We start from the raw sequence: 107,715 nt of genomic DNA, 5'->3' as shown, positions 1-107,715 counted from the left end.
TCGTCATGGCGGGCGTTCCGGTTGGGATGGTGACGCCACACTAGCGAGGCCGGGATCAACGCGCTGTCAAAAGAATGTGAAAAAAACGTCAAATGACGCGATCCGACAAACGCACCCGGAAACAGCTGCCCTGCGGCTCGCGCGACGTTATACCGACGTCCCAGCCCTGGTGCGCGCAGATTCGCTTGACCAGCGACAGCCCCAAACCCAGCCCCTCGCCACGCCCTTCGGCGCCGCGCACGAACGGCTGGAACATGCGCTCCTGCTGGTCCGGTGGGATACCCACGCCGCTGTCCTCGACCCGAAAACCGCCGTCGGCAAGCACCAGCGTCACGCTGCCGTTGTCGGTGTAGTGCAACGCGTTGCGCAGCAGGTTGGACATCACCGTGCCGAGCAGCGTGCGGTTGTAGGCGCCGTGGTCTTCACCTTCGATCTTCAGCACGAAGTCCAGGCCCTTCTCCGCCAGCAGCGGCCCCCAGCGCTCGCTCTGTTCGGTGGCGACGCTGGCCAGCGTCGCGTCGCCACCGAACGAGGCCTGCTCCGGCCGCGCGCGCGCCAGCAGCAGGAAGGTTTCCACCAGCTCGTGCATTTCCTGCGCGGCACGCTGGATGCGCGCCGCCTGCTGCTGCGCCCGTGGCGGCAGCGCGGCCTGTTCGAGCAGTTCGCAGGCGCCGAGTACCACCATCAGCGGTGTGCGCAGCTCATGGCTGACGTCGGAGGTGAACAACCGCTCGCGTTCCAGGGTGCGGCGCAGCTGGCCAAGCGTGCTGTCGAAGGCGGCGGCCAGGTGCCCCACCTCGTCGTCCGGATACTGCAACGCCAGCGGCGGCGCCAGCGGATGCAGCTGGTCGCGATGGCGCACCTGATTGGCCAGCCGGCTGACCGGCGCCATCACCCGGTTCGCCATCAGCCGCCCCAGCCCCCAGGCGCCGAGCACGCTGAGCACGAAGCCGGCGAGCACCACGTTGAACAGCGCATTCTCGCGGGCCTCGAACTCGTTCTGATCTTCCATTAGCACGTAGCGCTCGCCCGCCAGGTCGCGGACGAACACGTAGAAGGCCTCGTCGTCGCGCACCAGTTCAGTGAACCCCGGCGCGAGCGCGGCGAGTTCTTCCGGCAGGCCGTACTGCGGCAAGCCGGAGGCGAAGAAGCGCGTGCTGGCATCCAGGCGCGGCGCCTGGCCGTGGGCCAGGTCAACGTCGAGCACGGTATCCATCTCGCGGCTCATTTCCTCGGTGACCAGCTGCGCCTCGATGAAGTACACCACCGCCACGATGCCGATGGAAAACACGCCACTGACCAGCAGCGTCATCAGCGTGAAGGCGATGACGATGCGCCGGGCGAAGGGTTGTTTAGCGAGCATCGCCGTCCTCCGCCAGCCGGAAACCGACGCCATGCACGGTGTGCAGCAGCGGTCGGTCGAAGGGTTTGTCGAGTACCTGGCGCAGCTGGTGGATGTGGCTGCGCAGGCTGTCGCTGTCGGGAATGTCGTCGCCCCACAGCGCCTCTTCCAGCTGTTCGCGGCGCACCACCGCCGGGCTCTTCTGCATCAGCAGCGCCAGCAGCTTGTGGCCGATGGGGTTGAGCCGCAGCGGCTGGCCGGCACGGCTGGCCTGCAGCGTGTCGAGGTCGTAATGCAGGTCGCCGACCTGCAGCTGGCGTTTGCGCGCGCCCTGGCTGCGCCGCAGGATCGCCTCGATGCGCGCCACCAGCTCGGACAGCGCGAACGGCTTGACCAGGTAATCATCGGCGCCCACGCCCAGCCCTTGCAGGCGGTCGGCCAGCGCGTCGCGGGCGGTGAGCATGATGATCGGTGTATCGCGTCCGGCGTCCTCGCGCAGGCGCTTGCACACCTGATAGCCGTCGATGCCCGGCAGCATCACGTCCAGCACGATCAGGTCGTAGTCCTGGGTCGCGGCCAAGTGCAGGCCGCCGAGGCCGTCCTGCGCGCAGTCGACCACGTAGCCCTTGAGTTCCAGATAGTCCAGCACGTTGGCCAGGATGTCGCGGTTGTCTTCGATGACCAGGATGCGCATGTCGCCTCACGCGGATGACGAAATTTTCACGGCTTCTTTACGAAGGCCTCACAAGGGCGCGCGCAGACTCCGGCGCGTTCAACCTCGCCGTGGAATCATACGATGCCTCTTCTGCGCCATGCTCAGCTTCGTTACCTGTCCCTGCTGCTCGGCCTCTGGCTGGGCGTGTTCCTGCTCACCCGCAGCGTGCTGCTCGCCGCCCACTGGACGGACGCGGCCGGAGGTGCGGGCAGCCTGCTGCAGATCTATGCCGTGGGGCTGGTCTATGACCTGGCCTACCTGGCCTTCGCCGCGCTGCCGCTGGCGCTCTACCTGCTGGCATGCCCGACGCGCATCTGGCACCGCCGCTGGCATCGGCTCGCGCTGCAACTGCTGCTGGGTCTGAGCCTGTATGCGATGCTGTTCACCGCGCTCGCCGAATGGCTGTTCTGGGACGAGTTCGGCGTGCGCTTCAACTTCATCGCCGTGGACTATCTGGTGTACTCCGACGAGGTGCTCGCCAATATCCGCGAGTCCTACCCGGTCTTTGTCCTGCTGACGCTGCTGGCCCTGCTCACGCTGCTCGCCATGACCGCGCTGCAGCCGCTGCTGCGCCGCGCGCTGGCTGAACCGAGCCTGGGCCGACGCGGGCGTGCAACGGCCCTGGCCAGCCTGCTGGCGGCGGCGCTCGGTGCCGGGCTGCTGGTCGGCCAGGACTTCCCGCGCGGCAGCGGCGGCAACGCCTACCAGCGCGAACTGGCGAGCAACGGCCCGTTCCAGTTCTTCGCCGCGTTCCGCAACAACGAGCTGGACTACCCGCAGTTCTACGCCACCCTGCCCGAGCAGGCGGTCGGCAACGACCTGCGCGCCGAAGTCGGCGAGCCGAATGCGCGATTCATCGGCAGTGATCCACTGGACATCCGCCGAGTGATCGACAACCCCGGCGCAGCGCGGCCACTAAACATCGTGCTGGTCACGGTGGAGAGCCTCAGCGCCAAATACCTCGGCAGCTTCGGCGACACCCGCGGGCTGACGCCCAACCTCGACGCACTGCGCCGGCAGAGCCTGTTCTTCACCGATTTCTACGCCACCGGCACGCGCACCGACCGAGGCCTGGAGGCCATCACCTTGTCGGTGCCGCCGACGCCAGGGCGTTCGATTGTCAAGCGCATCGGCCGCGAGAGCGGCTTCGCCAGCCTCGGCCAGCAGCTCGCCAGCAAGGGCTACGACAGCGTGTTCCTCTACGGCGGGCGCGGCTATTTCGACAACATGAGCGCGTTCTTCAGCGGCAACGGCTACCGCGTGGTCGACCAGAGCAGTGCGGACGAGGCGGACATCCACTTCAAGAACGCCTGGGGCATGGCCGACGAAGACCTTTACCGGCTGGCGCTGCACGAAGCCGACGCCGATCACGCCGCCGGCAAGCCGTTCCTGCTGCAGCTGATGACCACCTCCAACCACCGCCCCTACAGCTACCCGGACGGACGCATCGACATCCCCTCCGGCGAAGGCCGCGAAGGCGCGGTGAAGTACACCGACTACGCCATCGGCGAATTCCTCGCCCAGGCGCGCGGCAAGCCATGGTTCGCCAACACGCTGTTCGTCTTCGTCGCCGACCACACCGCCGGCAGCGCCGGCTCGCAGGACCTGCCGGTGGCCAACTACCACATTCCGCTGTTCATCTACGCGCCGGGGCTGATCGAGCCGCGCGAATTCACCGGCGTGGCCAGCCAGATCGATCTGGCGCCGACCCTGCTCGGCCTGTTGAACATGGACTACGTCTCGACCTTCTTCGGCCGCAACCTGTTGCGCGAGGACGCCGCGCCGGGCCGCGCGCTGATCGGCAACTACCAGCATCTGGGGCTGTTCGACGGCCAGGACCTGGCGATCCTCAGCCCGCGCCAGGGCGTGCGCCGCCACGACGACGCGCGCGGCGCGAGCCGTGAGTCCAGCGCCGCGGCGAACGATCCGCTGGTTCGCCGCGACATCGCCTACTACCAGGGCGCCAGCTACGACTACCAGCACGCCCTGCTCAGCTGGCAGTCCACGCAGGCGCCGGCCGACCGGCTCAGCCAACGCTAACCCCTTGCCCGGCGCCGCGCGCGGCGCCTCTGGAGCCTGCATGTCCGTTCTTGCGCCAACCGCCGGCGGCAGCCGGCCGTTCAACTTCCGCCTCGCCTTCGGCCTGCCCGCGCTGCTGATGGCGGTGCTGCTGATCGGCGAGCCGAGCCAGCTGGATTTCGCCCTGTCGCGGCTGTTCTACGAGCCCGGCGCGGGCTTCGTCGGCCGGCACAGCTGGCTGCTCGAAGATTTCCTGCATGACCGCGTCAAGCAGGCGGTGATCGTCATCGGCGTGCTGGCCATCGCCGGCTTCCTGCTCAGCCTGATGCCCACACGCCTGGCGCGCTGGCGCCGGCCGCTGGGCTACCTGGTGCTGGCGTTGGGGCTGTCGACCAGCATCGTCTCGCCGCTGAAGACGCTCACCGGCGTGCATTGCCCGTGGAGCCTGAGCGAATTCGGCGGCACGGAGACGTTCACGCCGCTGCTGGCCGAACGCGCGCCGACGCTGAAGCCGGGACGCTGCTGGCCCGGCGGCCACGCGTCGGCCGGTTTCTCGCTGCTGGCGCTGTACTTCGTCCTGCGCGACCGCCGTCCGCGCCTGGCGCACATCGCGCTGGGCGTGGCGCTGGCACTGGGCACGCTGATGTCGGCGGGCCGGGTGATGCAGGGCGCGCACTTCGCTTCGCACAACCTGTGGACGCTGCTGTTCGACTGGACGATCTGCCTGGCCTGCTACCGGCTGCTGCTCTACCGCCGCGCAGCGACGCCGGCACCAGGCATCGTTGCGACCGCCACGACCTAGGCGGCGGCCTGGCGCAGCCGGTCAGCGATGCAGCGCCTGCGCCTTGGCCTGATCGACATGGTGGCGCCACTCGCGGTCGCGCTGGCGCTCCAGCGCATTGCCGCGCCGCTCGTCGAGCCCGCTGCGCGCTTGCAGCAACGCCTGGCACTGGCGATAGCCGTCGTTCCAGCCCTCGGCATACAGCGGCTGACCCAGGTAGCGCGGCACGTCCTTGCGGAACTGCGTCAGCGCGCCGCCGGCCTGGCGGCCACTGGCGCAACCATCGCCGAAACCGGCGGCATACTCCGGCGGATAGTCGTCCGACAGCTGAGGGGTCGCACTCTGGCAGCCGGCCAGGGAAATCCCGGCGAGCAGCAGCGCCAACAGGGTCGGGCGGTTATGGCGAGCGGAACGAAGCAGACGAGCGGTCATCGGGGCACCCCGGCGTGGCAGGCAGGAAGCCGGCGGCGCAGTGCAACCCCGGCAGTGAAAGCAGTCTGCGCGGGGGCCCGTCAGGGTTTCGTCAAATCGATGTGAAGGCCGCGTGAAGGTCGAGCGTTGCTGAACGAGGGCAGGCGCTAGCTGCCCTGGCGGCGGAAGCTGTAGAACAGGTTGGGCTCGCTGACCACATAGAGCGTGCCGTCGTTGTCGATGGTCACGCCCTCGGGCTGCGGCGCCGAACGCTGCAGATCGCTAAACAGGCCGAGGCCGCGATAGCTGCGCATGCGGCCGTCGCCATCGAGTTCCATCAGCAGACGAGACTCGTCGCTGAGCAGGATCAGGTGGCCGGTTTCGGCGTCGAAATGCAGGTCCGACAGATCGGTGGCGAACACCTGATCGGCGATCCAGTCGCTGCGGTCGCGAATGCTCAGCTGCATGCGCCCGTCCAGGCTCGCCGCCAGCCCGCCGATCTCGTAGAGCTGGCGTGGATCGCGCTCCTTGGCAACGAACAGGCGATCGCCGGCGGCATCGTAGGTCACCCCCTCGAAACCCTTGTTGCCGTTGAGGTTGATGCCCAGCGAGAAGAACTGCGCCTCGGCGATATCGATGGCACGCGGCCGCGTCGGCAGCTGGAAGATGCTCAGCTGCTGGTTGCGCTCGTCGGACACCGCGACGCGGCCGCCACCCAGGTAGGCCAGCCCCTCGATGTCGCCGAAGCCGCGCAGCGGGAAGCGTTCGAGCAGTTCGCCGGTCTTGCTCAGCACCACGATCTGTGTCGGTCCGCCGTTGATCACGCCGAGCAGGCGGTCGAGGTCGCGGTCGTAGGTGATCGCCGACAGGTTGCGGGTGATGCCGGCCACCGGCTTGGCCTCGATCAGCACGCGATAGTCCGGCAACCAGCGATCCGTGGTTTCCGCCCCGGCGACCGGCGCCGCATGCGTCAGGTTGAAGTACAGCCGCTCGTCCCAGTGCAACGCCACCCCGACCGCCAGCCCGATCGCCAGCAGCAGCCCCAGGCCGAGCCAGCGATAGACCCGCTTGGGCAGTGCGTTCAGGCGCGGCAGGCCATTCGGCGCAATCGACGGCATCGCACGGGTTTGCTTCATCGCGGGGCTCCTTGGCCGGCCTGGCAGGTTAGTTCGGCGCATGCAGCGGCAGTCGCCCGGCGCGCTGAACGGTGCGCCGAACATAGCCGGGGGAATGTGAAAAAAACGTCGTTCTTGCGCCAGGTCATTGCCGCCGCACCGGCTTAAGACTGGCTTAAGTTTGCCGTCCAACAATCCAGCCCAGATTCCTAACCGAGGTTCCCCGATGGAACTGCCCTGGGTTGATCACACCGATGTACTGGCACGTATCGGCCGCGAGCCGGCGCTGAGCCTGCAACTGGCGCAAGCCGATGCCGGCGAGCGGCGCGCCGCGCTGGAAAGTTTCATCCGTCAGCGTTTCGCCGAGCACTACGGCGCACGCGTGCAGCATTTCATGCCCTGCCTGCTCGGCCTGCATGGCGAGCACGGCGAGGTACAGGGCGCAGTCGGCCTGCGCAGCGCGCGGCGTCGGCCGCTGTTTCTCGAACGCTATCTGGACGAGCCCATCGAGCAGGCGGTGAGCCAGCGCTGCGGGCGTGCGGTGCCGCGTGAGGAGATCGTCGAGGTCGGCAACCTGGCCGCCTTCGGCAATGCCTCGGCGCGCCTGCTGATCGTCGCGCTGACCGACCTGCTGGTCGCCCAGGGTTTTCGCTGGGTGGTGTTCACCGGCACGCCGGCGCTGCTCAACAGCTTCCAGCGCCTGGCGCTCGATCCGCTGGCGCTCGGCCTGGCCGATCCGGCGCGCATGGGCGAAGAGCTGGCCGACTGGGGCAGCTACTACGCCTGCCGACCGCAGCTGATGGCCGGCGAGATTCTGCCCGGCCACCAGCGCCTGACGCAGCTGGGCGTGTACGCACGACTCGGCTACCAGCCGCTGTTCGATGCCAGCGAGGTGCCGCATGCAGCCTGCAGCTGAACGCTTCTTCCGGGCGCTCGACCAGCACAGCGGCACCGCCCTCAGCGAGGGCCCGCGCCAGCTGAGCTATGCCGAACTGCGCCACGAGGTCGGCGCGCGCGCCGGCCAGCTGGAACAGCTCGGCGTGCAGCGCGTCGCCCTGGCGCTGGACAACGGCCTGGAATGGGCGCTGTGGGACCTGGCGCTGCTGCGTGCCGGTCTGGTCTGCGTGCCGCTGCCGGGGTTCTTTTCCCCGGCGCAGCAGGAGCATGTGCTGAACCATGCCGGCATCGATTGCCTGATCGGCGCCGCAAGCCCGCTCAGCGAGCGCTGCGGCTTCCGCCCGACCGCCGCGGGCCTGCTGCAGCAGCGCGAGCCGCAGACGGTCACGCCGGTGCCGGTCGGTACCCTGAAGATCACCTACACCTCCGGCACCACCGGCCAGCCCAAGGGCGTGTGCCTGGATGCCCACGCGCAGCTGGCAGTGGCCGAAAGCCTGTGGCAGGCCAGCCTGCCCTGTGAGGTTCGCCAGCACCTGTGCGTGCTGCCGCTGGCGACCCTGCTGGAAAACATCGCCGGGCTGTATGCGCCGCTGCTGGCCGGTGCGCGGGTCGAGCTGCGGCCGCTGGCCGAGATCGGCTTCAGCGGCGCGGCGGGCTTCGAGCTGCCGCGCCTGCTCGCCACGCTGCAGGCCAGCCAGCCGCACAGCCTGATCCTGCTGCCGCAGCTGCTGCTGGCGCTGGTCAGCGCCGCCGAGCAAGGCGTGCCGCTGCCCGCATCGCTGCGCTTCATCGCGGTCGGTGGCGGCCGGGTGGCGCCCCAACTGCTGGAGCGCGCCGAGCGCCTCGGCCTGCCGGTGTTCGAGGGCTATGGCCTATCCGAGTGCGCCTCGGTGGTCTGTCTGAACACGCCCGAAGCGCGGCGCATCGGCACCGTCGGCCGGCCATTGCCGCACGTCGAGCTGCGCCTGGCCGACGACGGCGAGGTGCTAGTGCGCGGCCCGCACATGCTCGGTTATCTCGGCGAGCCGCCGCTCACCGGCGACTGGCTGGCCACAGGCGATCTCGGCCACTTCGAGGACGGCTTCCTGATCCTGCACGGACGCAAGAAGCATCAGTTCGTCACCGCCTACGGGCGCAACGTCAACCCGGAGTGGGTCGAGGCCGAGCTGGTGCAGCAGGCGCCCATCGCCCAGGCCTGGCTGCACGGCGAGGCGCTGGCGCAGAACGTCGCGGTGCTGGTGCCACGGCGCGCCGAGCTGAGCGATGCCGAGCTGCAGGCGGCGGTCGAGCGAGTCAACGCCGGCCTGCCCGACTACGCCCGCGTGCACCACTGGCTGCGTGCCGCCGAACCCTTCAGCGCCGGCAACGGCCTGGCCACCGCCAACGGCCGGCTGCGCCGCGATGCCCTGCTCAGTCATTACCAGGCGGCCGTTGCCGCCGTTCTTTCCTGACTTCCTTTTCCGATCGCGAGGTACGCCCATGGACTTCTTCGACCACCTGCAACACCAGACCAGCGCCGAACGCGAATACCTGCTCGGCGCGCCGATCATCCACGCCGCACTGGCCGGCACGGCGACCCGCGAGCAGTACATCGCCTTCCTCACCCAGGCCTACCACCACGTCAAGCACACCGTACCGCTGCTGATGGCCTGCGGCGCGCGCCTGCCGGAACGCCTGGAGTGGCTGCGCGAGGCCATCGCCGAGTACATCGAGGAGGAGATCGGCCACCAGGAATGGATTCTCAACGACATCCGCGCCTGCGGCGGCGATGCCGAGGCGGTGCGCCACGGCCAGCCGGCGCTTCCCACCGAGCTGATGGTCGCCTACGTCTATGACCGCATCGCCCGGCACAACCCGGCGAGCTTCTTCGGCATGGTCAACGTGCTCGAAGGCACCAGCATCGCCCTGGCAACCCAGGCCGCCGGCGTGCTGCAGGCCAAGCTCGGGCTGCCGGCCAAGGCCTTCAGCTACCTGACCTCCCATGGCAGCCTGGACCTGGAGCACATCGAGTTCTTCAAGCGGCTGATGAACCGTCTCGACGACGAGGATGACAAAGCCGCGGTAGTGCACACCGCGCGCGTGGTCTATCGCCTCTACGGCGACATCTTCCGCAGCCTGACCACCACGGAGCCCGACCATGCAACTGCGTGACGCGCGCATCCTGCTCACCGGCGCCAGTGGCGGCATCGGCCAGGTGCTGGTCGAGCGGCTCTGCGCCGGCGGCGCGCAGGTGCTGCTGGTCGGTCGCGACAGCCTCGCGCTGGAGACGCTGGCCCAGCGCTACCCCGGGCAGGTCAGCCTGGTCTGTGCGGACCTCGCTCAGCGCAGCGGCCGGCATCTGGTGCTGGATGCGGCGCGGCGTTTCGGCGGCCTCAACTGCGTGATCAACGCCGCCGGGATCAACCAGTTCAGCCTGCTCGAACAGCAGGATGAGGACGCCATCGCCCGGCTGATCGGCGTCAACGTCACCGCCACGCTGCAACTGACCCACCTGCTGCTGCCGCTGCTACGCCAGCAACCGCAGGCGCTGCTGGTCAACCTCGGCTCGACCTTCGGCTCCATCGGCTACCCGGGCTTCGCCGCGTACTGCGCGAGCAAGTTCGCCCTGCGCGGTTTCTCCGAGGCGTTGCGCCGCGAGCTGGCCGACAGCCACGTCAAGGTGCTCTACATCGCCCCGCGCGCCACCCGCACGGCAATGAACAGCGCCGACGTGGTGGCGATGAACGATGCGCTGAAGGTCGGCATGGACGACCCGCAGGCCGTGGCGCGGCAGATCGTCCGCGCCATCGTCGCCGAACGCGAGGAGCTGTATCTCGGCTGGCCGGAAAAGCTCTTCGTGCGCCTCAACAGCCTGCTGCCGCGCATGGTCGACCAGGCGCTGCGCAAGCAGTTGCCGGTGATCAAGCGCTTCGCCCACGGCGCGCCCGCGACCGCCCCCAATCCCCCCACCTCAAGCGGAGAAAAGCCATGAAACGTCTGCTCGGTCTTTGCAGCGTCCTGCTGGCGCTGGCCAGCCAACCCTCCTTCGCCCTCAGCGCGGCCGGCGAATCGTCGCTGCATCAGGTCCAGACGCGCTGGGCGGAGATCAACTACCAGCTGCCCGCGGCGCAGCGCGAAGCGGCCTTCGCCAAGCTCGCCGCGGAAGCCGAACGCGCGGTAGCCGGCGAACCGCAGGCCGCCGAACTGCATATCTGGCACGGCATCGTGCTCAGCACCTGGGCCGGCGCCAAGGGCGGGCTCGGCGCGCTGGGCCTGGTCAAGCAGGCCAAGGCGGAACTGGAAAAAGCCATCGAGCTCGACGCACAGGCGCTCGACGGTTCGGCCTATACCAGCCTGGCCAGCCTCTACTATCAGGTGCCCGGCTGGCCGATCGGCTTCGGTGACGAGGACAAGGCCGAGGCGCTGTTCCGGCAGGCGCTGGCGCTGAACCCGAACGGTATCGACCCGAACTACTTCCACGGCGATTTCCTGCTGCGCCAGAAGCGCTATGGCGAAGCGCGTGCCGCACTGGAGAAGGCACTCGCCGCGCCGGCCCGCCCTGGTCGTGAGGTCGCCGATGCCGGCCGCCGCGACGAAGCCCGCGCGCTGCTTGCGCAGGTCAAGGAAAAGCTGGAATAACCGGGTGCGGCGGCGTTGAATGCACAGCAACGCCGCGCCCCTTCAAGACGACAGGAACGACATGCGCATTCTGCTGGTGGAAGACGATCGCGCCCTCGGCGAGGGCATCCGCACCGCGCTCAAGCCCGAGGGCTACACCGTCGACTGGCTGCAGGACGGCGCCAGCGCGCTGCATGCGCTGAGCCACGAGAGCTTCGAGCTGGCCATCCTCGACCTCGGCCTGCCGCGGCTCGATGGCCTGGAAGTGCTCAAACGCCTGCGCGCCGCGGGCAACCCGGTGCCGGTGCTGGTGCTCACCGCGCGCGACGCCACCGGCGACCGCATCGCCGGGCTGGACGCCGGCGCCGACGACTACCTGGTCAAACCATTCGACGTCGCCGAACTCAAGGCGCGCCTGCGCGCCCTGCTCCGGCGCAGCTTCAACCGCCCGGAACCGACCCTGGAATACCGCGGCATCCAGCTCGATCCGGTCAACCAGCAGGTCAGCTACCAGGGCGCGCCGGTCAGCCTGCCGCGCAAGGAATTCGTCCTGCTGCACGAACTGCTCGCCCAGCCCGGCCGCGTGCTGACCCGTGATCGCCTGCAACAGGCGCTCTACGGCTGGGACGAGGACATCGAAAGCAACGCGCTGGAGGTGCATATCCACCACCTGCGCAAGAAATTCTTCCCCGAGCTGATCCGCACCGTGCGCGGCGTCGGCTATCTGGTGGACAAATGCTAAAGCGCTCGATCCGCCAGCGCACCCTCGCGCTGCTGCTCGGCACCCTGCTGGTTTCGCTGAGCCTGATTTCCTGGCAGAGCTACCGCGACGCCCGCCACGAGACCGAGGAGCTGTTCGATGCGCAGCTGGCGCAGAGCGCGCGGCTGGTACAGGGACTGATGGCGCGCGACATGGACCAGCAGACCCGCCGCGCGCTGCAGCAGGCGCTGGACGCTGCGGTGAACGCCCGGCGCGACCAGGGCGTGCCGGGGCACGACTACGAGACCAAGCTGGGCTTGCAGGTCTACGCCGCCGACGGCAGTACCGTGCTGCAGTCGGCCGGCGCACCGGAAGGCGCCCTGCAGCAGCTGCTCGGCCCGACAGGCAGCTCGCCGACACCGTTCGCCGACCTGCCCGGCGGCTATCACGATGTGGTGCTCGATGGCCGCGACTGGCGGCTGTTCCTGCTGGAAGACCAGCAGGACGCGCTGTGGATCCTGGTCAGCGAACGCGAGGACGTGCGCGGCGAACTGGTCGAGAAGATCGCCCGGCGCAGCCTGCTGCCCGATCTGGTCGGGCTGCCGTTGCTGGCGCTGCTGATCTGGCTGGCGGTGGGCTGGGGCCTGCGGCCGCTGGCGCACATGGCGCGGCTGCTGAAGGATCGCGCGCCGGACAACCTCGCCCCGCTGCTGCTGGCGCCGCTGCCGCAGGAGCTGGAGCCGGTGGCTGCCTCGCTCAACCGCCTGCTGCAACAGGTCAACCAGCTGCTGGAGCGGGAAAAGCGCTTCATCGCCGACGCTGCCCACGAGCTGCGCACGCCGCTGGCGGTGCTGCGCATTCACGCGCAGAACGCGCAGCAGGCCGGCAGCCCACGCGACCGTGAGGAAGCGCTGGAACAGCTGCTCGCCGGCGTCGACCGTACCACCCGCGTGGTCGCCCAGCTGCTGACCCTCGCCCGCCTGGAGCCCAGCGCGCAGCAGCTACGGCTGGTGCCGCTCGACCTCGGCGTGCTGGCGCGCGAAACCCTCGCCGAGCTGACTCCACTGACCCTGGCGCGCGAGCAGGAGCTGGCGCTGGAGGTGGACGAGCACGCCGATCTGCAGCTGCACGGCGACGCCGCGAGCCTGGTCACGCTGCTGCAGAACCTGCTGGGCAATGCGCTGCAGTACACCCCGCGCCGGGGACGCATCGAGGTGCGCCTGCACGCCAGCGCCGATGCGCTGAATCTGGATGTCGCCGACAGCGGCCCGGGAGTCGCCGCCGAACTGCGCGAGCAGCTGTTCGAGCGCTTCGTGCGCCTCGGCGACGGTGAAGGCGCCGGGCTGGGCCTGTCGATCGTCGCGCGCATTGCCGAACTGCATGGCGCGACGGTGGAACTGCTGGATTCATCGCTGGGCGGTCTGTGCGTGCGGGTACGCTTCCCGCGCGGCCGCTAGGCGCCAGATAGAAAACCGACCGTTGCGAGGCGCACGCGCATGACCGCGACCACCCTCACCGCCGCACGACTCGCGGCCATGCACCGCGAGGGCTTCGTGCTGCTGCCCGGCGTGCTCGACGCGGCCGGCATCGCCGCGCTGCGCGAGGCCATCGACCGGCTGACGCCCATCGGTCTGGATTATCAGGGGCTGGTGGACGATCACTACACCTGCGTGTTCAACCGCGCGCCGTTCTGGCTGCGCTTTCTCGACCTGCCGGGTGTCATCGAGCTGGCCGAAGCGGCACTCGGCAGGGACTGCCACATCATTGGCCAGACCGCCTGGCGCAGCCGCCCGGGTTTCATCGGCGGCGAACTGCACATCGACCATCTGCCGATGGAGCTGCCACCGCAGCTGCTGGCCGATCCGGCGTTCGAGCTGCCGATGCAGATCTGTACCGCGCATTTGTACCTGGACGACATCGACGCCGACCTCTGCCCGACGCTGGTGATCGCCGGCAGCCACCGCGCCGGGCGCAAGCCATGCCCCGGCGAAACCACCTGGCAGGGACGCGCGGCCGAGCCGGTGCTGTGCCGGGCCGGCGACGTGCTGTTCTTCCGTAGCGACCTCTGGCATGCGGGCAGCCGCAACCGCACACCGGATCGCAGCCGTTACCTGCTGCAGATCCACTATGGCCGGCGGATGGTCGCGCAGAAGTTCTCGCCGTACCTGCAGTTCACCTTCAACCCCGCCGTGCTGGCCGCCGCCACGCCGCGCCAGCGGCGCCTGCTGGGCGAGCACGAGCCTGCCGAATACGATTGAGCGGGCACTCGGCGAGCCTGCTGCGGGTTACGCGCCGGACGCTCCCTGACGCTCACCGCCGACGCCACGCGAATGCCGCACAGGCGATATAGTCCTGCGCAGTGGCGCGCCGCGCCCGAAACCACCGCAACGAAGGAGTCGCGATGAACATCGTCAATGCCCGCCTGCGTGGCCGCGAAGGCCTGCAGCGCATCGAACTGGACGGCTCGCGCATCGCCGCCATCACTGTGCAGCAGGCGCCGGCCGAGGCCGGCCCGGGCGACCTCGACGCCGCCAGTAACCTGGTGGTGCCGCCGTTCGTCGAGCCGCATATTCATCTGGACGCCACGCTCACCGCCGGCGAGCCGGCCTGGAACATGAGCGGCACGCTGTTCGAGGGCATCGAGCGCTGGAGCGAACGCAAGGCGCAGGTGACCCACGAAGACACCAAGACGCGCGCAAAGAAGACCATCGACATGCTGGTCGAGCACGGCATCCAGCACGTGCGCACCCACGTCGATGTCACCGACCCGACGCTGTCGGCGCTGAAATCCATGCTCGAGGTGCGCGAGGAAACCCGCCACCTGATCGACCTGCAGATCGTCGCGTTCCCGCAGGAGGGCATCGAGTCGTTCAACGGCGGCCGCGAGCTGATGGCCGAGGCGGTGGCGCTGGGCGCCGACGTGGTCGGCGGCATCCCGCACTTCGAGAACACCCGCGAACAGGGCGTCAGCTCGATCGGATTTCTCATGGACTTGGCCGAACGCACCGGCTGCCTGGTGGACGTGCACTGCGACGAGACCGACGACCCGCACTCGCGCTTTCTCGAAGTGCTCGCCGAGCAGGCTCGCGTGCGCGGCATGGGCGCGCGCGTCACCGCCAGCCACACCACGGCGATGGGCTCCTACGACAATGCCTACTGTTCCAAGCTGTTCCGCCTGCTGAAGCAGAGCGGCATCAACTTCGTCTCCTGCCCGACCGAGAGCATCCACCTGCAGGGCCGCTTCGATACGTTCCCCAAACGCCGCGGCCTGACCCGCGTCGCCGAGTTGGATCGCGCCGGGCTGAATGTCTGCTTCGGTCAGGACTCGATCGTCGATCCGTGGTACCCGCTGGGCAACGGCAACATCCTGCGCATCCTCGATGCCGGGCTGCACATCTGCCACATGCTCGGCTACGCGGACCTGCAGCGCTGCCTGGATCTGGTCACGGACAACAGCGCCCGCACGCTGAACCTCGGCGAGCGCTACGGGCTGGAAGCGGGACGGCCGGCGAACCTGCTGATTCTCTCCGCGCCGGACGACTACGAGCTGCTGCGCAGCCAGGGCCAGGCGCTGGTTTCGGTGCGTAACGGCAAGGTGCTGATGCGCCGTCATCCGGCGCGCATCGAGCCTCAGTGAGCGGCGATCTCGCGCAGGCGCGCGGCCGCGGCCAGCTCCTCGGCCGGCTTGAGCTGCAGCTGCGACAGGTAGGCGGCGAGCGCGCCGATATCGGTCGGTGACAGCTTGCCGGCGATCGGCATCATCACCGAACCGGCGCGGCTGGGATCGTTGTCGCGAAAGCGCGTCAGCGCCTTGCGCAGATACTCGTCAGGCTGGCCGGCCAGCCGCGGCATGGTTTCCATGCCCTCGGCATGCACGCCGTGGCAGCCAGTGCAGGTGGTCTTGAACAGCGCCTCGCCGCGTGCGCGCAGCGGTTCGTTGGCGGCGGCTGTCGGCGGGTTGACCTTCTGCTGGCTGAAGTACACCGCGACGTTGACGCGATCTTCCAGCGTCAGGTTCTCCGCCAGCTTGGACATGACGAAGTCGGTGCGCTGGCCGCTGGCGAACTTCTCGAACGCCTGGAACAGGTACAGCGGATTCTGCGCCGCCAGGTTGGGAATGTGTGCGCGCTTGCTGTTGCCCGTCTCGCCGTGGCAGTAGCTGCAGAACAGCGCACGTTCCTGGCCCGCGGCGTAGGCCTGCTCTCGCCGCGTATCGTCGGCCATCAGGTAGCTGAAGCGTTTCATCGCCTCGTCACTGGCGTGGGCGGACGTGGCAAGGCAGCTGAGCAGAACGAGTGCAAGAAGGCGCATGGGGCATCCGTTACCGAGAGGGCCGAAGGGCGTTGCGGGGTGGCCGACTATAGAAGCGCGCCCCACGCGCAACCCCGGCACAAATCAACAAAAGCGCTTCGCTGGCAGCGCGGCCGCCGGACTTTTGCGACGGCGCTCACAAATTGCCGGTGCAGACGGGGCAAAAATCGCCGCTTACCCCCTCGGATTCGCCAGACTCCAGCGCTGCGCGCCTGCGCCGCATTGACGATCGAAAAAAAAGGTGAAACCGATACAAAAATGCCACACACAGGACGGCGGCGTTCGACTAAAGTAGCAGCCCCCTAGAACACCAGGAGCCGCAAGCCCATGCCAGACGCACATGCAGAACTGACCATGACCGTTCTGATGACACCGGATAAGGCCAACTTCTCTGGCAACGTCCATGGCGGCACGCTGCTCAAGTACCTCGACGAAGTGGCCTACGCCTGCGCCAGCCGCTACGCCGGGCAGTACGTGGTGACCCTTTCGGTGGACCAGGTGGTGTTCCGCCAGCCGGTGCATGTCGGCGAACTGGTGACCTTCCTCGCCTCGGTGAACTACACCGGCACCACGTCGATGGAAATCGGCATCAAGGTCGTCACCGAAGACATTCGCGGCAAGGCCGTGCGGCATACCAATAGTTGCTTCTTCACGATGGTCGCCCTCGGCGAGGACGGCAAGCCGGTGCCGGTGCCACCGCTGAACCCGAAGACGCCCGAGCAGCGTCGCCGCTTCGCCCAGGCCTACCAGCGCCGCGAGATTCGCCGCGAACTGGAGCAGCGCTATCAGGACCTGCGCACCGGCAACGAGCGCCTCGCCGCGGTGCAGTAAACCGTCCTCCCGCAGCGGGCCGCTGGCCCGCTCGCCGCACGATCCGGCAAAACCTTATACAATGCGCGGCTTTCCGCCATCAGCCCGTGAGGTTCTGCCGTGAGCACTCTGCCGCCCTGCCCCAAATGCAACTCCGAATACACCTACGAGGACGGCCAGATGCTGGTCTGCCCCGAGTGCGCCCACGAGTGGAGCGTCACCGCAAGCGCGGCCGATAGCGGCGACGGCGACAAGGTGATCAAGGATTCGGTCGGCAACACCCTGCAGGACGGCGACACCGTCACCGTGATCAAGGACCTCAAGGTCAAGGGCTCGTCGCTGGTGGTCAAGGTCGGTACCAAGGTGAAGAACATCCGCCTGTGCGACGGCGACCACGACATCGACTGCAAGATCGACGGCATCGGCGCGATGAAGCTCAAGTCCGAGTTCGTCCGCAAGGTCTGACCCCCTCGCGCGCCACAACCAAGCCCGGCACCCGCCGGGCTTTTGCGTTTCAGAGCAGACGCAGCAGCCAGTCCAGCCGTTCGCGGGTGAAGCCGCTGCCAACGAACAGCAGGTCGATCCACAGCGCCTGATGCAACACCACGATCAGCCAGAACGCCGCCTGATAGCTCGGTTTGCGGGTCTTGTGGCGAAACGCCTGCTGCGCGAGCAGCGCGCCCGGCCAGCCGCCGGCCAGTTCGAACAGGTGCAGGGTGGTTTCCGGCGTGCGCCAGCGCTGCTTCAGCGCACTGTGCTTGTCACGCCAGTAGAGCAGGAAGGTCAGCAGGCTGGCGCACAAATAGATCAGCAAGGGCAGTGGCGAACCGAGCCGGTACAGGCTGCCAACCAGCGGCAGCAGGCACAGCAGCGCGAACAGCAGCAGCTTGGCCGGCAGATGCCGGATGGCGCCGGAGCCAGCCTGGCGCGGCGTGCGAGCCGGCGCGCGCGGCCTGGCCGGGCGCGAATCACCAGCTGGGCGCTGGCGGATCTTCGGCTGGTCCAGCGCCAGCGGCGCATCCAGCCGCAGATGCTCGGCACGCAGCCGCCCCTGCGTGTCGCGTCCCGCCACATAGAGCACCCGATCGCCCACCAGCGGGCGGCGCTCGCCATGCACCACGCTGATGTGCGCGAACACATCTTCGCCGCCCTGCTCCGGGCGGATGAAGCCGAAGCCCTTGAGATCGTTCCAGCTTTTCAGCGTACCGCGGCGTTCCATGCGAGCTTCCCGTGCAGACGAAAGCGCGCATGCTAACCGAGCCGACGCGGCAACGGCGCTATGGCCAGCGGCCGCACGCCGGCGTTATGGTCGGAGCATTCTCCTGACAGGGACGCAACATGGCCGCCAAGCCCAGCAATTCGAACAAGCAGAAACACCTGGCCGTACTGATCGATGCCGACAACGCGCCCGCTTCCATCGTCGAGGCGCTGTTCGAGGAGATCGCCAAATACGGCCTCGCCAGCGTCCGGCGCATCTACGGCGACTGGACCAAACCCAACCTGGGCCGCTGGAAGAAGGTGCTGCTCGACCACTCCATCCAGCCGATCCAGCAGTTCGCCTACACCTCCGGCAAGAACGCCACCGACAGCGCACTGATCATCGACGCAATGGACCTGCTCTACACCCGACGCTTCGACGGCTTCTGCCTGGTTTCCAGCGACAGCGACTTCACCCGCCTGGCCGCGCGGATTCGCGAAGAGGGTCTGACCGTCTACGGCTTCGGCGAACAGAAGACGCCCTCGCCGTTCGTCTCCGCCTGCGACAAGTTCATCTACACCGAACTGCTGCGCGACGATGCGCCGAAGGCCGCCACCGAGGTCGCCGCACCGGAACGGCTGGCCGCCGCTGCAGCGCAGGTCGAGCAGGCGCAAAGCCGCACGCCACGCGGCGCCAGCAAGACCGAGGCACTCAAGTGCCAGCAGGTGCCGGTGGACTTCATCGCCAAGGTGCTCGACGACCTTTCCGAGGAGGACGACTGGATTCAGCTCGGCACGCTCGGGCAGAACATCAGCAAGCTGCGTCCGGCATTCGATCCGCGCCTGTACGGCTGCCGCAAACTCAGCGACCTGGTCGCCGGCCAGCCGTCGCGTTTCGAGCTGGAGTCGCGCGGCAGCAGCGCCACCGGCGGCAAGGACCTCTACGTGCGTCTGCGCAAGCACGGCAAGCACTGAACCAGGGTGCTCGCCTGCTCGCGATCACCGCTCATCGAACCGACGGCGCTCAGGCCCTTCTAAAGGGGACCCGAACGTAGAGGCACCTCTGTTTTCAACGCGGCGATGGCAACGCAGGCAGTTTTTAGAGGTGCACAAAGGAGGTTTCCATGAGCAAGCAACTTCTCGTCGCCCTGGCCTGCGCCGCGCAGGCCTTCGCGCCCTGGGCCAGCGCGCAGACACCCCAGCCGGAGATCGTCGCCCATCTCAACGGTCTGGATGTTGAGATCAACCCGATGGGCGTGCCGGCCCGCTCCGAGGGTATCGAGGGCGAATTGCTCGGCGTGCGCGCGGTGAAGGTAATGAATCGCACCGAGGGGCAGATCACCTGCGAATTCCATGTGCCCGCCGAAGCGCGCTCGAGCACCTCGGCCTCGCCCGTGTTCAATGTCGCTCCCAACACCCAGCGCACCGAGCGCGTGCCGGGCGAGTACTCGCCCGATCAGCCCTACGCCGAAATCACCTGCCGAAGCAGCGATACGCCGGCGCAGCAATAGACAGCTCCTGTGTAGCGGCCGCTGCGCTGCGGCCACGCACCCCGCGGCTCCCCGCCGCGCCAGCCCAGTGGCGGCGCTCGCTCGTCCCGGTAGACGTTTTGCTGGCGCTTTGCTAGCTTTTTGACATCCAGACAATATCCCGTCGAGTAATCGCCGCGCCGGCGCGGGGCAAGCCATGTCACTGCGCATGCCTGCAGTCGGTAACGGGACGCCCGCCTTGTATGTGGAAGAGCCTATGCTGACCAAGCGCCGGCGGTCCTTTACCGGTTTCATCCTGCTGTCGTTCGTGTTGCTCGGCTTCTCGGCCCACCTGCTGCTCAAGAGCGAGCTTCAGCGCTTGGAAATCCGCTTCGCCCAGCAGGTGAACAACGTCGCCAGCAGCGTGCACAACCACCTGGACACCAACGAGGCGGTGCTCGCCGGCTTCTCCGCCTTCCTCCAGGCCGTCGAACAGAACGACAGCGAGGCCGCCGCCCGCTATGCCTCGGCCGTGGTCGCCGCCTACCCGCAGATCTACATGCTCGAAGTGGCGAGCCGGGTCGCGCTGGACGAGCAGGACGCCGTCGTCGACCTGCTGCGCCGCACCTGGCGCGAGGACTTTCAGTTGCAGGACTTTCCCCTGCAGGCCGCGCATGCACTACCGGTTCGCGTGCCGCTGGACGAGACCTGGCCGGTGCTCTTCATGTACCCGCCACACCCTCAGGCTCAATCCATCTACGGCGTCCGGCTGGAAACCGTGGGGCATCTGGCGTACGCGCTGCAGGTGGCGCGCAAACGTCCGCGCTCGGTCGCCTCGCCGGTGTTTTCGATGTTCGAAGGCGGCGACGCCTACATCCTGCTGCGCCGGGTCGAGCGGCCGGTAGATAGCCCGTCGAGTACCCGTGCCAACCTGTTCGGCAACAGCATGGTGGCCATGCTGCTGATCAAGACTGAGTCGCTGCGCGACATCGCGCGCAACGCCAGCACCGATCCGCGTCTGCGCATCGAGGCTTCGCTGCACGCCGCTGCGGGCGGTACCAGCGAGCTGTTCGCCAGTGGTCCGGTGCGCCACGGCGCGTTGGACGCACTGCTGCCGCGGCTGCGCGAGCAGGTCGTGCTCGACAGCCGATCGCAGCCCACCACGCTGCGATTCGAGCGTCAGCTGCATCTTGACGACCTGCTGACCGGAGAAACCCTGACGTTGCTGGCCATCCTCGCCGGCGCCCTGGTGCTGACGCCGACGGTGCTGGTCAGTCACTTCCGGCGTATCGAGCACAGTGCGCGCGAGCATGAGCGCTCCACCTACCTCGCCACCCACGACGCACTGACCGCCCTGCCCAACCGCCACCTGCTGGCCGCCCGCTTCAGCGAAGCCTGTGCCTACCAGCAGCGGCACGGCACGCCGTTCGCGCTGATGGTGGTCGACCTGGACCACTTCAAGGAGATCAACGACCAGCTCGGTCACGAGATCGGCGATCAGGTGCTGCAGGCGGTCGCCCAGCGCATGCTCCACGCAAGCCGGCCCTACGACACGGTGGCGCGCTACGGCGGCGACGAGTTCGTCGTCCTGCTGCGCGACGTGACGCGGCCGGAGCACGCCCTGAGCGCCGGACAGTCGCTTCTGCAGGCGATCCGCGCGCCCATCGCCACCGATGCGGGCGAGCAGACGATCGCCTGCAGCATCGGCATCGCCCTGTATCCCGCCGACGGCGAGACATTCGAAGCCCTGCTGAGCGCGGCGGACCAGGCGATGTACCGCGTCAAGCAGAGCGGCCGCAACGACGTCGCCCTCAGCGACGCCGAAGCCTGACGAGCGGCCGTCAGGCGGCCATGCGTTCGCACTCTTCGGCGCAGCGCCGGCAGGCCTGCGCACAATCCTGGCAATGCGCGTGGGCGTGCTTGGCGCATTCCTCCGCGCAGTCGCGGCAGGCTTGCGCGCACAGCCGGCAGGCGAGCTGCGCATAGGGGCTGTCGCGGGTCATCAGCAGCGCGGCGACGGCGCAGAGGTCGGCGCAATCGCGGTCGAGCTGGATGCAGCGCGCCATCATCTTCACGTCGTCTTCGCGCAGGCACGACGCCGCGCAGGTTTCGCACGTCAGGGCACAGCTGGAACAGGCCTGGATGCATGACTGGTACTGGGGATTGAGCATGACAATGTCCTCCGTTCGGTCATCGGCGAAAGGCGCGGCCGCAAACTCGGCGGCGGCACCTATCTGCTAGGGCGCCCGCGGGCCGCTTGAAGTTCAGCCCGCGTGCCCGACGGTCTCCCCGGCGCGCGCAGCACAGCCGTGCCGCTGCCGTTACAATGGCTGCCCGTCATTCGCCGCCCAGCGCCGTACCCGCCATGCCCTTCACCCTCAGCGCGCCCTGTGAATTGCTGGAAGTCATCAGCAAGAGCCGCTTCCTCGCCAAGGCCGCACCGATCTCGACCGCCGACGAGGCGCAGGCCTTTATCCAGGCCGTCAGCGATCCGACCGCGACGCACAACTGCTGGGCCTGGAAGATCGGCAACCAGTACCGCTTCAGCGACGACGGCGAGCCCGGTGGCACCGCCGGGCGACCGATGCTGACGGCCATCGAGGGACAGGACTTCGACCGGGTGGTGGTGGTGGTGATCCGCTGGTTCGGCGGCATCAAGCTCGGCACCGGCGGGCTGGCCCGCGCCTACGGCGGCACCACGGCCAAGTGCCTGCAGGCCGGCGAGCGCAGCGAACTGGTGTCGCGCTCGCGCTGCCGCTGTCATTGCCGCTTCGCCGAACTGGCGCTGGTCAAATCCTGCCTGGCGGATTTCGAGGCGCTGCTGGAGGACGAACGCTTCGACGCCGAAGGCGCCACCCTCGATATCGCCCTGCCGGCAGCCAGCCTGCAACCGCTGGCACGCCTGCTCGCCGATATCAGCCGCGGCCGCAGCCAGCTGCAAACGCTCGACGACTGAGCCTCGCGGTTGCCCACAATTACTGTGGACGCCGCTGTGGATAACCTTTGCATGATGGCCCGCGAGGCCGCTGCCACGCGGCCTCGCAACAACTGCTCAGATTTTGAGCAATAGCTTCCGATAGCCCCCGCGCACCGCGCCAACCCCTTGAATAGCCGCATTTTTTGACTGATGAGTCGAGAGATGACGTGTTGCCATCTACTGGCACTCCGGCCCCGCAAGTTATGCCCGGATGAAGTGGAGAACTCTGTGAATAACGCTGGGAACAAACGCGCCGGCGCCCGCCAGCGCTGGGCTTCAGACCGCTGGTCAAATAATCGCCAGGCCAGCCGGAGCAGCCGCATGACTGTCATACGCTGCTGCTAGGGCATATCGGTTGCGCCAGGCCACCGATAGAATGCCCCGACACCCGGACGACGAGAATCGCGCTATGTACGAATGGCTCAACAACCTGCCCAAGGCAGAACTGCATCTGCATCTGGAAGGCTCGCTGGAACCCGAACTGCTGTTCCGCCTCGCCGAACGCAACAAGATCGCCCTGCCGTGGAAGGACGTGGACACGCTGCGCCAGGCCTACGCCTTCAACAATCTGCAGGAGTTTCTCGATCTGTATTACCGCGGTGCCGACGTGCTGCGCACCGAGCAGGATTTCTACGACCTGACCTGGGCCTACCTGCAGAAATGCGAGGAGCAGGACGTGGTGCACACCGAACCGTTCTTCGACCCGCAGACCCACACCGATCGCGGCGTGCCCTTCGAGGCCGTGCTCAACGGTATCAGCGCCGCCCTAGCCGACGGCCGCGAGCTGCTGGGCATCAGCAGCGGGCTGATCCTCAGCTTCCTGCGCCATCTGCCGGAAGAGGCGGCGTTCAAGACGCTGGAACAGGCGCTGCCGTATCGCAATGCGTTCTTCGCCGTCGGGCTGGACAGCTCCGAAGTCGGCCATCCGCCGAGCAAGTTCCAGCGCGTGTTCGACAAGGCCCGCGCCGAGGGCCTGCTTACCGTCGCACATGCCGGCGAGGAAGGCCCGCCGGAATACATCTGGCAGGCGCTGGATCTGCTCAAGGTCAGCCGTATCGACCATGGCGTACGCGCCGCAGAAGACCCGAAGCTGATCGCCCGGCTGATCGAGGAACAGATCCCGCTGACGGTCTGCCCGCTGTCCAACACCAAGCTCAAGGTGTTCGGCGACATGCGCCAGCACAACATCCTCGACCTGCTGGAACAGGGCGTGAAGGTCACGGTGAACTCGGACGACCCGGCCTACTTCGGTGGCTACGTGACCGAGAACTTCATGGCGCTGCACGAGAGCCTGGGCATGACCGAGGAGCAGGCCCGACGCCTGGCGCAGAACAGCCTGGACGCACGCCTGGCCTACTGACGACCCGCGACCTGCGAGCCGGCCGTCGCCGTGCGACAACACGCCCGGCGCGCCGGTGCGCTGGCAGGTCTAGAGTGGACTTTCCGCTCACCAATCCTCGAGGGTTCGCCATGAACATTCTCGTCCGCCCGCTCACGCCTCGCCCCGATGGCGCCTGGCAGGTCCGGCTGGATCGTCATCCGGTCACCTTTCGCAACGAGGCCGAGGCCCGCGCGTTTGTCAGCACGCTGCAGCGCCGGCTGGCCGCGCCACACAGCTTGCCGGTCCGCGCCAGCGCTTAGTTGGTCCGCGCCCGCGCGGTGACCCAGGCGGTGACGGCGGCCAGCAGCCCGCACAGGCTGATGACCGCAGCCATCGGCACCGCTGTGCCGTCATGCAGCGCCCCCACGGCGGCAGCCGCCGCCGCGGCGATGGCGAACTGCAGGCTGCCGAGCAGCGCCGAGGCGCTACCGGCGTTGGCACGCTGATCAGCCATCGCGCAGGCGGTGGCGTTGGGCAGCAGGCAACCCAGGCATGCCACCGAGCAGAACAGTGGCAGCATCAGCGGCCAGAGCGCATCGGGCTGCACTGCCGCGACCGCCAGCAACACCAGTGCGCTGGCGAAGTAGAACCAGACCCAACGCCGCACCCAGTACTCCGGACCGCGCCAGCGCATCAGCCGCACATTCACCTGCGCCATCAGGATGAAGCCTGCCGCATTGCTGCCGAACAGCCAGGCGTAGTGCTCGCTCGGCACCCCGTACAGCTCGATGAAGACGAACGGCGAACCGGCGATGTAGGCGAACATGCCGCCCATGCACAGCGCGCCGGTGAGCGTGTGGCCGAGGAAGAAATGGTCGCCGAACAGCCGCCGGTACTGGCCCAGCGCACCGCGCATCGGCGCCGGGGCGTGGCCAGCCGGCAGCGTTTCCGGCAACCACAGCGCCACCGCCAGCAGGCAGCCGGCGCCGAACAGCATCAGCGCGATGAAGATCGCCGACCAGCCGTAGGCCAGCAACAGCGCGCCGCCGGCCGCCGGCGCGAGGATCGGCGCCAGCCCCATCACCAGCATCAGTTGCGAAAACACCTTGGCGCTGGTCATCGGATCGCACAGGTCGCGCACCACCGCGCGCGAAATCACCATGCCGGCGCAACCGCCCAGCGCCTGGACGAAGCGCGCCCCGATCAGCCACTCCATCGACGGCGCGAAGGAGCACGCCAGCGACGCCAGGGTAAACAGCGTCACGCCGGCCAGTAGCGGCTTGCGCCGACCGTAGCGGTCGGCCAGCGAACCATAGACCAGCTGCCCGATCGACAAGCCGACGAAATAGGCCGCCAGCGACAGCTGGACCTGCTCGACATCGGTGGCGAAGGCCCGCGCCAATGCCGGGAAGGCCGGCAGATACATGTCGATGGCCAGAGGACCGAAGGCGCTGAGCGCACCCAATATCAGGAGAAACCGCAGAGGCATACAGGCTCACAGGAAAGGCGGGGGCGCGACGACGGGTCGCCTGGCGTAGGACCGCGAACGTTTACAGGAATGCCGGATGCTGTTACATACACGCTCGATTGTAAACATTCATCGGCAAGCCTTCGGAGCGTCGCTCCGCGCCTTGCTTTCATCGATCGATCGCTGACGCGGCCCCGGGCCGCCCGGAAGCCGAGCCATGCGCCGCACCAAAGAAGACGCGGAGAAGACCCGTATCGCCATTCTGGCCTCCGCCGAACATCTGTTTCTGGACAAGGGCGTGGCCCACACCAGCCTCGACCAGATCGCCCGCGATGCCGGCGTGACGCGTGGCGCGGTGTACTGGCACTTTCAGAACAAGGCTCACCTGTTCCACGAGATGCTCAACCAGGTGCGTCTGCCGCCCGAGCAGATCACCGAACGCCTGAACAGCTGCGATGCGCGGTCGCCGCTGGACTCGCTGCAAATCCTGCGCGATCTCACCGTCGAGGCACTGGCGGCGCTCGCCCGGCACGAACAGAAGCGGCGCATCTTCACCATCCTGCTGCACCGTTGCGAATTCACCGACGAATTGCGCGACGCCGAGGAACGCCACCAGGCGTTCATCAACCAGTTCATCGAACTGTGCGAGAAACTCTTCACCAGCGCCGCGACCTGCCTGCGCCCCGGCGTCACGCCACGGCTGGCGGCGCTCTCGCTGCACGCGCTGGTGGTCGGCCTGTTCAGCGACTACACGCGCGACAACCAGCTGTTCGACCCGCCCACCGAAGCAGCCGCGCTGATCGATCCGCTGTTCCGCGGCCTGATCGGCGACTGGCCGGAGCAAGCCTGAGCCGCGAGGCGCACATCGAGTCGCCTCGGGCTTGACCTTCCAGCAGGGTCAAGGTTGATCCTGCCGGTAGTCATCGAGGAGTCTCGCCATGTCCACGACCACCTTCACCCTCCCCGTCAGCGGCATGACCTGCGCCAGCTGTGCCGGCCGCGTCGAGCGCGCGCTGCGCAAGGTGCCGGGCGTCACCGCGGCGGCGGTCAACCTGGCCAGCGAACAGGTGCGCGTCGACGCCGACGACAGCGAACTCGCGACGCTGATCCAAGCGGTGGAAAGCGCCGGCTACGGCGTGCCGACCCAGGTGGTGGAACTGGCCATCGAAGGCATGACCTGCGCCAGCTGCGTCGGCCGCGTCGAGCGCGCGCTGCTCAAGGTCCCCGGCGTGCGCAGCGCGGCGGTGAACCTGGCCAGCGAACGCGCGCGGGTGGAGCTGCTCGGCACGCTGGAGCCGAACGCATTGATTCAGGCCGTGGAAGGCGCCGGTTATCACGCGCAGCCGATCGAGCAGGCGCAACCGCGCGGCGCCGACAATGCCGAACGACGGCTGCGCCGCGAACGTCTGGCCGTGCTGATTGCCCTGCTGCTGGCTGCGCCGCTGGTCATCCCGATGTTTGGCGACCTGTTCGGGCTGCACTGGATGCTGCCGGCGTGGATGCAGTTTCTGCTCGCCACGCCGGTGCAGTTCATTCTCGGTGCGCGTTTCTATGTCGCCGGCTGGAAGGCGGTACGCGCCAGCGCCGGCAACATGGATCTGCTGGTCGCGCTCGGCACCAGCGCCGGCTACGGCCTGAGCCTGTACCAGTGGTGGGCGACGCCGGCCGGACAGATGCCGCACCTGTACTTCGAGGCCTCGGCGGTGGTGATCGCCCTGGTGCTGCTCGGCAAGTACCTGGAAAGCCGCGCCAAGCGCCAGACCAGCGCGGCGATCCGCGCGCTGGAGGCGCTGCGCCCGGAACGCGCCACGCGCGTCGTCGATGGCCGCGAGGAAGACGTGGCGATCGCCGCGCTGCGCCTGGGCGATCGGGTGCTGGTCAAGCCGGGCGAGCGCTTCCCGGTGGATGGCGAGGTGCTCGAAGGCGAAAGCCAGGCCGACGAGGCGCTGATCAGCGGCGAGAGCCTGCCGGTCGACAAGCGCCCCGGCGACCGCATCACCGGCGGCGCGATCAATGGTGAAGGCCGTCTGCTGGTGCGCACCACCGCGCTCGGCGGCGAGACCGTGCTGGCGCGCATCATCCGCCTGGTGGAGGACGCGCAGGCAGCCAAGGCGCCGATCCAGAAGCTGGTGGACAAGGTCAGCCAGGTGTTCGTCCCCGCCGTGCTGGTCATCGCCGTGGCCACCCTGCTCGGCTGGCTGCTCGCCGGCGCAGCGCTGGAAACCGCGCTGATCAACGCCGTCGCCGTGCTGGTCATCGCCTGCCCCTGCGCCCTCGGCCTGGCGACGCCGGCGGCGATCATGGCCGGCACTGGCGTGGCGGCGCGCCACGGCATCCTGATCAAGGACGCCGAAGCGCTGGAAATCGCCCATGCGGTCACCGCGGTGGCCTTCGACAAGACCGGCACGCTGACGTCCGGCAAGCCGCAGATCATCCACCTGCAGGCGCTCGATGGCGACGAGACGGCACTGCTGCGCCAGGCCGGCGCGCTGCAGCGCGGCAGCGAGCACCCGCTGGCGCACGCGGTTCTGGAGCGCTGCGCGGCGCTCGGCATCGCGCTACCCGACGTCCGGCAGAGCCAGTCGCTGACCGGCCGCGGCATCGCCGGCAGCCTCGACGAGCGCCAGCTGGCGCTGGGCAACCGGCGGATTCTCGATGACCACGGTCTGCCACCGGGCGAGCTGGCTGCCACCGCGCAGACCTGGGAAGCGCAAGGCCGGACGCTCTCCTGGTTGGTGGAAACCGCGCCGCAGCCGCGCGTGCTCGGCCTGTTCGCCTTCGGTGACAGCCTCAAGGACGGCGCCGCCGAGGCGATCGTCGCGCTCAAGACCCGGCATATCCGCTGCCATCTGATCACCGGCGACAACCGCGGCAGCGCCCGTGTGGTGGCCGAAGCCCTGCAGATCGACGATGTGCACGCCGAGGTGCTGCCGGCGGACAAGGCCGCCACCGTTGCGGAACTCAAGCGCGGCGGCGCGGTGGTGGCGATGGTCGGCGACGGCATCAACGATGCGCCGGCACTGGCCGCGGCGGATGTCGGCATCGCCATGGGCGGCGGCACCGACGTGGCCATGCACGCCGCCGGCATCACCCTGATGCGCGGCGATCCGCGGCTGGTGCCGGCGGCGCTGGAAATCAGCCGACGCACCTACCGCAAGATCCAGCAGAATCTGTTCTGGGCCTTTATCTACAACCTGGTGGGCATTCCGCTGGCGGCGCTGGGCTTTCTCAGCCCGGTGGTGGCCGGCGCGGCGATGGCGCTGTCGAGCGTCAGCGTGGTGAGCAACGCGCTGCTGCTCAAGCGCTGGAAACCCTGAACGACGAGCACACGGAGGCAGCATGAATATCGGTCAAGCAGCAGCGCGCAGCGGCCTGTCGGCGAAGATGATCCGCTACTACGAATCCATCGGCCTGATCACTCCGGCCGGGCGCGGCGCCAACGGCTACCGTCGCTACGGCAGTGACGACCTGCACCGCCTGGGCTTCATCAAGCGTGCGCGCGACCTGGGCTTCTCCCTGGAGGAAGTCGGCCGGCTGCTCACGCTCTGGCAGGACCGCCAGCGCGCCAGTGCCGACGTCAAGGCGCTAGCCGCCGGACATATCGTCGAACTGAACCGCAAGATCGCCGAACTGGTCGGCCTGCGCGACACCCTGCAGGAGCTGGTCGACCACTGCGCCGGCGATGATCGCCCGGATTGCCCGATCCTGCGCGGCATCGAGGCGGGCTGTTGTGCAGCCAGTTCCGACGCGGAGTCGGCGCCTCCTGCCGAGCGCTGATCCGGCGCCGCCGGCCAGCCCGCGGCGCGCGGGCAGCGACTATTTCTCGCCTTACGTTCAAGTTTGCATGTCGACCGCCGACAGGAGGAGCGAAGACACCGGCGGGCCGCTCACAAGGCCGCTCGTTCGGAACGAACTCCTCATCATGGTTGGACTGTCATGCACAACTGGTTTGCAAACATGGGCGTCAGTAGGAAGCTCGCGCTGGGCTTCGGCGCCGTACTCACCCTCACCGTCATCCTCGCGTGGAGCGGCTGGGGCAGCCTGGGCGGCGTCATCCAGCGCAGCGGCTGGATGACCGACATCTCGCAGCTCAACAAGACGCTGACCGACCTGCGCATCGCCCGCCTGCAATTCATGCTGGCCAACGGCGACAGCGAATCGACCGCGCGACTGGACAAGAACCTGAGCGTGTACATCGCCCAGCAGACCGAACTGCTCAACACCTTCAAGCATCCCGCCGACGCCGCGCTGCTCAAGGAGCAGGCCGGTTACAACGCGCAGTACCAGAACTCGCTGAACGACATGCGCCGCGCCTACGCGCAGGCGAACGACGCCCGGACCTCGATCGAGGCCGCCGCCAGCCGCCTGCACGAGCTGACCGCCGGCGTCACCGAAGGCGTGCTGCAGCTGCCGGAGGATGACGCGCAACGCTTCGCCCAGCTGCTCGCCATCACCCGCATCAAGGAAGACGTACAGCGCGCGCAGTACCTGCTGCGCGTCTACATGGCGGCACCCGGCAACGCCGCCGCCCAGGCGATCTACACGCAGCTCGACGCCGCGCAGGCCAGCGTTGCCGAGCAGGGCGCGGCGCTCGATGCGCACCGCCAGACGATCCAGGGCGTCGCCGCAGCCCTCGACCAGTACCGCACCACCATCGAGTCGCTGGAAGCGGCCATCCAGGCCATCGCCAAGTCGCGCCAGGAGATGACCGACCAGCAGAAGGAAATCGTGCGCATCAGCGACACGCTCTACCAGTACCAGCTCGATCAGCTCGACAGCGAAAGCGCCGCAGCGCGCAGCCAGCTGCTGGTGAGCACACTGCTGGCGCTGCTGCTCGGCGTGCTCGCCGCCTGGCTGATCACCCGGCAGATCATCCTGCCGCTGCGCGCCACCCTGGCCGACGTCGAGCGCATCGCTTCCGGCGACCTCAGCGCCACCGCGCCGGTTCAGCGGCGCGACGAACTCGGCGTGCTGCAGCGCGGCATCCAGCAGATGGGCGCGACCCTACGCGAGCTGATCGGCGGCATCCGCGATGGCGTCAGCCAGATCAGCGCCGCCGCCGAAGAGCTGTCCGCCGTCACCCAGCAGACCAGCGCCGGAGTGAACAGCCAGAAGGAAGAAACCGATCAGGTCGCCACCGCCATGCACGAAATGTCGGCCACCGTGCAGGAAGTCGCACGCAACGCCGAACAGGCGGCGCAGGCCGCCACCGACGCGGACAACGAAGCCCGCGAGGGTGATCGCGTGGTGACCGAGGTGGTCACGCAGATCGAGCGCATGGCCGAGGCGGTGGAACGCTCCACCCAGGCGATGAGCGCGCTGCAGAGCGAAAGCGACAAGATCGGCAGCGTGATGACGGTGATTCGCGCGGTTGCCGAACAGACCAACCTGCTGGCGCTCAACGCCGCCATCGAGGCCGCGCGCGCCGGCGAGGCCGGGCGTGGCTTCGCCGTGGTCGCCGACGAGGTGCGCGGTCTGGCGCAACGCACGCAGAAATCCACCGAGGAAATCGAAGGGCTGGTGGCCGCGCTGCAGAACGGCACGCAGGAGGTCGCGACGATCATGCACACCAGCCGCGACCTCACCGACAGCGGCGTCGAGCTGGCGCGCCGTGCCGGTGCTTCGCTGGGCAGCATCACCCGCACGGTGTCGAACATCCAGGCGATGAACCAGCAGATCGCCGCGGCCGCCGAGGAGCAGAGCGCGGTGGCCGAGGAGATCAGCCGCAGCGTGGTGAATGTGCGCGATGTTTCCGAGCAGACCGCCGCGGCCAGCCAGGAAACCGCCGCCTCGAGTACCGAGCTGGCGCGGTTGGGCGGTCAGTTGCAAACGATGGTGAGCCGTTTCCGGCTCTGAGCACTACGGGAAGGCCGCGAGACGCGCCGGGCGCAGTCTCGCGGTGAACGCAGCTCAGCTGGCCTGCGATTGCAGGTAGTTCTGCAGACCGATACGGTCGATCAGGCCGAGCTGCTGCTCGAGCCAGTAGGCGTGGTCTTCCTCGGTGTCCTGCAGTTGCGCGGCCAGGATGTCGCGGGTCGCGTAGTCGCCGTGCTGCTCGGCCAGGGCGATGCCCTTGGCCAGCGCGGCGCGGACCTTGTACTCCAGCGCCAGATCGCTGCGCAGCATGTCCGGTACCGTGTGGCCGGGGTTGATCGCTTCGGGCGTCATGTCCGGGGTGCCTTCGAGGAACAGGATGCGCTTGAGCAGCGCATCGGCGTGCTCGGTTTCTTCCTGCATCTCGTGGTCGATGCGCTCGTAAAGCCGGCTGAAGCCCCAATCGGCATACATGCGCGAATGCAGGAAGTACTGATCGCGTGCCGCCAGCTCGCCGCGCAGCAGCTCCTTCAGATATTCGACTACCGGTGCCTGGCCTTTCATGGGTTCTCTCCGACGGGATATGCATCACGCGCGCAAGCATCGACGCAGAACCGGCAGCGGTCAAGTTTGCCGGGGCAGCCGCGCTGCCAGCGCCACGACGACTCGCTACAATGCCCGCCCTTCATTTTTCGCCAGGCTTGCGCCATGACCCGTTCCGCCCGCTCGTCCCGTGTCGCCATCATCGGCGGCGGCCCCGCCGGTCTGATGGCGGCCGAGGTGCTGAGCCAGGCCGGCGTCGCAGTCGAGCTTTACGATGCGATGCCTTCGGTCGGCCGCAAGTTCCTGCTGGCCGGCGTCGGCGGAATGAACATCACCCACGCCGAGGACTTCGCCACGTTCGTCGGCCGCTACCGCGAACGCGCCGACGCACTGCGCCCGCTGCTGGAAGCCTTCGGTCCGGATGCGCTGCGCCAGTGGATTCACGGTCTGGGCATCGACACCTTCGTCGGCAGCTCCGGCCGGGTATTCCCGACCGACATGAAGGCCGCGCCGCTGCTGCGCGCCTGGCTCAGACGCCTGCGCGACAGCGGCGTGCACATCCATACGCGCCATCGCTGGCTGGGCTGGAACGAGCGCGGCCAGCTGCGCATCGCCGGGCCGGACGGCGAGCATCTGCTCGACGCCGACGCCACCCTGCTCGCCCTCGGCGGCGGCAGCTGGGCGCGGTTGGGCTCCGACGGCGCCTGGGTGCCACTGCTGCAGGCACGCGGCGTCAGCGTTGCGCCGCTGCGCCCGGCCAACTGCGGCTTCGAGGTGCCCGCCTGGAGCGATCACCTGCAGCAGAAGTTCGCCGGTGCGCCGCTGAAGACCGTCAGCCTTGCGCTGCCTGGCGAAGCCCCACGCAAAGGCGAGTTCGTGCTCACCGCAACGGGTATCGAGGGCAGCCTGGTCTACGCGCTTTCGGCGCCGATCCGCGAGGTGCTCAGCCGCGACGGCGTCGCCACCGTGCTGCTCGACCTGCTGCCGGATCGCAGTCAGGCACAGGTCGCCAGCGCGCTGGCCAAGCCGCGTGGCTCGCAGTCGATGGCCAAGCACCTGCATCGCCAGCTCAAACTCGACGGCGTCAAGGCGGCGCTGTTGCGCGAGCTGACCGACACCGCGACCTTTCAGGACACGGCGGCGCTGGCTGCCGCCATCAAGGCGCTGCCGCTCCGTCTCGTCTGCGCACGGCCGCTGGACGAGGCGATCAGCAGCGCCGGCGGCGTGCCATTCGAGGAACTGGATGCGCAGCTGATGCTCAAGCGCCTGCCCGGCGTGTTCTGCGCCGGTGAAATGCTCGACTGGGAAGCGCCCACCGGCGGCTATCTGCTGACCGCCTGTTTCGCCAGCGGCCGGGCGGCGGCCGACGGCATGCTGCGCTGGCTGCGCGACCACTAGCCACCTCGCCTTGCCGGCGTTGCGCTGCTAGCTTCAGTGGCATCGAGCGCGCCACTGCATCCGTCCCGGCGCGCCGCCCCCATGCAAAGCGAGGCAAGCCGATGGCCGTCAATGCAATTCCGGTGGATCAACGCGTCATCGACATCGACTCCCGACGCTTCGCCTCGATCGAGAAGGCGCTGGTCGAGCTGCTCACCAACAGCGACGACAGCTATGCCCGGCTGGAGGCGGCCGGCGTTGCGGTGTCCGGGCAGCTGCTCATCCAGTATGAACGCCACCGCCGCGGCGCCCTGCTGGCGGTCACCGATCAGGCACAGGGCATGCCCTTCGCCACCGCCTGCTTCATTCTCAGCTACGGCGGCGCCCACAGCCCGCTGGCCCAGGGCATCGGCGGCGGTCGCGGCTACTTCGGCCGCGGCCTGAAGCAGGCGATCTTCGGCCTCGGCTACGGTTGGCTGGAAACCATCCACGAAGGGCGGCTGTCGCGCATCGAACTGTTCCGCGCCGAGAACGGCGGCTACCTCTACGACGACGGCGGCCAGGACCGTCCCGTGACCGAGCGCGACCGCGAGCGCCTCGGCATTGCCGGCAATGGCACCCGCGTGGCCATCGTCATCGAAAGCAGCCAGGTCAGCATCTCCCAGTTCAACGCCCTGATCGACTCGCTGGCCAACAACATCTACCTGCGCGATGTGCTGAACCGTCGGCACGTGGAGCTTGCGCAACTGCGCGATGGCGTGGAGATCGAGCGCAGCGGGCGGATTCGTTTCGACGAGCCGCCCTCACTGCTGCTGCTCGGCCCCGACCAGCCGGGGGAGTTCCACTGCGACGGGCAGACCTTCCCCTTCAGCCTGACCCTCAAGCGTGCGCTGGACGCGCAACTGGTGCCGCGCGGCGACGAGCGCACCAGCGGTCTGCTGGTGCTGTCGGGCACGGCGGTGCTGGATTGCCAGCTGTTCGACTACGAGAACCAGGTCGGCACCGAATACCTGTTCGGTACGCTGCGCTGTCCGGCATTGATCGAACAGCTCGGCCAGGGCGTAGCGGTGATCAGCGACGAACGCGCCGGCTTGAATCCGAAAACGCCGCTGGTAGCCGCCCTTTCCAAGGCCGTCAGCCAGCTGATCGCGCCCTTCGTGATGGCCGAGCAGGAAAAGCTCAAGCACCTGGAGCGCGCCACTACCTCGGGGCGCACCGCGCACATGATCGACCACCTGCTGCAGCGCATGAACCAGGCGGCGATCCACGATTTCGGCGTCGTCCCGCCGGCAATTGCTGCGGTGACCGCTTCGGCCAGCGATGGCGAACCGGCCGCGGCGCTGCGCTTCAGCACGCCGTTCTACTACCGTCCGCCGGAGCACCCGTTCCACGTCCGCCTGCTGTTCGATCGGCAGCAATTGCCCGACGACACCATCCTGCAGGTCGAGGCATCGCTCAGCGAAGGCCTGTACATCGATCCGCTGCCGGCCGCGGTCGCGCTGCAGAGTCTGGGCGAGGAGCCGTATCTGCAATGGACGGTGCGCGGCCAGTCCGCCGCCGAGCATGGCGAGATCGTCGTGCGTGCCGGCAGCTATCTCGCCTGGTGCGAGATCGTCATCGCCGAACAGGCAACGGCGCATGCCCATCACCGCAAAACGCCGCATCCATCGACCGGCAAACACCGCCCCGCACGCGATCACGGTGAAGCCATGTTCACCGGCTACGAGTTCCGCTATCTGGGCGAGGACATGGATCGGGCGGTGTACAGCGCGGCGGAGCGCAAGATTCTGATCAACACCGCCGCGCCCACCGTGCAGCTGTACGTCGACGGCCACGGCAACTTCCGCGACTCCGCCCGCCTGCTGCTGGCCGAGCTGTTCATGGACGTGATCGCCGAGGAACTGGCGCGCTGGAAACTCGACAAGTCGGGGCAGGCTGGCGACGTCGCCGCGTTCCATGCGGCCAAGGGCGAGATCATCCGTCGCTACGGCAGCGACATCCACCTGTCGTTCATGCGCGGCTGAGGTACGCCGGCACGGACTGCGGCCCTTCGGTGGAAAAGGCTGCGCCGTTTTCCACCCTACGACCGATCAGCGCTTCTTCGCCGGTTTGCCGCCGCCCAGGCTCGGTACCTTGCGGATGGGTTTGGCGTTGGGCTTTTCGTTCTCGTCGAACCAGTTGCCGAGGTGGATCTTGCCCTTGCCGGCAGCGTCCTTGGGCTTCTTCGGTTTCTTCGGCTTCTTGATGATCTGCCCGCCGAGGGTGGTGGCCGGCACGCGGTGATCCGGCACGAAGCCCAGCTCGTCGTGGCGCGGCAGCACCTGGTTGATCAGGGTTTCGATGGCCGCCAGCTGATCGACTTCATCGGCGCTGACCAGCGAGACCGCCTCGCCCGTGGCACCGGCGCGGCCGGTGCGGCCGATGCGGTGCACGTAATCTTCGGCGACGGTCGGCAGGTCGAAGTTGACCACCTGCGGCAGGTCGTGGATATCCAGCCCGCGCGCGGCGACATCGGTCGCCACCAGCACCTGTACTTCGCCGGCCTTGAAGCGCTCCAGCGCGCGCAGCCGCGAGGCCTGCGGCTTGTCGCCGTGGATCGCATCGCTGGCAATGCCCTGCGCCTGCAGCTCATCCACCAGCTGGTCGACGCCCTTGCGCGTCTTGACGAACACCAGCACCTGGCCCCAGCGCCGTTCCGCCAGCAGATACAGGAACAGCTCGGACTTGCGCTTCTTGTCCACCGGCACCAGCCACTGCTTGACCGTCTTCGCCGCGGCATTGCGCGGGCTGACCTCGACCGACAACGGGTCGCGCAGCAGCTCGCGGGCCATCTGTCGGATCGCCTCGGAGAAGGTCGCGGAGAACAGCAGGGTCTGGCGCTTTTTCGGCAACGCGCAGAACAGCTGGTCCAGCTCGTCGGCGAAACCGAGGTCGAGCATGCGGTCGGCCTCGTCGAGCACCAGCGCCTGCAGCTGGGCGAAGCCCACGGCATTCTGCCGGTAGAGATCGAGCAAGCGGCCGGGCGTGGCCACCAGCACGTCGATACCCTTGCGCAGCGCCATCATCTGCGGGTTGATACTGACCCCGCCGTACACCGCATAGGTACGCAGCGGCAGATTCTGCCCGTAGACGCGAAAGCTCTCGTGCACCTGCTCGGCCAGTTCGCGCGTCGGCACCAGCACCAGCGCGCGCACCGAATTGCTCGCTACCTTGGCGCCTTCCATGGTCAGGCGCTGCAGCAATGGCAGGGCGAAACCGGCGGTCTTGCCGGTGCCGGTCTGCGCTGCCGCCATCAGGTCGCGGCCCTTGAGCACGGCGGGAATGGCTTCGGCCTGCACCGGCGTCGGCTTGCGGTAGTCGAGGGTTTCCAGGGTCCGCAGCAGCGGATCGATCAGGCCCAGGGAGGCGAAGGTCATGGCAGGCTCGCAGCGCCGGTTCGGCATGGTGAAAAACGCGGATTCTAGCAGGCACGGCTGCGCCATCGTGGCGCCGCTGTCGCCGCATACCTCCTTCGATCAGCTTGTGTTTGCCGGCACGCAGCCGTAAGGTTCGCGCGATTTCTTATCCGCCCAGGTGTGCACGACCGCAAGGTCCGCATTAAACGGGAAGCCGGTGCGCTCGCGAGAGCAAGGCCGGCGCTGCCCCCGCAACGGTAATCGACCGCGATCCAGCCGGATCGCCGTCCGCTCGACAGCCACTGTGTTTCGACATGGGAAGGCGAGCGCGATGAGCGTCGAAAGCCCGGAGACCGGCCTGGTGGATTCGACGGGTGTTGCGGAGGGCAGCACCGTCAAGCGCGGCCGTCTGCCCTTTCGCCCCCGCTTGTTCCTGCCCTCCTCGAAAGCTGTGATCTTTTGAGGAACTCCAAGAATGAAACTGTCCCGACTTGCCCTGGCCGTGGCGCTGCTGCCCGGCACGCAGGTGTTTGCCGACGCTACCACCGCCAACAGCTACCAGCTGCCCAACATGCTGGTGACCTCCGCGCGCCAGGCTGAACCCCGCGCCACCGCCACCGCCGCCAACACGGTGTTCACGCGCGCCGATATTCAGCGCCTGCAGGCGCGCAGCGTGCCGGAACTGCTGCGTCGTGTGCCGGGTGTGACCGTCGGCAGCGCCGGCGGCCTGCCGTCGCTGTCGCTGCGCGGCACCGGCACCGCGCAGACCCTGGTGCTGCTCGATGGCCAGCGCATTTCCTCGGCTACCAGCGGCTTCGCCCGCCTCGATTACCTCGCCATCGACAACATCGAGCGCGTCGAAGTGATTCGCGGCCCGCGCTCGTCGCTCTATGGTGCCGATGCGATTGGCGGCGTCATCCAGATCTTTACGCGCAGCGGTGAGCCGGGCGTGAAGCCGGAAATCCGCCTTGCCGCCGGCAGCAACCAGACCTTCCAGCGCAGCCTGAGCCTGGCGACCGGCACCGAGCAGACCCGTGTCCATCTTGGCGCGAGTCTCGACGAGCGCGACGGTTTCGATATCAGCCGCGACAACCGCGGTGCCGACAGCGACGACGACGGTCAGCGCGCACGCGCCATGCACCTGAAGCTGGATCACCAGCTCAATGCCGACTGGCAGGCCGGCCTCAGCCTCAACGACCAGCGCGGCGAGAACGAATACGACGATGCCTATGACTTCGCGCCGGGCACACCGCAGGACGAATTCCGCGTCAGCAGTTACAGCGGCTATCTGGACGGTCAGCTGACCGATGTCTGGAACAGCCGGCTGGAACTCGGCCGCAGCTTCGACCGCAACAAGGTGGTGGGTGCCGGCAGCGCTTGGAATAACGGCTTCCTGGAAACCACGCGGCACTCGGCGGCCTGGATCAACCGGCTGCAACTGAGCGAGCGCCAGCAGTTGAGCCTCGGCAGCGACTGGTACGAAGACCGTCTCGACGCGTCGACCGCTTATCAGGAAGACAGCCGCGACAACCTGGCCTTCTTCGCCCAGCACAGCTTCCAGGGCGACAGCTTCGGTACCGAGCTCGGCCTGCGCCACGACGACAACGAACAGTTCGGCAGCCACAACAGCTGGAACGCCGCCTTCAGCCTGCCGGTGGGCGATTCGCAGCGCTGGATCCTGAGCTACGGCGAAGGCTTCCGCGCGCCGACCTTCTCCGACCTCTATTACCCCGGAATGGGCAACGCCGGCCTGAGCCCCGAAACGTCGAAGACCTACGAGCTGCAATGGCGCGCCGACGTAGAAGGCACTCAGCTGGAAGCCTCGGTCTACCGCACCGACGTGGAAGACATGATTGCCTGGAACAGTGCCGCCAACCGTCCGGAGAACATCAGTCAGGCGCGGATCAACGGCTTCGAGGTCAGCGTGGCCCGCGAGCTGCTGGGCTGGCAGGCCAGCCTGGGCGTGAGCGTCATCGATCCGCGTGACCGGGACAGCGGCCATGCCCTGCCCCGCCGGGCCAAGCGCACGCTCAGTGTCGACATCGATCGCGAGTTCGGCAGCCTGTCGGCCGGCGCTGGCTGGCACATCTCCAGCGCCCGCCAGGACAACGCGGCCAACACCCGCGAGCTGGCCGGCTATGGCATCTTCGACCTGCGTGCGGGCTGGCAGAGCCATCCCGAGCTGCTCTGGGAGGCCAAGGTCAACAACCTGTTCGACCGCGAGTACGCGCTGGCAACCTACGACCGCCCCACCGGCCCAGGCTGGACCGATCCGGTGCTGAACTACGGTTATCGCGAAGCCGGACGCACCGTCCTGTTCGCCATGACCTGGACCCCTTCGCTCTAAGCAGAAAGCGGGCGCGCCCTCAGGGTGTCGCCCGCGCCATCACTTCGCAGAGCTTCCCGATCGCGCCCAGCATCTGGAAGCTCGGCCGCTCCAGCCCTTTGTCCGGCACGGCGAGCAAGCGCCCGCTGCGCACCGCACTGAGCTGCGGCCAGGCTTTCCAACTCTCCAGTTCGGCGCCGCTGCCACCGAGGATCACCTCGGGATCGCGTGCCAGTACGGCTTCGACGCTCACCTGCGGCGCCGGCAGCTGAAGGTCGGCGAACACGTTCACCCCACCGCACACCGCGATCGCCTCGCTGATGATCTGCGGGCCGCCCAGCGTATACAGCGGGCGATGCCAGACCTGATAGAAAACCCGTAGCGGCGGCGTACGCACGTATTGCTGACGCAGCTGCGCCAGGCCGTGGCGGAAGCGCTCGGCCAGCTGAGCGCCCTGCTCGGCACGGTCGACAGCGCGGCCGATCAGCGCGAACTGTTCGGCCAGCTGTTCGAGCCGCGACGGCTCGACCACCAGCAGCGGGATGCCAAGCTGCTGCAGCTGCTGACGCTGGCCGCGCGGAATGCTGTCGGGCCAGAGCAGCACCAGATCGGGACGCAGGCTGAGCAGCGTCTCCAGCTCCACCTGGCCGTAGCGGCCGACCGATTGCACCCCGGCCAGTGCCGGCGGACGCTCGCCGCCGTCGAGCAGGCCGACCAGCCGGTCGCCGGCATCCAGTTCGAGCATGATTTCGCTGAGCGAGGGCGCCAGGCTTACCACCCGCTGTGCGGCGCTCACCGAAAGCGACACCAGCAGCAGCGCGACGACCCACAACAAGCGCATCAGCGCAGCTGCCGCGGAATGCGATAGAGGACGAGCAAGGAAAGGCTGCCGAGCACCAGCAGCAGCCGCGCCACCGGCTCCATGCCGAACAGCGCACCGACCGCGGCCAGCCAGGCCGGCCATGATGCGATCAACAGCGCGCGGCGGCGGATGCGCCGCAGCTGCGCCCAGGCCTCCGGTTCGGCGGTGTCACCGAGCGCCTGCTCCGTGGCGATCAGCGCATGTTTGAAGCGGGTGAACGCCGGCAGGCTGAAGAACAGCGAGGCGAGGCCCGCGGCGAACAGCAGCAGTCCCCCGCTGCCCAACTGCAGCCCGGTGCGGCCGAGCAGCAGCGCCGGCAGCACCATCAGCGCGGCATGCAGCCAGCCCTCGCGGGCGAGCTGGCGGCGGACAGCGGCGCGATTCACGACTGTTCGGCTTCGCCCTGATGAATCTCGCCGAGCATGTGGCCGAGCTTGCCGGCCTTGGTCGCGAGGTATTTACGGTTGTGCGGGTTGTGCGCGATCTGCAGCGGCTTGCGCTCCGCCACACGGATGCCGAAGCCCTGCAGCGCCTTGACCTTGCGCGGGTTGTTGGTCATCAGCTTGACCTCGGCGATACCCAGGTGCTCGAGCATCGGCAGGCAGATGCCGTAGTCGCGCATGTCCGGCGCGAAGCCCAGACGCTCGTTGGCCTCGACGGTATCGGCGCCGCCGTCCTGCAGTTCATAGGCGCGAATCTTGTTCAGCAGGCCGATGCCGCGACCTTCCTGACGCAGGTAGAGCAGCACGCCACGCCCTTCTTCGGAAATGGCACGCATGGCCGCCTCGAGCTGGAAGCCACAATCGCAGCGCAGGCTGAACAGCGCGTCGCCGGTCAGGCATTCGGAATGCAGCCGTCCCAGCACCGGCTTGCCATCGGCCACGTCGCCGAGGGTCAGCGCGACATGTTCCTTGCCGGTGTCCTGGTCGAGAAAACCATGCATGGTGAACACACCGAACGGCGTCGGCAGTTTGGAAGCGGCGACGAACACGACAGACACGGGCGGAAATCCCAGAGAGGAAAAAGGCGGATATTGTAACACTAACTGGCAGGCGCAAAGGGCGAGCGTAATCGGCCAAATGCAATGCGAAGCGCTGCGCCGATGCCGCCCGGCCGGGTGGCACGGCGCCCATCCGCCGGAGCGGGATTGCCAGCGCTAGATTTTCGACTCCAGCCTGAACACACCCTGGTCTTCGCGCCAGCTGACCCGGCCGAGGAAGCTCATACCGAGCAGGGCTTCGCTGGGCGATTCGCCCTCGAGTACGACTGCTTCGACGCCCAGCACGTCGATGGCGCCGACCTTGACGCTGTTCAGGCGCACGCGCCAGGCCTTGGCCGTACCGCTGGCGGTATTGACCAGCAGCGGCTGGCCGGCGGCCCGGTAATCGATGCCCAGCCGCCGCGCCTGGTTTTCGTTGATGGCGACCGAGGTCGCTCCGGTATCGACGAGGAACTGCACCGGCTGGCTGTTGATCGATCCGGCGATCCAGTAATGCCCGCCCACGCCTTTGGCCACGCTGAGCTGGGTCTTTTCCGGCGCGGCATAGCCGGCGCCGCTGTACTCGCGACTCAGGCCGTAGCTGCGCTCGACGCCGCCGACGCGCAGCACCGCACCGCGCGAATCGGCACTCACCACTTCGACGCCGCCGGGCCCGGTCTGACCGACCCGGACCAGCTTGCGCTGGCCATCGACGTTCAGCACTGCGGCGCCGGGAAACAGCCCGACCACCTGCACCATCGGCGCGGACATCGCCAGCGACGGCAACAGCAGCAGGCCAGCAAGAAGAAGTTCAAAGCGACGCATGGAAGTCCTTGAAAGGAGACGTTGGACAGGCCGGGCAATCTTCCGCCAGCCGAACGGAGGATTCAGCGAGCCGCCGCACACTTGATCACGCCAGCAGCGCCACCAGCCCCTGCATCACCGCCCAGGCAGCGGCACCGGCGAGGATGTCGTCGAGCATGATGCCGATGCCGCCGTGCACATGGCGGTCGACCCAGCTGATCGGCCAGGGCTTGGCGATGTCCATCACGCGAAACACGACGAAACCGAGCAGCAGCCAGTGCCAGCCTTGCGGCGCCAGCCAGAAGGTCATCCAGATGCCGACGAACTCGTCCCAGACGATGCCTTCATGGTCGTGTACGCCCAGCTCGCGGGCGACCTTGCCGCATAGCCAGATGCCGAACAGTATGCTCAGCACCAGCAGCACGCCGTAGCCCCAGCCCGGCAGCAACTGCCACAGTGGCACGAACGGCAGCGCCACCAGCGAGCCCCAGGTGCCAGGCGCCTTCGGCATCAGGCCGGAGCCGAAGCCGAACGCCAGGTTGTGCCAGGGGTTGGACCAGACCAGGACTTGCGGCTTGGCCGCGAGCGGCGAGGAGTCAGTCAAGACAGCGTTCCTTTTCTGATCGTGCTGGCGCAGCGACGCCTATGCATGGAAATGGTTGTAGCCACGCGCGGACACCGGCAGTTCGTTGCCCGCCGCGTCGACCAGCTGCACGCCCTGCCCGGCCACGATGCAGCCGATGACATGCACCGGCCACTGGGCATCCTGCAGCGTCGCCAGCTCGGCGGGCGGCAGGGTGAAGGCCAGCACGTAGTCGTCGCCACCGGCGAGCGCGCAGCGCAGCGCCTCGGCGGTACCGGCGAAACGCTGCAGCGGCGCGGACAGCGGCACCCGCTCGCGCTCGATCCGCAGCGCGACGCCCGAGGCTTTGGCGATATGTCCGCAATCGGCGAGCAGCCCGTCGGAAATATCCAGCGCCGCCGTGGCCCGTCCGCGCAACGCCTCGCCCAGCGCCAGCTGCGGTTGTGGCGACCAGTAGCGCGCCAGCAGATGCTCGGCGACATCCGCAGCGGCCTCGGCCTGCCCCAGCACCAGCGGCAAGGCGCCGGCGGCTTCTCCGAGCGCGCCGCCGACGCAGAGCAGATCGCCGACCTGCGCACCATGCCGAACCAATGCTTGCCCGGCAGGAACCCGGCCGAACACCGTAACGGTCAGGCACAACGGCCCGCGCGTGGTATCGCCGCCGATCAGACGCAGGCTGCAGTCGCGTGCCATCGCATCCAGCCCGCGGGCGAATTCGGCCAGCCAGAGTGCGTCGGCGGCCGGCAGCGTCAGGGCCAGGGTGAAGCCGATGGGCGTCGCGCCCATGGCGGCAAGATCGCTGGCGGCGACGGCCAGTGCGCGCTGGCCGAGCTGCCAAGGATCGCAGGGATCGGGGAAATGCACCCCGGCGACCAGAGTGTCAGTGGATACAGCCAGCTGTTCGCCGGCCGGAATCTGCAGCAGGGCGCAATCGTCGCCGATGCCGAGAACAACTTCGCCGCCGGCCCTGGCGCAAGCGGCGGCGGCGAAGTAGTGACGGATCAGCTCGAACTCACCCAGCAAAGCGGGTAGCCCTCAGCGCTTGTGGTTGCGCACTTCGGCGCTGCGCAGCGAGGGTGCCAGCTTGTCCAGCACGCCGTTGACGAACTTGTGCCCGTCGGTGGCGCCGTAGACCTTGGCCAGCTCGATGCCTTCGTTGATGACCACGCGATACGGCACGTCGACGCGCTGCATCAGCTCGTAGGTGGACAGACGCAGGATCGCCAGCTCGACCGGGTCCAGCTCGTCCAGCGGGCGGTCGAGGTTCGGCTCGATGGCCTGATCGACCTCGGTCTTCTTGCGGGCCACGCCATTGAGCAGCTCATGGAAGTAGGCACCGTCGACCCCGCTGAAATCGTTGTCGACGCGGAACTGCGCTTCGATCTCATTGAGGCTCTGACCGGCCATGTGCCACTGATACAGCGCCTGCATCGCCAGGCTGCGCGCCACCCGACGGGTAGCGATCTTGCCCTTGGCCTTGGGCTGCGGAGCGTCCTGGCTGTCGTCGTGATTCAGGCTCACTTCGCCTCCAGCTGCGACAGCAGGCTCACCATTTCCAGTGCGGAGAGTGCGGCTTCGGCGCCCTTGTTGCCGGCCTTGGTGCCGGAGCGCTCGATGGCCTGCTCGATGGAGTCGACGGTCAGCACGCCGAAGGCGACCGGCACACCGAATTCCATGGAAACCTGGGCCAGGCCCTTGGTGCATTCGCCAGCGACGTACTCGAAGTGCGGCGTGCCGCCACGAATCACCGCGCCGAGGGCGACGATGGCGTCGTATTCACCCTGCTGGGCGACCTTCTGCGCGACCAGCGGAATCTCGAAGGCACCCGGTGCACGGATGATGGTGATGTCGTTCTCGCTGACGCCGTGGCGAACCAGCGCATCGACCGCGCCACTGACCAGGCTTTCGACGACGAAGCTGTTGAAGCGGCCTACGACCAGGGCGTATTTGCCCTGCGGGGCGATGAAGGTTCCTTCGATGGTCTTCAGGGGCATGGGTGCTTTCTCATCTCTTTAAAGAACGAAGGCGCCGCGGACTGCGCGGCGCCTCTGATTATTCGGCCGGGAGGTATTCTACAACTTCCAGATCGAAGCCGGATATCGCGTTGAACTTCATCGGTGCGCTCATCAGGCGCATCTTGCGCACGCCCAGATCACGCAGGATCTGCGAACCGGCACCGACCGTGCTGTAGGTAGCCGGCATCGGCGGTTGCTGACGATTGAGCTGGCTGAGCAGCTGCGGACCGGTCAGCGGATTGCCGAGCAGCAGCACCACGCCCTTGCCGGCCTTGGCCACTTCGGTCATCGCCGCGCGCAGGCTCCAGCGCCCGGGGACGGTGACCAGCAGCAGGTCGCGCAGCGGCTCCATGTTGTGCACGCGCACCAGCGTCGGCTCCTCAGGCGAGATTTCGCCGCGGGTCAGCGCCATGTGCACGGTGTCCTCGACGCCGTCGCGGTAGGTGACCAGGTTGAACTGGCCCAGCTCGGTGTCCAGCGGTTGCTCGGACACCCGCTCGACGGTGCGTTCGTGGATCATGCGGTAGTGGATCAGGTCGGCGATGGTGCCGATCTTCAGCCCATGCTGCTCGGCGAACACTTCCAGCTCGGGCCGACGCGCCATGGTGCCGTCATCGTTCATGATTTCGCAGATCACCCCAGAAGGCTCCAGGCCCGCCATGCGCGCCAGGTCGCAGGCCGCCTCGGTGTGACCGGCACGCGCCAGCACGCCGCCCGGTTGCGCCATCAGCGGGAAGATATGCCCGGGGCTGACGATGTCTTCGGCCACCGCGTTCTTCGCCACCGCAGCCTGCACGGTGCGCGCGCGGTCGGCGGCGGAAATGCCGGTGGTCACGCCTTCGGCGGCCTCGATGGATACGGTGAACTTGGTGCCGAAACCGGAACCATTGCGCGGCGCCATCAGCGGCAACTTGAGCAGCTCGCAGCGCTCGCGCGTCATCGGCATGCAGATCAGGCCGCGGGCGAAGCGCGCCATGAAGTTGATGTGCTCGGCGGTGACGCATTCGGAGGCGATGATGATGTCGCCCTCGTTCTCGCGATCCTCGTCATCCATCAGGATGACCATCTTGCCGGCGCGGATGTCTTCGATCAGTTCTTCAGCGGTGTTGAGCGCCATCTGGGCGTCTCCTCAATTCTTCAGGTAGCCGTGCTCGGCGAGAAAACCTTCGGTGAGCCCCGAGGCCTTGGGTTCGGCGGCCTTGTCGCCCATCATCAGGCGCTCCAGGTAACGCGCCAGCAGATCGACTTCCAGGTTCACCTGTCGCCCGGGGCGGTAGTCGGCCATGATGGTTTCGCCGAGGGTGTGCGGCACGATGGTCAGCTCGAACTCGGCGCCGTTGACCTCGTTGACCGTCAGGCTGGTGCCATCGACGGTGATCGAGCCCTTGAGCGCGATGTACTTGGCCAGTTCACGCGGTGCACGGATGCGGAACTGCACGGCGCGGGCGTTATCCTCGCGCGCCACGACCTCGCCGACGCCGTCGACGTGACCGCTGACCAGATGGCCGCCGAGGCGGCTGGTAGGCGTCAGCGCCTTTTCCAGGTTGACCCGGCTGCCGGCCTTGAGATCGATGAAGGCGGTGCGTGCCAGGGTTTCGCGGCTAACGTCGGCCCAGAAGCCGTTGCCCGGCAGCTCGACCGCGGTCAGGCAGACGCCGTTTACCGCGATGCTGTCGCCCAGCTTGACGTCGCCCAGATCCAGCTTGCCGGTATCGACCAGCACGCGGACGTCGCCGCCCTTGGGCGTGAGCGCACGAATGGTGCCGATGGCTTCGATTATTCCGGTGAACATGTGGCCTCCCGCGGAAGGCTGGTGAAACGCTGCATACGACGAACTCCTGTTTTGAAAACAGGGCGCTACAGATCGATAGGGATGCATGACGGGCACGCGAACGGCGCCCATCGGAATATCCCGCTCTCTCTCATCCGGACTATACCGTCGGCCCCGGAATCACACCGGGTCTGCTGACCTTGCCTAAGCAAGCGCTCGCGGGCTAGGCCGAAGCCATTACCGCCGGTGGGGAATCGCACCCCGCCCTGAGAACGTTGGGCCACTCGCGGCCCGGCAGCGTTTTTAACACAAATAGCCGCTAACGGCAGCCAGCTTGTGCATTCGCAGCGGTTATGACGACGAAAGCCTGGCGCTATCGGCAGCCGTGGATTGAGGCGCCGGATGTCGCGTTCAGCTGGCGGGAGTCGCGACGATCTTCCAGTCGTCTCCCACCGCGCGGATGTCGACGATCTTCAGCTCGCGCGCCTCGCTCATGCGCTCCAGCGGCAACTCCAGCAACGGACGCGCCGAGGAACCGAGGAACTTGGCGGCCATGAAGATCTGGTACTCGTCGATCAGCCCGAGACGGGCGAAGGCACCGACCAGCCGCGGCCCGGCTTCGACCAGCACTTCGTTGGCGCCGCGGGCGGCCAGCTCGCGCAGCAGCGCGGCCAGATCGACCTGTTGCTGACCGAGCAACAGCAGCTCGTGGCCGGCGACCCGACAGGCCTCTGCATCGCCGCTCATGGCCGTCGCCACCAGCGCCGGGCCGGCCTGAAAGAACGGCGCGTCCAGCGGCACGCGCCGCCGGCCATCGACCAGCACGCGCAACGGCGGGCGCTGCAGTGCCAGCGCAGTCGTTTCCGCATCCAGCGCCAGCTCGGTGCCGCGTACGGTAAGCCGCGCGCCATCCATCAGCACGGTGTCGGCGCCGGTCAGCACTACGCTGGAGCGGGCACGCAGGCGCTGCACCTCGGCGCGGGCCGCCGGGCCGGTGATCCACTGACTTTCGCCGCTGGCCATCGCCGTGCGCCCGTCCAGGCTCATCGCCAGCTTGGCGCGCACGAACGGCAGACCGCTTTCCATGCGCTTGATGAAGCCGCAGTTGAGCTCGCGCGCCTCGGCTTCCAGCACGCCGCTGGCGACTTCGATGCCAGCGCTGCGCAGCAAGTGCAGCCCGCGCCCGGCGACCTGCGGATTGGGGTCCTGCATCGCCGCTACCACGCGGCCGACGCCGGCCTTGACCAGCGCTTCCGCGCAAGGCGGCGTGCGCCCGTGGTGGCTGCAGGGTTCGAGGGTGACGTAGGCGGTGGCGCCGCGGGCCTGTTCGCCGGCCTGGCGCAGCGCGTGAACCTCGGCATGCGGCTCGCCGGCGCGCACGTGCCAGCCTTCACCGACCGGCTCACCAGCGGCGACGATGACGCAGCCGACGCGCGGGTTCGGATGGGTCGAATACAGCCCCTTGCGCGCCAGCTGCAGCGCGCGGGCCATCCAGGCGTGATCGCTGGCGCTCATTCGGACTTCGCCGGCTCGCGGGACAGCCGTTCGATTTCCTCGCGGAACTCGTTGAGGTCCTGGAAGCGGCGGTAGACCGAGGCGAAGCGGATATAGGCGACCTCGTCGAGCTTCTGCAGCTCGGCCATCACCAGTTCGCCGAGCACGCGCGACTTGATCTCGCGTTCGCCGGTGGCACGCAGCTGGTGCTTGATGTGGGCGATGGCCGCTTCCAGCCGCTCGACACTGACCGGGCGCTTCTCCAGCGCGCGCTGCATGCCGGCACGCAGCTTCTGCTCGTCGAACGGCTGGCGGCTGCCATCGGACTTGATCAGTCGCGGCATCACCAGCTCGGCGGTTTCGAAGGTGGTGAAGCGCTCGCCGCAGGCCAGGCACTCGCGGCGGCGGCGTACCTGATCGCCCTCGGCAACCAGGCGGGAATCGATGACCTTGGTGTCATGGGCACTGCAGAACGGACAATGCATGGGCGGGATTCGGTCGAACGTCGGGGCGGCTATGGTAGCGCATCCGACCGGCAAGACAAGGCAGCGGCTTTGCTGCTATACAAGGCCGATTCGCCGTAGTTCTGGAGCTTTCCGTGCCCTTGCGTACCGCCTTCGTGCCCCTGCTGCTGATCCTGCTGGCCGGCTGCGGCAGCCAGCCGCCCGCGCCGCCCGCACCGGTCGAACTGAGCAGCGCACCGCACTCGAAATTGCACAACGAACTGAGCGGCAGCCTGATCGGCGCGCCGGCCGGCAGCGAGGTCGAACTGGCGCTGCTGGAGGTCGACCGCCGCGACCAGCCGGATAGCCTGCTGAGCAACGTACAGCTCAAGGGGCGCGGCTCGGAGCTGCCGTTCATCCTGCAGTTCAACCCGGATGTCTTCCCCGTGGGCCAGCGCGTCGAGCTGCGCGGGCGGGTGACACGCGCCGGGCAGCTGATCATGCGTCTGCCGGCGCTGCAGATCCGCAATGCCAGCAGCCAGGCGCTCGGCCCGCTGCAACTGGTACCCGCCCCGTGACGGCACCGGCACAACTGCAGGCGGTACTGAACGCATTGCTCGGCGACGCCCGGCTGGTTGCCGAGCCGCTGCCGGAGACCGATCTGCGCCTGTGGCTGATTGATGCGGCCAACATGGATCGCGCCTTCAGCCCCGAGGAAACCCGGCGGATTCTCGAAGACCCACCGTACTGGTGCTTCTGCTGGGCCAGCGGCCTGGTACTGGCGCGCTGGCTGGCCGAGCGGCCGCAATGGGTACGGGACAAGCGCGTGCTGGATTTCGGTGCTGGCTCGGGTGTCGCCGCCATCGCCGCGGCCAAGGCTGGCGCGGCGGAAGTGGTGGCCTGCGATCTCGACCCGCTGGCGCTCGCCGCCTGCCGGGCAAACGCCGCGCTGAACGACGTGGAACTACGCTATTCGCAGGACTTCTTCGCCGAGGCGGATCACTACGATCTGATCATCGTCGCCGATGTGCTCTACGATCGCGCCAACCTGCCGCTGCTGGATCACTTCCTCAGTCGAGGTCGCGAAGCGCTGGTGGCCGATTCGCGGGTGCGCAACTTCGCCCATCCGCTGTATCGGCGCCTGGATGTGCTGGACGCCTGCACCTGGCCGGATCTCGCCGAGCCGGCCGAATTCCGCCAGGTCAGCCTCTATCACGCGGCGCGATAGCTGCCGGAGATTGCCGTGAGCGAGTCAACTCTGCGTCTGTTCTTCGCACTGCCCTGCCCGCCCGAGCAGGCGACAGCCATCTGTCGTTGGCGCGACGAGCAGGCGCTGCAAGGCCGACCGGTGCCGCCGCAGAACCTGCACCTGACCCTGGCGTTTCTCGGCGTGCAACCGGCCGATTGCCTCGACGGCCTGCAGCGGCTGGCGGCCGATCTCGACTGCCCGGCATTCGAGCTGACGCTGGATCGCCTGATCACCCTAGGCAAGGGTTTCATCTGCCTGCAGCCAAGCGCACCACCGCCGGCGCTGGACTACCTCGCCGCGGCACTGCGTGCGCAACTGGCCGCACTCGGGCTGGTGCTCGACAGTCGGCCGTTCCTGCCACACCTGACGCTGACACGCCATGGCCACGAGCGCGTGCACGGCCACAGCCCGGCATTCGGCTGGACGGTGGATCGCTTCGTGCTGTTCGTTTCGGAAACTACCGCGCAGGGCGCGCGCTATCGCGAGCTGGGCAGCTGGCCGCTGCGGGCATCCGGGACGACCGCGGCGGCCGTCCCGGACTGAGGTCAGGCGGGGATTTCGATCAGGAAGCGGAACAGCGAGCCGTGCTGTTCCACGCTCAGGCAGTTGTAGCCTTTGGCGCGGGTGTCTTCCGGGATGCCGTTGACCGACTGCGAGCAGTCGGTGACCACTTCCAGCAACTGCCCCGGCTGCATGGTCGCCAGGGTTTCCAGCGTGGCGATGGCGTTGTACGGGCAGTGCTCGCCGCGCAGATCAAGCGAGAGATTCGGTTTGGCCTGGCTCACGGGCAGGACTCCTCTTGGTTTGGAAACGTTTGGCGTTCAGATGCACCAGCAGCATGGCCACGGCCAGGCCGGCGAAGGTCAGCATCAGGCCGCTGGTAGGGCCAAAGCTTTCCAGCAGGTTGACCTTCGGATACGGCAGCGCCAGCGTCGAGCCCAGCTCGTCCCAGTACACCGCCACCAGGGTGCCGCCGATGACATTGCCGATGCCGACCACCCAGAAGTGCACCTGCCCTTCCATTGCGCGGTACATCCAGCCGGTCTCGCAGCCGCCCGCAACGACGATGCCGATGCCGAACAGCAGGCCGCCGATGATCGCGTTCGGCCCCATCCAGAAAATCTTCGGGCTCGCGCCCAGGGCGATCGCACCGAAGGTGCCGACGCAGGCCACGGCCATGCCCAGCAGGATGCCGTATGCAGCACGGGTGCGCCCGGTGGTCCACAGGTCACGCGCGGCGCTGGTGAAGCAGATCTGCGCGCGCTCGATCAGCCCACCGAACAGCAGGCCGAACAGCACTGCCATACCGAGCACCAGCGAAGTATCGAAGCGCCAGGCGGCGAAGCCGATGGCGAGCACGGCAACGGCCACGCCGAGACGCGCCTGCAGCGTGGCGCGGCGCCGGGTGCCCTCGACGTCGCCGAACAGCGAACTGGCCTGACTACCCACTTTCAGCGGCGTGCGCAGCCAGGGCAGCAGGCAGATCTTCACGCCGATCCAGGCGCCGCCGACCGTAGCCAGCATGAACGCCCAGGCGTGCAGCGAGAACATCGGAATCCCGGTGAAGAACGCCGCCAGGTTGCAGCCCATCGCCAGCCGCGCGCCGAAGCCGGCGATGACGCCGCCGATCAGCCCCTGCGCCAGACGCCGCTTGCTGGTCGGCCAGCGCAGGCTGACGTTGTTCGCCCACAGCGCCGCGCACAGCGCGCCGAGCAGCATGCCGATGATCATCACGCCATCGACGCGATCGAGCGGCGTGCCGGCCAGGCCGATTAGTTTGAAGTAACTCCACTCGGCAGGTGTGTAGCCGAACCAGGACAGGACGTGGCCACCCCAGCGGGTGAATTCGCCGGTGACGGCCCAGAAGGTTCCGGTGATGGCGAAATAGTAGGCGGACGCGACACCCAGCGCGACGAGCGCGGGCAAAGGCGACCAGAAGCGCACGAGATAGCGCTCCCGGAAGTCGGACAGAACGGACATCGATGACTCCTTTTGCGCGACTGCAATCGCCGCACCAAGAAAAGGGGACGCAAGTATAGGGGCCACTACGCGTTTCGTCGCGTCGCATCGCCCGCCCTTGCTTCCCGCACCCGGCGTCCCCACTTAACATGCCGAGCTTTCACGTCTTTCGCCGCCCGAGAATCCCGATGAGCCAGACGCCCTATATCTTCGATGTCACCACCGCCAGCTTTGAACAGCTGGTGCTCGAAAACTCCTTCCACAAGCCGGTGCTGGTGGATTTCTGGGCCGAGTGGTGCGCGCCCTGCAAGGCGCTGATGCCGCTGCTGGCGAAGATCGCCGAGGAGTACCAGGGCGAGCTGCTGCTGGCCAAGGTCAACTGCGATATCGAGCAGGACATCGTTGCCCGCTTCGGTATCCGCAGCCTGCCCACCGTGGTGCTGTTCAAGGACGGCCAGCCGGTGGACGGCTTCGCCGGCGCGCAGCCGGAGTCGGCCATTCGCACCATGCTCGAACCCCATGTACAGGCACCGGCCACGCCGCAGGGCAATCTGCTGGAAAGTGCGCAGGCGGCGTTTGCCGAAGGTCGTTTCGCCGAGGCCGAAGCGCAGCTGCAGCAACTGCTCGGCGAGGACAACGAGAACGCCGCGGGGCTGATCCTGTACGCCCGCTGCCTGGCCGAACGCGGCGAGCTGGGCGAAGCGGAAACCGTGCTCAATGCCGTCAAGGGCGACGAGCACAAGCAGGCGCTGGCCGGCGCACGCGCCCAGCTGACCTTCCTGCGCCAGGCCAACGACTTGCCGGAAGTCGCCACGCTGAAAAGCCGCCTGGCGCAGAACGGCGAAGATGACGAGGCCGCCTATCAGCTGGCCATCCAGCAGCTCGCCCGTCAGCAATACGAAGCGGCGCTCGACGGCCTGCTCAAACTGTTCGTGCGCAACCGCGGCTATGCCGAAGGCTTGCCGCACAAGACGCTGCTGCAGGTCTTCGATCTGCTCGGCGGCGACCATCCGCTGGTCACGCTGTACCGCCGCAAGCTGTACCAGGCGATCTACTGACTCGTCAGGACGCCGGGCAGCCTTCGCCGATCCAGTGGTAGCTCGCGGTATCCGTGCCGTTCTCGACCCGCACCTGATCGCAGTGGCGCAGCCGCACCAGTAGGCGCTTGGCCATCGAAGCACTGCCGGTCAGCGCCTCCAGCTCGGCAAACAGTTCGGGGCCGTCCAGCCGGCCCGCGCGGCGCAGGCGCTCGCGCGCGGTGTGCCACAGGCTGTCGTCGGCAGACGGCGCGGCGTCGATGACGCGCTCGCTGGGTGCCAGCGGCAGATTGCGCGCCAGCTGCGCCCAGTCCTGCTCGTCCAGCTCGATATTCAGATCGACCGGCCACTCGCCGATATGCCCACGGATACGAATCATGCTGCTCTCCTTCGGTAGCGCGGCGCATGCTCCCATGACCGCGACGGGCTGGCCAGTCGACGCAAAAAGGCGTTATAACGTAACCACCTTTTCAGTTCCCGGAACCGACCATGCGCCCGCTGCTGCTCGCTCTGCCATTCGTTCTGCTGCCTCTCAATTACAGCCAAGCACAGGACGGCCACGACCACCACGAACACGATGCCGCCGCCAGTCTGGGCGCCCACGAGCACGGCACCGCTCACCTCGATGTGGCGCTGGACGGCACCGCTCTGGAGCTGGCACTGCACAGCCCGGCGGCAAATCTGCTGGGCTTCGAGCACGTCCCCGCCAGCGCGGCGGACGAAGCGCAGATAGCGCACACCCGCCAGCAGCTGGAGCAGCCGCTGGTCCTGTTCGGCCTGCCGGCAGCCGCCGCTTGCGACGTCAGCGAACAGGAACTGCAGGGCGACCTGCTGGGTGGCGCGCACGCCGGCTATCAGCGCCGCGATGGTGACGCCGCGCCCAGCGAGCCCGAGCCCGCCGCCCGCGCCGATGGGCACAGCGACATCGAAGCGCGCTATCGCCTCGACTGCCGCCATCCCGAGGCGCTACAGGCACTGGATCTGCGCACGCTCTTCGAGCGCTTTCCGGCAACCGAGCGGATTCAGGTCCAGCTGATCGGCCCGCGCGGCCAGCAGGGCGCCGAGCTAACGCCGGACCACGCGCAGCTACCGTTCTGATGCCAGCCTCCGACCTGCTCGAACTCGACGACCTCGGCTTCGCCTGGCCCGGCCAACCCGAGCTGCTGGACATTCCCCGCTTCCGCCTAGCGCGCGGCGAAAGCCTGTTCCTCAAGGGACCTTCCGGTAGCGGCAAGACCACCCTGCTCGGACTGATCGGCGGTGTGCAGCGCGCCAGCCGCGGCAGCGTGCGCCTGCTCGGCGAAGACCTCGGCCGCCTGTCCGCCGGTGCACGCGACCGTTTTCGTGTCGATCACACCGGTTACATCTTCCAGCAGTTCAACCTGCTGCCGTTCCTGCCGGTGCACGAGAATGTCTGCCTGCCCTGCCGCTTCTCGCAGTTACGTGCGCGCCGGGCGATCCGGCGCCACGGTGGACTGCCCCAAGCGGCGGCAGCCCTGCTCGAACAGCTGGGCCTGCCGGCGACACTGCTGGCGCGACGCGCCGATACGCTGTCGATCGGCCAACAGCAGCGGGTCGCCGCCGCGCGAGCACTGATCGGCCAGCCCGAGCTGGTGATCGCCGACGAGCCGACCTCGGCGCTGGACGCCGACAGCCGCGACGCCTTCCTCGACCTGCTATTCAGCGAATGCCGCGCCGCCGGGGCCAGCCTGCTGTTCGTCAGCCACGACCAGAGCCTGGCGCCGCATTTCGACCGCAGCCTGACGCTGGCCGAACTCAACCGCGCCGCGCGCGTTGCGGAGGTCTGAGGCATGTACCTCTTGCGCCTGGCGCTGGCGAGCCTGAACAACCGCCGCTTCACCGCCCTGCTCACCGTGTTCGCCATCGCGCTGTCGGTGTGCCTGCTGCTCGCCGTCGAGCGGGTACGCAGCGAGACGCGCGCCAGCTTCGCCAGCACCATCAGCGGCACCGACCTGATCGTCGGCGCGCGCTCCGGTTCGGTGAATCTGCTGCTGTACTCGGTGTTCCGCATCGGCAACGCCACCAACAACATCCGCTGGGACAGCTATCAGCAGCTGGCCGGCCACCCGCAGGTAAAGTGGGCGATCCCGCTCTCGCTGGGCGACTCGCACCGTGGCTACCGCGTACTGGGCACCAGCCCGGCGTATTTCGAGCATTACCGCTTCGGCCGCCAGCAGCCGCTGCAGTTGGCCGAGGGTCGCGCGTTTGCCGACGATCCGTTCGAGGTGGTGCTCGGTGCCGAAGTCGCGCAGAGCCTGGGCTACCGGCTGGACGAGCGGATCGTGCTGGCGCATGGCGTGGCCAAGGTCAGCATGGTGCAGCACGACGACAAGCCGTTCCGCGTGGTCGGCATCCTGCGCCGCACCGGCACGCCGGTAGACCGCACGCTGCACATCAACCTCGCCGGCATGGAGGCGCTGCATGTCGACTGGCGCGGCGGTGTGCCGGCCCGCGGCGCCGGGCGGGTGAGCGCCGAGCAGGCGCGCGCGCTCGACCTGCAGCCACAGCAGATCACCGCCGTGCTGCTCGGCCTGAACAGCCGGATCGCCACCTTCGCCCTGCAGCGCGAGATCAACCAGTATCGCGGCGAGCCGCTGCTGGCGGTGCTGCCCGGCGTAGCGCTGCAGGAGCTCTGGAGCCTGATGGGCACCGCCGAACAGGCGCTGTTCGTGGTCTCGCTGTTCGTCGTGCTGACCGGACTGATCGGCATGCTCACCGCAATTCTCACCAGCCTCAATGAGCGCCGCCGGGAGATGGCGATTCTGCGCTCGGTGGGCGCGCGGCCCTGGCATATCGCCGGGCTGCTGGTGATCGAGGCGTTCGCCCTGGCGCTGGCCGGCGCGGCGCTCGGACTGACGCTGCTGTATGTCAGCATCGCCGTGGCGCAGGCGCCGCTGCAGCAGTTTTATGGCCTGTATCTGCCGTTCGGCTGGCCGAGCGGCTATGAATGGCGCCTGCTCGGCGCGATCCTGCTGGCAGCCGTGCTGATGGGCGCGGTGCCCGCCTGGCGCGCCTATCGCCAATCGCTGACCGACGGCCTGTCGATCAGAGTGTGAGTACATCCATGTCGCGTTTACTGTTCATCCTGCTGCTGATCCTGCCTGCCGCCTTCGCTGGCGAGGCGCGCCTGCTGCAATGGTCGGAACTGATCCCCGAGGGTGCGCCACCACCGCCACCGCCGACGCCGCTGCACGATCTGTCGCAGCTGGCCGACGCGCTGGCGGCGGAGACCGGCCCAGCCGCCCGCCAGCAGTCGCCGGCCGCGCCGGTGGTCGAGGCGCTGGACGGCATCGTCGCCCGGCTGCCCGGCTACATCGTGCCGCTGGAGATGGATGGCGAAGGTCGGGTGATCGAGTTCCTGCTGGTGCCCTACTTCGGCGCCTGCATCCACGTGCCGCCCCCGCCGTCGAACCAGATCGTGCACGCCACCAGCGAGCTGGGCGTCAGGGTCGACCAGCTGTATCAGCCGTACTGGATCGAGGGGCCGCTGAAGGTGGAGCCGACCAGCAGTGAACTGGCCGAGGCGGGTTACCGGATGGTCGCGCAGACGATCGAACTGTACGAGCTGGACTGAAAGCCCGGGCTGACGCTCAGCCGGCGCGGGCGACCTGGCGTTCGCGCTCGAAGCTCAGTTCGTCCTCGGCCCATTGCCGCCAGGCGCGCACCTTGCGGCGCTCGGCGCCAGCACGCTCGGCCTGCTTCAGCGCGTCCAGCCCGGCCTGCCAGTGCGCCTGCTCCAGCTCGAGCTGGGCGACATTCATCCAGAACTTGGCGGCGCCCGACTGGTTGGCCAGCTCGCGATAAATTTTCGCCGCCGCACCGCGCTCGCGCGCCTGCCACCACAGCATGCCCAGCCGCTCGCGGCGGGTGCCGTTACTCGTCAGCAGGCCGGATTCGAGCATGCCCTCCAACAGTTTGGCGCCTTGCCACGGCTGGTTGGCGGCGCTGGCCAGCAACACTAGGTTGTCCAGCTCGGCCTCACTGAAGCGCAAGCCCTTGGCGTGCGCGGTGCGCAGCGTCGCCAGCGCCTTATCCTCGGCACCGGCGAGCTGCTGCAGCCCCGCCAGCTGGCGCCAGACCTTCACCTGCTCGGGATGCCGCAGCAACAACTGGCGCTGCCAGCGCTCGGCCGCGGCATAGCGCTTGAGCTCGGCGTTGCCGGCAACCAGGAACTGCAGCCAGATGTCGTCCGCGCGCGGATTGGCCTGCATGTAGCGCTCGGCCAGCGGCAGTGCCTTGGCATGCTGACCGAGCCCCTGATAGGCCTGCACCAGCATCTGCAGTACGTCTTCGTCGGCCTGGTCGGCCTTCGCCAGCAGGCTGACGACCTTGGCGAAACGCCCTTCGACCAGGTTGAGCCGCGCCAGGTTGAGCCGTTCGCCGGCCAGCAACTGCTCGTCCAGCTTGCCGCTGGCGACGGCCTTGTCCAGCCACTCCAGCGCCTGCCGATTGTTGCCCTCGGCCCAGGCCAGATAACCGCGGCTACGCCAGAGCAATGCTTCCTCCGCGCTGCCCGCCTTCGCTTCGACACCGCTCAGCGCCTGGCGCGCCGCCGGGTAATCGCCCTTGGCCTGTGCCGATTGCGCGCGCTCGAGTGCGGCGAAGATCGCCGGATCGATACTCTGCGCGGCGTGCGCCGCGCAGCTGAAGCAGAACAGCAGCAGGACCAGCAGACGAGGCATCTCAGCGTTCTCCTTGCAGGCGGAAGTGCAGGGTTTTCACCGCTTCACGCGATACCGCCACACCATTCTCGGTACGCGGGGCGAAGCGCCAGCGCGCCGCCGCGCGACGCGCCTCGCGGTCGAAGACGTTGCGCGGCGAGGCTTCGAGCACGCGGATGTTCTCCACCCGGCCCTGCGGGTTGATGGTGAAGGCCAGTTTGATGTGCCCTTCGATCCCCTGCTGGCGCGCACGATAGGGATATTCGGGACGCACGTCATTGAGCGGCATCACCTCATGTTCGGGTCCGCCGGACTGACCACCGGCCACGGCGCTGGAGGCTGCCGGCCCCGCCGTCGCCGCGACTGCGCTGGCCGCCGCGGCGCTGAGCCCGGACAGGCTCGGCGCCGGAGCGGCCGCCACCGAGATGCCCGAGTCGATATTCGGCAGATCGAGATCGAGCTTCGGCAGACTGGCATCCGGACTGGCCATGTTCGGCGTCGGCGGTGTGGGCGGTTGCGGTGTTTTCGGCTGCGGCGGCTGTGGCGCCTGCTGGCGCGAACGGCTGGCGCTGCTCTCGTCGCGCCCGTCCATGCGCACGAAGTTGGCGATCGCCACCGGCTCCCGCTCCACCTTGCTGCGCGGCGGGCTGACCATGCTCAGCATCAACGCGAACAGCAACAGCGCCACCACGCAGGCGGCGATGAAGGACAGCACCACGCGCACCAGCGCTGCCATCACTGCGCGTCCGTGCTGGCGGCCAGGGCCACATCATGCACGCCCGCCTGGCGCGCCTGGTCCATCACCTGGACCACCAGCCCGGTGCGCGCATCCTGATCGGCCTGCACCACCACAGCGCCTTCCGGCTGATCGACGCGCATGCGCTCGACATGCGCGCGCACGCTGCGTACATCGACGGCCTGCTTGTCGATCCAGACCTGACCGTCGGCGGTCACCGCGATGAAGATGTTGCCCTTGTCCTGCGCACTGGCGGTGCTCGCCTGTGGACGCTGCACCTCGACGCCGGACTCCTTGATGAAAGAGCTGGTGACGATGAAGAAGATCAGCATGATGAACACCACGTCGAGCATCGGCGTGAGGTCAATGCCGGTGTCTTCGTCCTGCTGGTAATGATGGCGACGCATGCGCATCCAGAAATCCTCAATCGTGACGCAGCTGGTCGGCCAGCCGGTCGAGCGACAGCCGGGCGATGCGCTCGAGGCGCGCCAGGCTGAACAATCCAGTAATGGCCAGCACCATGCCGGCCATGGTCGGCAGGGTCGCCTGCCAGACGCCCGCGGCCATGCCGCGCGGGTTGCCGGTACCGTTGAGCGCCAGCACGTCGAATACTGCAATCATGCCGCTGACCGTGCCGAGCAGGCCGAGCAGCGGGCACAGCGCGACCAATGCCTTGCTCAGGCGTAGCGGTCCGGCCAGCTGCTGCTGCGCCTGCGCCAGCCAGGCAGTGCGCACGGCGCGCTGCCAGACGCCAGGCTGATCGACCAGATACTCCCAGGCCCGGCGGCGGTCGTCGGCCCAGTGCGGAAACACCCGGCGCATGTACCAGACACGCTCGAAAACCAGCGTCCAGTACAGCACGCAGAGCAGCGCCAGCGCCCACATGACCATGCCGCCGGCCCCCATGAAGTCGAGCAGCAGATGCCCGCTGTCGACCAGGCGCAGCCACAGGCCGTGCATGTCAGTCACGACGCGGCGCTCCGGACAGGTGCAGGGCGATCAGCCCGGCGCTCTGTTGCTCCAGAATCTGGATCAGCGCCTTGCTGCGGCTGGCCAGCAGTGCATGCAGGAACAGCAGCGGAATCGCCACCACCAGGCCCTGCACAGTGGTCACCAGCGCCTGCGAGATGCCGTCGGCCATCAGCCGCGAGTCGCCGCCGCCAGTCTGAGTGATGGCCTGGAAGGTGACGATCATCCCGGTCACCGTGCCCAGCAGGCCGAGCAGCGGTGCCACGGCGGTCAGCAGCTTGAGCAGCGGCTGGCCACGCTCCAGCGGCGGGGTTTCCTGCAGGATGGCTTCGTCGAGCTTGAGTTCGAGGGTTTCCAGATCGGCGAGCTGCGGCTTGGGGCCAAGCACGCCGATGATGCGACCCAGCGGATTGTCGGCGCGCGGATTGTTCAGATCACGCATCTGGCCGCTCACCTTGCGACTGACGCCGGCGAGATAGACCATCCGCCACGCCGCCAGACACAGACCGAACAGACCCAGGGCGACGATCACCCAGCCCACCAGGCCGCCCTGCTGCAGACGTGTCCAGAAGTCCGGCTCGAGCTGCAGCTGCGCCAGCAGCGTGCCGCGGCTCGGATCGACCGGCAATGCGGCCAGCGCCGCATCGCTGTCCAGATAGTCGTTCACCAGTCCCATGCCGGACGGTTGCCGCGCCGGCGCCAGCAGCTGGCCCGAGCCGGCGTCGTAACGCAGGAAGGCATTCTGGCCGTACGCGGAGAAGCTGCCGACGCGCAACACCGGCTGCTCGCTGCGCTGACCATCGGCGGCGACGACCGGCAGCGTCAGTTGCTCGACCCGACCGCTGGCGGCGAGGTCTTCCAGCAGCGCCATCCAGAAGCCGTCGAGATCGTCGGCGGATGGCAACGCACGGCTCTCGGCCAGGCTGTGCAGGCGCTGCAGACGCTCCGGGTACTGCACGTTGAGCAGGCTGTCCTGCCACTGTGCGGCGATGTCGCCTGCACTCTGGCGCACCACGCCGAACAGCTCGCCGAGGTGGCCGACGCGCTGCGCCAGCAATTTCTCCTGCTCGGCCAGCGCGGCTTCCTGACGATCGAACTCGGCCTTCAGTCGCTCGGCCTCGGCCTTCTCGCGGTCAAGCTCGGCCTTGGCGCGCGCCAGCAGCTGCGCCTGCTCGCTGCGATCGCTGACGAACGCCTGCTCGCGCGCCTGCATGGCGCTGACTTCGGCCGCCCGCTCGCTGCGGATGCGTTGCAGCAATTGATCGGGATTCAGCGGCTCGGCGGCGTGCGACAGCACGGGCAGCAGCACGAGGGCAAGAAGGTACGACAGACGGCTCATTGCGCGGCCTCCTCGGCCAGGGTCTTGACGGGCAGTTCCAGATAGGCCGGCGCCTGCTGTTGCCGGGCCACGGCGATGGCCTGGGTGATCGGGCGGCGCGCGTCGCCGTCGAGCACTTGCCAACTGCGCGTCTGCGGATTCCACCAGCCGCTCTCGTGGGCATCCAGCGTCTGGTAATAGAGCATGACCCGCCCCAGACGCAGGAACTCGACGCTGCGCGCGCCGCCCTCGACCGGCAGCTCGCCGCGCCAGGCTTCCAGCGTGCGTCCGTAATCGCTCTCGATCTGATAGGCCTCGAGAATGCGGCGGTACTTCTCCGCCAGACTCACATCGGCACGCGGCAACAGATCCTGCAGTCCGGCCAGGCGATCGGCGCGCTCTTCCGGCAGGAACGGCAGGTCAGCAGCGATGAACTCGCCCAGCACTTCGACCATCCGCCCCATCTGCGGCGTCACCGCTTCCTGGGTGCGCTCGATGCCGTCCAGCTGGCGCTGGAATCCCTCCAGTTCCTTGCGCTGCGCGGCGGTGAGCTCGACCAGCTGCTTGTTGTAGGCCTTCAGTGCCTCGGTCTGCTGCAGCGCGCTGCGGTACTCGTTGAGCATCTGCCGGGTGGCGTCATCAAGCTGCTCGATGCGTTGCTGCGAAGCCGCGGCCTCGGCTGACAGCCGCTCGCTCTCGGTCAGCGCGGCATCCAGGGAAGCTGCCATCAGTGGCGCCGAGCTCAGACAGCACGGCAACACGGCAACCGCCAGCAGGCGGGGGATGAACGAAGACATGGGGGATCCTTGCAGGAGGTCTAACTCAAAAGAGAAACATTATCATCTTCCCATTGACGCAGCGCAACCCGGGCAATACGTCGCAGGCCGGGGCGTGCGTTTCATTGAGCTGAGTCAAATTCGACAGCAAGCTACTCAATACCATGGCCCCATCGCAGCTAACACAAGATGGAGCAACCACTATGCGCAAGACCCTGTTCACCGCTTCCGCGCTGGCCCTGGCGCTGGCCGCCCCCTTCGCCCAGGCCTTCGAGGCCGGGGACATCATCGTTCGCGCCGGTGCGATTACGGTTGATCCGCGTGAGGATAGTGGCAACGTCAAAATTGGTGGCGTCGCCGCTGCAGGCACTGCTGCCACTCTGGATAGCGACACTCAGCTCGGCCTTAACTTCGCTTACATGCTGACCGACAAGGTCGGTATCGAACTGCTGGCTGCATCCCCGTTCAGTCATGACGTAGGCACCAAAGGCCTGGGTGGATTGAAGCTGGGCGAGATCAAGCACCTGCCGCCGACTCTGAGCGTCGTTTACTATCCGCTCGACAAGACCTCAGCGTTCCAGCCCTATGTAGGCGCCGGCATTAACTACACGTGGTTCTTTGACGATGAACTGAGCAGCGAAGCCGAGGGAGCCGGTTTCCGCGGTCTGGACATGAAGGATTCCTGGGGCCTGGCCGCCCAGGTGGGCATGGACTACATGCTGACCGAGAATGTCATGCTCAACGCGCAACTTCGCTACATTGACATCGATACCACCGGCACGACCTATGCTGGCAACACCAAAGTCAAAGTCGACGTAGACGTAGATCCCTTCGTCTACATGGTCGGCCTCGGCTACAAGTTCTGACGAAACCGGCATCCGCCGCATTGCAGACAAGAAAAAGGCGCCGATCGGCGCCTTTTTCGTTTCCTGAACTTACAGCCCCAGCAACCGGGCTAGCCCTTCGCGCATCCCCGTCGGCGGCTCCGGCAGGCGATAGCGCTGCAGCAGCCGGGTATTGTTCGCCCGGGAGTGGCGGATATCCCCCGGACGCGGCGCCTGGTAGGTGACCGCGGGTAGCCCGCCCAGCACTTCACCGATCGCTTCGAGCAATTGGTTCAGCGAGGTCGCACGGCTCAGCCCGACGTTCACCGCGCCTTCCACTGCCTCGGGTGACTCCAGCGCCTGTACCAGCACCTCGACCAGATCGCCGACATAGACGAAATCGCGGGTCTGCTCGCCATCGCCGAATACAGCAATCGGCAAGCCCTTCTGCGCACGCTCGGTAAAAATGCTGATGACCCCGGAGTACGGCGAAGACGGATCCTGGCGCGGCCCGAAGATGTTGAAGAAACGGAAAACCACCGGTTCCAGGCCATGCTGACGGCGGTAGAAGTCCAGATAGTGCTCGCTGGCCAGCTTGTCCGCGGCATAGGGCGTCAGCGGTGCCTTCGGCGTGTCCTCGTCAATGGCCTCGCCCTCGCCGTTGTTGCCGTATACCGCCGCGCTGGACGCGAACAGCACCCTGCGTACGCCCTCGGCGCGCATCGCTTCGCAGACATTCAGCGTGCCGATCAGGTTGCTCTGGTGCGTGCCCAGCGGATCGTCTACCGACGCCTGGACCGACGCCACCGCAGCGAGATGCACCACCGCACGACACCCCTGCAGCGCCTGGCGAACGCAGGCGGTATCTGCCACGTCGCCGACGATCAGCTCCAACCGGGAGTCATCCGGCAGATTGCTGCGCTTTCCAGTCGACAGATTGTCCAGCACCCGCACCGCATAACCGCGCGCGAGCAAGGCATCGACCAGATTGGAACCGATGAAACCGGCCCCGCCGGTAATCAGGACCGGACGTTCAGCCATGACGGTAATAGCGCTCCAGCAGCGGCGCCAAGCCAGCACGCCAGGCGCGTGGCTTGATCCCGAAGGTATTGAATATCTTCTTGCAGGCCAGCACGCCGTGCTGAGGCTCGTCCTCTGCATCGGAACAGTCGGCATGTGCGGTTGGCACCAGGATTTCGCCATCGAGCGACCGGTGTCTTCCCGCCTCGGCGAGAATCGCCTGACCGACCAGCAGTGGCGTCGACGCTTCGTGGCCACCGTAGTGATAGACGCCCCACAGCGGCGCCTGGCAGTCGAGCTGCTTGATGACCGCCAGCATCACCCGCGCCGCGTCATCCACCGGCGTGGGATTGCCGCGCCGATCGTCGGCGAGCTCTATCGATACGCCCTCCTCCAGCCGACGCAGGAAACGCCCGAGGATCCCGTCGGCGCTCTCGTCGAGCAACCAGCCAAACCGCAGCAACACGTGCCGTGGACACAGCGCCCGCACGCTCTGCTCAAACTCGCTGAGCGCCCGGCTGCGCGAATCGAGCGGCGCCAGTTCGTCCTTTTCGCTGTAGGCAGTGGTTCGCGCGCCATCGAATACGCGATAGCTCGAAGGCTGCAGAAGGATGAAGTCATGGTGCTGGCAGAGTTCGGCCAGTCGCTCAACGGCGCGTCCCTGACGGATCAGCACCTGCTCGTCGACCAGACTGCTCTGGAACCAGTCGAAGTAGTAGGCCAGGTTGATGACAACATCCGGACGGTTGTCGTCGAGCAACTGGGTGAGGCTGGCAGCGTCCCAGCCCTGGGCGGGGGGACAGGGTGCGAAGAAGCCGATGTCTTCCTCGGCACCCAGGCGGATGAGCGCCTGACCCAGGGCATTGCCGCCGCCCAACAGCATCAGGCGCATTCGCATTCAGTAGCCTCTAGAACGGGATATCGTCGTCGAAGCTGTCGTAGTCCGGTGCCGGCTGTTGCGCGGCCGGACGTTGCTGCGGCTGAGCCTGGGCGCGTGGCGCCTGCTGCTGCGGCTCACGCTGCGGGCGCGGCTGACGCGGCGCGTCGTCGGAGCTACCGCCACGACCGCCAAGCAGCTGCATGCTGCCGTTCATGTCGACCACAACCTCGGTGGTGTAGCGCTTGACGCCATCCTTTTCCCACTCGCGGGTCTGCAGGCGGCCCTCGATGTAGCATTGCGAGCCCTTGCGCAGGTACTCGCCGGCAATCTCGGCGACCTTGCCGAACAGCACGACGCGATGCCACTCGGTACGCTCCTGCAGCTGACCGGTCTGCTTGTCCTTCCAGCTGTCGGTGGTGGCCAGGGTAATGTTGGTTACCGCATTGCCGTTGGGCAGGTAGCGGGTTTCCGGATCACCGCCGACATTGCCGATCAAGATGACTTTATTCACCCCTCTGGCCATGGGTAACTCCTTTCTGGAACGTTGATTTGATGGGCGCGCTGTAAACGCTCCTGCCGCGAGGAGCAGGCCAATGACCGCGAATCTTACCTTACCGCCCCTAGGGGGCCAACCGGCGCGAGCGGCTCGAGCCGCTGCGCCGGCAAAAAGCACGGCTACCGCACAGGCTGTCGGCTGGCTATGCGAGCAACCGGTCGAGCGCCGCCCGATCCAGAACCTGCGTATCCACCTTGACGTACGCGGCGGCCTCGTCGGCGACGATCAGCGCATCGGTCACTCCCGGCACGCCGAGCAGGCGGGCGGCCAGTTCGCTATCGGCCAGCGCGCGAGCCGACAGCGGCAGACGCAGGCTAGTGACATAAGGCGGCTCGCGCATGCCGAAGGCCACCCACAACCACAGCGCACAGAGCACGGCACAACCGATGAAGACCATCGCCAGGCCGCCGTGCTGATACAGCCAGCCACCGACGATCCCGCCGACGCCGGCACCGAGGAACTGGCTGGTCGAGTACACCCCCATCGCGGTGCCCTTACCACCCGCCGGTGCGACCTTGCTGATCAGCGACGGCAGCGACGCTTCCAGCAGATTGAACGCGGTGAAGAACGCCACCATACCGATCACCAGCGGCCACAGCCCGCTGCCGAACAGCCAGAAGTACAACTCGCAGGCCAGCAACGCGCTCACCGCGCCGAGCAATACGCGGCGCATCTGACGCTTCTTTTCGCCATAGATGATGAACGGAATCATGCCGACGAAGCCGACCAGCAACGCGGTGAGGTAGACCCACCAGTGCTCGTCCTTGGGCAGCGCGCCCTGCTCCACCAGCGCCAACGGCAAGGCGACGAAGCTGGCCATGAGGATCGCGTGCAGCACCAGAATACCGAAATCCAGGCGCAGCAGCTCGGCGTGACGCAGCGTTAGGCCGAGCGCCTGACGCGCGACACCGGATTCGCGGTGGCGCAGATGCCCCTGCGCGCGCGGCAGGGTGGCGATGATCAGCGCGCCGAGCAACGCCATACCGGCGGTGACCCAGAATAGCCCGGAAAGCCCGAAGGCCCGGGTCAACAGCGGGCCGACCACCATCGCCACGGCGAACGACAGGCCAATGCTCATGCCGATCATCGCCATGGCTTTGGTGCGATGCTGCTCACGGGTCAGGTCCGACAGCAGCGCCATCACCGCGGCGGAGATCGCCCCGGCACCCTGCAATATGCGTCCGGCAATCACGCCGCCGATGGAGTCGGCGGTCGCCGCCAGCGCCGCGCCGGCCGCAAACAGCACCAGCCCAACATAGATCACCGGCAATCGACCAAAGCGATCGGACAGCATGCCGAAGGGAATTTGCAGCACCGCCTGGGTCAAACCATAGGCACCGATGGCCAGCCCGATCAGCGCCGGCGTGGCGCCCTCCAGGTCCATGCCGTAGGTCGCGAGCACCGGCAGCACCATGAACATGCCGAGCATCCGAAACGCGAAAACCAGGGACAGTCCGGTTGCAGCACGGGTTTCGCTCGCGCTCATGCGCTCGCTGTAGGGATCCTGCATGAAGGGTCTCGCTTGAATGAACCGGGCGGCGATTCTAACAGCCATCTTCTTGCCGGGCACGGGCGCGCGCTGTTGCCGCAATCCGGCCGGCCTTATACTTCCGTGTTTCCGCCCGCCACGCGAGGCTGCTTTGGACAAGATTCTGATTCGTGGGGCTCGCACCCACAACCTGAAGAACATCGACCTCACATTGCCGCGCGACAAGCTGATCGTGATAACCGGCCTGTCCGGCTCCGGCAAATCCTCGCTGGCCTTCGATACGCTCTATGCCGAAGGCCAGCGCCGCTACGTCGAGTCGCTGTCGGCCTATGCCCGGCAGTTCCTGTCGATGATGGAAAAGCCCGACGTCGACACCATCGAAGGGCTGTCTCCGGCGATTTCCATCGAGCAGAAGTCCACGTCGCACAACCCGCGCTCGACCGTCGGCACCATCACCGAAATCTACGACTACCTGCGCCTGCTGTACGCGCGAGTCGGTACGCCGCGCTGCCCCGATCATGACACCCCGCTGGAGGCGCAAACCGTCAGCCAGATGGTCGATCAGGTGCTGGCACAGCCCGAAGGACGCAAGCTGATGCTGCTGGCGCCGGTGATCCGCGAGCGCAAGGGCGAGCACCTCGCAGTATTCGACGAACTGCGCGCCCAGGGCTTCGTGCGCGCCCGGGTCAACGGTCGGCTGTACGAGCTGGATGAACTGCCGAAGCTGGACAAGCAGAAAAAGCATACCATCGAGGTGGTGGTCGACCGCTTCAAGGTACGCGCCGATCTGCAGCAGCGCCTGGCCGAATCCTTCGAGACGGCCCTGAAGCTGGCCGACGGCATCGCGCTGGTCGCCTCGATGGAAGACGACGGCGCCGAGGACCTGATCTTCTCCGCGCGCTTCGCCTGCCCGATCTGTGGTCACTCGATCAGCGAACTCGAACCCAAGCTGTTCTCCTTCAACAATCCAGCCGGCGCCTGTCCGACCTGCGACGGCCTGGGCGTCAAACAGTTCTTCGACGCCAAACGACTGGTCAACGGCGAGCTGACACTGGCTGAAGGCGCCATCCGCGGCTGGGACCGGCGCAACGTCTACTACTTCCAGATGCTCGGTTCGCTGGCCGCTCACTATGGTTTCAGCCTCGACGAGCCCTTCGCCGCACTGCCAGCCGACCAGCAGAAGGTGATCCTGTACGGCAGCGGCAGGCAGAACGTGGAGTTCCGCTACCTCAACGACCGCGGCGACATCGTCACGCGCTCGCACCCATTCGAAGGCATCATCCCCAACCTCGAGCGGCGCTACCGCGAGACCGAATCCAACTCCGTGCGTGAGGAGCTGGCCAAGTACCTGAGCACCCAGCACTGCCCCGAGTGCCTGGGCACCCGCCTGCGGCGCGAGGCTCGCCATGTGTGGGTCGGCGACAAGACCCTGCCGGCCGTCACCGGACTGCCGATCGGCGACGCCGCCAACTACTTCGGCATCCTGTCGTTGCCCGGCCGGCGCGGCGAGATCGCCGACAAGATCCTCAAGGAGATTCGCGAACGCCTGCAGTTCCTGGTCAACGTCGGCCTCGACTACCTGACCCTGGACCGCAGCGCCGACACTCTTTCCGGCGGCGAGGCACAGCGTATCCGCCTGGCCAGCCAGATCGGCGCGGGACTGGTTGGGGTCATGTATATCCTCGACGAACCGTCGATCGGCCTGCACCAGCGCGACAATGAGCGCCTGCTCGGCACCCTCCGCCACCTGCGTGATATCGGCAACACGGTGATCGTGGTGGAGCACGACGAGGATGCCATCCGCCTCGCCGACTATGTGGTGGACATCGGCCCTGGCGCCGGTGTGCATGGCGGGCGCATCGTCGCCGAAGGCACGCCGGACGAGGTCATGGCGCATCCCGATTCGCTGACCGGCAAGTACCTTTCCGGTCGCGTACAGATCGAGTACCCGGCGCAACGCACCCCGCGCGATCCGCAGAAGCTGCTCAAACTCAAAGGCGCACGCGGCAACAACCTGCGCAACGTCGACCTGGAAGTTCCGGTCGGTCTGCTGACCTGCATCACCGGGGTATCCGGCTCGGGCAAGTCGACGCTGATCAACAACACGCTGTTCCCGATCACCGCTACCGCCCTCAACGGCGCCACCACGCTGGAAGTGGCGCCCCACGACAGCTTCGACGGCCTGCAGCATCTGGACAAGGTCGTGGATATCGACCAGAGCCCGATCGGCCGCACACCGCGCTCCAACCCGGCAACCTACACCGGATTGTTCACGCCGATCCGCGAGCTGTTCGCCGGCGTGCCGGAAGCCCGCTCGCGCGGTTACGGTCCGGGGCGCTTCTCCTTTAACGTCAAGGGCGGGCGCTGCGAGGCCTGCCAGGGTGACGGCGTGATCAAGGTGGAGATGCACTTCCTGCCGGACATCTACGTGCCCTGCGACGTCTGCAAGGGCAAGCGCTACAACCGTGAAACCCTGGAAGTGAAGTACAAGGGCAAGAGCATCACCGAGGTGCTCGACATGACCATCGAGGAGGCGCGGGAATTCTTCGATCCGGTGCCAGCGGTGGCGCGCAAGCTGCAGACGCTGATCGATGTCGGCCTGTCGTACATCAAGCTCGGCCAGAGCGCGACAACGTTGTCCGGCGGCGAGGCGCAGCGGGTCAAGCTGTCACGCGAGCTATCCAAGCGCGATACCGGTAAGACCCTCTACATTCTCGACGAGCCGACCACCGGCCTGCATTTCGCCGACATCCAGCAGCTGCTCGATGTGCTGCACCGTCTGCGCGATCATGGCAATACCGTGGTCGTCATCGAGCACAACCTGGACGTGATCAAGACTGCGGACTGGCTGGTCGACCTCGGCCCCGAAGGCGGCTCCAAGGGCGGACAGATCATCGCCAGCGGCACTCCGGAGGATGTCGCGGCGACGTCGCAGTCGCATACCGGACACTTCCTCAAACCGCTACTGGAGCGCGATCGGGCACGCACCCGATAACGCAGCTCGGCGCATAAAAAAGCCCGCAGCACGCTGCGGGCTTTTTTTGTTCCTCAGCGTCTCAGGCCAGCGCCTCCGCCAGCGGCAGGTCGACAGCCTTGGCTATACCCGCACCATAGGCCGGATCGGCCAGGTAGCAGTGTTTGATGTGGCGCAGCTTGATATGCCGCTCCACGCCCTGCATCGCCCGGGCGGTGTTATCGAACAGGCGCTGCTGCTCGTCGGCCTTCATCAGTCGGAACAGATCACCCGGCTGCGTGAAGTAATCGGCGTCGTCCGCACGGTAGTCGTAGCGATCGGCTGCCCCGTCAAGCGCCAGTGGCGGCTCGCTGAAGTCAGGTTGCTGCTGCCATTCGCCGTAGGTGTTGGGCTCGTAGTGCAGCCGGCCACCGTGGTTACCATCTACCCGCATCGCGCCATCGCGGTGATAACTGTGCACGGGGCAGCGCGGCGCATTAACCGGAATCTGGTGATGGTTGACGCCCAGACGGTAGCGCTGCGCATCGCCGTAAGAGAAAAGACGGCCTTGCAGCATGCGATCCGGCGAGAAACTGATACCGGGCACCACGTTGGCCGGGGTGAATGCCGCCTGCTCGACGTCTTGGAAATAGTTGTCCGGATTGCGGTTGAGCTCGTAGTAGCCGACCTCGATCAGCGGATAGTCCTTCTTCGACCAGACCTTGGTCAGATCGAACGGATGGAACCGATAAGACGCAGCTTCGGCTTCCGGCATGATCTGCACGTACATGGTCCAACGCGGATATTCGCCCCGCTCGATCGCCTCGAACAGATCACGCTGCGAACTTTCGCGATCATTGGCGACGATTGCGGCAGCCTCGGCGTCGGTCAGGTTCTTGATGCCCTGCTGGGTCTTGAAGTGGAACTTGACCCAGTAGCGCTGATTGTCGGCGCTGATGAAGCTGTAGGTGTGCGAACCGAAGCCGTGCATGTGCCGATAGGACGCCGGAATACCGCGATCGCCCATGACGTAAGTGATCTGATGCAACGCCTCGGGCAGGCCCGTCCAGAAATCCCAGTTATTGTTCGCGCTGCGCATGTTGGTGCGCGGGTCACGCTTGACCGCATGGTTGAGGTCGGGGAATTTCAGCGGATCACGGAAGAAAAACACCGGGGTGTTGTTGCCCACCATGTCCCAGTTGCCCTGCTCGGTGTAGAACTTCAGCGCATAACCGCGGATATCCCGCTCGGCATCAGCAGCGCCACGCTCACCGGCCACAGTGGAGAAACGGGCAAATAACGGCGTGCGCTTACCAACCTCCGAGAAGATGGCCGCCTTGGTGTAGCGAGTGATGTCGTGAGTCACCACGAACTCGCCGAAGGCACCAGAGCCCTTGGCGTGCATGCGCCGCTCGGGAATCACCTCGCGATCGAAGTGAGCGAGCTTTTCCAGGAACCAGACATCCTGCAGGAGCATTGGCCCGCGGCGCCCAGCGGTAAGCGAATTCTGGTTATCCCACACCGGAGCACCGGCAACGGTCGTCAATTTGGGTTTATCGGTCATGGCTGCATCTCCTTGGCGGATTTCAAACATCCAGAAGCGGTATGACACCGGCTGGTTGAGATCCATCATAGGGAGCCAGCGAAACGTCGACTAATGATGAAGGTCAACGCGTTCGATAGAGCAAATCTTTCAGTCATAAAAAAACCGAGCCCAAGGACTCGGTTTTTCTGATAACGCCGAAGCGTTACTCGGCGGCTTCAACCTCACCGGCGACCGGACGGTCAACCAGCTCGACGTAAGCCATCGGAGCGTTGTCGCCAGCGCGGAAACCGCACTTGAGGATACGCAGATAGCCGCCCTGACGGGTGGCGTAACGCTTGCCCAGATCGTTGAACAGCTTGCCTACGGCAGCCTTCGAACGAGTGCGATCGAAAGCCAGACGACGGTTGGCGACGCTGTCTTCCTTGGCCAGGGTGATCAGCGGCTCAGCAACGCGGCGCAGTTCCTTGGCTTTCGGCAGGGTGGTCTTGATCAGTTCGTGCTCGAACAGCGACACCGCCATGTTCTGAAACATGGCCTTGCGGTGGGCGCTGGTGCGGCTCAGGTGACGGCCACTTTTACGATGACGCATGATTGAAATTCCTTACCAAACGTTCAGTTCGGTTACTGGGGACGATCAGGCAGTGGCCTTATCGTCCTTCTTGAGACTTGCCGGCGGCCAGTTGTCCAGGCGCATACCGAGGGACAAACCACGCGAAGCCAGAACGTCCTTGATCTCAGTCAGGGACTTCTTGCCCAGGTTCGGCGTTTTCAACAGCTCTACTTCAGTGCGCTGAATCAGGTCACCAATGTAGTAGATGTTCTCCGCCTTCAGGCAGTTGGCCGAACGTACGGTCAGTTCCAGGTCGTCAACCGGACGCAACAGGATCGGATCGATCTCGTCTTCCTGCTCAACAACCACCGGCTCGCTGTCGCCCTTCAGGTCGACGAACGCAGCCAGCTGCTGCTGCAGGATGGTCGCCGCACGACGGATCGCCTCTTCGGGATCCAGCGTGCCGTTGGTTTCCAGGTCAATGACCAGCTTGTCCAGGTTGGTGCGCTGCTCGACGCGCGCGTTCTCGACCACATAAGCCACGCGACGCACCGGACTAAAGGTCGCATCGAGCTGCAGACGGCCAATGCTGCGGCTTTCGTCTTCGTCGCTCTGACGCGCATCAGCCGGCTCGTAACCACGGCCGCGAGCGACCTTGAGCTTCATGTTGATCGAGCCATTGGCCGCCAGGTTGGCGATCAGGTGATCGCCATTGACGATTTCGACATCGTGATCCAGCTGGATATCGGCAGCGGTCACAGCGCCCGCGCCCTTCTTCACCAGGCTCAAGGTCACTTCATCACGGCCGTGCAGCTTGATGGCGATACCTTTGAGGTTGAGCAGGATTTCGATGACATCTTCCTGCACGCCCTCGATGGCGCTGTACTCGTGGAGCACACCGTCGATCTCGGCCTCGACCACAGCGCAGCCGGGCATAGAGGACAACAGGATACGACGCAGCGCGTTGCCCAGGGTGTGGCCAAAACCACGCTCGAGCGGCTCGAGCGTAATCTTGGCACGGGTCGGACTGACCACCTGCACATCAATATGGCGGGGGGTCAGGAACTCATTTACCGAACTCTGCATGGATACACCTATTTTCTAGCCCTTACTTGGAGTAGAGCTCGACAATCAGGTTTTCGTTGATGTCGGCGGACAGATCGCTGCGAGCCGGAACACTCTTGAAAATACCGGATTTCTTGTCGGCATCTACCTCGACCCATTCAACGCGACCGCGCTGAGCGCACAGTTCGAGGGCTTGGGCGATACGCAGCTGATTACGGCACTTCTCGCGAACGGCAACCACATCACCCGCCTTCACTTGGTAGGACGGAATGTTCACGGTCTGACCGTTGACGCTGATCGACTTGTGCGAAACCAGCTGACGCGATTCGGCACGAGTAGAGCCGAAGCCCATGCGATACACGACGTTGTCCAGGCGGCACTCGAGCAGCTGCAGCAGGTTCTCGCCAGTAGCACCCTTACGGCTGGCTGCTTCCTTGTAGTAACCGCTGAACTGACGCTCCAGCACACCGTAGATACGGCGAACTTTCTGCTTCTCACGCAGCTGGGTGCCGTAGTCGGACAGACGGCCACGACGCTGACCATGAACGCCAGGCGGAGTTTCGATGTTGCACTTGGATTCGAGCGCGCGCGCACCACTCTTCAGGAAGAGATCAGTGCCTTCACGACGAGACAGCTTGCACTTGGGACCAATATAACGAGCCATTCTTTACTGTCTCCTGATTACACGCGGCGCTTCTTCGGCGGACGGCACCCGTTGTGCGGGATCGGCGTCACGTCGGTGATGCTGGCGATTTTATAACCACATGCGTTCAAAGCACGCACGGCGGACTCACGACCCGGACCTGGACCTTTGACGTTGACGTCGAGGTTCTTCAGGCCGTACTCCAGGGCAGCCTGACCAGCACGCTCGGCAGCGATCTGGGCAGCGAACGGAGTGCTCTTACGCGAGCCGCGGAAACCGGAACCACCCGAAGTCGCCCAGGACAACGCATTGCCCTGACGGTCGGTAATGGTCACGATGGTGTTGTTGAAAGACGCATGGATGTGGGCGATGCCATCAACCACTGTCTTTTTGACTTTCTTACGAGGACGAGCAGCAGGTTTTGCCATGACTAAATTCCTACGCGATTACTTGCGGATCGGCTTACGCGGGCCCTTACGGGTACGCGCGTTGGTCTTGGTACGCTGACCGCGCACAGGCAGACCACGACGATGACGCAGGCCGCGGTAGCAACCCAGGTCCATCAAGCGCTTAATTTTCATGTTGACTTCGCGACGCAGGTCGCCCTCAACGATGAACTTGCCGACTTCACCGCGCAGCAGTTCGACCTGCTCGTCGGAGAGATCCTTGATCTTTGCTGCCGGATTCACACCGGTAGCGGCACAGATTTCCTGTGCACGGGTGCGACCAACACCGTAGATGTAGGTCAGCGAGATAACAGTGTGCTTGTTATCCGGAATGTTGACGCCTGCAATACGGGCCATTCAGTGAAACTCCAATTGACAGCTACCTACGCCCCGGAAGCCAAGAAAAGGGCGCGAGATATTAACGCTGTAAAAACAAATATTCAACCCGGCAGCACACTAGCTGCCGGGTTATCACGCTTCTACACAATCAGCCTTGGCGCTGCTTGTGACGCGGCTCCGCGCTGCAAATCACGCGCACGACACCGTCGCGACGGATAATCTTGCAGTTACGGCACAGCCTTTTCACCGATGCACGAACTTTCATCACCAACTCCTCGAACCTTACGAGCCACTCAGCGAAGCATGCCGCTGCCGTAGCTCTTCAGGTTGGCTTTCTTCATCAGGGAATCGTACTGGTGCGACATGAGGTGGGACTGCACTTGGGACATGAAGTCCATGACAACCACCACCACGATCAGCAACGAAGTCCCACCAAGGTAGAACGGAACATTTGCCGCAACCACAAGGAACTGCGGAAGCAGACAGACCGCCGTCATGTACAGAGCGCCGAACATGGTCAGACGAGTCAGAACGCCATCGATATAGCGCGCCGACTGCTCACCAGGCCGAATACCCGGGATAAACGCACCGGATTTCTTCAGATTCTCGGCAACGTCCTTGGGATTGAACATCAAGGCCGTGTAGAAGAAGCAGAAGAAGATGATACCGGCACTGAACAGCAAGATATTCAGAGGTTGACCGGGAGCGATAGCCTGGGACAAATCCGCCAGCCAACTCATGCTCTCGGACTGACCGAACCACTGCCCCAGCGAAGCGGGGAACAGCAGAATGCTGCTGGCAAAGATAGCCGGGATGACCCCCGCCATGTTCACCTTCAACGGCAGGTGACTGGTCTGCGCAGCAAACACCTTGCGGCCCTGCTGACGCTTGGCGTAATGAACGGCAATACGCCGCTGACCACGCTCGATGAACACCACGAAACCGATGATTGCAACAGCCAGCAAGCCGACAGCAAGCAAGGCGATGATATTGATGTCACCCTGACGCGCCGACTCGAAGGATTGACCGAGAGCGCCGGGCAACCCAGCGACGATACCGGCGAAGATCAGCATGGAGATTCCATTGCCAATACCCCGCTCGGTGATCTGCTCGCCAAGCCACATCATGAACATTGCACCTGCCACGAAGGTGGTGATGGCCACGAAGTAAAAGCCGAAGTCGCTACTAAAGGCAACGCCCTGGCCAGCCAACCCCACCGACATGCCGACAGCCTGCACGATCGCCAGCACCAGCGTACCGTAACGCGTGTACTGGCTGATCTTGCGGCGCCCGGCCTCGCCCTCTTTCTTCAACTGCTCCAGCTGCGGACTGACTGCGGTCATGAGCTGCATGATGATCGACGCCGAAATGTACGGCATGATCCCCAGCGCAAAGATGCTCATTCGCTCCAGCGCGCCGCCGGAAAACATGTTGAACAGACTAAGGATGGTCCCCTCGTTCTGACGAAACAGCTCGGCCAGCCGGTCGGGATTGATCCCAGGCACCGGGATGTGTGCGCCAATCCGGTAGACGACGATCGCCATGAACAGAAAGCGCAGACGAGCCCAGAGTTCGGACAGCCCACCATTACTCAGCGCGGAGAGAGCACCTTGCTTAGCCATTTATTCCTCGAACTTGCCGCCAGCTGCTTCGATAGCCGCACGCGCACCCTTGGTGGCTGCGATGCCCTTGAGAGTGACCGCACGACCAACCTCACCGGACAGCATGACTTTCACCCGCTGTACGTTCTGGTTGATGATGTTGGCATCCTTCAGGCTCTGTACGGAGACGACATCCCCTTCCACCTTGGCCAGCTCGGACGTACGCACTTCAGCGCGGTCCATGGCCTTCAGGGAAACGAAGCCGAACTTCGGCAGGCGACGATGCAGCGGCTGCTGGCCACCCTCGAAACCCGGAGCAATGGTACCGCCGGAGCGGGAAGTCTGACCCTTGTGGCCACGACCACCGGTCTTGCCGAGACCGCTGCCGATACCACGGCCCGGACGCAGCTTCTCGCGACGGGCACCCGGCGCGGAACGCAGATCGTTCAGTTGCATGAATCAACCCTCCACACGGAGAAGGTAATAGGCCTTGTTGATCATGCCGCGATTCTCAGGAGTATCCTGAACTTCGACGGTGTGACCGATACGACGCAGGCCGAGACCCTTGACGCAAGCCTTGTGATTAGCCAGACGGCCATTCACGCTTTTTACCAGCGTGACTTTGACAGTAGCATTAGCCATGGTTAGAGAATCTCCTCGACGCTCTTGCCCCGCTTGGCAGCAACCGATTCCGGCGACTGCATGGCCTTCAGCCCCTTGAAGGTGGCATGCACCACGTTCACTGGGTTGGTCGAGCCATAGCACTTGGCCAGAACGTTTTGCACGCCAGCAACTTCCAGGATGGCGCGCATGGCACCACCGGCGATAACACCGGTACCTTCGGACGCAGGCTGCATGTAAACCTTGGAAGCGCCGTGGGCGGCCTTGGTCGGGTACTGCAGCGTGGTGCCGTTCAGGTCCACCTGGATCATGTTGCGGCGGGCCGCTTCCATGGCCTTCTGGATGGCTGCCGGCACTTCACGGGACTTCCCACGACCGAAGCCAACACGACCCTTACCGTCACCCACCACAGTCAGCGCGGTGAAGGTAAAGATGCGGCCACCCTTTACGGTTTTTGCGACGCGGTTAACCTGAACCAGCTTCTCGATGTAGCCTTCGTCGCGCTTTTGCTCGTTATTTGCCATAACTTAGAACTCCAGCCCGCCTTCACGAGCAGCATCAGCCAGTGCCTTCACACGACCGTGGTACTTGAAGCCAGAACGGTCGAACGCCACCTGAGTGACGCCTGCGGCTTTCGCGCGCTCAGCGACCAGCTGACCGACTTTCTTGGCAGCGTCGACGTTGCCGGTGGCCCCATCGCGCAGTTCTTTGTCCAGAGTCGAGGCGCTGGCCAGGACCTTGCCGCCGTCGGCCGAAAGGACCTGGGCGTAGATGTGCTGGGAAGAGCGGTACACACACAGGCGTACGACCTCCAGCTCGCGCATCTTCAGGCGTGCCTTGCGAGCGCGACGCAGACGAGTTTCTTTCTTTACGCTCATTTGCTATGCCCTACTTCTTCTTAGCTTCTTTGCGACGGACCACTTCATCCGAATAACGCACGCCCTTGCCTTTGTAAGGCTCAGGACGGCGGAAATCACGGATTTCAGCGGCCACCTGACCGACCAGCTGCTTGTCAACGCCCTTGATCAGGATGTCGGTCTGGCTGGGGGTTTCAGCGGTGACGCCTTGCGGCAGCTCATACTCCACCGGGTGCGAGAAGCCGAGAGCCAGGGACAGCACTTGGCCTTTGGCTTGCGCCTTGTAACCAACGCCGACCAGCTGGAGCTTGCGCTCGAAGCCTTGGCTGACGCCGATAACCATATTGTTGACCAGCGCCCGAGTAGTACCAGCCATGGCGCGATTCTGCTGATCGCCATTGCGTGCAGCAAAACGCAGCTCACCGGCCTCCTGAATTACTTCCACGGACGGGTGCACATTCAGATCGAGAGCGCCCTTGGCACCCTTCACCGAAAGCTGCTGACCGGCCATCTTTACCTCGACGCCAGCGGGCAGCTTGACGGGGTTCTTAGCAACGCGAGACATGCTTATCCCCCCTTAGAACACAGTGCAAAGCACTTCGCCGCCAACACCGGCAGCGCGAGCAGCACGATCAGTCATCACACCCTTGTTGGTGGAGACGATCGACACGCCCAGACCGCCGCGCACTTTCGGCAACTGATCGACGGACTTGTACTGGCGCAGGCCAGGACGACTTACGCGCTTGAGTTCCTCGATGACCGGACGGCCTTCGAAGTACTTCAGCTCGATGGACAGCTGCGGCTTGGCGTCGCTGCTGACCTGGTATCCCGCGATATAGCCTTCGCCCTGAAGAACATTGGCTACAGCCACCTTCAGCGTGGAAGACGGCATGCTTACGACGGACTTTTCGGCCATCTGGGCATTACGGATACGAGTTAGCATGTCCGCTAACGGGTCCTGCATACTCATGGGCTCTTAGCTCCTAATACAAAAAAATAAGCCTTCAACGGCTCGTGTCGCCAACGATCGAAACCCTACAAAAATGCAAGGCTCAGGCGAGCCGGACATTCTAGAGAGTTGCCGGAAACGAATCAAGCCCCAATCGGGGCTTGATCAGAAAACAAACAGGACCCGAAGGTCCTGAGTGCTTTTACCAGCTGGCCTTGACCAGACCCGGCACATCGCCGCGCATTGCAGCCTGGCGCAGCATGTTGCGCGCCAAACCGAACTTACGGTAGACACCATGCGGACGACCGGTCAGACGGCAGCGGTTGCGCAGGCGCGAGGCACTGGCGTCACGCGGCTGCTTCTGCAGGGCGACCTGGGCTTCCCAACGCTGCTCCGGAGTGGAGTTCGGGCTGACGATGATAGCCTTCAGCGCCGCACGCTTCTGCGCGTACTTGGCAACCGTCTGCTGACGCTTCAGCTCGCGGTTCTTCATGCTTTGTTTAGCCATGTCCTACTCCAATCAGTTGCGGAACGGGAAGTTGAAGGCGCGCAGCAGTGCACGACCTTCATCGTCCGTCCGGGCAGTGGTGGTCAGGGTGATGTCCAAGCCACGCAGAGCATCGATCTTGTCGTAATCGATTTCCGGGAAAATGATCTGCTCTTTCACGCCCATGCTGTAGTTGCCACGGCCGTCGAAGGACTTGGCATTCAGGCCGCGGAAGTCACGCACGCGCGGCAGGGAGATGGAAAGCAGACGATCCAGGAATTCGTACATGCGCTCGCGACGCAGAGTCACCTTGACGCCGATCGGCCAGCCCTCACGGACCTTGAAGCCAGCGATGGACTTGCGAGCGTGAGTCACGACGACCTTCTGGCCGGTGATCTTTTCCAGATCGGCAACCGCGTTATCGATGATCTTCTTGTCACCGATCGCTTCGCCAATACCCATATTGAGGGTGATTTTGGTAATGCGCGGAACTTCCATCACGTTCGCCAGCTGAAGTTCTTCCTTCAGCTTCGGCGCGATTTCTTTCCGGTAAATCTCTTTCAGTCGTGCCATGGTGTTTTACCTATGATTCTCAAGCGCCAACCGGCTTTTGGGTGGACTTGAAGACACGAATTTTCTTGCCGTCTTCAATCTTGAAGCCAACGCGGTCTGCCTTGTTGGTTTCACCATTGAAGATGGCGACGTTGGAGACGTGCAGAGGCGCCTCTTTCTCGACGATACCGCCCTGAACGCCAGACATCGGGTTCGGCTTGGTATGACGCTTGACCAGGTTGACCCCACCAACGAGCACGCGGCCGTCAGCGAGAACCTTGAGCACCTTACCGCGCTTGCCTTTGTCCTTGCCGGCAATGACGACGATCTCGTCGTCGCGACGAATCTTTTGCATGCGGCTACTCCTTACAGCACTTCTGGGGCGAGCGAGACGATCTTCATGAACTTCTCGGAACGGAGTTCACGGGTCACTGGCCCAAAGATGCGGGTGCCGATCGGCTCCTGCTTGTTGTTCAGCAGAACAGCAGCATTGCCATCGAAACGGATAATGGAACCATCGGGACGACGAACGCCGTGACGGGTGCGGACTACAACAGCAGTCATCACCTGGCCTTTCTTGACCTTGCCACGCGGAATCGCTTCCTTGACGGTGACCTTGATAATGTCGCCGATGCCGGCGTAACGGCGGTGAGAACCGCCGAGCACCTTGATACACATGACGCGGCGCGCGCCACTGTTATCCGCCACATCGAGCATCGATTGAGTCTGAATCATATAATTTCTCCGACCCCTAGCCCTTAGACTTCGACGGCGCGTTCAACGACGTCAACCAGTGTCCAGGTCTTGGTCTTGGCCAGCGGACGAGTCTCGCGGATGGTGACCTTGTCGCCGATACGGCACTGGTTGGTTTCGTCGTGAGCGTGCAGCTTGGTCGAACGCTTAACGTATTTGCCGTAGATCGGGTGCTTTACGCGACGCTCGATCAGAACGGTGATGGTTTTGTCCATCTTGTCGCTGACGACGCGGCCAGTCAGCGTGCGGACAGTCTTTTCAACTTCAGCCATGATCACTTACCTGCCTGCTGGTTGAGCACAGTCTTGACGCGAGCGATATCGCGCTTGACTTGCGAGAGCAGGTGAGACTGCCCCAACTGGCCAGTTGCCTTCTGCATGCGCAGATTGAACTGGTCGCGCAGCAGCTCGAGCAGTTGCTCGTTCAGCTGCTGAGCGGATTTTTCACGAAGTTCATTCGCTTTCATCACATCACCGTCCGCTTAACAAAGGAGGTGGCGAGAGGCAGCTTTGCAGCAGCCAGGGCGAAAGCCTCACGCGCCAGCTCTTCGGAAACACCCTCGATCTCGTAGAGCACCTTGCCCGGCTGAATCTGGGCTACCCAGTACTCGACGCTGCCCTTACCTTTACCCATACGAACTTCGAGGGGCTTCTTGGTAACCGGCTTATCGGGGAACACGCGGATCCAGATCTTGCCGCCACGCTTCACGTGACGAGTCAGCGCGCGACGCGCTGCTTCGATCTGGCGCGCGGTCAGACGACCACGGGAAACAGACTTCAGTGCGAACTCGCCGAAGCTGACCTTACTACCGCGCTGAGCCAGACCACGGTTGTGGCCAGTCATCTGCTTGCGGAATTTTGTACGCTTGGGTTGCAACATTTGGCGTACCCCTTACTTAGCAGCTTTTTTACGAGGCGCGGGCGCTTGCGGCTTGAGCTCTTCATGGCGGCCACCGATGACCTCACCCTTGAAGATCCATACCTTGACGCCGATCACACCGTAGGTGGTGTGCGCTTCGTAAGTGTTGTAATCGATATCGGCACGCAGGGTGTGCAGCGGCACACGACCTTCGCGATACCACTCGGTACGGGCAATTTCAGCCCCACCCAGACGACCACTGACCTGGATCTTGATGCCCTTGGCACCAATGCGCATGGCGTTCTGTACAGCGCGCTTCATGGCGCGACGGAACATCACGCGACGCTCCAGCTGCTGAGCTACGCTCTGTGCAACCAGCATTGCGTCGAGCTCCGGCTTGCGGATCTCTTCGATATTGATGTGCACCGGCACACCCATTTGCTTGGTCAGGTCCTGACGCAGCTTCTCAACATCCTCACCCTTCTTGCCGATCACGATGCCGGGACGAGCGGTGTGGATGGTGATGCGTGCGGTTTGTGCCGGACGATGAATATCGATACGGCTTACGGACGCGCTTTTTAGTTTGTCTTGGAGGTACTCGCGCACGTTCAGATCTGCAAGCAGATAGTCTGCATACGTACGGCCGTCTGCGTACCAGACGGAGGTGTGCTCCTTGACGATTCCCAGGCGAATGCCAGTGGGATGTACTTTCTGACCCATCTGATCGACTCCGTTACTTGTCCGCAACCTTGACAGTGATATGGCAAGACCGCTTGACGATGCGATCAGCGCGGCCCTTGGCACGCGGCATGATGCGCTTAAGCGAACGCCCTTCGTTGACGAAGACGGTAGAGACCTTCAGGTCATCTACGTCAGCGCCTTCGTTGTGCTCGGCGTTGGCAACGGCCGACTCCAGCACCTTCTTCATGATCTCGGCGGCTTTCTTGCTGCTGAAAGCCAGCAGGTTGAGCGCTTCGCCCACCTTCTTCCCGCGGATCTGGTCGGCGACCAGGCGAGCTTTCTGGGCGGAGATGCGAGCGCCCGACAACTTAGCGGCTACTTCCATTTCCAAACCCCTTAACGCTTGCCTTTTTTGTCGGCCACGTGACCACGATAGGTACGGGTGCCGGCAAATTCGCCCAGTTTGTGGCCGACCATGTCTTCGTTCACGAGGACCGGGACATGCTGGCGACCGTTATGCACAGCGATGGTCAAACCGACCATTTGCGGCAGGATCATCGAACGACGCGACCAGGTTTTCACCGGCTTGCGATCATTCTTTTCCACCGCCGCTTCGACCTTCTTCAGTAGGTGAAGATCGATAAAAGGACCTTTTTTCAGAGAACGCGGCACTGTCGTATCCCTCTAGTTACTTGCGACGACGGACGATCATGTTATCGGTGCGCTTGTTAGAGCGGGTCTTCGCGCCCTTGGTCGGGAAGCCCCACGGCGACACCGGATGACGACCACCGGAGGTACGACCTTCACCACCACCATGCGGGTGATCGACCGGGTTCATGGCCACGCCGCGCACGGTCGGACGGATGCCCTTCCAGCGCTTGGCTCCGGCCTTGCCCAGCGAACGCAGGCTGTGCTCGGAGTTCGAGACTTCACCCAGGGTCGCACGGCACTCGGCCAGCACCTTGCGCATCTCGCCGGAGCGCAGACGCAGGGTCACATAGGCACCTTCGCGCGCCACCAGCTGAGCCGAAGCACCAGCCGAACGTGCAATCTGGGCACCCTTGCCCGGCTTCAGCTCAACACCGTGAACGGTGGAACCCAGCGGAATGTTGCGCAGCGGCAGGCTGTTACCAGCCTTGATCGGTGCATTCACACCCGACAGCAGTTGATCGCCAGCACTCACACCCTTCGGAGCGATGATGTAGCGACGCTCGCCGTCTGCGTACTTCAGCAGCGCGATATGCGCAGTACGGTTCGGATCGTACTCAACGCGCTCGACGATGGCAGGAATGCCATCCTTGTTGCGACGAAAATCGACCAGACGGTAATGCTGCTTGTGACCACCGCCGATGTGGCGAGTGGTGATGCGGCCGTTGTTGTTACGGCCACCGGACTTCGACTTCTTCTCGAGCAGCGGAGCATAAGGAGCGCCTTTGTGCAGCTCCTGACCCACCACCTTGACCACAAAGCGGCGGCCCGCGGAAGTCGGTTTGCATTTAACGATTGCCATGATGCACCCCTTCCTTACTCAGCACTGCCGGAGAAATCGAGATCCTGGCCCGGCTGAAGCGCGATGTACGCCTTCTTCCAGTCGTTGCGCTTGCCCAGACCGCGAGCGGTACGCTTGGTCTTGCCCTGCACATTCAGGGTGTTGACGGTAGCGACCTTCACGTTGAACAGGCTTTCGACGGCCTTCTTGATTTCCAGCTTGGTTGCATCGGTAGCAACCTTGAAAACAAATTGGCTCTTGCTGTCGGCCAGCACGGTTGCCTTCTCGGAGACGTGCGGACCAAGCAGGACTTTGAATACGCGTTCCTGGTTCATCCCAGCAGCTCCTCGAATTTCTTCACGGCCGACACGGTGATCAGCACCTTGTCATAGGCGATCAGGCTGACCGGATCCGAACCCTGAACATCGCGCACGTCGACGTGCGGCAGATTGCGCGCAGCCAGGTACAGGTTCTGATCGACAGCTTCGGAAACGATCAGCACATCATTCAGACCCATGCCATTGAGCTTGCTGGCAAGCACTTTGGTCTTCGGCGCGTCGACAGCGAAATCCTCGACAACGACCAGACGGTCGGAACGAACGAGCTCAGCAAGGATGGAGCGCAGAGCCGCGCGGTACATCTTCTTGTTCAGCTTCTGATCGTGGTTTTGCGGACGAGCAGCGAACGTCACGCCACCGCCACGCCAGATCGGACCACGAGTGGTACCGGCGCGCGCGCGACCGGTGCCCTTCTGGCGCCACGGACGCTTGCCACCACCGGACACATCGGAGCGGGTCTTTTGCTGCTTGCTACCCTGACGACCGCCAGCCATGTAGGCGACGACAGCCTGGTGCACCAGCGTCTCGTTGAACTCACCACCAAAGGTGCGATCGGAGACTTCGATGGCCTGTGCGCCATTTACATTCAATTGCATGTGAACTCCCCCTTAACCGCGAGCCTTGGCAGCCGGACGCACAACCACGTCACCGCCGGTGGCGCCGGGCACTGCACCCTTGACCAACAGCAGATTACGCTCGGCGTCGACACGCACGATTTCCAGGGACTGCACGGTTACGCGCTCGGCGCCCATGTGCCCGGACATCTTCTTGCCCTTGAATACACGACCTGGAGTCTGGCACTGACCAATAGAGCCCGGGACGCGGTGGGATACGGAGTTACCGTGGGTATTGTCCTGACCACGGAAGTTCCAGCGCTTGATGGTACCGGCAAAGCCTTTACCTTTGGACTGACCGGTGACATCCACCAGTTGACCTGCCTGGAAAATTTCCGCCTTGATCTCGTCACCCGCCTGGTATTCGCCGTCTTCGAGACGGAATTCCAGGACAGTACGCCCAGCCGCCACGCTCGCCTTCGCGAAGTGACCGGCCTGAGCCTTGGTGACGCGGGACGCGCGACGCTCACCGACAGTGACCTGCACTGCACGATAGCCATCGCTCTCTTCATTCTTGAACTGAGTGACGCGATTCGGCTCGATCTCGATGACCGTAACCGGAATAGAGACACCATCCTCGGTGAAAACGCGGGTCATGCCGCATTTACGACCGACTACACCAATAGTCATTTTGAAACCTCTTGAGTGTACGGGGCTTTCACCCGCTATGGCCGCCCATTTCAGAGCGTTACACGACTAAAACTCTCAGGTTCTAGCCGAGGCTGATCTGCACTTCCACACCAGCCGCAAGATCGAGCTTCATCAGCGCATCGACGGTCTTGTCGGTCGGCTGAACAATGTCCAGCACGCGCTTGTGGGTTCGAATTTCATACTGATCGCGCGCGTCTTTGTTGACGTGCGGAGAAACCAGCACAGTGAACCGCTCTTTGCGGGTTGGCAGCGGAATCGGACCACGCACCTGAGCACCAGTACGTTTCGCGGTTTCCACGATTTCCTGGGTTGATTGATCGATCAGGCGATGGTCAAAAGCCTTCAACCGAATACGGATTTGTTGGTTTTGCATTTTGACCTCAGACTCCAAGTAGCCACCCTACCAGGCGCAATACCCCCGGTAAAAGGAGGCGCAATTGTACGGATGCGCCCATAGGGTGTCAATAAATGATCAATAATAGAAAAAGGCCCCCGAAGGGGCCTTTTTCATCATCGTCACATATTACTCGACGATCTTGGCAACCACGCCGGCACCAACGGTACGACCACCTTCGCGAATCGCGAAGCGCAGGCCTTCTTCCATGGCAATCGGCTTGATCAGGGTAACAACCATTTTCACGTTGTCGCCCGGCATCACCATCTCGACGCCTTCCGGCAGTTCGCACGAACCGGTCACGTCAGTGGTACGAAAGTAGAACTGCGGACGGTAGCCCTTGAAGAACGGAGTATGACGACCACCTTCCTCCTTGGACAGCACATACACTTCAGCTTCGAATTTGGTGTGCGGCTTGATGGTGCCCGGCTTGGCCAGAACCTGACCACGCTCGACGTCATCACGCTTGGTGCCACGCAGCAGCACGCCGCAGTTCTCGCCAGCACGACCTTCGTCAAGCAGCTTGCGGAACATCTCAACACCGGTACAGGTAGTCTTGGTGGTCGGACGCAGACCGACGATCTCGATTTCTTCCTGGATCTTGACGATACCGCGCTCGACACGACCCGTCACAACGGTGCCGCGACCAGAGATCGAGAACACATCTTCGATCGGCATCAGGAACGGCTTGTCGATGGCACGAACCGGCTCAGGGATATAGGTATCCAGCGTCTCGACGAGCTTCTTGACGGCAGTGGTGCCCATCTCGTTGTCGTCCTGGCCGTTCAGGGCCATCAGCGCGGAACCAATGATGATCGGAGTATCGTCGCCCGGGAAATCGTAAGTGCTGAGCAGATCGCGCACTTCCATTTCCACCAGCTCCAGCAGCTCGGCGTCATCAACCATGTCAGCCTTGTTCAGGAACACGACGATGTAGGGAACGCCAACCTGACGGGACAGCAGGATGTGCTCGCGGGTCTGCGGCATGGGGCCGTCAGCAGCAGAGCAAACCAGGATCGCGCCATCCATCTGGGCAGCACCGGTGATCATGTTCTTCACATAGTCGGCGTGGCCCGGGCAATCAACGTGGGCGTAGTGACGAATGTTGGAATCGTACTCCACGTGCGAGGTATTGATGGTGATACCGCGAGCCTTCTCTTCCGGTGCGCTATCGATCTTGTCGAAGTCGACACGAGCGGAACCGAACACTTCGGAGCACACACGGGTCAGCGCAGCAGTCAGAGTGGTCTTGCCATGGTCAACGTGACCAATGGTGCCGACGTTGACGTGCGGTTTGTTACGTTCGAATTTTTCCTTAGCCACGACAGTAAACCTCTTACTTAAAGGGCTGAATCAACCTTGTTTTTTGACAATAGCTTCGACGATGTTCGACGGAGCCTCGGAGTACTTGGAGAATTCCATGGAGTAGCTCGCGCGCCCCTGGGACATGGAACGCACGTCAGTTGCATAGCCGAACATCTCGCCCAGCGGCACTTCCGCACGAATAACCTTGCCCGATACGGAATCTTCCATACCCTGGATCAGACCGCGACGACGGTTCAGGTCACCCATCACATCGCCCATGTAGTCTTCAGGAGTCACTACCTCGACCTTCATGATCGGCTCGAGCAGTACCGCGCCACCCTTCTGAGAGAGCTGCTTGGTCGCCATGGAAGCGGCGATCTTGAACGCCATTTCGTTGGAGTCGACATCGTGGTAGGAACCATCGAACACGGTCGCCTTCAGGCCGAGCAGCGGATAGCCGGCGAGAACACCGTTCTTCATCTGCTCTTCGATGCCCTTCTGGATAGCCGGGATGTATTCCTTCGGAACCACACCACCAACGACTTCGTTCTTGAACTCCAGACCTTCCTGACCTTCGTCGGAGGGTTCGAAGCGGATCCAGCAATGACCGAACTGGCCACGACCGCCGGACTGACGAACGAACTTGCCTTCGATCTCGCACTTGTTGCGAATCATCTCGCGATAGGCAACCTGCGGCTTACCGATGTTGGCCTCGACGTTGAACTCGCGACGCATACGGTCAACGATGATGTCTAGGTGCAATTCACCCATACCACCGATGATGGTCTGACCGGTTTCCTCATCAGTCCGCACACGGAAGGACGGATCTTCCTGAGCCAGACGACCCAGCGCAACACCCATCTTTTCCTGGTCGGCCTTGGTCTTCGGCTCGACGGCAACGTGAATCACCGGCTCCGGGAAGTCCATACGCTCGAGGATAATCGGCTTGTCGATGTCACACAGGGTGTCACCCGTGGTGACGTCCTTCATGCCAATCAGCGCCGCGATATCACCAGCACGCACTTCCTTGATCTCTTCGCGCTGGTTGGCGTGCATCTGCACCATACGACCCACGCGCTCTTTCTTACCCTTCACCGAGTTGATGACGGAGTCACCGGAACTCAATACGCCCGAATACACCCGAGCAAACGTCAGGGTACCGACGAACGGGTCAGTCGCGATCTTGAATGCAAGCGCCGAGAACGGAGCATCATCGGAAGCCTCACGCTCGTCGGTCTTTTCCTCGTCATCCGGGTTGACACCCTGAATCGGCGGAATGTCGGTCGGCGCTGGCAGGAAGTCGATCACCGCATCCAGAACCAGGGGAACGCCCTTGTTCTTGAACGAGGAACCCAGAACAGCCGGAACGATCTCACAGGCGATGGTGCGCTGACGCAGACCAGCCTTGATCTCTTCGAGGGACAGATCACCCTCTTCCAGATACTTGTTCATCAGCTCTTCGTTGGCTTCGGCAGCCGCCTCAACCAGGTTGGAGCGATATTCCTCAGCCTGAGCCTGCAGCTCCGCAGGGATCTCTTCCTCACGGAAGGTCATGCCCTTGTCGTCTTCGTTCCAGTAGATAGCCTTCATCTTGAGCAGGTCGACCTGCCCGACGAAGTTCTCCTCGGAACCGATCTGCAGCTGCAGCGGTACCGGGGTATGCCCCAGACGCTTCTTGATCTGCTCGACGACACGAATAAAGTTTGCGCCCTGGCGGTCCATCTTGTTCACGTAGACGATACGCGGCACACCGTACTTGTTGGCCTGACGCCATACGGTTTCGGACTGCGGCTCCACACCGGAAGTACCACAGAACACCACGACGGCGCCGTCAAGCACGCGCAGCGAACGCTCCACTTCAATGGTGAAGTCCACGTGACCGGGGGTGTCGATAACGTTTACGCGATGGCTCTTGTACTGCTTCTCTGAGCCCTGCCAAAACGCAGTAACAGCTGCCGAGGTAATGGTAATACCACGCTCCTGCTCCTGAACCATCCAATCGGTGGTGGAGGCGCCGTCATGGGTCTCACCCATTTTGTGGTTGACACCGGTATAGAACAGCACGCGCTCGGTGGTAGTGGTTTTACCCGCATCCACGTGCGCACAAATACCGATGTTACGGTAGAGATTGATCGGTGTTGTACGAGCCATAAAGCCCTCGCAAAGTTGTTTTCGCTGAAATTAGAAGCGGTAGTGCGAGAAGGCCTTGTTAGCCTCAGCCATACGGTGCACGTCTTCACGCTTCTTCACGGCAGCGCCTTTGCCTTCGAACGCATCCAGCAATTCACCAGCGAGACGCAGCGCCATGGATTTTTCGCCACGCTTGCGGGCGGCATCTACCAGCCAGCGCATGGCCAGCGCGTTGCGACGGGACGGACGAACCTCGACCGGAACCTGGTAAGTCGCACCACCTACGCGGCGGGACTTCACTTCGACCAGCGGAGCGATGGCGTCGAGTGCTTTTTCGAAGATTTCCAGGGGGTCGCCATTCTTGCGCTCTTTGACCTTGTCCAGAGCACCATAAACGATACGCTCGGCAACAGCTTTTTTGCCGCTCTCCATCACGTGGTTCATGAACTTGGCCAGGATCAGACTTCCGTACTTCGGATCGTCCAGAATCTCGCGCTTGGCCGCTACACGACGTCTTGGCATTGATAAGCCCTCAAAACGGTCTTCAGGTTAGCTCGGGACGGTGACAGAGCACGCCCGACCTTACTCTTATCGACTCAAATAAATAGAAATATGCTTACTTCGGACGCTTGGCGCCGTACTTGGAACGACCCTGCTTACGGTCTTTGACACCCGAGGTATCCAGCGAACCGCGCACGGTGTGGTAACGCACACCCGGAAGGTCCTTGACGCGACCGCCACGGATCAGCACAACGCTGTGCTCTTGCAGGTTATGGCCTTCACCGCCGATGTACGAGGCGACTTCGAAGCCATTGGTCAGACGAACACGGCACACTTTACGCAGTGCGGAGTTCGGTTTCTTCGGCGTGGTGGTGTACACACGGGTGCACACGCCACGGCGTTGCGGGCAGTTTTGCAGCGCAGGGACGTCGCTCTTTTCGACGACGCGCTTACGCGGCTGACGTACCAGCTGGTTGATAGTTGCCATCTACTAGCTCCACTGTTGTCTTTCGACACAAACGAAAAATGGCAGGGCGCAAAGCCCCGCCAAATTAGGGGTACGAGAGTCTAAAGATCTTCTCGCACACCGTCAAGGCAGCCCCCGACTCGCGTCGGGGCCTGGCACTCAGTTGCCGCTGGAGTTCAGCGCCTCGGTCAGCGCCGCTTCGACCTCATCGGCACTCACGCGGACCGGCTTGTCGGCATCACGCTTGCGCTTGCGCTCGCTGTGATAGGCCAGACCGGTACCGGCCGGGATCAGACGACCCACGACCACGTTTTCCTTCAGGCCGCGCAGGTAATCGCGCTTGCCGGTAACGGCCGCCTCGGTCAGTACCCGCGTAGTCTCCTGGAAGGAGGCTGCGGAGATGAACGATTCGGTCGACAGCGAGGCCTTGGTGATACCCAGCAGGACGCGCACGTACTTGGCGACGAATTTGTCCTCTTCACTCAGACGCTCGTTCTCTTCCAGCACCTGAGTCAGCTCCATCTGGTCACCCTTGATGAAACTGGAATCGCCCGACTCGGTGATCTCGACCTTGCGCAGCATCTGCCGCAGGATGGTCTCGATGTGCTTGTCGTTGATCTTCACACCCTGCAGGCGGTAGACGTCCTGGATCTCGTTGACGATGTACTTGGCCAGCGCGCTGACGCCCAGCAGGCGCAGGATATCGTGCGGGTTGCTCGGACCGTCGGAGATCACCTCACCCTTGTTCACCTGTTCGCCTTCGAAGACGTTGAGGTGACGCCACTTCGGAATCAACTCCTCATAAGGATCGCTGCCATCGGTCGGCGTGATGACCAGACGACGCTTGCCCTTGGTCTCCTTGCCGAAGCTGATGGTGCCGCTGATTTCCGCGAGGATCGAAGGCTCCTTCGGACGACGCGCTTCAAACAGGTCAGCCACACGCGGCAGACCACCGGTGATGTCGCGGGTCTTGGAAGTCTCCTGCGGGATACGTGCAATGACGTCGCCCACACTCACTTCGGCGCCATCGGCCACACCGACCAAGGCGTTGGCCGGCAGGAAGTACTGCGCTGGAACGTCGGTACCCGGCAGCAGCAGGTCCTTGCCATTCGCGTCGACCAGCTTGACCGCCGGACGGATATCCTTGCCAGCGGCCGGACGGTCCTTCGGATCCATCACCTCAATGTTGGTCAGACCGGTGAGTTCGTCGGTCTGACGCTTGATGGTGATGTTCTCCTCCATGCCGACGAAGGTCACGATACCCTTCATTTCGGTCACGATCGGATGGGTGTGCGGATCCCACTTGGCGACTACCGAGCCCGCATCGACCTTGTCACCTTCCTTGATGGAGATGACGGCGCCGTACGGCAGCTTGTAGCGCTCGCGCTCGCGACCGAAGTCGTCGGCCACTGCCAGCTCGCCGGAGCGGGAAACCGCCACCAGTGCACCGTCGGTACGCTCGACATGCTTCAGGTTGTGCAGGCGGATAGTACCGCCGTTCTTCACCAGCACGTTGTCGACGGCCGAAGTCCGGCTCGCCGCACCACCGATGTGGAACGTACGCATGGTCAGCTGGGTACCCGGCTCACCGATGGACTGCGCGGCGATGACACCCACCGCCTCGCCGATGTTGACCTGATGCCCGCGGGCCAGATCGCGACCGTAGCACTTGGCGCAGATGCCATAACGCGTCTCACAGCTGATCGGCGAACGCACGATCACTTCATCGATGCTGTTCAGCTCGATGAAATCGACCCACTGCTCATCAATCAGGGTACCGGCCGGCACCAGAATCTCTTCGGTACCCGGCTTGAGTACGTCACGTGCGATCACTCGACCGAGCACGCGCTCACCCAGCGGCTCGACCACGTCGCCACCCTCGATGTGCGGCGTCATGTGCAGGCCTTGCTCGGTACCGCAGTCGATCTCGGTCACCACCAGATCCTGCGCGACGTCGACCAGACGACGGGTCAGGTAACCGGAGTTGGCGGTCTTCAGTGCAGTATCCGCCAGACCCTTACGGGCACCGTGGGTCGAGATGAAGTACTGCAGTACGTTCAGACCTTCACGGAAGTTCGCGGTGATCGGCGTCTCGATGATGGAACCGTCCGGCTTGGCCATCAGGCCGCGCATACCGGCAAGCTGGCGAATCTGTGCCGCGGAGCCCCGCGCACCGGAGTCGGCCATCATGTACATCGAGTTGAAGGAATCCTGCTCGACTTCCTTGCCCTCGCGGTCAATGACCTTCTCTTTCGAGAGGTTGGCCATCATCGCCTTGGACACTTCGTCGTTGGCCTTGGACCAGAGGTCGATCACCTTGTTGTACTTCTCGCCCTGGGTTACCAGGCCGGAGGCGTACTGGCTCTCGATCTCCTTCACTTCCTCGGTAGCGGCATCGATGATGCGCGCCTTCTCGTCCGGGATGACGAAGTCGTTCACGCCAATGGAAACGCCGGAAATCGTCGAGTAGGCGAAACCGGTGTACATCAGCTGGTCGGCAAAGATAACGGTGTCCTTCAGACCTACCGTGCGATAGCACAGGTTGATCAGCTTGGAGATCGCCTTCTTCTTCATCGGCTGGTTGACCACGTCGAACGACAGGCCGGCCGGCACGATCTGGAACAGCAGTGCACGGCCCACGGTGGTGTCGACGATGCGCACATTGTTGGCAACGCTGCCATCGCGCTCCTTGACGGTCTCGTGGATACGCACCTTGATCCGTGCGTGCAGCGAGGCTTCACCGGCACGGAACACGCGGTCGACTTCCTGCAAGTCAGCGAACACGCGACCTTCGCCCTTGGCATTGATGGCTTCGCGGGTCATGTAGTACAGACCCAGAACCACGTCCTGCGACGGCACGATGATCGGCTCACCGTTGGCCGGCGAAAGGATGTTGTTGGTCGACATCATCAGCGCGCGAGCTTCCAACTGAGCTTCCAGCGTCAGCGGTACGTGCACGGCCATCTGGTCACCGTCGAAGTCGGCGTTATACGCCGCACAAACCAGCGGGTGCAGCTGGATCGCCTTGCCTTCGATCAGCACCGGTTCGAACGCCTGGATACCCAGACGGTGCAGCGTCGGCGCACGGTTGAGCAGCACGGGATGTTCGCGGATGACTTCGGCGAGCACGTCCCAAACCTCGGGAAGCTCGCGCTCGACCATCTTCTTGGCGGCCTTGATGGTGGTCGCCATGCCGCGCATTTCCAGCTTGCCGAAAATGAACGGCTTGAACAGCTCTAGCGCCATCTTCTTCGGCAGACCGCACTGATGCAGACGCAGGGTCGGACCGACAGTGATCACCGAACGGCCAGAGTAATCCACGCGCTTGCCCAGCAGGTTCTGACGGAAACGCCCCTGCTTGCCCTTGATCATGTCGGCCAGGGATTTCAGCGGGCGCTTGTTGGAACCGGTGATGGCACGACCGCGACGGCCGTTGTCCAGCAGCGCGTCGACCGCTTCCTGCAGCATGCGCTTCTCGTTGCGCACGATGATGTCCGGCGCGGACAGATCGAGCAGGCGCTTGAGGCGGTTGTTACGGTTGATGACACGGCGATACAGATCGTTCAGATCCGACGTCGCGAAACGGCCACCATCCAGCGGAACCAGCGGACGCAGGTCCGGCGGCAGTACCGGCAGCACGGTCAGCACCATCCACTCAGGCAGGTTGCCCGAGCCATGGAAAGCTTCCATCAGCTTGAGGCGCTTGGACAGCTTCTTGATCTTGGTTTCCGAGTTGGTCTGCGGGATTTCCTCGCGCAGGCGGCCAATCTCGTGCTCCAGGTCGATTTCGTGCAGCAGCTCGCGCACGGCTTCAGCGCCCATGCGGGCATCGAAGTCGTCACCGAACTCTTCGAGGGCTTCGAAGTACTGTTCGTCGTTCAGCAGCTGACCTTTTTCCAGAGTGGTCATGCCCGGATCGATGACCACGTAGCTCTCGAAATAGAGCACGCGCTCGATATCACGCAGGGTCATGTCCAGCAGCAGGCCGATACGGGACGGCAGCGACTTCAGGAACCAAATGTGGGCAACCGGCGAGGCCAGTTCGATGTGCGCCATGCGCTCGCGGCGCACCTTGGCCAGCGCGACTTCCACGCCGCACTTCTCGCAGATCACGCCACGATGCTTGAGGCGCTTGTACTTGCCGCACAGGCACTCGTAGTCCTTCACCGGGCCGAAGATCTTGGCGCAGAACAGGCCATCGCGCTCCGGCTTGAAGGTACGGTAGTTGATGGTCTCCGGCTTCTTCACTTCACCGAAGGACCAGGAACGGATCATCTCGGGCGATGCCAGGGCAATCTTGATGGCATCGAACTCTTCGATTTGACCCTGGTTTTTCAACAGATTCAGCAAGTCTTTCAAGGCCTTTCCTCCTCACGGACCTGCGGCAGCCGGCTCTCGCCGGTGCCGCGTAGGCGGTGCGTGGTTATTCGGTTTCCAGATCGATATCGATACCGAGCGAGCGGATTTCTTTGATCAGCACGTTGAAGGATTCCGGCATGCCGGCCTCCATGCGGTGATCGCCGTCCACGATGTTCTTGTACATCTTGGTCCGCCCGTTCACGTCGTCCGACTTGACCGTGAGCATTTCCTGCAGGGTGTACGCGGCGCCGTAGGCTTCCAGCGCCCAGACCTCCATCTCCCCGAATCGCTGACCACCGAACTGCGCCTTACCACCCAGCGGCTGCTGGGTAACCAGGCTGTAGGAACCGGTGGAACGCGCGTGCATCTTGTCGTCGACCAGGTGGTTCAGCTTGAGCATGTACATGTAGCCGACGGTCGTGGTGCGCTCGAACTTGTTACCCGTGCGTCCGTCGAACAGCTGCATCTGGCCGCTTTCCGGCAGATCGGCCAGCTTGAGCATGGCCTTGATCTCGCGCTCCTTGGCACCGTCGAACACCGGGGTGGCCATCGGCACGCCCTTGCGCAGGTTGTTTGCCAGATCCAGGACTTCCTGATCGTTCAGCTCATCCAGGCTCTCCTGACGACCGCCGATCTCGTTGTAGATCTCGTGCAGGAACTTGCGCAGCTCGGCAACCTTGCGCTGCTCTTCCAGCATCAGGTTGATCTTCTCGCCCAGCCCCTTGGCCGCGAGGCCAAGGTGAGTTTCGAGGATCTGGCCGACGTTCATACGCGACGGCACACCCAGCGGGTTGAGGACGATGTCGACCGGAGTACCGTTGGCGTCATGCGGCATGTCCTCGACCGGCATGATCACCGAGACCACACCTTTGTTACCGTGGCGACCGGCCATCTTGTCACCCGGCTGGATGCGGCGCTTGATGGCTAGGTAGACCTTGACGATCTTCAGCACGCCCGGCGCCAGGTCGTCGCCCTGCTGCAGCTTGCGTTTCTTGTCTTCGAACTTGTCGTCGAGCAGCTGACGGCGATCGGAGAGGTAGGCCTGCGCCTTCTCCAACTGCTCGTTCAGCGCGTCTTCAGCCATGCGCAGCTTGAACCACTGACCGTGCTCGAGCCCATCCAGTGTTTCGTCGGTGATGACGGTGCCTTTCTTCAGGCCGGCTCCGCCTTCGGCAGTCGCGCCGACCAAGGCCGAACGCAGCCGCTCGAAAGTCGCACCTTCGACGATGCGGAACTCCTCGTTGAGGTCCTTGCGGATCTCGTCAAGCTGCATCTTCTCGATGGCCAGGGCACGGGAGTCGCGCTCCACGCCGTCACGGATGAACACTTGCACGTCGATGACAGTGCCCTTGGTGCCGGTCGGCACGCGAAGGGAGGTGTCCTTAACATCGCTGGCCTTCTCACCAAAGATCGCGCGCAGCAGTTTCTCTTCCGGGGTCAGTTGGGTCTCGCCTTTCGGCGTGACCTTGCCCACCAGGATGTCACCCGGGCCGACTTCGGCACCGACATAGACGATGCCTGCCTCGTCCAGCTTGTTCAGCGCGGCCTCACCCACGTTGGGAATATCCGCGGTGATTTCCTCTGGGCCGAGCTTGGTATCACGCGATACGCAGGTCAGTTCCTGGATATGGATGGTGGTAAACCGGTCTTCCTGAACCACACGCTCCGACAGGAGGATGGAGTCCTCGAAGTTGTAGCCGTTCCAGGGCATGAACGCGACGCGCATGTTCTGCCCCAGAGCCAGCTCGCCCATGTCGGTAGACGGACCGTCGGCCATGATGTCGCCACGCTCGACCACATCACCCTTGCTGACCAGCGGACGCTGGTTGATGCAGGTGTTCTGGTTGGAGCGGGTGTACTTGGTCAGGTTGTAGATGTCGACACCGGCTTCGCCGGTCTCGACTTCTGCATCATGCACACGCACGACAATACGGCTGGCGTCGACCGAATCGATCACGCCACCACGGCGGGCGACCACGCAGACGCCGGAGTCGCGCGCCACGTTGCGCTCCATCCCGGTACCTACCAGCGGCTTATCCGAACGCAGAGTCGGTACGGCCTGACGCTGCATGTTGGAGCCCATGAGGGCGCGGTTGGCGTCGTCGTGCTCAAGGAACGGGATCAGCGATGCAGCGACGGAAACCACCTGTTTGGGCGATACGTCCATCAGCGTGACGTCTTCCGGCGCCTTGACGGTGAATTCGTTCAAATGACGCACGGCAACCAGTTCGTCGACCAGCTTGCGGCCATCCAGCTTGGCGCTGGCCTGGGCGATTACGTGGTCAGCCTCTTCGATGGCCGAGAGGAACACGATCTCGTCGGTGACTTCGCCTTCCTTGACCACACGGTACGGGCTTTCCAGGAAACCGTACTGGTTGGTGCGGGCGTAGGCGGCCAGCGAGTTGATCAGACCGATGTTCGGACCTTCAGGAGTTTCGATCGGGCAAACGCGACCGTAGTGGGTCGGGTGCACGTCACGCACTTCGAAGCCGGCACGCTCACGGGTCAGACCGCCCGGGCCGAGTGCGGAGACGCGGCGCTTGTGGGTGATCTCCGAGAGCGGGTTGTTCTGGTCCATGAACTGCGAGAGCTGGCTGGAACCGAAGAACTCCTTCACCGCCGCCGCGACAGGCTTGGCGTTGATCAGATCCTGCGGCATCAGGCCTTCGCTTTCGGCCATCGACAGACGTTCCTTGACCGCCCGCTCGACGCGCACCAGGCCGACGCGGAACTGGTTCTCGGCCATTTCGCCGACACAACGCACGCGACGGTTACCCAGGTGGTCGATGTCATCGACGATGCCCTTGCCGTTACGGATATCGACCAGGGTCTTGAGCACCGCGACGATATCTTCGCGACTGAGTACGCCGGAACCTTCGATCTCGGTACGACCGATACGACGGTTGAACTTCATCCGACCGACTGCCGACAGGTCGTAGCGTTCGGACGCGAAGAACAGGTTGTTGAACAGGGTCTCGGCGGCATCCTTGGTTGGCGGCTCGCCAGGACGCATCATGCGGTAGATCTCGACCAGCGCTTCCAACTGGTTGGTGGTCGAGTCGATCTTCAGCGTGTCGGAAATGAACGGGCCACAGTCGATATCGTTGGTGTACAGCGTTTCGAAACGCACCACCTGAGCCTTGACGATCTTCGCCATGACATCGACGGTCAGCTCGGTATTGCACTCGGCGATGATCTCGCCGGTGGCCGGATGCACAACGGCCTTGGCCACCGTACGGCCCAGCACATAGTCCATCGGCATCTCGAGTTCCTTGATGCCGGACTTGTCGAGCTGATTGATGTGACGCGCGGTGATGCGACGACCCTGCTCGACGATGACCTTACCGCTTTCATCCTTGATATCGAAGGCAGCGATCTCGCCGCGCAGACGCTGCGGAACCAGCTCGAGCGCCAGGGTCTCGCCCTTCACATGGAAAACGTTGGTGTCATAGAACGCATCGAGGATTTCCTCGGTGCTGTAGTTCAGCGCGCGCAGCAGTACGGACGCCGGCAGCTTGCGGCGACGGTCGATACGCACGAACACGGCGTCCTTCGGATCGAACTCGAAGTCCAGCCAGGAACCGCGGTAGGGAATGATCCGCGCGGAGTACAGCAGCTTGCCGGAGCTGTGCGTCTTGCCACGGTCGTGATCGAAGAACACACCCGGCGAGCGGTGCAACTGGGAAACGATAACGCGCTCGGTACCGTTGATGATGAAGGTACCGTTCTCGGTCATCAGGGGGATTTCCCCCATGTAGACTTCCTGCTCCTTGATGTCCTTGATGGCCTTGTTCGACGACTCCTTGTCGAAAATGATCAGGCGCACCTTGACCCGCAGCGGAACCGCGAAGGTCACACCGCGCAACACGCATTCCTTGACGTCGAAAGCCGGCTCGCCGAGGCGGTAGCCGACATACTCCAGCGCTGCATTGCCGGAGTAGCTGATAATCGGGAAAACGGATTTGAAGGCTGCATGCAAGCCAATGTCGCGGAACTGATCTTTGGTCGCTCCCGCCTGCAGGAATTCGCGATACGAATCCAGCTGGATGGCCAAAAGATACGGCACGTCCATCACGTGCGGTAACTTGCTAAAGTCCTTGCGGATACGTTTTTTCTCAGTGTATGAGTAAGCCATCAGCGTTCCCCAGCTTGGTCACCTGCTTGTGGCCTCTCCCGACGGGAGCTGCCAGAAAATCTTGCGAACCCTTGATTCGCCCCACCCGGCGGGGTGGCTCTTTCCGCGAAAGACAGCTCATCGCCAGTCTTTCAGAACGGAAAAAGGCCGGTGGCAAGAGCCACCAGCCGTCAGCCTTGCGCGGAGCGCTTCGGCTGTAGACGCAAGGTCGTCGCTTACTTGAGCTCGACTTTCGCGCCAGCTTCTTCCAGAGCCTTCTTGGCAGCTTCGGCTTCCTCTTTGGAAACGCCTTCCTTGACCACGCCCGGGGCGCCGTCAACAACAGCCTTGGCTTCTTTCAGACCCAGGCCGGTCAGCTCGCGAACTGCCTTGATCACGTTCACTTTCTTGTCACCAGCTTCGGCCAGGACGATGGTGAACTCAGTCTGCTCTTCAACAGCGGCAGCAGCCGGGCCAGCAGCAGCAACAGTAGCGGCAGCAGCGGTAACGCCGAACTTCTCTTCCATTGCCTTGATCAGTTCAACAACCTGCATCACGGACATTTCGGAAACGGCGTTGATGATGTCTTCGTTGGTCAGAGCCATGACTCTAATTCCTGTATTGAGGTGACGGCCTGCGGCCATCTAATTCATTAAGAAGTCGAAAGCGCAGCTTGCCTTAGGCAGCGGCGGCTTCCTTCTGGTCGCGAACGGCCGCCAGAGTACGAGCCAGCTTGCTGGTAGCGCCTTGGATCACGCTCATCAGCTGCGAAATGGCTTCGTCGTAGGTCGGCAGGGTTGCCAGTACGTCGATCTGATTGGCTGCGAGGAACTGACCCTCGAACGCAGCGGCCTTGATCTCGAACTTGTCCTGACCCTTGGCAAACTCTTTGAAGATACGAGCGGCAGCGCCCGGATGTTCGTTGGAGAATGCAATCAGGGTCGGGCCTTTGAACACGTCGTTGAGCACGTCGAACTGAGTGCCTTCAACAGCGCGCTTGAGCAGGGTATTACGTACGACACGCACATAAACGCCAGCTTCGCGGGCCTCTTTACGGAGTCCGGTCATGGCCCCCACGGTCACGCCACGGGCATCAGCCACGACAGCGGACAGGGCAGCATTGGCAGCCTCGTTGACTTCAGCGACGATGGCCTTCTTGTCTTCGAGTTTGATTGCCACGGGTTTACTCCTGGATGTTACCGGTTCATCCGGTCGAAACCGGACGGGTTTTGGTGTCTGATTCGGTACGAATCGGGAGCACCTCTGCGTAGGCTGAAGGATCACTCCTTCGGTTTAAGGCTTACGCCGCCTACGGTCTTGGATAGCCCCCGCCAGGCAGGGACCCCAATCTTGCCGACCCCACCGCAGCAGGGTCGTATTGCCTCACGCCTCGAGGGAAGCCTGATCGATGACCAGACCTGGACCCATGGTGGTGCTCAGGGTCACGCGCTTGACGTAGATACCTTTGGAAGTAGAGGGCTTCAGACGCTTCAGGTCGGAGAGCAACGCCTCGACGTTCTGCTTCAGCTGACCAGCTTCAAACCCAACCTTGCCAACGGAGGTATGGATGATGCCGTTCTTGTCGGTACGGAAGCGCACCTGACCAGCCTTGGCATTTTTTACCGCCGTGGCGACATCAGCAGTAACGGTGCCGACTTTCGGGTTCGGCATCAGGCCACGCGGACCGAGCACCTGACCCAACTGACCAACGACGCGCATGGCATCGGGCGAAGCGATGACGACGTCATAGTTCAGATCGCCACCTTTCATTTCGGCAGCAAGCTCGTCCATACCAACGCGATCGGCACCGGCAGCAAGTGCAGCTTCAGCGCCGGGACCTTGGGTGAATACAGCCACGCGAACGGTCTTACCAGTGCCGTTCGGCAGGACGGTAGCACCGCGCACGACCTGATCGGATTTGCGCGGATCAACACCGAGGTTGATGGCGATATCGAAGGACTCGGTGAATTTCACCGCGGACAGTTCGGACAACAGCTTGGCAGCATCTTCGAAAGCGTACTGCTTGCCGGCCTCGATCTTCTCGGCAATGGCCTTCTGGCGCTTAGTCAACTTAGCCATTACACACCCTCCACATTCAGGCCCATGCTGCGGGCAGAGCCAGCGATGGTACGCACGGCCGCTTCAAGATCAGCAGCGGTCAGATCGGCGTTCTTGGTTTTCGCGATCTCTTCCAGCTGCGCACGAGTCACGGTACCGACCTTCTGAGTGTTAGGACGCGCAGAGCCGCTAGTCACGCCAGCAGCCTTCTTCAGCAGGACAGCAGCCGGAGTGCTCTTGGTTTCGAACGTAAAGCTGCGATCACTGTATACAGTGATGATCACCGGAGTCGGCAGACCAGGCTCTTGGCCCTGGGTACGAGCGTTGAACGCCTTGCAGAACTCCATAATGTTCACGCCATGCTGGCCCAGCGCAGGACCTACGGGCGGCGACGGATTGGCCTGACCGGCCTTTACCTGAAGCTTGATATAAGCTTGAATTTTCTTAGCCATAAATACTCCGTTACGGGTGATAGCGCCTTGCGGCTCCCCCATGCGACTTGTTTATCCCAGTGACGACAAAACCCCGCAGCCGACAGCTGCGGGGTATGGGATTCTTTCAGTTAGACCTTCTCGACCTGACTGAACTCCAGCTCTACGGGAGTAGAGCGACCAAAAATGAGCACAGCAACTTGAATGCGGCTCTTTTCGTAATTAACTTCTTCGACTACGCCATTGAAATCAGCAAAAGGACCGTCCGCAACACGCACGACCTCGCCCGGCTCGAACAGCGTCTTCGGCTTCGGCTTGTCACCGCTATCGGCGACCCGACGCAGAATAGCCTCAGCCTCTTTGTCGGTGATGGGCGCCGGCTTATCAGCCGTACCACCGATAAAGCCCATGACCCGAGGAGTGTCCTTAACCAAGTGCCAAGTACCCTCGTTCATCTCCATCTGAACCAGCACGTAACCCGGAAAGAACTTGCGCTCACTCTTGCGCTTCTGGCCGTTTCGCATTTCGACCACTTCCTCGGTCGGAACCAGGATCTCGCCAAAGTCCTCTTCCATGCCAGCAAGCTTCACACGCTCAATCAGAGAGCGCATCACATGCTTCTCGTAACCCGAGTAAGCATGCACAACATACCAACGCTTAGCCACGAGAAATCCTTTAACCTACGATCATGGAAACCAGCCAGCCGAGCAAGGAATCCAAACCCCACAACAGCAACGCCATAACCAGAACAACCGCCACCACAATCAAAGTGGTCTGCGTTGTTTCTTGGCGAGTCGGCCAAACAACCTTCCGAATTTCGACACGAGCCTCCTTCAACAGAACGAAGAAAGCCTGCCCCTTGACCGTCTGCAGCGCGAGCAAGCCCGCGATCACAGCAACGACCAGCAATGCCAACACCCGATAAAGAATCGGCTCAGCGGAATAATATTGGTTACCAACGACGGCAACCACCACCAAAGCAGCCACAACAAGCCACTTCACCAGATCGAAGCGCGTGTCTTTGGCTTCAGCTTTGATATTCATCTGCTAGAACCTTGCAAAAGATTGCCAAATCCGACACCGAATTTGGCAGGCCAGGAGGGAATCGAACCCCCAACCTGCGGTTTTGGAGACCGCCGCTCTGCCAATTGAGCTACTGGCCTAGAAAGAGTCAGGCCGACTATTATGCCGACCTGCTACAGACAGATCAATCGTTATTCGATGATCTTAGCGACCACGCCAGCACCAACGGTACGGCCACCTTCGCGAATCGCGAAGCGCAGGCCTTCTTCCATGGCGATCGGCTTGATCAGGGTAACAACCATTTTCACGTTGTCGCCCGGCATCACCATCTCGACGCCTTCCGGCAGCTCGCAAGAACCGGTCACGTCAGTGGTACGGAAGTAGAACTGCGGACGGTAGCCCTTGAAGAACGGAGTATGACGACCACCTTCCTCTTTGGACAGCACGTACACTTCGGCTTCGAACTTGGTGTGCGGCTTGATGGTGCCCGGCTTGGCCAGAACCTGACCACGCTCGACGTCATCACGCTTGGTGCCACGCAGCAGCACGCCGCAGTTCTCGCCAGCACGACCTTCGTCAAGCAGCTTGCGGAACATCTCAACACCAGTACAGGTAGTCTTGGTGGTCGGACGCAGACCGACGATCTCGATTTCTTCCTGAATCTTGACGATACCACGCTCGACACGACCCGTCACAACGGTACCGCGACCGGAGATCGAGAACACGTCTTCGATCGGCATCAGGAACGGCTTATCGATGGCACGAACCGGCTCAGGGATATAGGTATCCAGCGTCTCGACGAGCTTCTTGACGGCAGTGGTGCCCATCTCGTTGTCGTCCTGGCCGTTCAGGGCCATCAGCGCGGAACCAATGATGATCGGAGTATCGTCGCCCGGGAAATCGTAAGTGCTGAGCAGATCGCGCACTTCCATTTCCACCAGCTCCAGCAGCTCGGCATCATCAACCATGTCAGCCTTGTTCAGGAACACGACGATGTAGGGAACACCAACCTGACGGGACAGCAGGATGTGCTCGCGGGTCTGAGGCATGGGGCCGTCAGCAGCCGAGCAAACCAGGATCGCGCCATCCATCTGGGCAGCACCGGTGATCATGTTCTTCACATAGTCGGCGTGGCCTGGGCAATCAACGTGCGCGTAGTGACGAATGTTGGAATCGTACTCCACGTGAGAGGTGTTGATGGTAATACCGCGAGCCTTCTCTTCCGGCGCGCTGTCGATCTTGTCGAAGTCGACACGAGCGGAACCGAACACTTCGGAGCACACACGGGTCAGCGCAGCAGTCAGAGTGGTCTTGCCATGGTCAACGTGACCAATGGTGCCGACGTTGACGTGCGGTTTGTTACGTTCGAATTTTTCTTTAGCCATCGAGACCGTCTCCCATCGTTGAATTGAGCTAGTCACGCCACCATTAAAACAAAGGCAGATATTCTCATATCTGCCTTTGTCGATTTGGAGCTCATGAGCGGATTTGAACCGCTGACCTCACCCTTACCAAGGGTGTGCTCTACCAGCTGAGCTACATGAGCGAAACATTGCGCAAACTTCAAACCTGGAGCGGGTAGCGGGAATCGAACCCGCATCATCAGCTTGGAAGGCTGAGGTTCTACCACTAAACTATACCCGCTTAAGCCAAGGCTTACGCTTGAATCTGGTGGAGGGGGAAGGATTCGAACCTTCGAAGTCTATGACGTCAGATTTACAGTCTGATCCCTTTGGCCGCTCGGGAACCCCTCCAAAGTGAGGCGGCATTTTCATTTTTTGCCACCCTACTGTCAAGCAATTTCTCATATAAATCTTGAGGTTAGCTTTCTGACAGCTCGCTTGCAGAAGTACCGCAACACTGCACCCCCAAAGCGCGCGCCATTCTATTCAAACAGCGCGGAGCTTGCAACGCCTGCACAAGACATCTGTTCATGCTTCATCGCAGGCATCTGCTCCACCAGAGTCTGGAGCAAGGCCTCACTCAAGAGCACACGACTCTCGGGCTCCACACGAAGCCATTGGGTTCGATGCGCTCTCGGCAACTCACGGACAAGCGCCGCGTAGCCGGCGCCTCCCAGGCGACTCACCACGCCCTCCGCTGAATCCTGGCGAGAAAAAATACCTAGCGATATGCCATTACTAAGATCGCCGACACTGATGATATACGCATCGATATTGCGCGACTGTAATTCTCGCAGCTGCCTAAGTGATGCCTGGCGAGAGGCCAGCGGCGGCAGATAAACCCAATAATCGACACCGACGGTCGATTCCACCACCTGGAGGCTCGATCGGATATCCAAGCTCAGCAAGCGCTGCTCGAGCGCCCGAACAGTGTCTTCATCATCAAAGCCCCCTAAGAAAAGGCAGGTAGCATCTTTTCCCGGAAGTACTTGTGGTTGTTTATTGAGAGGCCGATCCGACTCGCTCAACAATGCGATCTTGGAGCCGGCCTCACTACCATACGACAACGACGGAGCAACCTGCTTGGCCTGCAGCGGCGACTGCTGAAGTTGAAATGCGTAGTAGAGGATATTCAAAGTCAACAGCAACAAAAACAACCAGCGCATCCGCACCTCGCGAAGATCAGGGACAAGCAACAGCTAAGCCACGAAACACCAGATCAGGCATATGCCGCACGGCTGGGATATCTGTGATAAGAGCCGCATCCCCGCCAGTCGCAAATAAAGAGACGTCATTCCCAAAAGTCGATCTGGCATACTCGATTTGAGTCTTCACGAAAGACCGAAGCATCAATAGACACCCCCGCTCGACCGCCTCCGCGGTTGAGCGCCCGGGGACAAGCTCTCGCGCGGCGCTCACCGCCTCTACGCTATCGTACCGAACGCGCTGAGTGTGCGCCTGTAGCTGATGACGTAACAGCGGCATACCTGGAGCGATGTACCCGCCAAGATGAACCCCACTCTCGCTTATAAGGTCCGCCGTCACGGCTGTTCCCAGATCGAGTACTAGAGCGGCGCGAGCATCTATGTTGTAGGCCGCCACAATTGCCAGCCAGCGATCTAATCCAAGGCGCGCATAATCGTCATACCCATTAACCACGCCACCTAGCTCCCTAGATGGCCGCGCGCAGGAGATCGATATCCCCAATACCTTCTCAAGACTGCTACACAGCCGTTTGGTTTCCGCGTCATTTCGCACACTCACCATGCGTCCTCTGGTGAGCTGCGTTGAACATGCAGAAACGCCCAGCAGCAATTCGGAAACTGACGCAGCAACCCCACCCCACAAAGAATCATTAGTTTCAACCTGCAGGGCGCGCCACTTGATAAAACTGTTACCACAATCGAGCTCGAGAATCATGGGGCGAGCCTCAGGCTCAGCTCACCGCTGTTGAAGCTTTTTTCAACCCCATCCACTTCCAACCGCAAGCCCCCCATTTCATCTATCCCAACGACCCGGCCATACACCTCCTGGGAGGCTGTGCTTAACACACAGTCGCGCCCCTGCCAAATATGCTCGCACTCCCATTCCTCTTGAATAGAAGCAAAGCCGTAATCCGTATGGCGCTGCAAATAATTATGCAAGGTGTCGCTAAGACCGGCCACAACCGAATTCCGATCAACTAAATGACCAAGCTCTGCACGAAGTGACGTCCATGGTTGATCGATCTGCTCTTTGGTAGAAACCATATTCACATTGATACCTACGCCGATGACCACGTGACAGACATCCGCAGGATCTCCAGACAACTCGAGCAAAACGCCTGCCAGCTTCTTCCCCCCGGCATAAACATCATTCGGCCATTTGAGTCCGATTTGCCGCACCCCGAGATTGCGTAGCGAAACCATAACTGCCAACCCCGCAACCAGACTCAACCCTGAGAGCTGCTGAAAGCCCCCCGTAATCCTGTAGGCCAAGCTGTAATAAAGATTTTGGGCGGCTGGACTAATCCATTTCCGGCCGCGCCGGCCGCGACCAGCTTTCTGAGCTTCCGCCAGAACAACAAATGGCGGCAGCGCGCCGGCAGATAACAAACGCAAGGCTTCAGCGTTTGTCGAATCCACACTGGGGTATAGAAATAGCGACCATTTCGCAGACCGCAAATGGTTCTGCAACGTAAATCCATCCAGCAAGGACAGCGGCCCAGCCAAACGATAACCGCGCCCCCGAACGCGGTGCAGATCGATACCGTATTCCTCCTCGATCCGTCCTATATTTTTCCAAACAGAGCCGCGACTGACGCCCAAGGCATCCCCTAGCTCTTGCCCCGAATGGAAGCGGCCGTCCCCCAGTAACTGCAGCAGTTTATTCATTTCCAGCCCTCGCAACAGAGCGGCATCATATCCAGTGATCACTAAATCGCCTAACCTGCTTTTCGAGGCGCAAAGACAAACCCCCGATCCGCATAAGCAGATCGGGGGTTTGGTATAGAAGCTTGACGATGACCTACTCTCACATGGGGAGACCCCACACTACCATCGGCGATGCGTCGTTTCACTACTGAGTTCGGGATGGGATCAGGTGGTTCCAACGCTCTATGATCGTCAAGCAATTCGGTTGCTGCTTCGGTTTTAGCCGCTGCAGCGAATTGGGTATGTGATCTTGGTAACGCGAATTCTTGCAAATTTTCGGTTTGTTTGTCGACTTACCGTCTAACAGCCAAATTGTTTGGGTGTTATATGGTCAAGCCTCACGGGCAATTAGTACTGGTTAGCTCAACGCCTCACAACGCTTACACACCCAGCCTATCAACGTCGTAGTCTTCGACGGCCCTTCAGGGAGCTCAAGGCTCCAGTGAGATCTCATCTTGAGGCGAGTTTCCCGCTTAGATGCTTTCAGCGGTTATCTCTTCCGAACATAGCTACCCGGCAATGCCACTGGCGTGACAACCGGAACACCAGAGGTTCGTCCACTCCGGTCCTCTCGTACTAGGAGCAGCCCCTCTCAAATCTCAAACGTCCACGGCAGATAGGGACCGAACTGTCTCACGACGTTCTAAACCCAGCTCGCGTACCACTTTAAATGGCGAACAGCCATACCCTTGGGACCGGCTTCAGCCCCAGGATGTGATGAGCCGACATCGAGGTGCCAAACACCGCCGTCGATATGAACTCTTGGGCGGTATCAGCCTGTTATCCCCGGAGTACCTTTTATCCGTTGAGCGATGGCCCTTCCATACAGAACCACCGGATCACTAAGACCTACTTTCGTACCTGCTCGACGTGTCTGTCTCGCAGTCAAGCGCGCTTTTGCCTTTATACTCTACGACCGATTTCCGACCGGTCTGAGCGCACCTTCGTACTCCTCCGTTACTCTTTAGGAGGAGACCGCCCCAGTCAAACTACCCACCATACACTGTCCTCGATCCGGATAACGGACCAGAGTTAGAACCTCAAAGTTGCCAGGGTGGTATTTCAAGGTTGGCTCCACGCGAACTGGCGTCCACGCTTCAAAGCCTCCCACCTATCCTACACAAGCAAATTCAAAGTCCAGTGCAAAGCTATAGTAAAGGTTCACGGGGTCTTTCCGTCTAGCCGCGGATACACTGCATCTTCACAGCGATTTCAATTTCACTGAGTCTCGGGTGGAGACAGCGCCGCCATCGTTACGCCATTCGTGCAGGTCGGAACTTACCCGACAAGGAATTTCGCTACCTTAGGACCGTTATAGTTACGGCCGCCGTTTACCGGGGCTTCGATCAAGAGCTTCGCTTGCGCTAACCCCATCAATTAACCTTCCGGCACCGGGCAGGCGTCACACCCTATACGTCCACTTTCGTGTTTGCAGAGTGCTGTGTTTTTAATAAACAGTCGCAGCGGCCTGGTATCTTCGACCGGCATGGGCTTACTGAGTAAATCATTCACCCTCACCGGCGCACCTTCTCCCGAAGTTACGGTGCCATTTTGCCTAGTTCCTTCACCCGAGTTCTCTCAAGCGCCTTGGTATTCTCTACCCAACCACCTGTGTCGGTTTGGGGTACGGTTCCTAGTTACCTGAAGCTTAGAGGCTTTTCCTGGAAGCATGGCATCAACCACTTCGCTTTCTAAAAGAAAGCTCGTCATCAGCTCTCGGCATTAAGACCCCGGATTTACCTAAGATCTCTGCCTACCACCTTAAACAAGGACAACCAACGCCTTGCTGGCCTAGCCTTCTCCGTCCCCCCATCGCAGTAACTAGAAGTACGGGAATATTAACCCGTTTCCCATCGACTACGCTCTTCAGCCTCGCCTTAGGGACCGACTCACCCTGCGTCGATTAACGTTGCGCAGGAACCCTTGGTCTTTCGGCGTGCGAGTTTTTCACTCGCATTGTCGTTACTCATGTCAGCATTCGCACTTCTGATACCTCCAGCAAGCTTCTCAACTCACCTTCACAGGCTTACAGAACGCTCCTCTACCGCTCAACTTACGTTGAACCCGTAGCTTCGGTGCATGGTTTGAGCCCCGTTACATCTTCCGCGCAGGCCGACTCGACTAGTGAGCTATTACGCTTTCTTTAAAGGATGGCTGCTTCTAAGCCAACCTCCTAGCTGTCTAAGCCTTCCCACATCGTTTCCCACTTAACCATGACTTTGGGACCTTAGCTGACGGTCTGGGTTGTTTCCCTTTTCACGACGGACGTTAGCACCCGCCGTGTGTCTCCCGTGCTGACACTTGCCGGTATTCGGAGTTTGCATCGGTTTGGTAAGTCGGGATGACCCCCTAGCCGAAACAGTGCTCTACCCCCAGCAGTGATACACGAGGCGCTACCTAAATAGCTTTCGAGGAGAACCAGCTATCTCCGAGCTTGATTAGCCTTTCACTCCGATCCACAGGTCATCCGCTAACTTTTCAACGGTAGTCGGTTCGGTCCTCCAGTCAGTGTTACCTAACCTTCAACCTGCCCATGGATAGATCGCCCGGTTTCGGGTCTATACCCAGCGACTAAACGCCCTATTAAGACTCGCTTTCGCTACGCCTCCCCTATTCGGTTAAGCTCGCCACTGAATATAAGTCGCTGACCCATTATACAAAAGGTACGCAGTCACCTAACAAAGTAGGCTCCCACTGCTTGTACGCATACGGTTTCAGGTTCTATTTCACTCCCCTCTCCGGGGTTCTTTTCGCCTTTCCCTCACGGTACTGGTTCACTATCGGTCAGTCAGTAGTATTTAGCCTTGGAGGATGGTCCCCCCATATTCAGACAAAGTTTCTCGTGCTCCGTCCTACTCGATTTCATTGAAAAGAGATTTTCGCGTACAGGGCTATCACCCACTATGGCCGCACTTTCCAGAGCGTTCCGCTAATCTCAAATCAACTTAAGGGCTAATCCCCGTTCGCTCGCCACTACTAAGGGAATCTCGGTTGATTTCTTTTCCTCAGGGTACTTAGATGTTTCAGTTCCCCTGGTTCGCCTCTTACACCTATGTATTCAGTGCAAGATACTGAGCTTGTGCTCAGTGGGTTTCCCCATTCAGATATCTCCGGATCACAGTCTGTTTGCCGACTCCCCGAAGCTTTTCGCAGGCTACCACGTCTTTCATCGCCTCTGACTGCCAAGGCATCCACCGTATGCGCTTCTTCACTTGACCATATAACCCCAAGCAATCTGGTTACTGTCTATAACGTGAAGACGACATTCGCCGAAAATTCGCGCTTGAATTCGCAAATTTTACCTTGAGCTATCCGATCATCAGTGAAAATGATCGAACAGTCACTTCTATCACATACCCAAATTTTTAAAGAACGATTCTGGTAAAGACCAGAAATCAACATTTCACAGCAAACCTGCAAATGTTCATTTCTGAACTCTAACGAGTGGTGGTGGAGCCAAGGAGGATCGAACTCCTGACCTCCTGCGTGCAAAGCAGGCGCTCTCCCAGCTGAGCTATGGCCCCAATGTCTTGAAGCCTACGCCCCATAACATTGGTGGGTCTGGGCAGATTCGAACTGCCGACCTCACCCTTAT

The 107,715-nt window shown here is 63.8% G+C and carries 119 protein-coding genes, 6 tRNA genes, 2 rRNA genes and 2 riboswitches (2 of these 129 running past the window's edge); of the genes, 38 read left to right on the top strand and 89 right to left on the bottom strand.

Going from position 1 to position 107,715, the window contains the following annotated elements; all coding sequences use genetic code 11:
- From AC0ZJQ_RS03345 to AC0ZJQ_RS03335, 3 genes are all read right to left on the bottom strand, one after another.
- On the bottom strand, positions 1–7 hold the 5' end (the start) of the coding sequence (locus AC0ZJQ_RS03345; RefSeq protein ID WP_167135919.1) for a class I SAM-dependent methyltransferase. It extends 671 nt beyond the left edge of the window; only the first 7 of its 678 coding nucleotides appear in the window; it begins with the start codon at positions 5–7; its stop codon lies beyond the left edge, outside the window.
- An 81-nt stretch (positions 8–88) separates the two neighbouring features.
- Positions 89–1,363 (bottom strand): sensor histidine kinase, encoded by a 1,275-nt coding sequence (locus tag AC0ZJQ_RS03340; protein WP_008570519.1) that lies wholly within the window; start codon positions 1,361–1,363, stop codon positions 89–91.
- Positions 1,353–2,036: a response regulator transcription factor gene (locus AC0ZJQ_RS03335; protein ID WP_008570520.1), complete on the bottom strand. Its 684-nt coding sequence runs from the start codon at positions 2,034–2,036 to the stop codon at positions 1,353–1,355. Before AC0ZJQ_RS03335 ends, AC0ZJQ_RS03340 begins: the two co-directional genes overlap by 11 nt.
- 102 nt (positions 2,037–2,138) lie before the next feature.
- On the opposite strand from AC0ZJQ_RS03335, the gene AC0ZJQ_RS03330 reads away from it, so the two are divergent.
- Together AC0ZJQ_RS03330 and AC0ZJQ_RS03325 are read left to right on the top strand one after the other, a co-directional pair.
- A complete protein-coding gene (locus AC0ZJQ_RS03330) occupies positions 2,139–4,097 on the top strand; it encodes an LTA synthase family protein (RefSeq protein WP_155551460.1) in 1,959 nt (652 codons plus the stop codon).
- 40 nt (positions 4,098–4,137) lie between these two features.
- Positions 4,138–4,878 (top strand): phosphatase PAP2 family protein, encoded by a 741-nt coding sequence (locus tag AC0ZJQ_RS03325; RefSeq protein ID WP_008570524.1) that lies wholly within the window; start codon positions 4,138–4,140, stop codon positions 4,876–4,878.
- 21 nt (positions 4,879–4,899) lie between these two features.
- On the opposite strand, the gene AC0ZJQ_RS03320 is transcribed toward AC0ZJQ_RS03325, so the two are convergent.
- Both AC0ZJQ_RS03320 and AC0ZJQ_RS03315 read right to left on the bottom strand, forming a co-directional pair.
- Positions 4,900–5,289, bottom strand: coding sequence for a hypothetical protein (locus AC0ZJQ_RS03320; protein ID WP_155551459.1), 390 nt, complete (start codon positions 5,287–5,289; stop codon positions 4,900–4,902).
- A gap of 146 nt (positions 5,290–5,435) precedes the next feature.
- Positions 5,436–6,386: an SdiA-regulated domain-containing protein gene (locus tag AC0ZJQ_RS03315; protein WP_476477751.1), complete on the bottom strand. Its 951-nt coding sequence runs from the start codon at positions 6,384–6,386 to the stop codon at positions 5,436–5,438.
- Between the two features lie 223 nt (positions 6,387–6,609).
- Here AC0ZJQ_RS03315 and AC0ZJQ_RS03310 point away from each other — a divergent pair, with 223 nt between their 5' ends.
- The 9 genes from AC0ZJQ_RS03310 to codA all read left to right on the top strand — a co-directional run bounded on the left by AC0ZJQ_RS03310 (position 6,610) and on the right by codA (position 15,214).
- Positions 6,610–7,299 carry a thermostable hemolysin gene (locus AC0ZJQ_RS03310; RefSeq protein ID WP_102827678.1) on the top strand — a complete coding sequence of 230 codons (690 nt, stop codon included), beginning with the start codon at positions 6,610–6,612 and terminating at the stop codon, positions 7,297–7,299.
- Positions 7,283–8,731, top strand: a complete 1,449-nt coding sequence (locus AC0ZJQ_RS03305) for an AMP-binding protein (protein WP_476477327.1) — start codon at positions 7,283–7,285, stop codon at positions 8,729–8,731. Before AC0ZJQ_RS03310 ends, AC0ZJQ_RS03305 begins: the two co-directional genes overlap by 17 nt.
- A gap of 28 nt (positions 8,732–8,759) precedes the next feature.
- Entirely contained in the window at positions 8,760–9,431 is a 672-nt protein-coding gene (locus AC0ZJQ_RS03300) for a TenA family transcriptional regulator (protein ID WP_476477326.1), read from the top strand.
- Positions 9,418–10,251: an SDR family oxidoreductase gene (locus AC0ZJQ_RS03295; protein WP_008570529.1), complete on the top strand. Its 834-nt coding sequence runs from the start codon at positions 9,418–9,420 to the stop codon at positions 10,249–10,251. The genes AC0ZJQ_RS03300 and AC0ZJQ_RS03295 overlap by 14 nt, the downstream gene beginning before the upstream one ends.
- Positions 10,248–10,898: a tetratricopeptide repeat protein gene (locus AC0ZJQ_RS03290; RefSeq protein WP_476477325.1), complete on the top strand. Its 651-nt coding sequence runs from the start codon at positions 10,248–10,250 to the stop codon at positions 10,896–10,898. The genes AC0ZJQ_RS03295 and AC0ZJQ_RS03290 overlap by 4 nt, the downstream gene beginning before the upstream one ends.
- A 61-nt stretch (positions 10,899–10,959) precedes the next feature.
- A complete protein-coding gene (locus AC0ZJQ_RS03285) occupies positions 10,960–11,619 on the top strand; it encodes a response regulator (protein ID WP_008570532.1) in 660 nt (219 codons plus the stop codon).
- The gene (locus AC0ZJQ_RS03280) at positions 11,613–13,034 is read left to right on the top strand and encodes an ATP-binding protein (RefSeq protein WP_476477324.1); all 1,422 of its coding nucleotides are present in this window, start codon (positions 11,613–11,615) and stop codon (positions 13,032–13,034) included. The genes AC0ZJQ_RS03285 and AC0ZJQ_RS03280 overlap by 7 nt, the downstream gene beginning before the upstream one ends.
- 39 nt (positions 13,035–13,073) lie before the next feature.
- A complete protein-coding gene (locus tag AC0ZJQ_RS03275) occupies positions 13,074–13,835 on the top strand; it encodes a phytanoyl-CoA dioxygenase family protein (protein WP_476477323.1) in 762 nt (253 codons plus the stop codon).
- A gap of 143 nt (positions 13,836–13,978) precedes the next feature.
- Entirely contained in the window at positions 13,979–15,214 is a 1,236-nt protein-coding gene (gene codA, locus AC0ZJQ_RS03270; RefSeq protein ID WP_476477322.1) for a cytosine deaminase, read from the top strand.
- On the opposite strand, the gene AC0ZJQ_RS03265 is transcribed toward codA, so the two are convergent.
- Positions 15,208–15,888, bottom strand: coding sequence for a c-type cytochrome (locus AC0ZJQ_RS03265; RefSeq protein ID WP_476477321.1), 681 nt, complete (start codon positions 15,886–15,888; stop codon positions 15,208–15,210). The two genes, codA and AC0ZJQ_RS03265, sit on opposite strands and share 7 nt — an antisense overlap.
- A 327-nt stretch (positions 15,889–16,215) precedes the next feature.
- On the opposite strand from AC0ZJQ_RS03265, the gene AC0ZJQ_RS03260 reads away from it, so the two are divergent.
- Together AC0ZJQ_RS03260 and AC0ZJQ_RS03255 are read left to right on the top strand one after the other, a co-directional pair.
- Positions 16,216–16,719: an acyl-CoA thioesterase gene (locus AC0ZJQ_RS03260; RefSeq protein ID WP_008570537.1), complete on the top strand. Its 504-nt coding sequence runs from the start codon at positions 16,216–16,218 to the stop codon at positions 16,717–16,719.
- 99 nt (positions 16,720–16,818) lie between these two features.
- A complete protein-coding gene (locus AC0ZJQ_RS03255; RefSeq protein WP_418651777.1) occupies positions 16,819–17,163 on the top strand; it encodes a zinc ribbon domain-containing protein YjdM in 345 nt (114 codons plus the stop codon).
- A gap of 49 nt (positions 17,164–17,212) precedes the next feature.
- Here AC0ZJQ_RS03255 and AC0ZJQ_RS03250 read toward each other — a convergent pair whose 3' ends face one another.
- Positions 17,213–17,917, bottom strand: coding sequence for a DUF1294 domain-containing protein (locus AC0ZJQ_RS03250; RefSeq protein ID WP_476477320.1), 705 nt, complete (start codon positions 17,915–17,917; stop codon positions 17,213–17,215).
- A gap of 119 nt (positions 17,918–18,036) precedes the next feature.
- Here AC0ZJQ_RS03250 and AC0ZJQ_RS03245 point away from each other — a divergent pair, with 119 nt between their 5' ends.
- From AC0ZJQ_RS03245 to AC0ZJQ_RS03235, 3 genes are all read left to right on the top strand, one after another.
- Positions 18,037–18,870: an NYN domain-containing protein gene (locus AC0ZJQ_RS03245; protein ID WP_102827688.1), complete on the top strand. Its 834-nt coding sequence runs from the start codon at positions 18,037–18,039 to the stop codon at positions 18,868–18,870.
- Positions 18,871–19,019: 149 nt separating this feature from the next.
- A complete protein-coding gene (locus AC0ZJQ_RS03240; protein ID WP_102827689.1) occupies positions 19,020–19,406 on the top strand; it encodes a hypothetical protein in 387 nt (128 codons plus the stop codon).
- A gap of 235 nt (positions 19,407–19,641) precedes the next feature.
- Positions 19,642–21,195 carry a GGDEF domain-containing protein gene (locus tag AC0ZJQ_RS03235; protein WP_234303273.1) on the top strand — a complete coding sequence of 518 codons (1,554 nt, stop codon included), beginning with the start codon at positions 19,642–19,644 and terminating at the stop codon, positions 21,193–21,195.
- 10 nt (positions 21,196–21,205) lie between these two features.
- Here the strand turns inward: AC0ZJQ_RS03235 and AC0ZJQ_RS03230 are convergent, their stop codons facing one another.
- The gene (locus tag AC0ZJQ_RS03230) at positions 21,206–21,535 is read right to left on the bottom strand and encodes a four-helix bundle copper-binding protein (RefSeq protein ID WP_008570545.1); all 330 of its coding nucleotides are present in this window, start codon (positions 21,533–21,535) and stop codon (positions 21,206–21,208) included.
- Positions 21,536–21,729: 194 nt separating this feature from the next.
- Here AC0ZJQ_RS03230 and AC0ZJQ_RS03225 point away from each other — a divergent pair, with 194 nt between their 5' ends.
- The 3 genes from AC0ZJQ_RS03225 to AC0ZJQ_RS03215 all read left to right on the top strand — a co-directional run bounded on the left by AC0ZJQ_RS03225 (position 21,730) and on the right by AC0ZJQ_RS03215 (position 23,982).
- A complete protein-coding gene (locus AC0ZJQ_RS03225) occupies positions 21,730–22,320 on the top strand; it encodes an IMPACT family protein (protein WP_476477319.1) in 591 nt (196 codons plus the stop codon).
- Between the two features lie 430 nt (positions 22,321–22,750).
- Positions 22,751–23,701, top strand: a complete 951-nt coding sequence (locus tag AC0ZJQ_RS03220; RefSeq protein WP_008570547.1) for an adenosine deaminase — start codon at positions 22,751–22,753, stop codon at positions 23,699–23,701.
- A gap of 110 nt (positions 23,702–23,811) precedes the next feature.
- Complete coding sequence (locus AC0ZJQ_RS03215) at positions 23,812–23,982, top strand: hypothetical protein (protein ID WP_008570548.1); 171 nt, start codon at positions 23,812–23,814, stop codon at positions 23,980–23,982.
- Here AC0ZJQ_RS03215 and AC0ZJQ_RS03210 read toward each other — a convergent pair.
- Positions 23,979–25,151, bottom strand: coding sequence for a multidrug effflux MFS transporter (locus tag AC0ZJQ_RS03210; protein WP_008570549.1), 1,173 nt, complete (start codon positions 25,149–25,151; stop codon positions 23,979–23,981). The genes AC0ZJQ_RS03215 and AC0ZJQ_RS03210 overlap by 4 nt on opposite strands.
- Positions 25,152–25,347: 196 nt before the next feature.
- Here AC0ZJQ_RS03210 and AC0ZJQ_RS03205 point away from each other — a divergent pair, with 196 nt between their 5' ends.
- From AC0ZJQ_RS03205 to AC0ZJQ_RS03190, 4 genes are all read left to right on the top strand, one after another.
- Complete coding sequence (locus AC0ZJQ_RS03205) at positions 25,348–25,980, top strand: TetR family transcriptional regulator (protein WP_008570550.1); 633 nt, start codon at positions 25,348–25,350, stop codon at positions 25,978–25,980.
- A gap of 88 nt (positions 25,981–26,068) precedes the next feature.
- A complete protein-coding gene (locus AC0ZJQ_RS03200) occupies positions 26,069–28,447 on the top strand; it encodes a heavy metal translocating P-type ATPase (protein WP_476477318.1) in 2,379 nt (792 codons plus the stop codon).
- Positions 28,448–28,469: 22 nt separating this feature from the next.
- The gene (cueR, locus tag AC0ZJQ_RS03195; RefSeq protein WP_008570551.1) at positions 28,470–28,907 is read left to right on the top strand and encodes a Cu(I)-responsive transcriptional regulator; all 438 of its coding nucleotides are present in this window, start codon (positions 28,470–28,472) and stop codon (positions 28,905–28,907) included.
- 159 nt (positions 28,908–29,066) lie between these two features.
- Positions 29,067–30,986 (top strand): methyl-accepting chemotaxis protein, encoded by a 1,920-nt coding sequence (locus AC0ZJQ_RS03190; RefSeq protein ID WP_008570552.1) that lies wholly within the window; start codon positions 29,067–29,069, stop codon positions 30,984–30,986.
- 54 nt (positions 30,987–31,040) lie between these two features.
- Here the strand turns inward: AC0ZJQ_RS03190 and bfr are convergent, their stop codons facing one another.
- Complete coding sequence (gene bfr, locus AC0ZJQ_RS03185) at positions 31,041–31,508, bottom strand: bacterioferritin (protein WP_008570553.1); 468 nt, start codon at positions 31,506–31,508, stop codon at positions 31,041–31,043.
- A 144-nt stretch (positions 31,509–31,652) separates the two neighbouring features.
- Between bfr and AC0ZJQ_RS03180 the strand changes: the two genes are divergently transcribed.
- On the top strand, positions 31,653–32,885 hold the full coding sequence (locus AC0ZJQ_RS03180) for a TIGR03862 family flavoprotein (RefSeq protein WP_008570555.1): 1,233 nt from the start codon (positions 31,653–31,655) through the stop codon (positions 32,883–32,885).
- Between the two features lie 101 nt (positions 32,886–32,986).
- Positions 32,987–34,888, top strand: coding sequence for a hypothetical protein (locus AC0ZJQ_RS03175; RefSeq protein ID WP_008570556.1), 1,902 nt, complete (start codon positions 32,987–32,989; stop codon positions 34,886–34,888).
- Positions 34,889–34,954: 66 nt separating this feature from the next.
- Here the strand turns inward: AC0ZJQ_RS03175 and AC0ZJQ_RS03170 are convergent, their stop codons facing one another.
- Positions 34,955–36,280, bottom strand: coding sequence for an RNA helicase RhlE1 (locus AC0ZJQ_RS03170; protein ID WP_213662596.1), 1,326 nt, complete (start codon positions 36,278–36,280; stop codon positions 34,955–34,957).
- On the opposite strand from AC0ZJQ_RS03170, the gene AC0ZJQ_RS03165 reads away from it, so the two are divergent.
- The 3 genes from AC0ZJQ_RS03165 (at position 36,279) to AC0ZJQ_RS03155 (ending at position 38,606) form a co-directional block, all read left to right on the top strand.
- Positions 36,279–36,410, top strand: coding sequence for a hypothetical protein (locus AC0ZJQ_RS03165; protein WP_272875802.1), 132 nt, complete (start codon positions 36,279–36,281; stop codon positions 36,408–36,410). The two genes, AC0ZJQ_RS03170 and AC0ZJQ_RS03165, sit on opposite strands and share 2 nt — an antisense overlap.
- Positions 36,411–36,418: 8 nt before the next feature.
- A riboswitch (cobalamin riboswitch) is annotated at positions 36,419–36,635 on the top strand.
- The gene (locus AC0ZJQ_RS03160; protein WP_423836204.1) at positions 36,591–36,722 is read left to right on the top strand and encodes a hypothetical protein; all 132 of its coding nucleotides are present in this window, start codon (positions 36,591–36,593) and stop codon (positions 36,720–36,722) included. (Overlaps the previous riboswitch by 45 nt.)
- A gap of 12 nt (positions 36,723–36,734) precedes the next feature.
- Entirely contained in the window at positions 36,735–38,606 is a 1,872-nt protein-coding gene (locus AC0ZJQ_RS03155) for a TonB-dependent receptor domain-containing protein (RefSeq protein WP_476477317.1), read from the top strand.
- A 19-nt stretch (positions 38,607–38,625) separates the two neighbouring features.
- Here the strand turns inward: AC0ZJQ_RS03155 and AC0ZJQ_RS03150 are convergent, their stop codons facing one another.
- The 12 genes from AC0ZJQ_RS03150 to nrdR form a co-directional block, all read right to left on the bottom strand.
- Positions 38,626–39,426 (bottom strand): cobalamin-binding protein, encoded by an 801-nt coding sequence (locus AC0ZJQ_RS03150; protein ID WP_476477316.1) that lies wholly within the window; start codon positions 39,424–39,426, stop codon positions 38,626–38,628.
- Positions 39,426–39,833, bottom strand: coding sequence for a hypothetical protein (locus AC0ZJQ_RS03145; protein ID WP_008570560.1), 408 nt, complete (start codon positions 39,831–39,833; stop codon positions 39,426–39,428). The genes AC0ZJQ_RS03150 and AC0ZJQ_RS03145 overlap by 1 nt, the downstream gene beginning before the upstream one ends.
- The gene (gene ribA, locus AC0ZJQ_RS03140) at positions 39,830–40,447 is read right to left on the bottom strand and encodes a GTP cyclohydrolase II (RefSeq protein WP_008570561.1); all 618 of its coding nucleotides are present in this window, start codon (positions 40,445–40,447) and stop codon (positions 39,830–39,832) included. Before ribA ends, AC0ZJQ_RS03145 begins: the two co-directional genes overlap by 4 nt.
- Positions 40,448–40,603: 156 nt before the next feature.
- Complete coding sequence (locus AC0ZJQ_RS03135) at positions 40,604–41,251, bottom strand: retropepsin-like aspartic protease family protein (protein WP_476477315.1); 648 nt, start codon at positions 41,249–41,251, stop codon at positions 40,604–40,606.
- Between the two features lie 85 nt (positions 41,252–41,336).
- Entirely contained in the window at positions 41,337–41,834 is a 498-nt protein-coding gene (locus AC0ZJQ_RS03130; protein WP_237264343.1) for a phosphatidylglycerophosphatase A family protein, read from the bottom strand.
- Between the two features lie 39 nt (positions 41,835–41,873).
- A complete protein-coding gene (gene thiL / locus AC0ZJQ_RS03125) occupies positions 41,874–42,836 on the bottom strand; it encodes a thiamine-phosphate kinase (RefSeq protein ID WP_476477314.1) in 963 nt (320 codons plus the stop codon).
- Between the two features lie 12 nt (positions 42,837–42,848).
- On the bottom strand, positions 42,849–43,334 hold the full coding sequence (gene nusB, locus AC0ZJQ_RS03120) for a transcription antitermination factor NusB (protein WP_102827705.1): 486 nt from the start codon (positions 43,332–43,334) through the stop codon (positions 42,849–42,851).
- The gene (ribH, locus tag AC0ZJQ_RS03115; RefSeq protein ID WP_003289143.1) at positions 43,331–43,807 is read right to left on the bottom strand and encodes a 6,7-dimethyl-8-ribityllumazine synthase; all 477 of its coding nucleotides are present in this window, start codon (positions 43,805–43,807) and stop codon (positions 43,331–43,333) included. The genes nusB and ribH overlap by 4 nt, the downstream gene beginning before the upstream one ends.
- A 58-nt stretch (positions 43,808–43,865) precedes the next feature.
- Entirely contained in the window at positions 43,866–44,945 is a 1,080-nt protein-coding gene (gene ribBA, locus AC0ZJQ_RS03110; protein ID WP_008570567.1) for a bifunctional 3,4-dihydroxy-2-butanone-4-phosphate synthase/GTP cyclohydrolase II, read from the bottom strand.
- A 12-nt stretch (positions 44,946–44,957) separates the two neighbouring features.
- Entirely contained in the window at positions 44,958–45,620 is a 663-nt protein-coding gene (locus AC0ZJQ_RS03105; protein ID WP_301619794.1) for a riboflavin synthase, read from the bottom strand.
- 118 nt (positions 45,621–45,738) lie between these two features.
- Positions 45,739–45,877, bottom strand: a riboswitch (FMN riboswitch).
- A 133-nt stretch (positions 45,878–46,010) separates the two neighbouring features.
- Positions 46,011–47,114 (bottom strand): bifunctional diaminohydroxyphosphoribosylaminopyrimidine deaminase/5-amino-6-(5-phosphoribosylamino)uracil reductase RibD, encoded by a 1,104-nt coding sequence (gene ribD / locus AC0ZJQ_RS03100; RefSeq protein ID WP_458989243.1) that lies wholly within the window; start codon positions 47,112–47,114, stop codon positions 46,011–46,013.
- Entirely contained in the window at positions 47,111–47,578 is a 468-nt protein-coding gene (gene nrdR / locus AC0ZJQ_RS03095; RefSeq protein ID WP_003289148.1) for a transcriptional regulator NrdR, read from the bottom strand. Before nrdR ends, ribD begins: the two co-directional genes overlap by 4 nt.
- Before the next feature lie 119 nt (positions 47,579–47,697).
- Here nrdR and AC0ZJQ_RS03090 point away from each other — a divergent pair, with 119 nt between their 5' ends.
- The 3 genes from AC0ZJQ_RS03090 to thpR are packed head-to-tail and all read left to right on the top strand — an operon-like array spanning position 47,698 to position 49,328.
- Complete coding sequence (locus tag AC0ZJQ_RS03090; protein ID WP_391639226.1) at positions 47,698–48,114, top strand: YbaY family lipoprotein; 417 nt, start codon at positions 47,698–47,700, stop codon at positions 48,112–48,114.
- Positions 48,111–48,764 (top strand): class I SAM-dependent methyltransferase, encoded by a 654-nt coding sequence (locus AC0ZJQ_RS03085; RefSeq protein ID WP_476477313.1) that lies wholly within the window; start codon positions 48,111–48,113, stop codon positions 48,762–48,764. Before AC0ZJQ_RS03090 ends, AC0ZJQ_RS03085 begins: the two co-directional genes overlap by 4 nt.
- Positions 48,765–48,779: 15 nt before the next feature.
- The gene (thpR, locus tag AC0ZJQ_RS03080) at positions 48,780–49,328 is read left to right on the top strand and encodes an RNA 2',3'-cyclic phosphodiesterase (protein WP_102827710.1); all 549 of its coding nucleotides are present in this window, start codon (positions 48,780–48,782) and stop codon (positions 49,326–49,328) included.
- Between the two features lie 2 nt (positions 49,329–49,330).
- Here the strand turns inward: thpR and yedF are convergent, their stop codons facing one another.
- Both yedF and yedE read right to left on the bottom strand, forming a co-directional pair.
- Positions 49,331–49,570, bottom strand: coding sequence for a sulfurtransferase-like selenium metabolism protein YedF (gene yedF, locus AC0ZJQ_RS03075; protein ID WP_003289152.1), 240 nt, complete (start codon positions 49,568–49,570; stop codon positions 49,331–49,333).
- Positions 49,539–50,765, bottom strand: coding sequence for a selenium metabolism membrane protein YedE/FdhT (gene yedE, locus AC0ZJQ_RS03070; RefSeq protein WP_102827711.1), 1,227 nt, complete (start codon positions 50,763–50,765; stop codon positions 49,539–49,541). Before yedE ends, yedF begins: the two co-directional genes overlap by 32 nt.
- A gap of 167 nt (positions 50,766–50,932) precedes the next feature.
- Between yedE and trxA the strand changes: the two genes are divergently transcribed.
- Positions 50,933–51,802, top strand: coding sequence for a thioredoxin (gene trxA / locus AC0ZJQ_RS03065; protein WP_008570575.1), 870 nt, complete (start codon positions 50,933–50,935; stop codon positions 51,800–51,802).
- A gap of 4 nt (positions 51,803–51,806) precedes the next feature.
- On the opposite strand, the gene AC0ZJQ_RS03060 is transcribed toward trxA, so the two are convergent.
- Positions 51,807–52,160, bottom strand: coding sequence for a hypothetical protein (locus tag AC0ZJQ_RS03060; RefSeq protein WP_102827712.1), 354 nt, complete (start codon positions 52,158–52,160; stop codon positions 51,807–51,809).
- 110 nt (positions 52,161–52,270) lie between these two features.
- Here AC0ZJQ_RS03060 and AC0ZJQ_RS03055 point away from each other — a divergent pair, with 110 nt between their 5' ends.
- Genes AC0ZJQ_RS03055 through AC0ZJQ_RS03040 form a run of 4 tightly spaced genes read left to right on the top strand, consistent with a single transcriptional unit; the run spans position 52,271 to position 55,376 of the window.
- Entirely contained in the window at positions 52,271–52,879 is a 609-nt protein-coding gene (locus tag AC0ZJQ_RS03055) for a DUF2796 domain-containing protein (RefSeq protein ID WP_167135863.1), read from the top strand.
- Positions 52,879–53,589 (top strand): ABC transporter ATP-binding protein, encoded by a 711-nt coding sequence (locus tag AC0ZJQ_RS03050; RefSeq protein WP_167135861.1) that lies wholly within the window; start codon positions 52,879–52,881, stop codon positions 53,587–53,589. The genes AC0ZJQ_RS03055 and AC0ZJQ_RS03050 overlap by 1 nt, the downstream gene beginning before the upstream one ends.
- A 3-nt stretch (positions 53,590–53,592) precedes the next feature.
- Positions 53,593–54,858 (top strand): ABC transporter permease, encoded by a 1,266-nt coding sequence (locus tag AC0ZJQ_RS03045; protein WP_167135859.1) that lies wholly within the window; start codon positions 53,593–53,595, stop codon positions 54,856–54,858.
- Between the two features lie 8 nt (positions 54,859–54,866).
- Positions 54,867–55,376 carry a DUF3299 domain-containing protein gene (locus tag AC0ZJQ_RS03040; protein WP_138300992.1) on the top strand — a complete coding sequence of 170 codons (510 nt, stop codon included), beginning with the start codon at positions 54,867–54,869 and terminating at the stop codon, positions 55,374–55,376.
- A 16-nt stretch (positions 55,377–55,392) separates the two neighbouring features.
- Here AC0ZJQ_RS03040 and AC0ZJQ_RS03035 read toward each other — a convergent pair whose 3' ends face one another.
- The 6 genes from AC0ZJQ_RS03035 to AC0ZJQ_RS03010 are packed head-to-tail and all read right to left on the bottom strand — an operon-like array spanning position 55,393 to position 60,283.
- Positions 55,393–56,484, bottom strand: coding sequence for a tetratricopeptide repeat protein (locus AC0ZJQ_RS03035; RefSeq protein ID WP_476477312.1), 1,092 nt, complete (start codon positions 56,482–56,484; stop codon positions 55,393–55,395).
- Position 56,485: 1 nt separating this feature from the next.
- Positions 56,486–57,202 (bottom strand): energy transducer TonB, encoded by a 717-nt coding sequence (locus AC0ZJQ_RS03030; RefSeq protein WP_102827718.1) that lies wholly within the window; start codon positions 57,200–57,202, stop codon positions 56,486–56,488.
- Entirely contained in the window at positions 57,199–57,612 is a 414-nt protein-coding gene (locus AC0ZJQ_RS03025; protein ID WP_102827719.1) for an ExbD/TolR family protein, read from the bottom strand. Before AC0ZJQ_RS03025 ends, AC0ZJQ_RS03030 begins: the two co-directional genes overlap by 4 nt.
- A gap of 10 nt (positions 57,613–57,622) precedes the next feature.
- Positions 57,623–58,159 carry a MotA/TolQ/ExbB proton channel family protein gene (locus tag AC0ZJQ_RS03020; protein WP_178099714.1) on the bottom strand — a complete coding sequence of 179 codons (537 nt, stop codon included), beginning with the start codon at positions 58,157–58,159 and terminating at the stop codon, positions 57,623–57,625.
- Between the two features lies 1 nt (position 58,160).
- The gene (locus AC0ZJQ_RS03015; protein WP_476477311.1) at positions 58,161–59,507 is read right to left on the bottom strand and encodes a MotA/TolQ/ExbB proton channel family protein; all 1,347 of its coding nucleotides are present in this window, start codon (positions 59,505–59,507) and stop codon (positions 58,161–58,163) included.
- Positions 59,504–60,283 (bottom strand): DUF3450 domain-containing protein, encoded by a 780-nt coding sequence (locus tag AC0ZJQ_RS03010; protein WP_476477310.1) that lies wholly within the window; start codon positions 60,281–60,283, stop codon positions 59,504–59,506. The genes AC0ZJQ_RS03015 and AC0ZJQ_RS03010 overlap by 4 nt, the downstream gene beginning before the upstream one ends.
- Before the next feature lie 182 nt (positions 60,284–60,465).
- On the opposite strand from AC0ZJQ_RS03010, the gene AC0ZJQ_RS03005 reads away from it, so the two are divergent.
- On the top strand, positions 60,466–61,128 hold the full coding sequence (locus tag AC0ZJQ_RS03005; protein WP_301619778.1) for an OmpW family outer membrane protein: 663 nt from the start codon (positions 60,466–60,468) through the stop codon (positions 61,126–61,128).
- Between the two features lie 69 nt (positions 61,129–61,197).
- Here the strand turns inward: AC0ZJQ_RS03005 and AC0ZJQ_RS03000 are convergent, their stop codons facing one another.
- The 4 genes from AC0ZJQ_RS03000 to AC0ZJQ_RS02985 all read right to left on the bottom strand — a co-directional run bounded on the left by AC0ZJQ_RS03000 (position 61,198) and on the right by AC0ZJQ_RS02985 (position 65,052).
- Positions 61,198–62,127 carry an NAD-dependent epimerase/dehydratase family protein gene (locus tag AC0ZJQ_RS03000; RefSeq protein ID WP_418651755.1) on the bottom strand — a complete coding sequence of 310 codons (930 nt, stop codon included), beginning with the start codon at positions 62,125–62,127 and terminating at the stop codon, positions 61,198–61,200.
- Positions 62,120–63,004, bottom strand: a complete 885-nt coding sequence (locus tag AC0ZJQ_RS02995; protein ID WP_237264324.1) for a sugar nucleotide-binding protein — start codon at positions 63,002–63,004, stop codon at positions 62,120–62,122. The genes AC0ZJQ_RS03000 and AC0ZJQ_RS02995 overlap by 8 nt, the downstream gene beginning before the upstream one ends.
- A 10-nt stretch (positions 63,005–63,014) precedes the next feature.
- Complete coding sequence (locus AC0ZJQ_RS02990; RefSeq protein WP_008570591.1) at positions 63,015–63,509, bottom strand: single-stranded DNA-binding protein; 495 nt, start codon at positions 63,507–63,509, stop codon at positions 63,015–63,017.
- Between the two features lie 175 nt (positions 63,510–63,684).
- Complete coding sequence (locus tag AC0ZJQ_RS02985) at positions 63,685–65,052, bottom strand: MFS transporter (RefSeq protein WP_155551429.1); 1,368 nt, start codon at positions 65,050–65,052, stop codon at positions 63,685–63,687.
- Between the two features lie 130 nt (positions 65,053–65,182).
- Between AC0ZJQ_RS02985 and uvrA the strand changes: the two genes are divergently transcribed.
- On the top strand, positions 65,183–68,026 hold the full coding sequence (uvrA, locus tag AC0ZJQ_RS02980; protein ID WP_314019676.1) for an excinuclease ABC subunit UvrA: 2,844 nt from the start codon (positions 65,183–65,185) through the stop codon (positions 68,024–68,026).
- Positions 68,027–68,087: 61 nt separating this feature from the next.
- Here uvrA and AC0ZJQ_RS02975 read toward each other — a convergent pair whose 3' ends face one another.
- The 53 genes from AC0ZJQ_RS02975 to AC0ZJQ_RS02715 all read right to left on the bottom strand — a co-directional run.
- Positions 68,088–69,548 (bottom strand): catalase, encoded by a 1,461-nt coding sequence (locus AC0ZJQ_RS02975; protein WP_043298097.1) that lies wholly within the window; start codon positions 69,546–69,548, stop codon positions 68,088–68,090.
- A 184-nt stretch (positions 69,549–69,732) separates the two neighbouring features.
- Positions 69,733–70,119 (bottom strand): 50S ribosomal protein L17, encoded by a 387-nt coding sequence (rplQ, locus tag AC0ZJQ_RS02970; protein WP_003289185.1) that lies wholly within the window; start codon positions 70,117–70,119, stop codon positions 69,733–69,735.
- A gap of 45 nt (positions 70,120–70,164) precedes the next feature.
- On the bottom strand, positions 70,165–71,166 hold the full coding sequence (locus tag AC0ZJQ_RS02965; protein WP_003289187.1) for a DNA-directed RNA polymerase subunit alpha: 1,002 nt from the start codon (positions 71,164–71,166) through the stop codon (positions 70,165–70,167).
- Positions 71,167–71,188: 22 nt separating this feature from the next.
- Complete coding sequence (gene rpsD, locus AC0ZJQ_RS02960; protein WP_003289188.1) at positions 71,189–71,809, bottom strand: 30S ribosomal protein S4; 621 nt, start codon at positions 71,807–71,809, stop codon at positions 71,189–71,191.
- A 17-nt stretch (positions 71,810–71,826) separates the two neighbouring features.
- On the bottom strand, positions 71,827–72,216 hold the full coding sequence (gene rpsK / locus AC0ZJQ_RS02955; RefSeq protein WP_003281811.1) for a 30S ribosomal protein S11: 390 nt from the start codon (positions 72,214–72,216) through the stop codon (positions 71,827–71,829).
- 18 nt (positions 72,217–72,234) lie between these two features.
- Complete coding sequence (gene rpsM, locus AC0ZJQ_RS02950) at positions 72,235–72,591, bottom strand: 30S ribosomal protein S13 (RefSeq protein ID WP_003289190.1); 357 nt, start codon at positions 72,589–72,591, stop codon at positions 72,235–72,237.
- Between the two features lie 130 nt (positions 72,592–72,721).
- On the bottom strand, positions 72,722–72,838 hold the full coding sequence (gene rpmJ / locus AC0ZJQ_RS02945) for a 50S ribosomal protein L36 (protein ID WP_008570596.1): 117 nt from the start codon (positions 72,836–72,838) through the stop codon (positions 72,722–72,724).
- Positions 72,839–72,866: 28 nt separating this feature from the next.
- Complete coding sequence (gene secY / locus AC0ZJQ_RS02940; RefSeq protein ID WP_213662579.1) at positions 72,867–74,195, bottom strand: preprotein translocase subunit SecY; 1,329 nt, start codon at positions 74,193–74,195, stop codon at positions 72,867–72,869.
- Positions 74,196–74,630, bottom strand: a complete 435-nt coding sequence (gene rplO, locus AC0ZJQ_RS02935) for a 50S ribosomal protein L15 (protein WP_008570598.1) — start codon at positions 74,628–74,630, stop codon at positions 74,196–74,198.
- Positions 74,631–74,633: 3 nt separating this feature from the next.
- The gene (rpmD, locus tag AC0ZJQ_RS02930) at positions 74,634–74,816 is read right to left on the bottom strand and encodes a 50S ribosomal protein L30 (RefSeq protein ID WP_003289195.1); all 183 of its coding nucleotides are present in this window, start codon (positions 74,814–74,816) and stop codon (positions 74,634–74,636) included.
- Between the two features lie 2 nt (positions 74,817–74,818).
- The gene (gene rpsE / locus AC0ZJQ_RS02925) at positions 74,819–75,319 is read right to left on the bottom strand and encodes a 30S ribosomal protein S5 (protein ID WP_003289196.1); all 501 of its coding nucleotides are present in this window, start codon (positions 75,317–75,319) and stop codon (positions 74,819–74,821) included.
- 3 nt (positions 75,320–75,322) lie between these two features.
- Positions 75,323–75,673: a 50S ribosomal protein L18 gene (gene rplR / locus AC0ZJQ_RS02920; RefSeq protein ID WP_003289198.1), complete on the bottom strand. Its 351-nt coding sequence runs from the start codon at positions 75,671–75,673 to the stop codon at positions 75,323–75,325.
- Between the two features lie 10 nt (positions 75,674–75,683).
- The gene (gene rplF, locus AC0ZJQ_RS02915; protein ID WP_003289201.1) at positions 75,684–76,217 is read right to left on the bottom strand and encodes a 50S ribosomal protein L6; all 534 of its coding nucleotides are present in this window, start codon (positions 76,215–76,217) and stop codon (positions 75,684–75,686) included.
- 12 nt (positions 76,218–76,229) lie between these two features.
- The gene (gene rpsH, locus AC0ZJQ_RS02910; protein ID WP_003289202.1) at positions 76,230–76,622 is read right to left on the bottom strand and encodes a 30S ribosomal protein S8; all 393 of its coding nucleotides are present in this window, start codon (positions 76,620–76,622) and stop codon (positions 76,230–76,232) included.
- Positions 76,623–76,803: 181 nt separating this feature from the next.
- Positions 76,804–77,109 carry a 30S ribosomal protein S14 gene (gene rpsN / locus AC0ZJQ_RS02905; RefSeq protein WP_043298100.1) on the bottom strand — a complete coding sequence of 102 codons (306 nt, stop codon included), beginning with the start codon at positions 77,107–77,109 and terminating at the stop codon, positions 76,804–76,806.
- 12 nt (positions 77,110–77,121) lie between these two features.
- Entirely contained in the window at positions 77,122–77,661 is a 540-nt protein-coding gene (rplE, locus tag AC0ZJQ_RS02900) for a 50S ribosomal protein L5 (RefSeq protein ID WP_003289205.1), read from the bottom strand.
- Positions 77,662–77,680: 19 nt separating this feature from the next.
- Complete coding sequence (gene rplX, locus AC0ZJQ_RS02895; RefSeq protein WP_003289206.1) at positions 77,681–77,995, bottom strand: 50S ribosomal protein L24; 315 nt, start codon at positions 77,993–77,995, stop codon at positions 77,681–77,683.
- Between the two features lie 11 nt (positions 77,996–78,006).
- Complete coding sequence (gene rplN, locus AC0ZJQ_RS02890) at positions 78,007–78,375, bottom strand: 50S ribosomal protein L14 (RefSeq protein WP_003289207.1); 369 nt, start codon at positions 78,373–78,375, stop codon at positions 78,007–78,009.
- Positions 78,376–78,398: 23 nt separating this feature from the next.
- The gene (gene rpsQ / locus AC0ZJQ_RS02885; RefSeq protein WP_008570602.1) at positions 78,399–78,665 is read right to left on the bottom strand and encodes a 30S ribosomal protein S17; all 267 of its coding nucleotides are present in this window, start codon (positions 78,663–78,665) and stop codon (positions 78,399–78,401) included.
- A 2-nt stretch (positions 78,666–78,667) separates the two neighbouring features.
- On the bottom strand, positions 78,668–78,859 hold the full coding sequence (gene rpmC, locus AC0ZJQ_RS02880) for a 50S ribosomal protein L29 (protein ID WP_003289209.1): 192 nt from the start codon (positions 78,857–78,859) through the stop codon (positions 78,668–78,670).
- The gene (rplP, locus tag AC0ZJQ_RS02875; RefSeq protein ID WP_003281836.1) at positions 78,859–79,272 is read right to left on the bottom strand and encodes a 50S ribosomal protein L16; all 414 of its coding nucleotides are present in this window, start codon (positions 79,270–79,272) and stop codon (positions 78,859–78,861) included. Before rplP ends, rpmC begins: the two co-directional genes overlap by 1 nt.
- A 12-nt stretch (positions 79,273–79,284) precedes the next feature.
- Entirely contained in the window at positions 79,285–79,971 is a 687-nt protein-coding gene (gene rpsC / locus AC0ZJQ_RS02870; RefSeq protein ID WP_003289210.1) for a 30S ribosomal protein S3, read from the bottom strand.
- 13 nt (positions 79,972–79,984) lie between these two features.
- Positions 79,985–80,317: a 50S ribosomal protein L22 gene (gene rplV, locus AC0ZJQ_RS02865; RefSeq protein WP_003103908.1), complete on the bottom strand. Its 333-nt coding sequence runs from the start codon at positions 80,315–80,317 to the stop codon at positions 79,985–79,987.
- An 11-nt stretch (positions 80,318–80,328) separates the two neighbouring features.
- Complete coding sequence (rpsS, locus tag AC0ZJQ_RS02860) at positions 80,329–80,604, bottom strand: 30S ribosomal protein S19 (protein ID WP_003243896.1); 276 nt, start codon at positions 80,602–80,604, stop codon at positions 80,329–80,331.
- A gap of 16 nt (positions 80,605–80,620) precedes the next feature.
- Entirely contained in the window at positions 80,621–81,442 is an 822-nt protein-coding gene (rplB, locus tag AC0ZJQ_RS02855) for a 50S ribosomal protein L2 (protein ID WP_003289211.1), read from the bottom strand.
- A 14-nt stretch (positions 81,443–81,456) separates the two neighbouring features.
- The gene (gene rplW / locus AC0ZJQ_RS02850) at positions 81,457–81,756 is read right to left on the bottom strand and encodes a 50S ribosomal protein L23 (RefSeq protein WP_003289212.1); all 300 of its coding nucleotides are present in this window, start codon (positions 81,754–81,756) and stop codon (positions 81,457–81,459) included.
- Positions 81,753–82,355, bottom strand: a complete 603-nt coding sequence (gene rplD, locus AC0ZJQ_RS02845; RefSeq protein WP_003289213.1) for a 50S ribosomal protein L4 — start codon at positions 82,353–82,355, stop codon at positions 81,753–81,755. The genes rplW and rplD overlap by 4 nt, the downstream gene beginning before the upstream one ends.
- Before the next feature lie 12 nt (positions 82,356–82,367).
- Positions 82,368–83,003, bottom strand: a complete 636-nt coding sequence (rplC, locus tag AC0ZJQ_RS02840; protein ID WP_008570604.1) for a 50S ribosomal protein L3 — start codon at positions 83,001–83,003, stop codon at positions 82,368–82,370.
- Between the two features lie 82 nt (positions 83,004–83,085).
- The gene (gene rpsJ / locus AC0ZJQ_RS02835) at positions 83,086–83,397 is read right to left on the bottom strand and encodes a 30S ribosomal protein S10 (protein WP_003186070.1); all 312 of its coding nucleotides are present in this window, start codon (positions 83,395–83,397) and stop codon (positions 83,086–83,088) included.
- A 150-nt stretch (positions 83,398–83,547) separates the two neighbouring features.
- The gene (gene tuf, locus AC0ZJQ_RS02830; protein WP_165594100.1) at positions 83,548–84,741 is read right to left on the bottom strand and encodes an elongation factor Tu; all 1,194 of its coding nucleotides are present in this window, start codon (positions 84,739–84,741) and stop codon (positions 83,548–83,550) included.
- Positions 84,742–84,771: 30 nt separating this feature from the next.
- Positions 84,772–86,874 (bottom strand): elongation factor G, encoded by a 2,103-nt coding sequence (gene fusA / locus AC0ZJQ_RS02825; RefSeq protein ID WP_102829655.1) that lies wholly within the window; start codon positions 86,872–86,874, stop codon positions 84,772–84,774.
- Between the two features lie 30 nt (positions 86,875–86,904).
- Positions 86,905–87,375, bottom strand: coding sequence for a 30S ribosomal protein S7 (gene rpsG, locus AC0ZJQ_RS02820; RefSeq protein ID WP_003291415.1), 471 nt, complete (start codon positions 87,373–87,375; stop codon positions 86,905–86,907).
- A gap of 94 nt (positions 87,376–87,469) precedes the next feature.
- Complete coding sequence (gene rpsL, locus AC0ZJQ_RS02815; protein WP_003291416.1) at positions 87,470–87,841, bottom strand: 30S ribosomal protein S12; 372 nt, start codon at positions 87,839–87,841, stop codon at positions 87,470–87,472.
- A gap of 138 nt (positions 87,842–87,979) precedes the next feature.
- Positions 87,980–92,179, bottom strand: coding sequence for a DNA-directed RNA polymerase subunit beta' (gene rpoC, locus AC0ZJQ_RS02810; RefSeq protein ID WP_008567604.1), 4,200 nt, complete (start codon positions 92,177–92,179; stop codon positions 87,980–87,982).
- A 64-nt stretch (positions 92,180–92,243) separates the two neighbouring features.
- Entirely contained in the window at positions 92,244–96,314 is a 4,071-nt protein-coding gene (gene rpoB / locus AC0ZJQ_RS02805) for a DNA-directed RNA polymerase subunit beta (RefSeq protein WP_237265153.1), read from the bottom strand.
- A 215-nt stretch (positions 96,315–96,529) separates the two neighbouring features.
- On the bottom strand, positions 96,530–96,898 hold the full coding sequence (gene rplL, locus AC0ZJQ_RS02800) for a 50S ribosomal protein L7/L12 (RefSeq protein WP_003297700.1): 369 nt from the start codon (positions 96,896–96,898) through the stop codon (positions 96,530–96,532).
- Between the two features lie 73 nt (positions 96,899–96,971).
- Positions 96,972–97,472: a 50S ribosomal protein L10 gene (gene rplJ, locus AC0ZJQ_RS02795; protein ID WP_003291420.1), complete on the bottom strand. Its 501-nt coding sequence runs from the start codon at positions 97,470–97,472 to the stop codon at positions 96,972–96,974.
- 204 nt (positions 97,473–97,676) lie between these two features.
- Positions 97,677–98,372 carry a 50S ribosomal protein L1 gene (rplA, locus tag AC0ZJQ_RS02790; protein WP_102829653.1) on the bottom strand — a complete coding sequence of 232 codons (696 nt, stop codon included), beginning with the start codon at positions 98,370–98,372 and terminating at the stop codon, positions 97,677–97,679.
- On the bottom strand, positions 98,372–98,803 hold the full coding sequence (rplK, locus tag AC0ZJQ_RS02785; protein ID WP_003291423.1) for a 50S ribosomal protein L11: 432 nt from the start codon (positions 98,801–98,803) through the stop codon (positions 98,372–98,374). The genes rplA and rplK overlap by 1 nt, the downstream gene beginning before the upstream one ends.
- A 110-nt stretch (positions 98,804–98,913) precedes the next feature.
- Entirely contained in the window at positions 98,914–99,447 is a 534-nt protein-coding gene (gene nusG, locus AC0ZJQ_RS02780) for a transcription termination/antitermination protein NusG (protein ID WP_003291424.1), read from the bottom strand.
- 10 nt (positions 99,448–99,457) lie between these two features.
- Positions 99,458–99,826 (bottom strand): preprotein translocase subunit SecE, encoded by a 369-nt coding sequence (gene secE / locus AC0ZJQ_RS02775; protein WP_008567599.1) that lies wholly within the window; start codon positions 99,824–99,826, stop codon positions 99,458–99,460.
- A 43-nt stretch (positions 99,827–99,869) separates the two neighbouring features.
- Positions 99,870–99,945, bottom strand: a tRNA-Trp gene (locus AC0ZJQ_RS02770).
- Positions 99,946–99,996: 51 nt separating this feature from the next.
- A complete protein-coding gene (gene tuf / locus AC0ZJQ_RS02765) occupies positions 99,997–101,190 on the bottom strand; it encodes an elongation factor Tu (RefSeq protein ID WP_314019673.1) in 1,194 nt (397 codons plus the stop codon).
- Between the two features lie 85 nt (positions 101,191–101,275).
- A tRNA-Thr gene (locus AC0ZJQ_RS02760) sits at positions 101,276–101,351 on the bottom strand.
- Positions 101,352–101,375: 24 nt separating this feature from the next.
- Positions 101,376–101,449, bottom strand: a tRNA-Gly gene (locus AC0ZJQ_RS02755).
- A gap of 25 nt (positions 101,450–101,474) precedes the next feature.
- Positions 101,475–101,559: transfer RNA gene (locus tag AC0ZJQ_RS02750), tRNA-Tyr, on the bottom strand.
- 131 nt (positions 101,560–101,690) lie between these two features.
- Positions 101,691–102,374, bottom strand: coding sequence for an SPOR domain-containing protein (locus AC0ZJQ_RS02745; RefSeq protein WP_237265165.1), 684 nt, complete (start codon positions 102,372–102,374; stop codon positions 101,691–101,693).
- A gap of 16 nt (positions 102,375–102,390) precedes the next feature.
- A complete protein-coding gene (locus tag AC0ZJQ_RS02740) occupies positions 102,391–103,128 on the bottom strand; it encodes a type III pantothenate kinase (RefSeq protein WP_314019672.1) in 738 nt (245 codons plus the stop codon).
- Positions 103,125–104,081, bottom strand: a complete 957-nt coding sequence (birA, locus tag AC0ZJQ_RS02735) for a bifunctional biotin--[acetyl-CoA-carboxylase] ligase/biotin operon repressor BirA (protein WP_314019671.1) — start codon at positions 104,079–104,081, stop codon at positions 103,125–103,127. The genes AC0ZJQ_RS02740 and birA overlap by 4 nt, the downstream gene beginning before the upstream one ends.
- Positions 104,082–104,201: 120 nt before the next feature.
- Positions 104,202–104,317, bottom strand: a 5S ribosomal RNA gene (gene rrf / locus AC0ZJQ_RS02730).
- Between the two features lie 130 nt (positions 104,318–104,447).
- Positions 104,448–107,338 (bottom strand): 23S ribosomal RNA (locus AC0ZJQ_RS02725).
- Positions 107,339–107,568: 230 nt separating this feature from the next.
- Positions 107,569–107,644: transfer RNA gene (locus tag AC0ZJQ_RS02720), tRNA-Ala, on the bottom strand.
- 29 nt (positions 107,645–107,673) lie between these two features.
- Positions 107,674–107,715: transfer RNA gene (locus AC0ZJQ_RS02715), tRNA-Ile, on the bottom strand; it runs 35 nt beyond the window's last position.

The organism is Stutzerimonas sp. 21-1 (assembly GCF_056336065.1).
This window is presented reverse-complemented; position numbering and strand designations above follow the sequence as displayed.

Coding starts and splice junctions, on each gene's coding strand:
- AC0ZJQ_RS03340 (WP_008570519.1), bottom strand. CDS start 1,363: ATGCTCGCTAAACAACCCTTCGCCCGGCGCATCGTCATCGCCTTCACG.
- AC0ZJQ_RS03335 (WP_008570520.1), bottom strand. CDS start 2,036: ATGCGCATCCTGGTCATCGAAGACAACCGCGACATCCTGGCCAACGTG.
- AC0ZJQ_RS03330 (WP_155551460.1), top strand. CDS start 2,139: ATGCCTCTTCTGCGCCATGCTCAGCTTCGTTACCTGTCCCTGCTGCTC.
- AC0ZJQ_RS03325 (WP_008570524.1), top strand. CDS start 4,138: ATGTCCGTTCTTGCGCCAACCGCCGGCGGCAGCCGGCCGTTCAACTTC.
- AC0ZJQ_RS03320 (WP_155551459.1), bottom strand. CDS start 5,289: ATGACCGCTCGTCTGCTTCGTTCCGCTCGCCATAACCGCCCGACCCTG.
- AC0ZJQ_RS03315 (WP_476477751.1), bottom strand. CDS start 6,386: ATGCCGTCGATTGCGCCGAATGGCCTGCCGCGCCTGAACGCACTGCCC.
- AC0ZJQ_RS03310 (WP_102827678.1), top strand. CDS start 6,610: ATGGAACTGCCCTGGGTTGATCACACCGATGTACTGGCACGTATCGGC.
- AC0ZJQ_RS03305 (WP_476477327.1), top strand. CDS start 7,283: ATGCAGCCTGCAGCTGAACGCTTCTTCCGGGCGCTCGACCAGCACAGC.
- AC0ZJQ_RS03300 (WP_476477326.1), top strand. CDS start 8,760: ATGGACTTCTTCGACCACCTGCAACACCAGACCAGCGCCGAACGCGAA.
- AC0ZJQ_RS03295 (WP_008570529.1), top strand. CDS start 9,418: ATGCAACTGCGTGACGCGCGCATCCTGCTCACCGGCGCCAGTGGCGGC.
- AC0ZJQ_RS03290 (WP_476477325.1), top strand. CDS start 10,248: ATGAAACGTCTGCTCGGTCTTTGCAGCGTCCTGCTGGCGCTGGCCAGC.
- AC0ZJQ_RS03285 (WP_008570532.1), top strand. CDS start 10,960: ATGCGCATTCTGCTGGTGGAAGACGATCGCGCCCTCGGCGAGGGCATC.
- AC0ZJQ_RS03280 (WP_476477324.1), top strand. CDS start 11,613: ATGCTAAAGCGCTCGATCCGCCAGCGCACCCTCGCGCTGCTGCTCGGC.
- AC0ZJQ_RS03275 (WP_476477323.1), top strand. CDS start 13,074: ATGACCGCGACCACCCTCACCGCCGCACGACTCGCGGCCATGCACCGC.
- codA (WP_476477322.1), top strand. CDS start 13,979: ATGAACATCGTCAATGCCCGCCTGCGTGGCCGCGAAGGCCTGCAGCGC.
- AC0ZJQ_RS03265 (WP_476477321.1), bottom strand. CDS start 15,888: ATGCGCCTTCTTGCACTCGTTCTGCTCAGCTGCCTTGCCACGTCCGCC.
- AC0ZJQ_RS03260 (WP_008570537.1), top strand. CDS start 16,216: ATGCCAGACGCACATGCAGAACTGACCATGACCGTTCTGATGACACCG.
- AC0ZJQ_RS03250 (WP_476477320.1), bottom strand. CDS start 17,917: ATGGAACGCCGCGGTACGCTGAAAAGCTGGAACGATCTCAAGGGCTTC.
- AC0ZJQ_RS03245 (WP_102827688.1), top strand. CDS start 18,037: ATGGCCGCCAAGCCCAGCAATTCGAACAAGCAGAAACACCTGGCCGTA.
- AC0ZJQ_RS03240 (WP_102827689.1), top strand. CDS start 19,020: ATGAGCAAGCAACTTCTCGTCGCCCTGGCCTGCGCCGCGCAGGCCTTC.
- AC0ZJQ_RS03235 (WP_234303273.1), top strand. CDS start 19,642: ATGCTGACCAAGCGCCGGCGGTCCTTTACCGGTTTCATCCTGCTGTCG.
- AC0ZJQ_RS03230 (WP_008570545.1), bottom strand. CDS start 21,535: ATGCTCAATCCCCAGTACCAGTCATGCATCCAGGCCTGTTCCAGCTGT.
- AC0ZJQ_RS03225 (WP_476477319.1), top strand. CDS start 21,730: ATGCCCTTCACCCTCAGCGCGCCCTGTGAATTGCTGGAAGTCATCAGC.
- AC0ZJQ_RS03220 (WP_008570547.1), top strand. CDS start 22,751: ATGTACGAATGGCTCAACAACCTGCCCAAGGCAGAACTGCATCTGCAT.
- AC0ZJQ_RS03215 (WP_008570548.1), top strand. CDS start 23,812: ATGAACATTCTCGTCCGCCCGCTCACGCCTCGCCCCGATGGCGCCTGG.
- AC0ZJQ_RS03210 (WP_008570549.1), bottom strand. CDS start 25,151: ATGCCTCTGCGGTTTCTCCTGATATTGGGTGCGCTCAGCGCCTTCGGT.
- AC0ZJQ_RS03205 (WP_008570550.1), top strand. CDS start 25,348: ATGCGCCGCACCAAAGAAGACGCGGAGAAGACCCGTATCGCCATTCTG.
- AC0ZJQ_RS03200 (WP_476477318.1), top strand. CDS start 26,069: ATGTCCACGACCACCTTCACCCTCCCCGTCAGCGGCATGACCTGCGCC.
- cueR (WP_008570551.1), top strand. CDS start 28,470: ATGAATATCGGTCAAGCAGCAGCGCGCAGCGGCCTGTCGGCGAAGATG.
- AC0ZJQ_RS03190 (WP_008570552.1), top strand. CDS start 29,067: ATGCACAACTGGTTTGCAAACATGGGCGTCAGTAGGAAGCTCGCGCTG.
- bfr (WP_008570553.1), bottom strand. CDS start 31,508: ATGAAAGGCCAGGCACCGGTAGTCGAATATCTGAAGGAGCTGCTGCGC.
- AC0ZJQ_RS03180 (WP_008570555.1), top strand. CDS start 31,653: ATGACCCGTTCCGCCCGCTCGTCCCGTGTCGCCATCATCGGCGGCGGC.
- AC0ZJQ_RS03175 (WP_008570556.1), top strand. CDS start 32,987: ATGGCCGTCAATGCAATTCCGGTGGATCAACGCGTCATCGACATCGAC.
- AC0ZJQ_RS03165 (WP_272875802.1), top strand. CDS start 36,279: ATGGCAGGCTCGCAGCGCCGGTTCGGCATGGTGAAAAACGCGGATTCT.
- AC0ZJQ_RS03170 (WP_213662596.1), bottom strand. CDS start 36,280: ATGACCTTCGCCTCCCTGGGCCTGATCGATCCGCTGCTGCGGACCCTG.
- AC0ZJQ_RS03160 (WP_423836204.1), top strand. CDS start 36,591: ATGAGCGTCGAAAGCCCGGAGACCGGCCTGGTGGATTCGACGGGTGTT.
- AC0ZJQ_RS03155 (WP_476477317.1), top strand. CDS start 36,735: ATGAAACTGTCCCGACTTGCCCTGGCCGTGGCGCTGCTGCCCGGCACG.
- AC0ZJQ_RS03150 (WP_476477316.1), bottom strand. CDS start 39,426: ATGCGCTTGTTGTGGGTCGTCGCGCTGCTGCTGGTGTCGCTTTCGGTG.
- AC0ZJQ_RS03135 (WP_476477315.1), bottom strand. CDS start 41,251: ATGCGTCGCTTTGAACTTCTTCTTGCTGGCCTGCTGCTGTTGCCGTCG.
- ribH (WP_003289143.1), bottom strand. CDS start 43,807: ATGCCCCTGAAGACCATCGAAGGAACCTTCATCGCCCCGCAGGGCAAA.
- ribBA (WP_008570567.1), bottom strand. CDS start 44,945: ATGGCGCTCAACACCGCTGAAGAACTGATCGAAGACATCCGCGCCGGC.
- AC0ZJQ_RS03105 (WP_301619794.1), bottom strand. CDS start 45,620: ATGTTCACCGGAATAATCGAAGCCATCGGCACCATTCGTGCGCTCACG.
- ribD (WP_458989243.1), bottom strand. CDS start 47,114: ATGAGCGCCAGCGATCACGCCTGGATGGCCCGCGCGCTGCAGCTGGCG.
- nrdR (WP_003289148.1), bottom strand. CDS start 47,578: ATGCATTGTCCGTTCTGCAGTGCCCATGACACCAAGGTCATCGATTCC.
- yedE (WP_102827711.1), bottom strand. CDS start 50,765: ATGTCCGTTCTGTCCGACTTCCGGGAGCGCTATCTCGTGCGCTTCTGG.
- trxA (WP_008570575.1), top strand. CDS start 50,933: ATGAGCCAGACGCCCTATATCTTCGATGTCACCACCGCCAGCTTTGAA.
- AC0ZJQ_RS03060 (WP_102827712.1), bottom strand. CDS start 52,160: ATGATTCGTATCCGTGGGCATATCGGCGAGTGGCCGGTCGATCTGAAT.
- AC0ZJQ_RS03055 (WP_167135863.1), top strand. CDS start 52,271: ATGCGCCCGCTGCTGCTCGCTCTGCCATTCGTTCTGCTGCCTCTCAAT.
- AC0ZJQ_RS03050 (WP_167135861.1), top strand. CDS start 52,879: ATGCCAGCCTCCGACCTGCTCGAACTCGACGACCTCGGCTTCGCCTGG.
- AC0ZJQ_RS03045 (WP_167135859.1), top strand. CDS start 53,593: ATGTACCTCTTGCGCCTGGCGCTGGCGAGCCTGAACAACCGCCGCTTC.
- AC0ZJQ_RS03040 (WP_138300992.1), top strand. CDS start 54,867: ATGTCGCGTTTACTGTTCATCCTGCTGCTGATCCTGCCTGCCGCCTTC.
- AC0ZJQ_RS03035 (WP_476477312.1), bottom strand. CDS start 56,484: ATGCCTCGTCTGCTGGTCCTGCTGCTGTTCTGCTTCAGCTGCGCGGCG.
- AC0ZJQ_RS03025 (WP_102827719.1), bottom strand. CDS start 57,612: ATGCGCATGCGTCGCCATCATTACCAGCAGGACGAAGACACCGGCATT.
- AC0ZJQ_RS03020 (WP_178099714.1), bottom strand. CDS start 58,159: ATGCACGGCCTGTGGCTGCGCCTGGTCGACAGCGGGCATCTGCTGCTC.
- AC0ZJQ_RS03015 (WP_476477311.1), bottom strand. CDS start 59,507: ATGAGCCGTCTGTCGTACCTTCTTGCCCTCGTGCTGCTGCCCGTGCTG.
- AC0ZJQ_RS03010 (WP_476477310.1), bottom strand. CDS start 60,283: ATGTCTTCGTTCATCCCCCGCCTGCTGGCGGTTGCCGTGTTGCCGTGC.
- AC0ZJQ_RS03005 (WP_301619778.1), top strand. CDS start 60,466: ATGCGCAAGACCCTGTTCACCGCTTCCGCGCTGGCCCTGGCGCTGGCC.
- AC0ZJQ_RS03000 (WP_418651755.1), bottom strand. CDS start 62,127: ATGGCTGAACGTCCGGTCCTGATTACCGGCGGGGCCGGTTTCATCGGT.
- AC0ZJQ_RS02995 (WP_237264324.1), bottom strand. CDS start 63,004: ATGCGAATGCGCCTGATGCTGTTGGGCGGCGGCAATGCCCTGGGTCAG.
- AC0ZJQ_RS02990 (WP_008570591.1), bottom strand. CDS start 63,509: ATGGCCAGAGGGGTGAATAAAGTCATCTTGATCGGCAATGTCGGCGGT.
- AC0ZJQ_RS02985 (WP_155551429.1), bottom strand. CDS start 65,052: ATGCAGGATCCCTACAGCGAGCGCATGAGCGCGAGCGAAACCCGTGCT.
- AC0ZJQ_RS02975 (WP_043298097.1), bottom strand. CDS start 69,548: ATGACCGATAAACCCAAATTGACGACCGTTGCCGGTGCTCCGGTGTGG.
- rplQ (WP_003289185.1), bottom strand. CDS start 70,119: ATGCGTCATCGTAAAAGTGGCCGTCACCTGAGCCGCACCAGCGCCCAC.
- AC0ZJQ_RS02965 (WP_003289187.1), bottom strand. CDS start 71,166: ATGCAGAGTTCGGTAAATGAGTTCCTGACCCCCCGCCATATTGATGTG.
- rpsD (WP_003289188.1), bottom strand. CDS start 71,809: ATGGCTCGTTATATTGGTCCCAAGTGCAAGCTGTCTCGTCGTGAAGGC.
- rpsK (WP_003281811.1), bottom strand. CDS start 72,216: ATGGCAAAACCTGCTGCTCGTCCTCGTAAGAAAGTCAAAAAGACAGTG.
- rpsM (WP_003289190.1), bottom strand. CDS start 72,591: ATGGCCCGTATTGCAGGCGTCAACATTCCGGATAACAAGCACACTGTT.
- rpmJ (WP_008570596.1), bottom strand. CDS start 72,838: ATGAAAGTTCGTGCATCGGTGAAAAGGCTGTGCCGTAACTGCAAGATT.
- secY (WP_213662579.1), bottom strand. CDS start 74,195: ATGGCTAAGCAAGGTGCTCTCTCCGCGCTGAGTAATGGTGGGCTGTCC.
- rplO (WP_008570598.1), bottom strand. CDS start 74,630: ATGCAACTGAACGATCTGCGTTCCGCGCCGGGTGCCCGTCGCGAGAAG.
- rpmD (WP_003289195.1), bottom strand. CDS start 74,816: ATGGCTAATGCTACTGTCAAAGTCACGCTGGTAAAAAGCGTGAATGGC.
- rpsE (WP_003289196.1), bottom strand. CDS start 75,319: ATGGCAAATAACGAGCAAAAGCGCGACGAAGGCTACATCGAGAAGCTG.
- rplR (WP_003289198.1), bottom strand. CDS start 75,673: ATGAGCGTAAAGAAAGAAACTCGTCTGCGTCGCGCTCGCAAGGCACGC.
- rplF (WP_003289201.1), bottom strand. CDS start 76,217: ATGTCTCGCGTTGCTAAGAACCCCGTCAAGCTGCCCGCTGGCGTCGAG.
- rpsH (WP_003289202.1), bottom strand. CDS start 76,622: ATGAGTATGCAGGACCCGTTAGCGGACATGCTAACTCGTATCCGTAAT.
- rpsN (WP_043298100.1), bottom strand. CDS start 77,109: ATGGCTAAACAAAGCATGAAGAACCGCGAGCTGAAGCGTCAGCAGACG.
- rplE (WP_003289205.1), bottom strand. CDS start 77,661: ATGGCACGACTGAAAGAGATTTACCGGAAAGAAATCGCGCCGAAGCTG.
- rplX (WP_003289206.1), bottom strand. CDS start 77,995: ATGCAAAAGATTCGTCGCGACGACGAGATCGTCGTCATTGCCGGCAAG.
- rplN (WP_003289207.1), bottom strand. CDS start 78,375: ATGATTCAGACTCAATCGATGCTCGATGTGGCGGATAACAGTGGCGCG.
- rpsQ (WP_008570602.1), bottom strand. CDS start 78,665: ATGGCTGAAGTTGAAAAGACTGTCCGCACGCTGACTGGCCGCGTCGTC.
- rpmC (WP_003289209.1), bottom strand. CDS start 78,859: ATGAAAGCGAATGAACTTCGTGAAAAATCCGCTCAGCAGCTGAACGAG.
- rplP (WP_003281836.1), bottom strand. CDS start 79,272: ATGTTGCAACCCAAGCGTACAAAATTCCGCAAGCAGATGACTGGCCAC.
- rpsC (WP_003289210.1), bottom strand. CDS start 79,971: ATGGGTCAGAAAGTACATCCCACTGGCATTCGCCTGGGAATCGTCAAG.
- rplV (WP_003103908.1), bottom strand. CDS start 80,317: ATGGAAGTAGCCGCTAAGTTGTCGGGCGCTCGCATCTCCGCCCAGAAA.
- rplB (WP_003289211.1), bottom strand. CDS start 81,442: ATGGCAATCGTTAAATGCAAACCGACTTCCGCGGGCCGCCGCTTTGTG.
- rplW (WP_003289212.1), bottom strand. CDS start 81,756: ATGAACCAGGAACGCGTATTCAAAGTCCTGCTTGGTCCGCACGTCTCC.
- rplD (WP_003289213.1), bottom strand. CDS start 82,355: ATGCAATTGAATGTAAATGGCGCACAGGCCATCGAAGTCTCCGATCGC.
- rplC (WP_008570604.1), bottom strand. CDS start 83,003: ATGACTATTGGTGTAGTCGGTCGTAAATGCGGCATGACCCGCGTTTTC.
- rpsJ (WP_003186070.1), bottom strand. CDS start 83,397: ATGCAAAACCAACAAATCCGTATTCGGTTGAAGGCTTTTGACCATCGC.
- fusA (WP_102829655.1), bottom strand. CDS start 86,874: ATGGCTCGTACAACACCGATCAATCTCTACCGTAACATCGGTATTTGT.
- rpsG (WP_003291415.1), bottom strand. CDS start 87,375: ATGCCAAGACGTCGTGTAGCGGCCAAGCGCGAGATTCTGGACGATCCG.
- rpsL (WP_003291416.1), bottom strand. CDS start 87,841: ATGGCAACTATCAACCAGCTGGTACGTCAGCCGCGTAAGCGCGTCGTC.
- rpoB (WP_237265153.1), bottom strand. CDS start 96,314: ATGGCTTACTCATACACTGAGAAAAAACGTATCCGCAAGGACTTTAGC.
- rplL (WP_003297700.1), bottom strand. CDS start 96,898: ATGGCTCTGACCAACGAAGACATCATCAACGCCGTTTCCGAAATGTCC.
- rplA (WP_102829653.1), bottom strand. CDS start 98,372: ATGGCTAAGTTGACTAAGCGCCAGAAGGCCATTGCCGAGAAGATCGAG.
- rplK (WP_003291423.1), bottom strand. CDS start 98,803: ATGGCTAAGAAAATTCAAGCTTATATCAAGCTTCAGGTAAAGGCCGGT.
- secE (WP_008567599.1), bottom strand. CDS start 99,826: ATGAATATCAAAGCTGAAGCCAAAGACACGCGCTTCGATCTGGTGAAG.
- tuf (WP_314019673.1), bottom strand. CDS start 101,190: ATGGCTAAAGAAAAATTCGAACGTAACAAACCGCACGTCAACGTCGGC.
- AC0ZJQ_RS02745 (WP_237265165.1), bottom strand. CDS start 102,374: ATGCGCTGGTTGTTTTTGTTGCTGTTGACTTTGAATATCCTCTACTAC.
- AC0ZJQ_RS02740 (WP_314019672.1), bottom strand. CDS start 103,128: ATGATTCTCGAGCTCGATTGTGGTAACAGTTTTATCAAGTGGCGCGCC.
- birA (WP_314019671.1), bottom strand. CDS start 104,081: ATGAATAAACTGCTGCAGTTACTGGGGGACGGCCGCTTCCATTCGGGG.